The organism is Exiguobacterium sp. BRG2 (assembly GCF_031844245.1).
GTDB lineage: Bacteria > Bacillota > Bacilli > Exiguobacteriales > Exiguobacteriaceae > Exiguobacterium_A.
The window spans coordinates 56,687-142,662 of the sequence record NZ_JAUZUW010000009.1 but is presented as its reverse complement, the minus strand read 5'-3'; the positions used below and the strand labels follow the sequence as shown (position 1 = coordinate 142,662).

Below are 85,976 nucleotides of genomic sequence, written 5' to 3'. Positions count from 1 at the left end.
TTTTAATTTATTCCGCAATAGCTCAGCGGTAGAGCAACCGGCTGTTAACCGGTAGGTCGTAGGTTCAAATCCTACTTGCGGAGCCAACGGCCCGTTGGTCAAGCGGTTAAGACACCGCCCTTTCACGGCGGTAACACGGGTTCGAATCCCGTACGGGTCACCATTATATTTTTTGTGCCGGTGTAGCTCAGCTGGTAGAGCAACTGACTTGTAATCAGTAGGTCGCGGGTTCGACTCCTGTTGCCGGCACTGTTTTTCTCAATTGTATAATTTTCCTAGACAAACTGGGGGGGTAGCGAAGTGGCTAAACGCGGCGGACTGTAAATCCGCTCCCTCGGGTTCGGCGGTTCGAATCCGCCCCCCCCCACCATGTCGAGCCATTAGCTCAGTTGGTAGAGCATCTGACTTTTAATCAGAGGGTCGCAGGTTCGAATCCTGCATGGCTCATTTCTTGCGGAAGTAGTTCAGTGGTAGAATACGACCTTGCCAAGGTCGGGGTCGCGGGTTCGAATCCCGTCTTCCGCTTTTTCTTTCGGGGCCTTAGCTCAGCTGGGAGAGCGCCTGCCTTGCACGCAGGAGGTCAGCGGTTCGATCCCGCTAGGCTCCACCAATTTTATTTAAAGATCTTAAGCGAGTTTCGTTCGTCTTAAGTTTTTTTTATATGAAATGCCAAGCATAACCAGAGTACGTACGCAAGAACACCGTGATTCCCTTCACGGTGTTTTTTTGTATATTCATGCGTTTTTTTGTTGAGTTGAACCACTCGTTTGCTACCGCTTACAATATATGTAGAAGTGACTATGACATAGGGGGAATATCGTATGAACATCGCGTATATCAGCGTACCATACCGTTATGGGCAAGGAAAGCCAGGCACTGAACATGGACCTGCAGCTGTCGAAAAAGCGGGTCTACTCGCGACACTCGAAGCACGGGGACAAGAAGCAGTACGCTACGGGGAAGCGTCTGTCTTATCCGAGGATGCAGTCCGGGAAGAAGATCCGAAGCTGAAACGTTTGGAAGGCGTCGTCCATACGACGAATGATTTGCACCTGATCGTACGTGACGCGTTATCGGAACAACGTTTTCCGTTGTTAGTCGGTGGCGATCACAGCATGGCGATCGGAACGATTGCTGGGCTTCGTCAAACTGTACCACGTCTTGGCGTCATCTGGTTCGATGCACACGGTGATTTGAATACACCGGAAACATCACCGTCTGGTAACATCCACGGTATGCCGCTCGCTGTAGCCCTTGGGGAAGGACATCAGCGTTTAACGGAAGTCGGAGGAACAGATATCAAGCTGCAACCGGAACACCTCGTCTTCATCGGATTACGTGACGTTGATCCAGGGGAACAAGAGCTGATCGATCGTCTTGGTATTCGTGTCTATGATATGGAAGCGATCCGAACTCGGGGAATGGACGCGATCATGGAAGAAGCAATTGCTTATTTGAAGGAAACGACAGATGCGTTCTATCTTAGCTTCGATATGGACGGTCTCGATCCATCACTCGTCGTCGGTACAGGAACACGTGTCGCTGACGGTATTTTCTTAGACGATGCGAAGACGGTGCTCCAGCATTGCGCAACGGCAGAAGACTTCATTGCAGCTGAATTCGTTGAAGTGAATCCTTTGCTTGAAGAAGGAAACGGAACCGCGGAACTTGCGAATGAACTGATCGGAGATTTACTTTTGGCAATGGAAACACATCGCTTAGTAAAATAATGGATAGAACTTGAACTCTTTTTATCGGGGTTCAAGTTTTTTTTGTTACAATTTAAAAGGAGATGAAACATTTATCGGTCGACTTCGTATAAGAGATTGACCGCATAGAGCGGGGGGTATTCAAAGTGGAAGAAACGACACTACGCTTAATTGAGCGAGTGAAACAGGGAGACCGTGATGCATTCGCGGCACTTGTTGATCTATATAAGGAAGGTGCCTTTCTTGTGGCTTTCCGTGTCTTGCGCGATCGAATGGAAGCGGAGGATGCGACACAAGAAGCCTTCATCCGTGTATTTACGAAGATTGATTCGTATAATGCACAATGGAAGTTCCGGACTTGGTTGTACCGAATCGTCACGAACGTATCGATTGACCGATTACGGAAAAAGAAACCTGATTATTCTCTTGATGCTGAGATGTCAGGTACTGAAGGACTGACATTGTATTCACAACTCGAGAGCAAGGACACCTTGCCGGAGGACCAAGTGGTCGATAACGAGCAACGAAGTGAAGTCGGGGATGCGATTGCGGCTTTACCAGAAAAATACCGCGTCCCACTCGTCCTGAAATATATAGAGGATCTTTCACTAAAGGAAATCAGTGAAATGATCGAATTACCTGTCGCTACTGTCAAAACTAGAATTCATCGTGGACGGGAAGCGCTGAAGAAGCATTTTGCCAAACGATGAGAAGGAGGAACTCACCATGTCACGAGAGCATGTACATGAACGGATTCAGGATTATTTAGATCAAAACCAACCACCTGAGGAATTCGAGCGATTGGAAGCAGAGTTACGGGAAGCGGACGCGATGGACGAGTTCGAAGAGTATCGACTCCTTGATGCTCGACTGCGTCAACTTCCAGCGCCCAAATTATCGGCAGATTTTACATCCCGCGTGCTGGCACAATTGCCCGACCAGGTGGATACGCCGAGCGCTGCTTTACTGCACCAACCGCAACCGTCCCGTTTTGGAGGGAAGATGAAGCAATACCCATTGCTCGCGGCCGCGGCTGTTTTCTTACTTTTGTCGGTCGGTAGCCTTGGTGGTTATATGGCACAGGAAGAACATGACTTATCTTATACGAATGCACCAGGCATCGTCGCTCAAAATGGTGAGGTCGTCGTGCCAAAAGGCGTCACGGTCGATCAAGATCTCTATGTCGAAGGCGGGAACGTCCGAATCGAAGGGAAAGTTAATGGCGACGTCATGACCGTTGACGGGAAAGCGTACACGGCGAGTGCTGGTAGCGTGACCGGAGAAATCAAGGAAATCGATCAATTATTCGAACGCGTATGGTACGGAATCAAGCGTCTATTTCAATAATCAGCTGGGACGAGTCGAACTCGTCCCTTTGTGCTATAATGGAAACTGTTTAAATCAGATGAGTTAGGGGGCACGGTTGGTGAATTACTTCAGCTGGCAACCACTTCAATTTCAATTGTTGAAACTGGGAGAAAACGTACATTGGTACGATTATATTAATGACGTGATTGATATTGCGGTCGTGACGTTCGTCATTTACCGTCTCATGATCATCGTCAAAGGAACAAAAGCGGTCCAGCTCATTAAAGGGATTTCGGTCATTTTGATCAGTTGGTTCCTGAGTGGCTTTTTTGGACTTAAAACACTTCAATTCTTACTCAATCAAATTATCACCTATGGGTTACTGGGGATCATCATCATCTTCCAACCCGAACTCCGGCGTGGACTGGAACACTTAGGACGAACGAGTAAATTCTTCTCACGTAGTGCGATCAGTGATGAAGATGAACAAGTTCGAATCGTCGATGCGCTCGTATCGTCTGCCCAGTACATGTCAAAACGCCGTATTGGAGCACTCGTGACGATTGAACGTGAGACAGGACTGAGTGAATACGTAGAGACGGGCATTCCGCTTGGTTCACAAATCACGAGTCAGTTGCTGATCAACTTATTCATTCCGAATACACCATTACATGATGGCGCCGTCATCGTCCAGCAAGGCAAGTTAGCAGCTGCCGCTTGTTACTTACCGTTGTCAGAAAGTGCACATATCTCAAAAGAGCTTGGAACACGTCACCGCGCTGCAATCGGTGTCAGTGAAGTAACGGATAGTGTTACGCTCGTCGTCTCGGAAGAAACGGGCGGTGTCTCACTCGCCATCAATGGACGTCTGTACCGGGAACTCGATGAAGAATCCTTACGGACGAAGTTGCTTGAGACGATCGTTAAGGTCGAACAGACGAATACTTCCTTCTTGAACTGGATGGGGGCGAAAAAATAATGTTCGAAAAATGGTTCAATGAACGCTGGTTTTTACGCATTGTTGCGGTCGTCTTAGCCGTCATGTTGTATTTGATGGTGGCAGGTTCGAATACGACAGGAAAAAGTGACGCCGCTAGTCTGCTGCCGATCGCGGGTCAAGGTTCGACGAAATTTGACGTGCCGGTCACGGTCCAGTATGATGAATCGCAGTGGGTCGCCTATAATATTCCAAATACGATGGAGGTAACCGTTAAAGGTCCATCGAGTAGCTTGACGATGCTTCGGCTCGTTCATGATTTTGGGTTATCGATTGATTTAAAAGGACTTGACCCTGGCTATCATCGTGTCCGTGTCACAGCAACTGGCTTCGGAAAAGATGTCGAGGTGACGCCGAAGCAGGAGACGATCGAAGTCTTCCTCGATAAGAAGATTACAAAGGAAGTACCGGTACAAGTCGCCTTACTCAATAAAAACAAAATCGCTGAAGGATATGTCGCTGGGGAAGCACAACCGAACCAACAAACCGTTGAAGTCACGGGAGGCGCAGAAAAGTTACAGGCGATTTCAGCGATCCAAGTACCGATCGATGTAACTGGTCGGGCAGAGACGTTTAAAGAGACGTTCAATGCCAAAGCGACCGATGCGAACGGGAATACGATCAATGCATCTTATCAACCAGAGCAACTAGAAATCACAGTACCGATCTATAAGGAAAGTAAGACGGTACCGATCAATGTGCAGACAAAAGATGACGTCAAAAAAGGATATACCGTCGTCAAGATCGTTCCCGTTACGACGGAAGCTCGTCTATATGGAACAAAAGAAGAGTTAGAGCGGATCGGTTCCGTTGATACGGAAGCGGTCTCGCTCAAAGGACTGACGAAGACGACAGAAAAAACCGTCAAACTTGTTGAGCCAGAAAATGCGACAGCGATGGATCCGACACAGGTCACCGTCAATATCGTTGTCGAAAAGGAAAATGCGAAATCGACGACGGAAACCGTCGAAGATCGGGCAGAGAAAACGATTCCGGGTGTGACGGTCACGTTGAATGGGTTTGATGAATCGAAGTATACGATTGATTACAACCAAACGATTGATGTCATTGTCCGTGGGAAAGAATCTGATTTAGCATCGATCGATGCGACGGATATCAAAGCGGTCATCGATGTGACGGGACTAAAAGAAGGAACGCACGGATTGCCGATTTCGTATCAGACGTCAAAAGCCTTTGATGTCCTGCGTCCGGATAATATGGATGTCACGCTAAAAGCTGTTCCGCGGACATCCGTTCCGACCAATTAAAACAAATTAGTGAAATGAGGAAATAACACATGGGTAAGTATTTTGGAACTGACGGCGTACGCGGCGTCGCAAACGTAGAATTGACACCGGAACTAGCATATCGCCTCGGTCGAACAGGTGGTTACGTGTTGACGAAACACGAAAGCACACGACCAAAAGTCTTGATCGGACGCGATACACGTGTTTCTGGTCAAATGCTTGAGAACGCACTCATCGCTGGTCTTTTATCAATCGGTGCAGAAGTCATGCGTCTTGGTGTCATCTCGACACCGGGTGTCGCGTACCTGACAAAAACGATGGATGCGACAGCGGGAGTCATGATTTCTGCATCGCACAATCCAGTTGAAGATAACGGAATCAAGTTCTTCGGTTCAGATGGCTTCAAGCTCGATGACGCAACTGAGCTTGAAATCGAAGCATTACTCGATGAAGCAGAAGATACATTACCACGTCCAGCTGGAAAAGAACTCGGTTTCGTTCACGATTACTACGAAGGTGCACAAAAATATCTTCATATGCTTCGCCAGACATCGGATGAAGATTTCTCAGGTATCCATGTCGCGATCGACGGCGCACACGGTGCAACGTCAAGCCTCGCACCACGTCTATTCGGTGACTTGGAAGCAGAAGTATCGACGATCGGTACAACTCCGAACGGACTCAACATCAATGATGGTGTCGGTTCGACACACCCAGAACATCTCGCTGCCTTCGTTAAGGAAAAAGGCGCAGACGTTGGTTTATCGTTTGATGGAGACGGCGACCGCTTGATTGCAGTCGATGAGAACGGTGATATCGTCGATGGCGATAAAATCATGTTCATTTGCGGAAAATACTTGAATGAACTTGGTCGTCTGAAAGACAACACGATCGTTGCGACGGTCATGAGTAACCTCGGCTTCCATAAAACCGTGGAAGAAAACGGGATGACGGCACTTCAGACAGCGGTCGGTGACCGTTATGTCGTCGAAGAGATGCGTAAGAACGACTACACGCTCGGTGGTGAACAGTCGGGGCATATCATTTTCATGGATTACTCAACGACAGGGGACGGCATGTTGTCAGGCGTCCAGTTGTTGCAAATCATGAAAGCGACAGGGAAAAAGTTATCGGAACTCGCAGCTGAGATGCCGATCTTCCCACAACGTCTCGTTAACATCCGTGTCTCAGACAAAAATGGTGCAATGAGCGGTCCTGCCGTGCAAGCGATCATTGCTGAAGTCGAAGCAGAGATGGCGGGCAACGGACGGATTCTCGTTCGTGCGTCAGGAACAGAACCACTCGTTCGTGTCATGGCAGAAGCTCCGACACAAGAAGCGTGTGATGCATACGTCGAGCGGATCGCGAACGTCGTTCGTGAGAACTACGCGTTACAAGAAAACTAAGCAGCCTGAAGCAGAGCGATTGCTCTGCTTCTTTTTTTACAATTATTTTAGAAAAACAGATTGAGATTTTTACAAAATATAGGGATTATACGTATTGATTAGAAAAATATCGGGAATAGTTACAAATACGTTACCTTTCTTGCTTTTTCAGATTAAAGTTCGTATGATGGTGAAGTCGGACAGAAACGGGGTCGGACAGAAACAAGAAGCGCCAGGGCTTTCTCCATAGGACGAAAGCTGACGAGGTGGAGGTTTATCGAATCATTCGGCGGATGCCTCCCGGTACCAGATCCATACCGTAAATCGTTCTGAAATCGTCCAAGTGATTGGACGGACAAACAGACCGATCGGGATCCTCTCAACAAGAGCCGTTTCCTCTTCAGGGAAATACTTGTAAATGGAGAGATGTAACATGTGCGGAATCGTAGGTATGATCGGACAGGTCAACACGAAGGAAATTTTATTAAAAGGTCTCGAGAAGCTCGAGTACCGCGGCTATGACTCGGCAGGTCTTGCGTTCGTCAACGACGGCGTCCAAGTCCATAAAGAAGTAGGCCGGATTGCTGCGCTACGCGAAGTCGTTCCTGCAGATGCAGACGGAACAGTCGGAATCGGACACACACGCTGGGCGACACACGGTGTCCCAAGCGTACCAAACGCGCACCCGCACCAAAGTGCGTCAGCACGTTTCACACTCGTGCACAACGGCGTCATTGAAAATGATGAGCAGCTAAAAGCAGAATTGAATGTCGATCTCCTCAGCGACACGGATACAGAAGTCATCGTTCAGATGATCGAAAAGAACTTCAACGAGACAGGTGACGTCGCGGAAGCATTCCGTCAAACACTCCGTGTCTTGCACGGTTCGTATGCCCTCGCATTGATCGATGCTGAAAATCCAGACGTCTTATACGTCGCAAAAAACAAATCACCACTTCTCGTTGGTCTCGGTGACGGTACGTTCAACGTCGTCGCATCAGACGCAATGGCAATGTTACAAGTAACGGATCAATTCATCGAGTTGCATGATGGCGAGATGATCATCTTGACGCGTGATAGCGTCACGATCCAAGATCTCGACGGTAACGTCCAAGAGCGTGAAGCGTACACGGCTGAAATCGATGCATCAGACATCGAAAAAGGAACGTACGCGCACTACATGCTCAAAGAGATGGATGAGCAACCAGCGGTCATTCGTAACATCGTTCAACAATATCAAAATGAAGCAGGCGACATCACACTCGACCAATCAGTCCGTGATCTCGTACTCGGTCGTGACCGTGTTTACATCATCGGTTGCGGAACAAGCTACCATGCTGGTTTGATCGGAAAACAGTTGATTGAACAAATCGCTGGCATTCCAACAGAAGTTCATATCTCTTCTGAGTTCGGATACAACATGCCATTATTGACAGAGAAACCACTCTTCCTCTTCCTTTCACAATCAGGTGAAACAGCGGATAGCCGTGCGGTTCTCGTCGAAGCGAAGAAACTCGGTCATCCAGCACTGACGATCACGAACGTTCCAGGATCAACATTGTCACGTGAGGCGAACGCAACATTATTGCTCCACGCGGGTCCAGAAATCGCCGTTGCTTCAACAAAAGCGTATACAGCTCAAATCGCTGTTCTTGCTGTTCTTGCGTTTGACCTCGCTCAAGCGAAAGGGGTTGCCGTCAACTTCGATCTCATGAAGGAACTCGGTAAAATCTCAAGTGCGATGGAATCGGTCATGTCTCAAAAAGATCGTTTCCAAGAAATCGCGACAGAATACTTGTCTGAGTCACGTAACGCGTTCTTCATCGGTCGTGGACAAGATGCATACGTCGGGATGGAAGGTGCATTGAAACTCAAAGAAATCTCGTATATCCAAGCAGAAGGATACGCGGGTGGAGAGCTCAAGCACGGTCCGATCGCCTTGATCGAAGATAACACACCGGTCATCGCACTCGTGACACAACCACACGTTCACCTCAACAACCGTGGGAACGTCAAGGAAGTCGTCGCGCGTGGTGCAAACGCGTGTGTCATCGCAGCAGAAGGTCTTGAATTGCCGACGGATGCATTCGTCATCCCAGCAGTCGAGCCACTCTTGTCACCGCTCTTGTCTGTCTTACCACTTCAATTGATCTCATACTACGCGGCACTCGGTCGCGACTGTGACGTCGATAAGCCACGTAACTTGGCGAAGTCAGTAACGGTTGAATAAGGAAACAAATCGACTCCAAATGACAGGCGTGTAAGCGTCTGCCGTTTGGAGTTTTTATATTAAGAGGAGAACGAGATGAATCGCTGGATTGCTGCATTTCCTAAACGATATGAACAGGACGTTCGGGTCGTTAAAGCGTGTCTACCGTTTGCCTGGACGCGTTTATCACCCGGATCGATTGAAATGAGACTGGAGCAGGAACGGATACAGATTCCGACGCGTTTGTACTTATCAGAGGTCGACTCGGAGCGGATTAAACAACTGACGTCGACGCAACAAACGATGTTATTTTGCCTTTACACCCGTCATCATGATGGTCACATCCGTGAACGTTATCTCCGTCAGTTACTCAAAACAAATCAACAAGATGAATGGATACTCGTCTATATTCTTGAACTTGCTAGTGAATACGTCCGTGACATCGTCGACATCATCGTACCTGTGATCGAGCAATGGAATCTGGAAGTGAAGCGGCGATTCGTCTCCAATGATCCGGCATACATGAAGCGAATCGAAGACCGGATGATCAGTTACTGGAATGCTTATTATCGGTCGAGTGGAGAACGACGATCCGAAGCGGATTACCCAGGCTTTCGGATTATAGAATCGTTACGGGAGGATGTTTCGGTAGAGGAAGTGTGAAGAGATGAAAAGGAGGTGCGCACTTGATTACGAAATCAAAGGATCTGTACTTAGAAGGAACTGGACCTGCTATTTTGTTGTTACATAGTTTTACTGGTAGTGCGAATGAGATGCGGGGGCTCGCTCGCTTTTTACATGTAGCCGGGTATACCTGTTACGCGCCCAATTACGCCGGGCACGGGGAATCGCCGGAGCGCTTGTTTGAGACGACGATCGAAGACGTCTGGCAGTCCGCGCAAGCCGGACTCGCGTTTTTACAAGATCGAGGACACAAAGACATCTTTTTGATCGGACAATCGCTTGGTGGGGTGATGGCACTTCGACTGGCAGAACAGTCAGGATCCGCAGGACTCATCTTACTCTCGACGCCGATTCTTGAGCGGACGATTGCGGGACTCGAACATAGAGTCCGCCGTTATACGGAACGGTATTTTCAATTTGACGATCGTTCACAAGAGTGGATCGCAGACTTTGTCGACCGTCATTTTCCACGACCGGAAAAAGACTTACGGGCACTGCAACAATTCATCCTCGACACAGGAATCGTCTTACCGAAGATCACGCAGCCCATCGCTCTATTCCTTGGTGCATTAGATGATGTCGTCTACCAGGCAAGTCTCGAACAAATCGAAACGACGGTGCCAAGCCGAGACCAGAAAAAGGTCCTTCTTCCAAACAGTAAACATTTACTGACGCTCGACCGGGATAAACAGCGTCTATTTGATGAAATCCTTGTCTTCTTGAAAACCCATCCGGTAGATTCCTTGAAACCATCATCTGCTGTGCAGTAGGCTAGATAGGTAAGCTAGACGTGAAAGGGGAAGGAATCATGCGAATTTTAGTAGTAGGGGCTAGTGGAACGATTGGTCAGGCGGTCGTAGAGCAGTTGAGCGAGCGACATGACATCATTCGTGCCGGACGAAGCGGAGTGGATGTGCAAGTCGACATCACATCAGAGGAAAGCATTCGGGCGATGTATGAAGCAGTCGGGTCTGTTGATGCTGTCATCAGTGCTACAGGTGGTGCTCATTTTGGTCCATTAACGGACTTAACACCGGCTCTTAATCAAATCGGGATCGACAGTAAACTAAAGGGTCAAGTCAATCTGGTCTTGCTTGGTTTGGAGTCGGTACGAGATGGGGGAAGCTTTACGCTGACGACTGGCATCATGATGGACGATCCGATTCGCCAAGGCGCATCCGCGGCGCTTGCGAACGGTGGGGTCAAAGCGTTCGTTCATGCAGCGGCGATCGAGATGCCACGGTGCATTCGAATCAACAGCGTTAGTCCGAACGTACTGATCGAATCGCTCGAAAAGTACGGACCATTCTTCCGTGGGTTTGAAGCTGTTCCAGCGTCACGTGTCGCAACAGCATTCGAAAAGAGTGTCGAAGGGGCACAGACGGGGCAAAACTACGAAGTCTATTAAATGAAAAAGCAGGTAGCGAAAATCGCTATCTGCTTTTTTAGAATCCGGATATGACATAACGCTCGATTGCAAAGAGTAATAAGGTGATTCCAAGACAAATGAGGAGATTACGGACGAACCAGCGCCCCGTCATCGTTCGGTTCATAATGAGTTTCTCGAGTGTCAGATTGACGAGGAGCACACACAAGAAGATGACACCAAACCAAATCATGCAGACACATCCTTTCCTCCTTCTAAACGAATCCTAAAGCCTAAAAGTTTCATAACTATGAGCAGCAGGAGATTGCTCATGCTACCGGGAAGGGAACAAACAGTCGATTTTTATAAGGAGGAACACGACGATGAAACAAGCAGTCCTAGTGATTGATTTTCAACAGGAACTCGTCGACGGAAACACGGAAGAACGTCCGGTATACTTAAAAGAACAAGTCGCACATGTCATCGAAGCGGTCGTACTCGAAGCAGACGAACGGAACATCCCGGTCGTCTTTATTCGGGATCTGGACGTCGCTGACGGAACAGGACCCGGTTTTGCAGTCCATGATTCGATTCCCGTTCCAGCGTCCAGTGTCACGTTCGATAAAGCGGCGACGAATGCGTTTCATGGCACCCCCTTGCTTGATCATCTACGCCAAGCATCGATTGAACATCTGATCGTCTTAGGCTGTAAGACAGAACACTGCATCGATACCGCGGTGCGCAGTGCGACGGTGCATGGCTTTGATGTCACACTCGTCGCCGACGGACATACGACGAACGGGTCCGATGTCCTGACGCCGGAGCAAATGATCGCCCACCACAATCAAGTCTTGCACGGTCATTATAACGTCGAACATTTTGCGATGGTTCGTCCGTCGACGGAAGATGTCTTCACCCCAACCCACAATGACTACCGGACATGAAGAGGAGAATAAGATGATTGAATTACGAAAAATAACAGCGTCCGATTACGATCGCTACGCGACGCTCGTTCAAGACGATCGTGTCATGCGTTACATCACGGAACAGGCATTAACAGATACGGAAACGAAACAACGCTTTGAGCGAATCCTTGAACAACAGCAGCACGACCGACTCGGATCGTATCTGATTTATACCGAAGAGACATGGATTGGAATCGGGCACATGACCCGGAGTCAAACGCAACCGTTTGAAGCAGAGCTCGGTTACATGCTACTACCGGGTCACTGGGGAAAAGGATACGGCACAGCGATTGCAGAGCGTCTCTTACAGTTAGCGACAGAAGAAGAGCTACAGGTCGTCACGGCGACGATTGATCCAGCACATGAAGCGTCGCGCCGTATTTTGATCGGATTAGGTTTTGAATCGACCTATGTTGGACCGATTGACGGTCTACCAGGTGAAACGCTACAGAAAATAGTGGGAACGACGGAATGACGCGAGACGAATGGATTAAACATTTTCAACTCGACGTCGCAGCATGCGCGACTGTCGACGAATCGTATAGTTCTGAAGTCGATCGTCTCGTCCTAACGGATGGTCAGGTCGTTTTCTTAAAGCGCCCGTATACGGCTGAAAAGTGGTACCGGGAACGTGGCTGGATTCATGCACTAGAAGGATTTGTACCCGTGCCGCACATCTTAGCTGAAGCAGCTCCCGGGCAGACGACAGGGGCGTTCGTACTTGCTGCCTTAGCGGGACAGGCACCGGTCACGATGACTAAAAAATTGGCGTACGAAATTGGTCGAACACTCGCAATGCTGCATACGTGTACAGGAGAAGCCTACGGCGAATATACGGAAGATGGATTTTATGCCTATCCGGTTCAGGACTGGCGACGCTTCCGGAATGAAAAACTCGATGGATTCATGCCGTTCATCACGACCGAACTCGACCCCGTTTTTTTAGAGAACATCCAAACAGAGTTAGTCAGACGGGAACAGTCGTTACCGGAGCCTTCACGTCCCGTTGCCACACATTGTGACTTCCGCCTAGCAAATTTACTAACGGTAGATGATCAAGTCACAGGGGTGATCGATTTCGAGACGACCCGCTACGGGGCCGTCGAGATGGACTTCACGAAGATCGTCCGTAATCTCAATACGTTCGGTTCCATTTACGTCACGGCATTTCAAGAAGGATACGCGACGTTACACCCAGACGTGCCGATCGAGACGTATCTCGCATACTATCGTTTGTGGGAAGCACTCACTGCCGTCGGCTGGTGCATCAAACGGGGACGAGAAGATCACCAGGCGTTCTTTGAGGAGAACATCGCACTCATCGAGCAGGAATTACAGACGACGAGCATATCGGATGGGTATTGATTCACCCATGTCTTGGAAGAAACCTCTATACTTAGGGAAATGAGGAATCTGAGGGGGAAGCGAGATGACAGGAAAACGAATCGGAATCATTGGCGGTGGACTCGCCGGGATTTTTGCGGCACGTCAATTGCAGGCAACAGGACATACTGTTGAAATCATCGAAAAAAGCCAGAGCGTCGGGGGGCGAATGGCAACTCGTCGTATTGATGAAGGAACAGCGGATCATGGTGCTGTCTTCTTCACGGTTCGGACGGAAGAGTTGGGACGCGAAGTCGACGGATGGCTTCAGAAGGGATGGGTTCGTAAGTGGTTTGGAACGGATTTTCCACGCTATGTCGCGACGAACGGCATGAATCAACTCGTACAAGCGATTGGTCGAGGGATTCCCGTCCAGTTGAATGAACAGGTCACGCATATTTCGGCAACGGAGGACGAACTCGTCACACAAGCGACAGATCATCAAGGTACGTATGATGCGTTACTCGTGACGGCGCCTGTACCGCAAGCATATGAACTGTTACAGTCTTCTAGTTTGACACTTTCTGATGACGATCATGAGCAGTTGCGTCAGGTGACGTTCGAGCCGACATTCGTTGGTTTGTTTGAAATCGAAGAGCGACTGACGATCGGTGAAGTCGGTCTAAAAGACGAGCATCTCGTCGATGGGATGTTAAAGCTCGTCAATAATGCCGAGAAGAAGATTTCGAAGACGACACTGCTGAGCGTCTATATGACAGCCCGCTTCAGTGAAAACTGGTACGAGCGCCCAGAAGAAGAGACACTCGCGGAAGTCGAGCGTCTGTTACGACAGCAACTCGGACCAGTGACGATTATCTCCCGTCAGCTCAAGCGTTGGCGTTACGCTCAGGCACGCGCAGTTTACCGGACGCCGCATTTGAAACTGGCGTCATATCCACTTTGGCTTGCTGGTGATGCGTTCCTTGAAGCCGATGATGCGTCAGGACGGACGCGCGTCGAGAGCGCTATTATCTCAGGATTACGCGTCGCAGAAGCGATCGACATCCACTTACGTCAGACGGTAACAGCGACGGAATGAACGAAAACATGCACTTCTTTTCTGACTCGAGAAGAAGCGCATTTTTTTGTTATTCACGATCATTTCACCTGAAAGTGTTGTTCACTCCAGGCTGCCATGTGATCAAGAATTGGTAAAAAACTATGACCAGCATCCGTTAGAGAATATTCAACACGAGGGGGAACTTCGCCAAAGACGTGCCGTTGAATCAAACCATCCGCTTCGAGCTCACGTAGCTGACGTGTCAATGTTCCCTTAGAGATACCTGTTAATTGTTGCAGTTCATGAAAACGATGTGTCCCGTGTGTCAGGTGCCACAGCAAGATGATCTTCCATTTGCCAGCGACCATCTGTTGCACCCGAGTGACTGGACAGGCAGTGCGTTGATTGGTCGTTGTATCGAATACAGCCACATTCATCCTCTCCCATTGGTTCGTTTTGAGGGACCTAGTTTCAGATAAGTGCCTACTTTTTTTAGTGTATCACCTAGCGTATCATGAAGAACAACATCAAACTTCAAAGGAGTGGTTTCATCATGAAATGGTTAATTACAGGAGCAACCGGAAAATTAGGCGCGCGGATCGTGCAGCACCTCAGTGAACAAGTCGGCAACGAAAATGTAGCGGTTAGTGTCCGCGACGTTGAAAAAGCAACAGCGCTTGCAGCACAAGGGATCGATGTCCGATACGGAGACTTTGATCAGCCCGAAACACTCGGACAAGCGTTTCAAGGAATCGATCGATTGTTAATCATTTCGACGGACGGTGAAGAGGCGACTCGGATCCGGCAACACCAAGCCGCTGTCACGGCAGCAAAAGAGGCAGGCGTCAAGCTGATCGGCTATACGAGTATTGCCAATGCGGCACACAGCACGAATGGACTTGCTCGAACGCATCGTGTCACAGAGGAAGCGATTCAAGCGACAGGTATCCCGTATGTCTTTTTCCGCAACAACTGGTATCTCGAAAATGAACTCGGAACGATTGACGCCGTCGCGCAAGGCGCAGACTGGTTAACGGCAGCAGGCGAAGGGAAAGTCGGATGGGCGTTACAAGATGAGTATGCGCTAGCAATTGCGACGGGACTGACGCTTGAGCATCCAAACCCCATCTATGAACTATCGGGTCCGTTGCATACACAAGCAGAACTCGCGACTGCAGTCGGAACAGTGCTTAACCGATCGGTCGCTTTAGATGAAGTAGATGGCGCGACCTATGGTGAGCGGATGCAAGCAGCTGGCTTACCTGACTTCTTGATTCCAATGTTGACGGGTATCCAGGCAGATATCGCAGCCGGAACTCTGGCAGTAGAAAGTACTGATTTTGAAGCATTACTTGGCCGTCCCGTGACGACACTTGGAGAGGGAGTTCGCCTTCTTTTGAAAAAATAAGTTCATCTGAACGTTTTCAGGGTGAGTGAGTTGGGTAAACCCCCTTTAGAAGCAATTAAAGGAGGAGTCCTACCATGAAACTGTCATCCTATCGTGTTAAGGAAGGCGAGCAAGTCTCGTTTTCGAATTACCCGGCATCAGAAGAACATAAAATTTCGGAAGCAGAATTGCGAGAGAAACGGATTCCAAAAAGTGTTGAGACGTTAAAAGAGTTACATTGGCGTTTGCATGCCGAAGAGAAAAATGGCGTCCTCGTCATCCTGCAAGCGATTGATGCAGCAGGGAAGGATGAGGCGATCAGCTATATCTTTTCTAACTTGAACGCACAAGGACTCCGAACGATTTCCGTCAAAAAACCGTCGGATACGGAGCAAAAACATGACTACCTATGGCGAATCCACGAAGGACTACCGGAAAAAGGGGAAGTCGGCATCTTAAATCGCTCCTATTATGAGGAAGTCATTGCACCACGAATCCATGATTTGCTCGAGGAGGAAGAAAAGCCGGATGACGGAGATGTGTGGCAGATGCGCTACCGTCAAATCAATGACTTTGAACGCTATCTCGTCGAGAACGGCTTCCGGGTCGTCAAATTTTTGTTCCATGTCTCAAAAGAGGAGCAACGGCAACGGCTGTTGACTCGTCTGAAGGATCCAACGAAAAATTTCGAATTCTCGTTTAATGACATTGAGGAACGCAAGCACTGGGACGAATACCATGAGATTTTCGCTGAGCTTGTCTCAGCGACATCGACATCGTATGCACCGTGGTACATCTTACCGGCAGATGACGAATGGTATTCTCGCTATATCGTCACCGAAGTCATGAATGACGTCCTGAAGGAAATTGATCCGCAATATCCGAAGTTGTCGGAAGAGGATCAGGAACAACTAGATGAGGCGATTAAACGATTGGAAGAAGAAGCATAAATCATTTACACCAAAAGCGATTGTTCTCTTGCTGAGAACAATCGCTTTTTTGATACACTTGGAGTTGTATGAAATTCTATTTACTCATCATGATTTTTAAACTTCTGAACATCTCAGGACAAATGTCCTGTTCAAATCAGAAAGACTCTCGTTAAATGAGAGTATCATGGAACGAGAAAGGAGTATGTACATGCGTGGTGTCTTATTTGCGATTGCTGGTGGCTTTTTCTTAACGCTTCAAAGTGTCGCCAATGCCCGGATTAGTCAAACAATCGGGACGTGGCAAGCGGCGACGATCACCCAAATGACCGGGTTCATCGTTGCGATCCTCTTAGCGATCGTCTTACGGGATCGGAGTTTTTCAGCGATGCGACGTGTCAAACCGCTCTATCTAGCTGGCGGTGCCTTTGCGGCAATCATTTTATTTAGCAACATGACAGCGGTCCACCGGATGGGTGTGACCTTGACGATTTCGCTCTTTTTACTGGCGCAATTGGCGCTTGCGTTATGGATTGATGGTAGAGGCTGGTTTGGTGTCATGAAGCGGCGACTGCGCGGACCACAAATCATCGGTATCGTGATGATGATCGCGGGGATCTTCATCTTAAAAAGCTAAGGGGGAGAAAGCGTGACGGACATTACGACCTATTTGGAACGCTATCAGTTAGGGCATGTCTTTGATGAATCATTACGAAAGGCGATGTACATCCAGATGTTCGCACCGGGTGAGACCTTGTGTCGGCAAGGTGATGTTTCGCATGAACTCTACCTGCTCGTCGAAGGGAAATTGAAGATCACGCATATGTCGGCAACGGGGAAACGCCTCGTATTGTCCTTTAAGCATCCGTTTGATCTCGTCGGTGATATTGAGTTCGTCCGGAAGATCGATTTGATGAATACGGTCGAGGCGGTGACACCAGTGACCGTCTTGCGGATTGCTTATCCGGATTTAGAAGAGGCACGTGTACATCATTCTGCCTTTCTATTATTTTTACTCGAGACGATCACGAAAAAGTTTGAATTGAAATCGCATACGCTCAGTTTCAATCTGCTGTACCCGGTCGAAGTCCGGCTAGCCAGTTATTTACTGTCGATGACACCAAATACGGATGCCTTTGCGAGTAAGGAACTCGTCGATGCGGCAGATTTGATTGGGACGAGCTACCGTCATGTCAATCGTGTCTTACGCCAGTTCGTCGACGACGGATTGATTCGCCGAACGCAGCATACGATTGAAATCATTGATCGGGACGGGTTGATGGAGCGCGTCGGAGAAAGCATTTACGAATGAAAGAGGTGCAACATGGTTACGGGAATCATCCTTGCCCTTTGTGGGGGCATGCTCGTTTGTATTCAAAATACGTTTAACGCAAAAGTCAAAGAACATGTCGGCGCTTGGGCGACGACGACGTTAGTCCTTGGACTCGGGTTCCTCGCTTCACTGACGATTGGTTTGATCGTCGAAGGGTCACAACTGTTTACACTCGAACAGGCGCAAACTTGGTTTTGGTTCAGTGGGATCATCGGTGTCGGTGTCGTCCTCTGTGTGACGCAAGGGGTTCAACAACTCGGACCAAGTCGAGCGATTTCGATCGTCATGGTGTCACAAATTCTGTTTGCCTTACTGTGGGATACGCTCGGTTGGTTCGGGTTACAAGCCGTTCCGTTTACGTGGACAAAAGCACTCGGTGTGTTGCTGATTGGTGGGGGCGTACTGTTATTTCAACTGGGCGGGAAAACAACAACTGTACAACAAGTACGTAAAGGAGCTTGAGCATGTTTTATAAAACAGTATTATTCGATATTGACCATACACTACTTGATTTTGAAGCGACGGAACGGATTGCCTTTCGACGTCTGCTTGAGCAACAAGATCTAACGTGGACGACTGAGCGAGAAGCGCGCTACAAGGAAATCAATCACGCGCTCTGGAGAGCACTCGAACGGGGTGAAGTGACACGTGAGGAAGTCATTCACTCGCGATTCGAGACGTTCTTTGCGGAAGAAGGACGAGAAGTCAACGGACGAGAAGTTGACGAAACGTATCGCGGATACCTCGCGCAAGGGACGGAATTGATTCCGGGTGCGACTGCCCTGTTAGAGCAACTAGAAGGGAACGTCGAGATGTATGTTGTCACGAACGGGATTTCAAAGACGCAACGCGCGCGACTTGATGGCGCCGGATTAACGCACTTCTTTAAAGCGATTTTCGTTTCAGAGGAGACAGGTTTCCAAAAGCCGATGGCAGGGTTCTTCAATCATGTGTTTGCGCGGATTCCGCAATTCGATCCGACTCGAACAATCATCGTCGGTGATTCCTTATCGGCTGATATTGCAGGTGGGAACGAAGCCGGTATCGCAACGTGTTGGTTTAATCCAGAAGGAAAGCCGGCAACGGATATCAAGCCCACGTTTACGATTACCTCTTTAGCCGAACTACCTGCAGTGCTTGAAAACGCAACAGTCCTTCAACAATGAATCAAATCAGTCGATAGGAAAGAGAAGGAAAGGGGGCGATCACTGTGCAACGATGCGATCAACAGACGCTGGAGGCAACTCCCGTCTAATCAAAAGGGGAAATGAACATGATTCAACTTGTACCGGTAACAGCAGAAAATTGGGAAGCTTGTTGTGAGCTGACGCTGACAGCAGAACAGCAGGACTTTATGGAAGCGAATGTCTATTCGATCGCGCAAGCGAAGTTCGAACCAAGCCTTGTCCTTCGGGCGATTATGATGGACGATACGGTTGTTGGTTTTGTGATGTACAACACGGAACTAGAAGAACTCGACGGCTACTGGATCTATCGCATCATGATTGATCAGGCGCAGCAAGGGAACGGTATCGGGCGATTAGCGATGCAAGTCGTGATTGAAGAGATGCGAATGTTACCCGCAGCAAAACGAATCGTCGTCGGTTACCGACCAGACAATCAGGCGGCACACCGTCTGTATGCGAGTCTTGGCTTCATCGATTACGGGGATCGATTCGGTCGAGAAATGGCAGTACGATTAGATATCTGAAAGTGCGAAAAGACTCTAAAAATTTCAAGAGTCTTTTTCTTTTGGATATTTTTTGAAACTTTTCACGCCTCGTCATGCTCTAATAAGTAAAGGGAGGGAACATGATGGATTTACGAAACGAGCACACGAAACTTGTCCGCCGTGCGATGAAGTACGATGAAACGGCGTTCGAGCAATTGGTGCTTCTACATAGCGAACAATTATACAGAACGGCGTATCTATACGTGAAAAATGAACACGATGCTTTAGACGTCGTGCAAGAGACAGTCTACAAAGCATTCATCTCAATCGAACAAGTAAAAGAACCAAAGCATTTCGTGACGTGGATCACGAAAATCTTGATTCGCAATTGTTATCGAGTGCTGGAAAAACAACAGCCAACAGACGATATTGTGCTTCATATTCCGGTACAGGAAGACCAATCCCGAGAGGAATATCTCGATCTCGTACATGCTTTATCACATCTCCGAAAAGAATACCGGGACGTCTTAGTTCTCTTCTATTTTCATGATATCCCAATGAAAGAGATTGCAAGCTTCATCGGGATCACCCTTAATACGGTCAAGACGTATTTAAAACGAGGACGCGAAGAGTTAAAAGTACAGTTAGGAGGAGTAGACTATGGAACAGCACGATCTACAAAATGACTATGAAAAAATTCCCGTACCGACGAAGGCCTTACAAGATCGAATTCGTCAAGGAATTACGCAAGGCGTAGCGAAACGACAACACGTACGTCCTCGCCGGAAACAATACGTAGCTATTGCCGGTCTTGTAGCGTCGTTGTTCGTAACGACATTCATCGTCCCACCGTTTGCTTCCGCGATGTCGCATGTTCCGTTGATTGGTGGACTTTATCGCCCCTTTACAGAACAGGGGACAGTCGGAACTGAAATCGAGAAGAAACAGCTCGCAACGACAATTGATCAGACGGTAACCGATCAAGGAATTACGATCAAAGTCGTCGATGCTTACTATGATGGTACGACGATCGGAATGAATCTGACGGCAACCGGTGTACCAGACGTTAACGAAACAAAACGAGCTGGTTTTTATGAAATATTTAAAGGTGATAAACGATTTGAAGGTACCGAAAATCAAGAATTAGCACACTTTAAACAGGACGATCAGGTGTGGAAAGCACAAATCGAATATGATGTCAGTTTACAGAAATTGAACGATTCGATGCAGGTGCCACTTGTGATTTCAGAAATGTTCGGTCTAGAGGGAAATTGGCAATTTGATGTTCCGGTCAAACGACTGAAAGCCATTGAGAAGACATTTAATACGACGGTGAAGAATCCTGATTATGCGGTCGATGTCACGTTGAAACAGATGACGAAAGGTCAGGCAAGTACGACGTTTGATTATACAGCGGTCTATCCGAAGTCATATGATTATCGAATCACATTCACATTGTTTGATGATAGCGGAAAAGAAGTCATTCACAATTGGTCAGAAAGTACAGCCTTAGTAACCCATGCGAATACGTCGTCCGAGCGAACAGATACATCACGACTCAGTCTAGGCAACTATGTAATTCCGAGCGGAGCATACACATTGCATCCTCAATTGAGCATTACACCTAAGACAACGTTTATTCCGTTGACGACATCTTTACCTTACGCGGAGCAGAATCCGACGCATCCGTTAAAAATGACGACACAAAAGATTAAGATTACAGACTCTCAAGTAATCGTCGATTTCCAAACGAATGCAGATGAATCATTATCAGTTATGAAGTCGGACGCAGCGAATAATATGTTCTTAATTCAAGGAAACGAACCAGCTGATGGTCGTGAAATCGAACCACATATCACGGTACGCGATGCGAAACAAAAGCAATTCCGTGCCATATTTACATTAACGTCGTCACAAATGGCAGCAATCGATGACTTTTATCTACAAACTGGCTATTCAAATACCGTGACGAATACCCCAATTGATTTGAAGCCGATCCCGTTCACTGTCGACTAAACAGGAGACTCCTTATACGCTGTCGAACTAGAGTCAGCATGTGAGCAGTAAAGGAGTCTGATGAGATGAAAGTACGTCAAATGACAGCGGACGATTACGAAGAAGTCGTTCGAATCTACGAACAAGGGATAAAGACGGAGAACGCGACGTTTCGTACAGAAGCGTTACCGTATGAAGAATGGACGAGACACCACCACGAACAAAGTCGACTCGTTGCAATCGAAGGTGATCAACTGCTCGGCTGGGTCGCGTTAAGTCCGTTTTCTTCGATTCCAGCATATGCTGGTGTCGCGGAAATTAGCCTCTATATCGCGGAAGAAGCACGTGGCAAAGGTGTCGGTACACGTTTGATGGAAGACGTCATTGCAACAAGTGAAGCAGCCGGAATCTGGACCTTGCAATCGCAAGTCTTCCCGGAAAATCAAGCGAGTCTTCGTCTTCATGAACGATTCAGTTTTCGAGAAGTCGGACGTCGTGAACGAATTGATCGGCTCGGTGGCAGATGGCGCGACACGGTGTTGCTTGAGCGACGAAGCACATATCTTTAAAAGCAGGCAAGTGGACATCGTGTTCACTTGCCTGTTTGTGTTGAAATCAAGCAATAACGGGAAAAGAGAGGAAGCAGAAAAGAGGAGGAGGGAATCACGATGGATGATTTTTTTGGTGAAGGACTTGAGACCAATCAACAAAAGCGAAAACGTAAACTGGAGGAAATTTTTGATCAGTCGTTTGAATCGGAGCGACGAGATTTTAATCAATCGTTAGAGCAGGATGTGACAGTCGCTCTAATCGGAGACGTCAACGCAGGAAAATCCTCAACGTTAAACGCGATTCTTGGACGAGAAGTGGCAACGGTCGGAGCACGCCCAGGTGAAACGGTCCGCATCGATCAAGTAAGGCAACATCCGGAAGATAAAGTCATCTTCGTCGATACACCGGGACTAAATGATGCCAATACACAAAACTCGGAAGCGACATGGACGTATTATCAAAGTGCCGATGTCATCCTCTATTTTTTAAATGCGGCAGGTACTGTCTTATCTGAGACAGAGACGAAAAATTTCCGGAAAATCTATCAACATAACCAAAATGTCTTGATCGTTGTCACGAAGATGGATGCGACGGATGATGTCGACACGATCGTCCGCCATATTGCAGAAAAACTACCAGGACCAAAAATCATTCCCGTATCAGCACGAGAAGGAACGAATATTGATCGGCTCCGCCGGGAGGTCCTCGATATCTTAAAAAAGTTCGACAAGGATAATGTGTTCGTTCGCCAGATGGATCCGACCGTTCGCGGAAAGATCGCGAACAACTGGATCGTTGGTGCCGGAACAGCTGCTGGTGCGATCGGTGCTGTCCCGTTTCCAGGAGCTGACATCATTCCGTTGACTTCAATTCAAATCGGCTTGATGCTCAAGTTATCAAATCTGTATGAACGGCAGTTATCCAAGGAGAGTGCCAAAGAGTTGCTTGTCGTAACGATCGTCGGAAACTCCGGGAAAACGGCTTTTCGACAAATAGCGAAACTGGTTCCTGGATATGGTGCCGTCATTGCAGCGGGAGTCGCTTCGACCGCCACCCTTGCACTTGGATATGGAACGAAGTATGTCTATGAGAATAAGCTCGAACTAACGCCAGAACAACTAATGGGATTCGTCAAACGATTCCGAAAGAAGGCGGAGGAGTCTTCAGAAGAGACAAACGAGTAATCTCTTTGCTATTCCATACAGCAATGAAGGGGGAGGACATATGACACGACTACTCGAAGAAATCAAACAGTATCAATCGAATCCGCGCTCAGGGAGCGACTGTTATTGCAATTAGTCCGGAGACACCTGATTTTGCTGAGCGAACGGCAAACAAGAATGAGTTAAGTTTCCCTGTCTTAAGTGACGTTGATTTATATGTATCCCGTCAATTGGACCTCGTGTTTAACTTACCGGATTATCTAATTGAGATTTACAAAGCATCAGGACTCGACGTTGCGAAGCACAACGGAAATGAGGATTGGCAGTTACCGAAACCGGCGACGTTTATCATTGATACGAATGGTGTAATTCGTTTCGCAGAAGTACCGTCCGATTATACGAAACGTGTTGATCCAGAACACATCCTCCAAAACCTCGAACAGAATAAAAAGTATGAAGATTAACTTAAACGGTCTGGCTTCTCTCTAATTGTTGGGAGAAGTCAGACCGTTTGAAGTTTCCCTTTATTTTGTGTCAAGAAGTACTCGTCTCAGCCATTCTTGAAATTTGAGATCAGTCTGTTGCCAATCCATTGCCCGTGCAAAATGATGAGCGGAGATGCGAATGGCTTCGTACTCCTCTGGATCTCGGAAACAAGCTCGCATTTCGGCAGCGAGTGCACCAGGTGTTTTGTTTTTAGCCATGTAGCCTGTCATGCCGTACTGAACGGCGTCTCGGACACCAGGAGCATCATATACGATGGATGGTGTTCCGACTGCCGCCGCTTCAATTATAGGAAAACCTACGCCTTCACGTATGGAAGGGAAAAGGAGAGCGGTGGCACGACTCATCATGCGACGCGTTTCTGTTTCAGTGACTGAATCGTAATATGTGATAGCATCCTTCACTTCTTTAGGAAGGGGAAGTGTAAGGTATTGCAAAAGATGAGAGCTGTTACGGATACCAATCAGCCAGAGGCGTGTCTCAGGAAACTCACGTTGAACCATGAGGAATGCCCCAATCGCATCTTGAAGTTCTTTTTCGTTCAGACGGTTGATATATAGAAAGGTTGGAACATGTTCTTTTAACTCCCATTCCTGTTCAGACCATGGGGAAAAAGAAAGTCCTGGCGGTAACATCGTGATATGACTGTTAGTAAAACCAGCACTTTGCAGTTCCTCTACAACAGAGGGGCTGACAGTCAAGGCGTGACTATCTTTATACCAGCCTAACCGTCGAGTCTCTGTCCATTCGCCAAGCTTTGAAAAAGGAAACACAAGCGTCGTCGACCAACGTTCACGAATCAATTGATAAAGAAATAAAGTTCGTTTATGACGTGGAACATAAAGTGGTGTGAAGAAATGAAACCCATTCAAATGATCCAGAACTAAATCAATCGTTTTAGCATATGACCAGTAATAATAAAGTGCATATGGAATAAGAGAAGCTGTCGTACCGTAACGGAGGTAAGTGATACCATCTCGATACTCCGTAGGTGATCCGCCCTTAAATGAGACGGACAAATGGGTGACTCGATAGGTAGTACTGACACGCCGCAACATTTCATGAATAAAAGTTTCAGCTTCTCCAGCTTTGGGATGCCGAGCATCACGCCAAGATAAAAAAAGTAGATGAGGTTTCATGTCGTACCTCCTTTGCGTAGAAAAATTGGATCCGAAAGATTGGTTCTTCTACGTAATCTTCTCTACAGTAGAAGAATATTCCTAGAAAATCCTTCAAATCAAATGACTTCTGTTTCATCTATGATGTGCTGAAGCGTTACGTATAAAAGCTTTTGGGTAAAGAACAATAACGAAACGGGTAGGAGGAACGCGTATGAAATGGAAGGGAAGAGAACGGAGTTCAAACGTCGAGGACCGGCGAGGGATGGGTGGGAAAGGAATCGCCGGTATCGGCGGTGGTGTCGGGATCATCCTGCTGATCGTCATCACTTTGATGGGTGGGAATCCAACTGAACTACTCGGAGACTTAACCGGTGGGGATCAGCAAAATACGACGTATGAAGAAACGGCACAGGAAAAAGAAGCAGCGGACTTCGTTTCCGTTGTCTTAGCCGATACGGAACGGGTCTGGACGAAAGAATTCAAAGAAGATGGTAAGACATATAAAAAACCGAAGCTCGTCTTATATACGGATCAAGTCAGTTCGGCTTGCGGACAAGCAGGGAAGTCCGTCGGTCCCTTTTACTGTCCTGGTGATCAGAAATTATACATTGATTTAAGTTTTTATGATGAACTACAAACGAAATACGGGGCACCGGGCGATTTTGCGATGGCATATGTCATTGCGCATGAAGTAGGGCATCATGTGCAGACGTTACTTGGAAAATCGGATGAGATCATGCCACTTCGAAAGCAAATGAGTGAGGAGAAGTTCAACAAGTACCTCGTTCGATTCGAGCTACAGGCAGATTATTATGCCGGCGTCTGGGCGCATCACGCGCAAGGCGAAAACTTGCTCGAAGAAGGCGATCTCGAAGAAGCGTTGACGGCAGCGAATGCTGTAGGGGATGATACGTTACAAGAAAAAGGTCAAGGATATGTCGTGCCGGAAAGCTTTACCCACGGTACATCTGCGCAACGAGAGCGTTGGTTCCAAAAAGGTTTTGATAACGGGACGATTGAAGGTGGAGATACATTCAAAGCGAAAAATCTGTGAGGCGGATCAACGATACTCTTTTTGAAACATCTTCCAGCTATTTCCGTAGATAAAGATGAGAGATTCAAAGAGGAGTGTCGAAGTTGAAACAGATTAGTTTGTTTTTATTGCTCTATACGGCTGTCGTTGTATTGACGTATATCGTGTCACGATTTGCGCCAGATTTACTGCTCTACATGGTCTATTTCGCCATTGCGTCATTACTTGTCATCACGGGCTATTTGTTGAAACGACTCGTACTGAAGCGCTAAATACCAAAAGAGGCTGACTTAAAAAAGAATGACGCGTCTTTTCACGCCCTTTCCTCAGGCGAGACACAAGCCAGTTTTCCTGCTTTGTTGAAGCAGGAAAGCGGGTCTTGTTCGTCTCTGACAGCGCATAAATGCGCTTGTTCCTGTAGGAGTGGCGTGTGACGCGTCATTCTTTTTGTTACGAGATAAGGATAGCAGTTTATTATTCTGCCACCCTTATCTTTGTAGAGACTGACTTTGGAGTCAGCCTCTTCGTTATTTAAAAGCCATCTTATGAACGGAACATCGTCGGATCATCTGGAACGTTTTCCAGGTAAGCGATCCGTCCGTTTTCATCGAGACGTGCGATATCTTTTCCGTCTTGCGTGAAGACACTACCGTCTGCCCGTTTTCCGCAAACTGCCCAGCGTGTTTCATATGTTCCGGGTGTTGTTTCTTCCCAGCCGGCATACATGTGCTTAATGTCTTGATTCGTTGTAAACACATGACGGACGAATTGTTTCCAGGCGTCGATGCCGTGCTTTGGTTGTCCGTTCAGGACGAACGTGATGTCTGTCGTGAATAAGGAAACGAGATCCTCAAAAGCTTGTTCATCTGTGCGTGACGCGTCGAATAAGTCGAAATAACGATTCAATACCATAGTAAAAACCTCTTTCTGTTCATTAAAGTGTCATCATCCGGTCTGTGATTAACGCATGCAACCGTTCTAAATGTTCTGGTGGACAGGAGGCGTCAATTGCTTGACGGATCGAGCCGATTGATTCGCGCTTCAACGTCGATTGCCAAGCATCTTCTGCCTCTGTCATCAGATTCGAGAGCAGACCGATCTCCTGTTCCTGAATCCCCATCAAATCCTCAAAGACACCGCTTGACGCATACAACGTCTGCTTGCCCTCGATTGCTTGATAAACGTCAAAGATTTGAATTTCGTCTGCTGGACGCCGTAAGCGAAAGCCGCCTTTGACACCCGGTACGGAATACAACAGATCCGCCTGGACGAGTTTTCGTAAGAGCTTTTGGAAATAAGTCGGCGAGGCACCGAGTTGCTGGCTGATGAATTCACCGGGCAACACAGCGCGATCTGGAAGGAAGGTCAAAAGCAACATCGCATAGACGGATTGCTCGACCCCGGTTTTCATTTGCATAGAAAGACTCCTTTCTTTAAACGTGGATAATATCTATCCATAATAGTTTCATTCGAAAGGATTGTCGAGTTTTATGCTCTCACAAAACCGTCACACCTTTTCGACAGCATCTGCATGGCATCCCCGTTCCAGATTCGATATACTAAATGTACGATATGTGAAAATATTCACTAAAAGTCGTTCACACTTCGTGAAAGGACGTTTGTATATGAATCCATTAAAAGGAATCGTCCAGATTCCACGTAGTATTCTCATTCAATTCATCATCGCGGCTTTCCTGATGGGGGTCGCGGTCGTCGGTCAGTCATACGGCATCGTGTTGACGGTCGATCGCATTTTCCTAAAAGAACAACCGTTTGAAGCCGTCATTCCTTTACTGCTCGTCGTTCTCGGGATGCTGTTGCTCCGAGTCGCCGTGACGTATTGGAACGGTCGTCTTGGTACGACGTTATCGGCACACATGAAGCAGGCGCTTCGGGAAGCACTCGTTGCGAAATATACGAGTCGCTCAGTCGAGATGATGCTACAAGGGCAAGCGGGACAGAAGGTCAGTGTCTTGCTCGATGCAGTAGACGAGATGGACAGCTACTATAGTCAATATTTGCCGAAAGTCGTCCAGACGACAATCGTTCCATTGATGGTCTTGATTGCGGCATTCAGCTATGACTGGATCACGGGTCTTGTCATGATGATCACGGCGCCGTTCATTCCGTTGTTTTACATCATCATCGGCATCATGACGCAAAAGCGGGCCGATGCTCAACTCGAGAAGATGACGGCATTCTCAGGAACGTTCCTCGATACGTTACAAGGACTGATAACCTTGAAGTTATTCGGTCGCGCGAAACGACAGCGTGACGTCATCGAAAAAAGCAGTCTCGATTTCCGAGATGCGACATTAACGGTCTTGAAGCTCGCCTTCTTGTCGTCATTGATGCTTGAGTTCATCTCGATGCTCAGCATGGGAATGATTGCACTTGAAGTCAGTCTGCGTTTGATTCTGTTTCAAAGCATCACCTTTATCCCAGCGTTCTTGATGCTCGTGTTGGCACCAGAATACTATCTTGCCTTAAAAGAGATGGGGGCTGCTTTCCACACGGGACGCGGTAGTGTGGCAGCAGCGAAACAGATCGCAGCCGAACTGACGGCAGATGATCGTCCTGTTGCATACGGTCAATCGGAACTCACGACCAATCGTCCACCACGAATCGTCTTGGATGAAGTCGGCTTTACGTACCAAGAAGGACGTTTTGCCTTACAAGATATCGGGCTTACGATTGAGCCGTATCAAAAGGTAGCGTTGATTGGTCGCAGTGGTGCCGGTAAATCGACCGTCTTGCAGTTGATTGCCGGACTCGCGGATCCACAAGAAGGACGGATTCTACTCGACGGAACCGAGCGCGGTCAGGTGGAGGAAACAAGCTGGTTCCGTCAGTTGAGCTACATTTCTCAACATCCATATCTGTATGCCGGAACACTGGCAGAAAACATCGCGATTGGTGAGCTTCGTCAAGCGACGCCGGAAGAGATTTTCGAAGCGGCGCAGGCGGCAGGGCTCGAGGAGTTGATTGCGACGTTGCCTGAAGGGATTGACACGGTGATCGGAGAAGGTGGACGCGGTCTATCGGGTGGCGAAAAACAGCGTGTTGCGTTAGCACGAGCGTTCTTGAAACGCCCGAACGTCGTCGTCTTTGATGAACCGACGACTGGACTTGATGTCAAAACGGAGCGACTGCTCCAACAAGCGATTGAGCAACTCGGACAATCGGCAACCGTCATCACTGTTGCGCACCGTTTGCATACGATTGAACGATCGGATCAAATCGTCGTTCTCGACGGCGGACGAATCGTCGATCGCGGCACTCACGATGAACTGCTTGGACGCGATTCGGAATATGCGCGGATGCGTAGCGTCCAGAGAGGGGAGGAAACACGATGAAGGAATTATTAGGAGTCTTTCGGTTGATGGTGCATCAAAAACGCGATATCGTCTGGTCGATCTTCTTCGGTGTCCTCGCCGGTGTGACAGCGGTCGGTTTATTCGCAGCAAGTGGGTACCTGATTTCAAAGGCAGCCTTGTTGCCACCGATCCAGACACTCGCTGTCTTGATCGCCCTGCAAAAAGTGTCGAGTCTGACGCGCGCCGTCAGTCGGTATGCGGAACGTTACTATTCGCACCGGGCGACGTTTACGATCCTTAGTGACTTGCGAACGTCATTTTACCGTCGTCTCGAGCCGCTTGCGCCAGGGATTTTTGGTAAGTACCGCAGTGGGGATTTACTTGCGCGGATCGTCGGGGATGTCGAGAGTCTGCAAAATACGTTCTTACGTGTCCTCTATCCGCCGATCGTGTTACTGCTCGTTTTCTTCTGTACGATCTTTTTCGTCAGTTTCTTCTCATGGACGATTGCCGGGATTCTGTTGCTTGGTTTAATTTTGACCGGTTTCTTGATTCCGGGATGGTTCGCGTACCGTGAACAACGCTTCGCCCGTTCAGTCCGTGTCCGACGTGGTGACTTGTCGACAGAAGTGACAGAGTTATTCCAAGGCTATCGTGATTTGAAGATTTACCAACAGCTCGACCAAAAGGAACAGGACTTGAATGCCGTCGCGAAACGGTATGTCGAGGAAGAGAAACGTAATGGTTTACACGCTGTCTCGAACCTGGCCTTGAATACGATGGTGACGTTGATCATCTCTTGGCTTGTCCTCGGTGTGGGTGCCTATCTCGTCGCAAGCGGACAACTCGAGGGAGTTTTCCTCGCTTTACTCGTCATGACATCGCTGACCGTCTTTGAAAATGCGGCACCGATGGCGATCTTACCCGGCTTTTTTGAAGACAGCCGGCATGCTGCGAAACGACTTGATGAAGTCGTGACCGAGCAAGAGGAGCCGACGTACGCTCCGTTCGTCCTCGATCAGGTACCGTCCTTTGAAACGAATGCGCTGACGTTTACGTTTCCTGATGCACCCCGTCCAGTCTTACGTGACGTCACTGTTTCGATTCCGGCTGGTAAGAAGACGGCAATCGTCGGAGCGAGTGGTTCCGGGAAATCAACGTTACTTCAATTGATGTTACGGATGTATCCGACGGACGGATTAACGATTGCTGGACAGGACAGTCAGACGGTTGATCCGGAAGGACTCTGGCAGCACGCGAATGTCGTCTTGCAACAAAATCACTACTTTTATGGAACACTTCGTGATAATCTACTTCTCGCAAACGAAGCAGCGACGGACGAAGCAATGCGACAAGCACTCGATGATGTCGGATTAACGACATTCGAGTTGAGTGATCGTGTGTTTGAAAAAGGAGAGAACTTATCCGGAGGAGAAAAACAGCGGCTAGCGATTGCCCGCGTACTCTTGCGAGAAGCATCACTTTACTTGCTTGACGAACCGACGTCATCCGTTGATGCTTTGACGGAACAGATGATTCTCAAGCGACTGTTTGCGCGAGCAACGGATGCGACACTTGTCCTCGTCAGCCACCGCTTAGCGGGTCTTGAAGCGATGGATCAAATCATCGTCATGGATCAAGGACAAGTCATCGAAGTCGGAACGTATGCCGAATTGATGACACGACAAGGGGCGTTTTATGAGTTAAAACAAGTCGAACAGTCGGTGTTTGCTCCGATTGGCTAATAAGTAGTAAAAGATAGAGGGTAATCAACAAATGTTTGACGAACAGAAGGTCGTTTTCCGAATGAAAAATCGGAAAGCGACCTTTTTTGTTAAATAGGAGAAGAAGCAGATTCATCCTCGACTCCTACAGGAAAAGAAAGCAACAAAGTAGCTTTCGTCAGGGATAGATAAGACCCGGCAGATCGCAAGAAATGCGAGTTGTCGCGGCTTATCTCCCGCCTGTGGAAAGAGAGGATGATATACGCGGATGGTTTCTTACATCGCACTACTTCTTCAAATAAGAAAGAGTCAAAAAGACATGACAGTCCACCTCTGAAATGGTAAAGTCTAGAAAAAACGTGGAGGGGTTTCATGCATATCAAACAATCATCCATCGTCGTCGATCAGACGACCGTCTCATATGATCATTTTCAAATGGGATCCAAACAGGTCTGCTTCTTGATCTCGGGAGCATCGTACGTATACGACCATCCATACTTTTACTACACTCGAATGGCATTACTCGCGCGAGGCATCGATGTCATCTGCATTCACTATGTGACAGAAGATCTATTTTTGATGTCAGACGCTGATTCAAATGCCTGCATGACGCGCCGGGTTGACGCTGTCGTCTCAGAAGTGCTGGCGACGCATCCATACGAGAACGTTCAGTTTATCGCAAAATCGTTAGGAACGATTCCGCTTGCCGCGTTACTTGCTAAGCCGAGTCTACAGGCAGCACGCTTCGTCTTCTTAACACCTGTTCTTGAAGCCGAAGTAGTCGAACAAATCGCCACCTCGACGCAAGCTGGACTGATCGTCATTGGCACGGCCGATAAGTTTTATGATGAAGTGGCACTCGAAACGAGTCGCACCTCGCAACTGACGATTGATGTCATTGAAGGAGCAAATCATTCCCTCGATCAAGGATTCGAGGTCGATTCGTCACTTGCAGTTCTCGGACATGTCATTCGTCAGATCGAAGCCAGTTTATTCGAACCGCTACATAAGTAAAAAATCCGTCCAGCAGAGAGCCTGCTGGACGGATTTTTTAGTATGGACGAAGTAAGGCGCGAACGGGACTACCATCGCCGTCGACGAGCGGGAGCGGGACGGCATTCAAGTGATAATCACCAGGCGTGATCGCATCGAGGACGAGTCCTTCGAGGATATGGACTCCATGCTGTGCCAGTGCGTGATGGGCTGCCATTTCCTTGCTATCAATCGCATCGACGCTTGGTAAGTCAAGACCAATCAGCGAAATCCCGAGTTCTCCGAGACGTTCAGCAAGACTTGGTGTCAACACAGGAATCGTCTCTGGGAAAGTCGATTTGTCGATCCAACCATCCGTTTTGATGATCAAGCGCTGGACGTCATTTAGCTCAAAGCCATCTAAATCAGCGGCTGTGATTTCTGTACGCCCTGGTAAGTAAATGACACGCGCATGTCCGATATAGAGGTCTGGATCCAGGTCGATGATTTTTTGTCCAGCATCATCAAAATGAAACGGCGCGTCGACATGGGTACCGGTATGCAGACTCATCGTAACTTTGCCGACGTTAACGGAACCGGTGTCTGCCTTATTCCATGTCAATGTCGCTTCAAACGGTGTATCCCCCGGCCACGTCGTGACGTGACGATCAAGTGGTTGTGAAACATCAATCCATCGTGTCATCGTTTCATCCTCCTCATAATGTCGTGCGGACCGACCACAGTTCCGGGAAGAAGCGATGGTCGAGCACACGCCGTAGATAACTGACACCAGACGAACCGCCCGTTCCTGGTTTTTGTCCGATGATCCGTTCGACGGTACTCATATGGTTAAAGCGCCACATCTGCTGCTGGCTCCCGATATCCAGTAGTTTTTCACCGAGTTCATACAGATCCCAGTACCGATCGACATCACGATAGACGCTTGCCCAAGCGGCCTCGACGCTTGCATTCGGCGTCCAGTCTTGCGTGACATCACGCTCAAGGACGGACTCGTCGATCGGTAGCCCATGGCGTGCCATCGCCCGGATCGTTTCATCGTAGATGCTTGGTGCCTTCAAGTCTTCGAGCATCATCGGATAGAGTGTTTCGTCATGCGCATACACTTTTAGCATCTGCTCATTCTTGAAGCCGAGCGCGAATTCGATTTGACGATTTTGATACGACTGAAAACCGGATGAGTGACCAAGCGCATCACGGAATTCTAGATATTCAGCAGGGGTCAAGGTCGACAAAACATTCCACGATTGAATCAACTGGTGCTGAATCTTTGAGATACGTGCGAGCATCTTAAACGACGATTCGAGATCATCGTTTGCGACCGCTTGCGTCGCTGCCCGCATCTCATGCAGGATTAGCTTCATCCAGAGTTCGCTCGTTTGATGAATGATGATGAACAGCATCTCATCATGATGCCCCGATAAGCGATGTTGACTCGTGAGCAATGGATCCAGTTGCAAATAATCCCCGTAGGACATATCTTTCTTAAAATCCGTTTGAATCGATGCTTCAATAGACGTAGGATCTGTCTTTGTCATTCCCGTTCAGCCCCTTTATCATGTTAATTCAGTTTTCGTTTTTCAGCGGTCTGTGGTTGTTCCGGATGCGCTCGTTTCCAGAAGAAATAGGCGATCGATAAGAACACTAACCACGGTACACCAAACTTCAAGACGATTTGGAAATCCGTGAACCATGTCGTTAGTACGAGTGCGAATAACAACAATGCACCGAGGGCAGTCAGATAGGGATAGCCCATCATCCGAACCGGTAACGTCCGTCCACCTTCACGTTCCCAGGCTTTGCGGAAGTACAGATGGGAGATGAAAATCATGAACCATGTGAAGATCGCCCCGAACATCGAAATCCCCATCATGAACGGATAAGAGACGCTCGATTGACTGCTGATGATCGCTGCGAGAAAAATGCCGAGCGTTGATAAGGCGAGTGCGAAGAGCGGTACACCTTTTCGATTTAAACGACCAAATACTTTTGGCGCATACGTTGCCTTGGATAATGAATACATCATCCGTGTCGAAGCATACAGCTGACTGTTCATCGCAGACAGCGCTGCTGTCAGGATGATGAAGTTCATGATACCGCCTGCATATGGAATCGATAGCATCTCCATTACTTTGACGAAAGGACTTTGATCGACGCCGCCTGCTTGTTGCCACGGGACAATCATCAACATTAAAGCAATCGTGACGACATAAAACGTCGAGAGACGGAAGACCGTCGCTTTTAATGCTTTCGGTACGGCAACGTCCGGGTCCTTTGCTTCACCGGCAGTGACAGCAATCAATTCCGTTCCGAGGAAACTGAACAGGGAGATGAAGATCGCAATCCAGAGACCCGAGAAGCCGAATGGCATGAAGCCACCATCATTCGTGAAGTTTTGTGGACCGATCTCAGGGCTCGGACTACCGATGACCAAGTAAGCACCAAGCAGGATGAACAGTAAGATGGCACTAATCTTAATGACCGAGAACCAGTACTCGAAGGTTGCGAACGTATTGACTGTCGTAGCATTAATGTAAATTAACGCGGCAGCGAACATGAGAATCCAGACGACCCCGGGAACGTCCGGGAACCAGTATTTCATATAGATGGCGATCGCACTAACTTCAACGCCGATTGCGAGAACGTTTGCGATCCAGTACGAATAGCGGACGAGAAATCCCGCGTACGGACTAATGTATCGTTCGGCAATCGTACCGAACGAGCCAGATGTCGGATGGGCGACCGTCATTTCAGCCAGACAGCCCATTAAAAGTAGGACGATGAAGGCGCCGACTGCGTAACTGATCAAAACGCTCGGTCCAGCAAGCCCGATCGCAAGCCCACTTCCGAGGAAGAGACCGGTACCGATCGCGCAGCCCATTGCAATCATCGTGAGTTGGCGTGTCTTGAGTTCACGCCGTAGTTCAGTAGGTTGTTCCATGGTGTACTCCTTAAGCAACGACTTCGCGTTCATTCGCGAAACGTTCGTATTCTTTATCTTCCATGATTCGTTTAAGTGTCGCGACGACGTCATAGACATCGGTAAACGTGTTGTAGAGCGCGACGGGTGCTAGACGGACAATGTTCGGTGCCCGGAAATCGGGGATGATCCGGTTTTCCTTGAGTGCTTTACAGATCCGTGCCGCTTCCGGATGCTCGAGGCTGAGATGCGCCCCACGGCGTTTATCGTCGATTGGATTTCCGATGACGAAACCGTACGGTATGAGTTCCTGCTCGACAAGGTCCATCATGTACTGCGTCAGCGCAAGGGACTTCGTTCGGACGGCTTCAATACCGACTTCGTCAAACATCTCTAACGCACCGATTTGTGGGGCGAGACTTAAGACGTGTGGTGTTCCAATCTGGAAAGCGCCTGCGTGCGCGGCCGGTGTCATCGTGTGATCCATGTCAAACTGTTTATCCTTGCGCGAACCGAACCAGCCCGTCAGCCCGGGCAACGTTCCGAAATGACGTTCGTGGACGAATAATCCACCGACTGTTCCAGGGCCGCCGTTCAAGTGCTTGTAATTACACCAGTAAGCAAAGTCGACGCCCCAGTCATGGAAAGCGTGCGGAACGGCTCCGACGGAATGACAGCCATCAAAACCAATCAAGATACCGCGGTCGTGTGCCGCTTTCGTTAAACGCTCCATATCGAGAATCTGTCCGCTTCGGTACAGCACGGCAGGCAAGACAATCAAAGCGATATCGTCTGTCATCGCGGCAATGATATCGTCCTCATCTAAAAAGCGACCATCATGACTTGGTACTTGGACGAGATGTGTCTCTGGATCCAGTCCGCGTAAACGAAGCTGACTTTGTAAAGCATAGATGTCCGACGGGAACGTCAGCGCATCCGCTAAAATCTTATCTCGTCCTTCTGTTGGTTGGAAAAATGTCGCGACGAGTTGATGTAGATTGACGGTCGTCGAACCGGTGACCATGACTTCTTCCGCTTGTGCGCCGACAAGCGGAGCGTTGAGGACAGCGAGACGTTCTGATAATTCGAACCAAGGATGACGTCCTTTCATCCAGCCATCGATCCCGAGCTCTTTCCAGTCTGATAGCGACTCGAGCAACGTCTTCTCGGCACGCTTCGATAATAAACCGAGCGAGTTTCCGTCCATATAGATACTACCCGGTTGCAGATAAAACTCATCACGATAGGTGGACAATACATCTTGCTCGTCCCGAGCAACGGCATCGGTCCGTTTTGCTTGCAGTGTCATACGTCATCCTCCTCAAATGAATACTCAATCAATTTTGACAAAAGCGTAGCAAACAAATTGACATTGTGTCAATATTATCGAATAGAGAAAACAAAAGGAGTGAAGGACATGTCATCTTCTCAACCAGAAAAAATCGATAAACGGCATCTGCGCACAGTGCGGACACGCAAAAAACTGTTGAGTGCGGCACGTGACGTCTTCTTAGAACAAGGGTTTCAAACGTCAACGATTTCACAAGTGATCAAACAAGCTGGCGTCGGCTACGGAACAGCCTACGTGCATTTTGAAGGGAAAGATGAGTTGCTCGTCGTCCTGATGGAAGATGTCATGAGTCGTTTCCATGCGATCGCGGAACGAACATTTGAACCGACGACGTCGCTAGAGGCAAAGGAACGTATCGTGACGCAAGCTACGGATTTCTTACGTCTCGCGGAAGAAGAACGAGCGATGCTACGGATCGTCGAGCAAGCAATCGGCGTCTCTTACATCGTCCGTGCGAAATGGAAAGCGATTCGAGAACGCTTCATTGATCGGATCAGTCAGGATATCCAGTATGCGCAGGAGACAGGACTTGCGCGACAAGATGTCGACTCGAAACTCGTCGCCCGTGGTTGGTTCTTCGCGAATGAGATGTATTTATTCGAAGTCGTCCGTGAAGAAGCAACAGCGACGATTGAAGAGATCGCACACGTCTTAGCGACGATTTATACGCAAGGACTCTACCGGATCGAGGATTGATGAACGGACAGGAAGGGAACAGTTCAAAGTAGAAGGGAGCGTGACCGGGATGCCATTTGATTACGATCTCGATTTCAAGACGACGGATTTTCGCAAGGAGCCGGAAAAATACCGGGTTGGACGCGGGGAGCAAGGGGTCTTACTCGTCGAACCTTACAAAAGTGAGATTTTGCCGCATTGGCGTTTTAAGACGCCGGATATCGCGAAGGAATCGTCTGAGAAAATTTATGAGATGTATTTAGCTTATAAAGAAGACGGGGACTTCGTCGGCATGGATATGGCGCGGAAGTTCATTCAGATGGGACATACGCGCGCGCGACGTTACGCGAACTACAAGGGTGGGCGCAAATATAAAGATAAAGAGACCAAAGAATTACACACACGCGAAATCGACGAAGAAAAAGCAAAATCCGCGGCCATCTTCCAAGAAAAATGGGATTTGATCCGGGCGGACGAAGAATACCTTGAACTCAAACGTGCGCATCAAAAGCAGTACGGATAAGTCATTTCAAAATAAAGGGAATCGATTCAAACCATGCGATACTGAAAAGAAAACGGGAGGCATGAGGATGAACCGTTGGTGGATTCCGCTGTATCCGATTGGTCTATTTTTACTAGTTGATCACTTTTTCTATGATATTTCATTGATATGGCTTATCATGCTTGGTATTGTGAGCATCCTTTTAAGTATCCGTCCGAAGCGACCATCCTTTTCGTCATATCGTCCATTAATGATTGGGACGTTTTTGATCGGCTGCGGTCTGATGCCATGGTTGACGCTGGATTTTACAGGAGTCGTCTTCGTCTTCTTGTTAACAGAAATCGTTGCGAAACTGCTCGTGTCAGTAACAGAGGAACAATTCGTATGACGAATGAATAGGGATAAATGAAATAGCCTCGATTACTCTGTCTGATAGGATAGAGTAATCGAGGCTATTTTTGATTCATTTAAGAACTCTGTTCGACCTTGGCAATTAATCGTGCCTGACGTTTTTGCCAGATGAATGATCCGATGAACGTCACGACAAGGAAGATCAGACCAAGTGCGAATGGATAGAAAATGTTGACGTCATACAGTACACCGGCAAGCGTCGGTCCGAGCACGTTCCCGATACTCATGTAGGCGTTGTTCATTCCCATAGCAAAGCCTTGCTCATTACCAGCGAGTTTTGAAATCATCGTATTCAAGACGGGACGTAAAATCGATGTCGCAAGGAAGATGACGAGAGTGATCGCAAAGAATCCACCGTAACTTGATGTCAATAATGACAATAGGAAGCCGAGCGCTGCGATGAACAGGAATAGGTTCAAGACCTTTCCTTCTCCGAAACTACGAGATAACTTATCGACGATGAAGATTTGAGCAATGACACTGATGATCCCGGTCGACGTCACCATGATCGCGATGTCTTTCGGTGAAGCACCGAATTGATCATCGACGAATAGACCAAGTACTGATTCGTATGCCATGAGACCAAAGCTCATGACGAGTGTAATGACGAGCGGTACGAAGTACGGTTTTTTAAACGATGTCCCCAGTTTCTTAAGCATCGATCCTTCATCTGGTGCCATCGCTGTTGCATCGTGTTGTTCGCTTTCTTGAAGTAACAAGACGCTGAATAAGACGGCTGCACCCGAGACGATCGCTGAGATGAGCAATGGCAATTTTAAGTCATACTCGGCAAGGAATCCACCGATTCCTGGACCGATGACGATCCCGAGTGACATCGCAGCTGAGACGTAGCTGTTTCCTTTTGCACGTTGATCCATCGTCGTGATGTCCGCAACGTAAGCAAAAATCGCTGGAATCAGGAGTGCGGCACCGGCACCGCCGATTGCGCGCGAGATGTAGAGGACCGTGACAGAGTTTGAGAAATAGAAGACAAACATCGAGAGCGTCAAGCCGACCAATCCATAGATGATCATCTTACGACGACCGTATTGGTCCGCCCATTTTCCGGCAATCGGTGACATGACGAGCTGTGCTCCGGCAAAGATGGCAATCATTAATCCAGCCGCCGTCCCACCTTGTCCAATCGACGCTAAGTAAGCGGGTAGAATCGGAATGATGATCCCGAAGCTCCCGACCGCAATAAACATATTGATCATGAGGACCGTTAATTTTTTTCGTTGATCCGCGTGCAAGGGGACCCCTTCTTTCGACTCGCTTTTTGTAAGCGGTTATTTGTTTCACTTTCATTATCTTAGATTCAAGCTAAAGCGCCTGTCAATCATGAAGAATTTCTCTAACAGAAAAACGTTCCGATTGCGTCTCCATTTGGGGAGAGAGACGTCATCGGAACGTTTTTATTTTGAATTGGGGCTTGATTGGCGCGAGCAGGGGTAGCTCGCAGAATGCGCACCTCTTAAAAGTGCGTCAACTTGTCCTTCAGGGACGTTCTCGGTTTGACAGGTGGAACGAGGGCTGGCCAGCCCATTTGAATGACGCCGAGAACCCGTTCATTTTCTGAAGCATGAACGATTGAAGCATATTCTGGTGTAAACCAATGTTTTCCGCTCTTCCAGCAGCAACCAAGGCCGCGCTCTGTCGCCACCAACTGTAGATTTTGAATCATGGCAGCTGTTGCGAGTGTATCCTCTAGCTGTTGATCCGGTGTCCCTTGTACTTGACAAAGTACCGTTAAGTAAACCGGGACTTCCCGTAATTTTTGTTCAGCCTGTTGACGTTGTTCAGACGTTTTCGTCTCGAATTGACCAAGCGCTGTCAGTAACTCCATCAAAGCATCGACGTACCGAGTTTGTCCTTCTTCGATCGCGAGAACAAAACGCCAAGGTTCTCGTAGCTTATGGTTCGGGGCATACATCGCCGTTTCGAGTAATACCTCTACTAATTCGACCGGAACTGGTTGTTCCGTATAGGACCGGATGGACCGGCGTGTTTCAATCACTTGTTGAACATGCATCCGTTTCATCTCCTCACTGAGTACTTTTTCACTATAAATGATAACGATTATCATTGTCAATGTTATTTGTCAGAAAACAAAAAGACGATTTCCAAGAGGAAATCATCTTTCGTTGAATTTGTATTAAGAAGCTTTTCGTTCCTCTTCTTGAGCAACAGTCGTTAGTTTCTTTTTCATGAGACCAATCCGGTACAACGCAAATAAATAATGGGCGAAATAAATCGTGAATCCAAGGAAAAGCGTTAATGCTACATGAATCTGAACGCCAGGAACAGCATGAAGCTGAATGAAGAGCAAGACAGCCATTGCCATCGTATAGAGCACCATTTCCACCGATTGTGGCATGACGCGTTGACGTTTTAGGAAAAAGGAACGCATGAGTGGTAGGACGACGAGACTGACGAGACGATCGACCAGTCCGATGACGAGCACACTGATCACCATTGCTAAACCATTTTCAAAAGTGATTAACCGTGGAAAAACAAGATATGTGACGAGTAATAGTGGTCCAACTAACAAAAAGATTGAAATCGAGGCACGTGTGAATACGAAGAGCCCGTTGACACTTGTTAAAAAGGCGCGAAAAATCTTTTGTGACCAAGGCGATGGTCGACCGACTTGCCAAGCAAAACAACAAGCAAAGATAAACGCATAAAATTGCAGAAAGGCAACCATAAAGCATCTCCTTTAGATATGAAACTCATTGTCCCTAGTGTATCGATTTTAAGAGAGAAGTGCAAAGAAGAACTTTTCACGAAGTATAGCAAAAGACCAGCTGATATGACATCAACTGGTCCTTCATGAATCAATCCAGATTTGGTTCTTTTTTTCCGTGCAAGAAGAAGGACAGAATCAATGCGAGCGCAGATAAAACGGTCGCAATCCAGAACGCGTCAGTGATCCCTTGGATCGTTGCTTGTTTTGTCAGCATCGTAAACCAACTCGTTGAAGCAGCTTGTGAGCTACCCAGCTGTTGTCCAAGATCGTTTAAATGTTGCGAAAGCGTCGGGTCGAGCGTCGTGAACTGATTCGCATCGTCTGCCAAGTGAGCCGTCGTTTGACGGGTCATGACGGTGACGAGAATTGCCGTTCCGATGGAGCCGGCGACTTGACGAAGTGTGTTTTGGGTTGCGTTTCCGTGCGGGATCATCTTCATCGGTAAGGCATTCATTCCGGCAGTCATGATCGGCATCATGATGAATGCCATACCGAATGACCGAAGCATGTAGATGCCCATGATGGAATAATACGACGTATCCATGTTTAATTGCGTCAATTCCCATGTCCCGTACGTCATCAACGTCAAACCGAAGATAGCGAGCGGTCGAATACCGAAGCGGTCAAATAAACGACCGGCAATCGGTCCGGTGATTCCCATGATTAGTGATCCGGGCAAAAGGAGAAGACCTGAATCGACCGGTGAAAAACCGCGAATACTTTGAAGGTAAATCGGTAAAAGCAACATCCCACCGAACAACGCCATCGTGACGATGACATTGATGAAGAGGGTGAACGAAAATTCCGGAACCTTTAACACACGAATATTCAACATCGGATCTTCCATCGACAGCTCACGCATTGCAAAAGCAGCAATTCCAATTAAGCCGATGACGATCGTGCTGATGACGATCGGGCTATCCCAGCCGTCATTCCCGGCTTCACTGAATCCGTAAAGGAGACTCCCGAATCCGATCGTACTGAATAAGACGCCCAGTGCGTCGAAAGAAGGTTTCGAGAGTGGCTGCGTCAGGCGGAACCAGGTCGTACCGAGTAACAATGTCACTAATCCAAAGAACGACATCGCATAAAACATGACGTGCCAGTCATAGTTTTGGATGACATATCCTGTGATCGTAGGTCCGACAGCAGGAGCGAGAATCATAGCGATTCCTAGCATTCCCATGGCAGCGCCACGCTTATGCGGTGGGAACAATGTCATGAAGACATTTGATCCTAGTGGCATTAAGATACCAGCACCTGCCGCCTGAACGACACGCCCGATCATCATGACCGGGAAGTTCATCGCCATCGAACAGATGATTGATCCAAAGAAAAAGAGTGTCATCGAAGCGAGGAACAACTGGCGGAACGTATAACTGCGCATTAAAAAAGCACTGATCGGAATCAAGATCCCGTTGACGAGCATGAAACCTGTCGTCAACCACTGGGCAGTGGACGTCGACACGTTGAAGTCATTGATTAGAACCGGTAACGCGACATTAATCAACGTTTGGTTCAAAATAGCAATGAACATACCAATCAGTAAGACCGTCAGTACTTTCGGAATACTGACGTTTTCAGTCGATACTTGTTTTGAAGGTGCTGCGACTGGTGGTGTCACGGTCATCGTCGGTTCCGTCTCGAGGGACTCCTCAAGTGTTGGTCCGTCAGTGGCCAGTGCGATGTCGGATTGACGATTCCGGCGGGCGATCCAGTTGACGCCGATGATGATCAGAATCGTGAACGCACTATATCCGAACAAGAAGGTAGTAGACATGAACGTCCCTCCTTAATCCTTATGAATGCGGACGGTCACATTCATACCAGGTCGAATGTCTAGTGATTTTTCTTGCGAGAGTGATACTTTAACTGGAATGACTTGTGCGACTTTCGTGTAGTTCGCATTTCCGTTTGAAGAAGGCATCATCGAGAACGTCGAAGCTGTCGTCATTCCGATCTGTTCCACTTCACCAGAAAGTGTCGTGTCAGGATAGCTGTCGACATACACGTCAACGGTTTGTCCGACTTTGATTTCATCGATTTCTGTTTCTTCGATGTTCGCTGTGACCCAAAGGTCGTTTAAGTCAAAACCATAGGCAAGTGGTGTACCGGCTGCGACGAAGCCGTTCTTTGTCGCCATCGACTGAACGATCGTTGCCTTCGCAGGCATCGAAACAGAAAGATCTGTTGGTTTTTGTCCAGCTTGCGCAGTCATGATGTGACCAAGTGTTGCACCGCTGTCGAGCGATTCGCCTGTTTTAGCAGACCAGTCCGTTAATTTACCAGCGCTTGGGCTAGCAATCGTTATCATTTTGCCATCGATTTTCGCATTGTCTGTTTTGACATAGCTTGTTGCTTGATCGTAATAGTAGTATCCGACGACCCCACCACCGATCAAAACGATGAGTGTAACGATATTAATGATTAGTAATTTTTTCATACTCATGGGTGTGTTAGCATCCTTTCTTGTGTACAATCGATTCAAAAAAAGTACTCCTCTGGGGGGAGGAGTAATTAATATAGTTAATTATATGGATAGTTAGATAACAAACAACCAACAGTTTCCGACAAAATGTTGGAAAAATAAATGATAACGGATTCATTTTTAAAAAGATGATGGAAAAGGAGTGAAATGCACATGAAAGAGAGCCGTGATCCACGACCAAAACGGTCACGTGACCGTATTACGATGGAATTGTTTCGTTTACTGAAGACAAATAGCTTTTCGAGCATCACCGTCAAGATGCTGACGGATGGGGCGGGTGTGAACCGCTCGACCTTTTATGCGCACTACACAGATAAATATGATTTGCTTGACCAAATCGTTGAGGAACAGATGATGGCGCTCGAACAAGCGATTCGGATTACAGGTACAGGCACCGTATTTCCGACAGTCGAGCAGGTGAGTCATTATTTTGCTCGTTTGTTCATTCACATTGAAGAAAATGAATTATTCTATCAGACGATGCTCGTTCAAGGACCGATCAAAACGTTCATCTCTCGTTTTCTCGATACATTGAAAGAAAATTATCGCCTCGTCTTTCGATCCCAAGTCGCAGAGGATGCGACTTTCGTCGATCGGGATTTGTTACTGAACTATGTCATTGGTGGACAGTTAGGATTATTGATTTCCTGGTTACGAAACGGTCGGCCATATTCATCCGCATATATGGCGGAGCAATTGAGCCGGATGATCGTCTTTGGAACGGTTGAAAGCATCGGTTTTCCGAAAGAAACGGAATAAGGTCATAGAAAAAGACACTCCTGATAGGAAGTGTCTCGTATTCAAGCTTGTCGGAAGGCAAGTTCCTTCGTATAAATCGTACTTCGGTTTCGTCCGCTTTCTTTTGAGTAATACAACGCTTTATCTGCTTGTTGTAATACTTCTAAAGACGTATGGGAACCACTAGAATGTGCAATCCCAAGCGAAATCGTGATTTGCAGATCAGGTACGTCTGCCGTCGGGAACAGGTTGCGTGCGACCGTCATCCGAGCCAACTCTGCGATTTTTTGAGCTTCTTTAGCTGTAGTGCTTGGTAAAATGATCAAAAACTCTTCACCACCGTACCGTCCGACGAGGTCATCCGGTCGTGTTAAGGAAGCGAGTGTCATGCCGAGTTGACGTAGGACATCATCTCCGGCGTCATGACCATATGTATCATTGACGTGCTTGAAGAAGTCGATATCAATCAAGACAAGTGAATACCCTTGATCCGTTGAACCGACAAGTGACAGTGAATCATCGAGACGGCGCCGATTGGCAAGTCCGGTCAAAGCATCCGTCATCGCTAGTTTTTGTTGATACTGAATGTTTTCGAAGTGACGGCGTAATTCCGTCAGCAGTCGAAAAGCAACAAAGCCAGCTAATAGATTAAAGAAGATATAAGCGATTGAAATTTTAAAGAATGTCGACCAACTGTTTGTCAGGATATAGATGGCAGGTAACGAATAGAGAACACCAATTGACACCAATAATTGAAAATGGCGTGTCGAGACATGAACGAATCGACGTACGATTCCGATCGTCGTAATGATTAAGACGATAATCAGTGTGGACAGATAAAAACCCTCCATTTGATCGACGGGTGTCAAAAAGTAACGTGTCCCGATGATCATTATACCGGCGACGATGGCGCTCGGGAAACCACCGAATAGCATAGCGATCGCGACTGGGATGATTCGTAAATCCACACGGGCGACATCGATCTGAATGCCATTGAATATCAACAAAACTGCAATCAGACCACAGACACTTCCCAATATGAGGCGTGTACTCCAGCTGGAATTCAGCGAAATACGTGGTCGATTCCGAAATGGTAAGAATAAGAGAGTGATCGTCGTGAACAGTAGACAAAAGTTAATGATGAATTGATTCATGATGGACAACAAATCCTCCCAACTCCCCAGCTAACAGATTTCCATATATATACTCCAGTATACTCATCTAGGTAACGGTTAGACAGAGGTAAATGTTTAGATAAAACATAAAAAACGGTAGAAAATCTACCGTTTTTTATGAAGACGAAGTGAGCGTATCCTCATCCATCGTCAGTAAAATCTTATCGAAGACGCGAATCATCGTTTCCAGTTCTTCTTCTGTTAAAGTTCCGAAGCGATCTTGTAAATAGTTTCTTCGGACGACCTCGAGTTCCCGAAAAGCACGCTCTCCGTCATCCGTCAAAGCAAGGACAATCGAGCGACGATCTTCCGTCGAACGCGTCCGTGTGACATATCCTTGTTTATAGAGCTTATCCGTTAAAGCAGTGACTTGACTCGTCGCCAGCTCAAATTGTTCCGCAAGAAGTGTCGGACGCTGGGGACCGTTTTCTGAAAGACTCCGTAAGATGAAAAATTCGCTTCGGGTTGCTGTTCCTTCAAATAGTCGATTAAGTTCACGTCGCAGGGTACGAAGAATGACACGCATTTGTTCCTCGAGTCGGTAAGTCAGCAAATCACGTTCCTGTGGCATGCAAGCAGCATCCTTTCTCTCAGTGGACTTCTATCATTTAGTGTACTAAACATATCGGATTTTTACCATCTACTACCCCAGATTCAAAAAAGGCAATTGACAATTTCGTGGCGGTTTGTGTAATATGGCGTAGTAATAACTAATTTAATTCAGTTCTCACTCAACCAGTGGGATGGAGGTTGCAGTTCTTAAGAGTACGGTTATGGATGTCGTCAAGCGACAAATGAAGTGACCTGAAAGGAAGAATTGCCGAAATCAATCATCGCTTTGAAGATGATCGATTGGGATTAGGTCGAATAGGTCTAATACTGTCACAAGTCGGGTATCACTCACTTGTGGAGAGCTATCTTTCACGACGGTAGAATGAGGCGCATTCATTTTATTATGTTGCGTTCTCATCTTCCATCTGGAAGATGAGGGCGCTTTTTGTTTTTTCATTCAAAAAGTGTCCTCTCAAAAAATCTAAACAGAGAGAAGCGAACGAAATGAACAAACTAGATGTGAAACAAACAACAGATTCGACAGCCGAAGGATTAAAACGTGGATTACAAGCCCGTCACATGTCGATGATCGCCATCGGTGGGGCAATCGGAACAGGACTTTTCATCGCGTCCGGTGCTTCCGTTGCAGCAGCAGGACCAGGTGGTGCACTCCTATCGTATGCAATCGTTGGTCTGATGGTCTACTTCCTAATGACAAGTCTTGGCGAAATGGCGGCGTATATGCCTGTCGCCGGATCCTTCTCGACATACGGGACAAAATTCGTCGATCCCTCATTCGGCTTTGCCCTCGGCTGGAACTACTGGTACAACTGGGCGGTCACGATCGCAGTTGAGCTCGTTGCAGCACAAATCGTTATGACGTATTGGTTCCCGGACGTTCCTGGATTTTACTTCAGTGCCTTATTCCTTTTACTCATGATCGGCTTGAACTACTTCTCCGTTAAAGGTTTTGGGGAAGCGGAGTATTGGTTCGCCATGATTAAAGTCGTCACTGTCATCGTCTTCTTAGTCGTCGGTGTTGCGATGATTTTCGGTGTCTTTACATCGGAGCCACCAGTTGGCTTTAAAAACTTTGCTCTCGGGGATGCGCCGTTCGTCGGTGGTATTCCTGCCGTCATCGGAATCATCCTCGTTGCTGGATTCAGTTTCCAAGGAACGGAGCTAGTCGGGATTGCCGCAGGTGAATCGGAAAATCCGAAAAAAAACATTCCAAAAGCAGTCAAACAAGTCTTCTGGCGCATTTTACTCTTCTACATCCTTGCGATTTTCGTCATCGGGATGCTCATTCCGTATACGAGCCCGAACTTGGTTTCCAATGACATCACGGACATTGCCGTTAGTCCGTTTACGCTCGTCTTTGAAAAAGCAGGTCTTGCGTTCTCGGCAGCACTCATGAACGCCGTCATCTTGACATCTGTTCTATCTGCCGGTAACTCAGGTATGTATGCTTCCACACGGATGCTGTATACACTTGCTCGTCAAGGAGATGCACCAAAGTTCTTTGCAAAAGTGTCGAAAAATGGGGTACCGCGTAACGCCTTGCTTGCAACAGGAGCAATCGGTGCACTCTGTTTCTTAACATCGATGTTTGGTGGACAAGTCTATCTGTGGTTACTCAATGCTTCAGGTATGACAGGATTCATCGCGTGGCTCGGAATTGCGATCAGTCACTATCGTTTCCGTAAAGGATTCCTTGCACAAGGTCATTCGTTGAAAGATTTACCTTACGTTGCACCAGCGTTCCCGTTCGGTCCGCTGTTTGCATTCGGTCTTTGTTTCCTTGTCATCGTTGGTCAAAACTATGCAGCATTCCTTGCTGATCAAATTGATTGGGTCGGGATTGCCGCGACATATGTCGGAATTCCGTTGTTCCTTGCCTTCTGGTTAGGACACAAATTTAAAAACCGGACGTCGATTGTTCGTTACGAAGAGATGGACTTCCCAGAACATCCACGTCAATCATAATGTGTGAACCACCTTCTATAAATGAAGGTAATTGAGATTGAAGACAAAGTGCAATTTTTCTCTGATGAGTCTGATGAGGAAGATTGCGCTTTTTTGTTCGTTTCGAATCGTTTTCCTGGGACAAGCATCGCGCCGCTTCGCTTCGCTGCAGGGTCGCTCTTGCTTGTTTTTCCCTAGGAAGCGATGTCGAGTGAACAAAACGCTTCTCTGATTCTCTTTCCGGGTATAAAGAAGAATGACACGTTACACGCCACTCCTACAGGAAAAAGCGCAATTTTGCGCTGTCAGAGACAAACAAGACCCGTTTTCCTGCTCGAATAGAGCGGGAAAACTGGCTTGTGTCTCGCCTGAGGAAAGGGCGTGAAGACGAGTCATTTTTGAGTCAGCCCATTTTTCTGCAATCGGAACCACCTTCTATAAATGAAGGTGGTTTTTTATTCCTTTAAATAAAAACGTTTTCTAAAATATAGTTTTGAAAAAGTATAAAAAAGGAATCAATGAATACATATTCATAAAAGGAAAATATAAATAAAGAATAGGGGGAGACGCATGACTACATCTGAATTATTTTTCACATTAGGTTCTGCAGCGTTTTTCATGTTGCTCGTTGCCTACATATCCTACCGATTGACGCGTGGGAAAACACAAGGCGTCGATGAATACTTCTTAGCAGGGCGAGGATTAAGCGGTGTGTTCATTGCCGGTTCGCTACTGCTGACGAATTTGTCGGCAGAACAGTTGATTGGATTAAACGGACAATCCTTCATGGGAAATATGTCGAGTATGGCGTGGGAAGTCACGGCGGGATTTGCTGCGATCATCATGGCTATCTATCTGCTTCCGAAGTTTCTCGGGCTTGGCATCTCGACATTACCAGAATACTTAAGTCACCGGTATGATGAGACGGTGCGCCGGATGACAGTCTTACTCTTTTTGCTTGGATATATGTGCGTCACGATTCCTTCGATGCTTTATTCAGGTGGGATTGCTGTCTTGCAGCTGTTCGATGTTCCGGAATTATTTGGTCTCAGTTATACGCAATCCCTTTGGTTAGTTGTATGGGTCGTCGGGATCATTGGAGCAATTTATGCGATTTTTGGAGGACTCCGTGCGGTGGCTGTCTCCGATACGCTGAATGGGATCGGACTCGTCTTCGTTGGATTCCTAGTTCCGGTGCTTGGCTTTATTGCGCTTGGTGACGGGAATCTCCTTCAAGGGATGAAGACGATTGCGACTGTACAACCGGAGAAGCTGAACGCAATCGGAAGCTCAACCGATGCCGTTCCGTTCTTCTCGATATTTACGGGAATCTTATTCGCGAATTTATTCTATTGGTCACTAAATCAATATGTCATTCAGCGTGTGCTCGGCGCAAAGGATTTAAAAGAAGGTCAAAAAGGAGTCTTAATGACAGGATTTTTGAAGTTGTTAGTTCCAGTCTTCATGCTGATTCCTGGAATCATTGCTTATCACTTGTATGGAAATACATTGACGAGCGGTGATTTATCCTATCCTCGACTCATCACGGAGTTACTGCCGGTCTCGCTGATGGGATTTTTCTTGGCTGTCTTACTCGGGGCCGTCTTCAGTTCCTTTAACTCTTTGCTAAATAGTATTGCGACACTTTTCGTCCTCGATATCTATCAGCCGGTGTTTGCGAAAGAGGCGAGTGATGAACATTTGATTCGTGTCAGTAAATGGTTCGGAACGATCGTTGCCTTGATCTCTTTCGTCATCGCACCATTCTTGATGTACGCGCCGGACGGCTTATGGAGTTTAATCCGGCAATTCACAGGGTTTTTCAACATTCCGATTCTCGTTATCGTATTAATGGGGATTTTCATGAAACGAATTCCGGCGATTGCAGCGAAAATCGTCATCGTCTTTCACGTGTTCGCGTATTACTTATTCGTCTTCGGTTTTAAACAACTGTTCGGCTGGGATCATGGCATCAGCTATATTCATGGGTACGGTATTTTACTCGTGATAGAAGTGTTATTCATGGTATTCATGGGATATCGTTATCCGGACGCTCAGTCAAGAAAGGTCAATCGACGACAGTCTGTCGAGCTCACTCCATGGAAGTTCGCGATTCCAGTCTCGATCCTATTATGTACATCCATCATTTGGACGTACGTTTTGTTCTCAAAGATCGGACTGGCTTCGACAGCAGGTATCGTGTCGATGTGGTTCTGGCCGGTTACGTTAGGACTTGCCATCGCAACGATTGTATTATGGCGTGTGTCGCTAAATGCTTGGGAAACGAAGTACCGGATCTATCTCGAAGAAGAGTACCGTCAAGCTGAATAATCCTCTCGCAGAAGGCATGACATATCGGGTAAGATGAAAGAAAAACAGGAGGCGATCTTTGTGAATTACTGGTACCACTTTAAGCGTGCCTTCTTACCGATCGCATTATTGCTTGTGACGCTTGCCTTATATCAAATGATCTATCGCTTGAATAACATCTGGTATTCGCTTGGAGGACTGCTTCTTGTCTTTGCGGCGATCTACTTCGTCATGCGTCGCCTAAAAACGAACCCAGAGGATTGAATGAGCAGGAAAGTCGAGTCCATTCTCTGAACGCGGTAAAATAGAGACATACAGAGGAGGGGAAGATAGATGGCAAAAGCAATATTTGCAGGTGGTTGTTTCTGGTGCATGGTCAAGCCATTCCATAAATATGATGGGGTAGAGCAGGTCATTTCAGGATATACCGGTGGTCATACAGAGAACCCAACTTATAAAGAGGTCTGTTCGGAAACGACAGGTCACTTGGAGGCGGTTGAAGTCACGTACGATCCGTCCGTCATTACGTACGAAGAATTACTCGATATCTTCTGGCGTCAAATCGATCCGACAGATGGCGGAGGTCAATTCAATGACCGTGGCGAATCGTACCAACCGGCTATCTTTTATGTCGATGAAGCACAGCGTGAAGCAGCTGAACGTTCGAAAGCTGCGCTTGACGCATCAGGACGCTTCTCGCGACCAGTCGCGGTAGAGATTCGTCCAGAAAAGCCGTTTTGGCCAGCTGAAGAATATCACCAAGATTATTATAAAAAGAATCCGTTCCGTTATCAGATGTATAGTGTCGGCTCCGGTCGCGCGAAATTCATCAAGGAAGCGTGGAAGGATCACGGTAAGGAAAAAGAATTAAAAGAGCGCCTGACACCGATTCAGTATAAAGTCACACAAGAGAACGGGACGGAACCTGCTTTTCGTAACGAATACTGGGATGAGGAACGTCCAGGTCTTTATGTCGATATCGTCGATGGTACACCACTCTTCACATCAAAAGATAAATTCCAGTCAAACTGTGGTTGGCCGAGCTTCGCTAAACCGATCTCAGAAGACAAGATGGAAGTCGAACTCGACACGAGTCATGGGATGACGCGGACGGAAGTACGTTCTGCGAATGCAGATAGTCATCTTGGTCACATTTTCGATGATGGTCCGACAGAGCTTGGTGGTCTACGCTATTGTATCAACTCAGCAGCGTTACGATTTATTCCGGTAGAAGAGCTTGATTCGGCAGGATACGGGGAATATAAAAAACATTTCGAGTAACACGTAGGGAGCAGTCAAACGATTTCGTTTTGACTGCTCTTTTTTTCAAATGGAAAGGAGAGGATCAGATGTTTCAGTCCGTGTATGAAGAGATTCGACAGATGACGATTGCAAAGGTACTTGATTTCTATGATCATGAAATCCGTCAGCTTGATGAGAAAGCACGTCAGGAGAAATACGACAAGATGAGTTTGAGTCCATTTCGTTTTTTTCGGGGGAGTTCGCATCTTTTTTATTACGATGTGACCCGGATTCCGCTTGGTTTTGACACACCTCGTGATAAGCCAACTTGGATCCAAGGTGATCTTCACTTTGAGAACTTCGGTGTCCATGGCAATGCAAAAGGAGAAATTATCTACGACGTCAACGACTTTGATGAAGGATACTTAGGATCGTATTTATACGATTTGATTCGCATGGCAGTCTCTGTCCGGTTGTTCGCTGAAGAGGCAGGATATGATTCAGTCCCTGCAATTCGTAATTATGTTCTTGAATACTTACATGATTTAAAAAAGTATGCACTTGGAAAAGATCCAAGTGATGTCTGTTTTACACGGGACAATACAAAAGGACCAATCAAGAAGTTAATCAAAAAAGCAGAAAAAAAACGTGAAGAATTAATGGGGGAGCGAACGGAACTGGTAGATGGCGTGAGACGATTTTGTACACTCCCGGATATGGAAGTAGTAGATGACGCGACACGAGCAGCAATTGAGTCTGCTTGGTCTTCCTATATCGAGACAATCGACGCCGAGGATCGCCATGAGGAATCGTTCTATACGATCAAGGATATCGTTCGTAAGCTAGACAGCGGAACAGCATCCATTGGTCTCGAGCGCTATTACATCTTGATTGAGGGCGAAGGGGGAGAAGAAGATTTGATTCTTGAGATGAAACAAGCGCAAACGTCTGTCCCTTCGTTATTTCTGCCCGTTTATCGTCCAGAAGCAGAAACCGTTCATCAAGGGAGAAGGGTCATCACGTCGCAAAAGGCGATGCAGGCACATGAAGATCCATATCTTGGTTATCTGACGATTGAAAAAAAGGAATATTATGTACGCGAGCGCTCACCGTACAAGAAAAAACTAAAGGCGAAGCATATAAAAAGTCAGGAAGACCTTGAGAACGTGTTATGTATTCAAGGTCAAATTACCGCGAAAATCCATGCGCGGGCAGATCAAGATGCGGGAATTCAAGAAAAAATATTAACCCATCATGCGGATGTTGAAATCATTCGAGCTATCGGTGTTTCCGATACCGCTTTTTTGGAGCAGATCGAGCGTTGGTCAGAAGCTTATGTCATGCGAACAAAGCTGGATTACCAAGTGTTTTTAGAATGGATGAAGACGCGGAAAACGACTCAAAATATGGACTGAAAAAGGAGGAAAATATCGGTATGTAACAGATGTTACATACCGATATTTTTGAAGTGATTTTTATTCTTTAACAGATGAAAGCGTCAAGCAAAAAACAAATAGGTATAATGACCTATATCAATTTATCTGAAAACTTCGTAAATTTTTGATTAAGTTCTTACGGACGACTCGCTTCGTAAGACAAATCACAACGGATATAGGGGGAAGTACATCATGAGTTTGACGCGGAAAAAAGATGTTTCCGCTATGATTGCTGCAAGTAAACGCAACAGTGGACTTGCTCGAAATCTTGGCGCGATGGATTTAACGTTTTTAGGAATTGGCGCCATCATCGGTACCGGAATCTTCGTTTTGACGGGAACAGGAGCGTTGACTGCAGGACCAGGACTTATCGTATCATTCATTCTATCTGCCATCGCCTGTGGTCTAGCTGCTCTTGCTTACGCTGAATTTGCATCAACGATTCCGGTCAGTGGATCCGTCTATACGTATACGTATGCAACGATGGGAGAGATCTTTGCTTGGATCATCGGTTGGAACTTGATCCTCGAATATGGACTCGCCTCCAGTGCCGTAGCAGCCGGTTGGTCAGGTTATTTCCAGTCCTTACTCGCAGGATTCAATATCCATGTGCCAACAGCTCTCTCAGCAGCTCCAGGAGCAGTAGAAGGAGCCAAGACATACTTCAACCTTCCAGCCTTCCTGATCCTCTTTGCCATTACGGCATTGTTGTCGATGGGAATCAAGGAAACGAAACGTGTCAACAACATCATGGTTGTCATCAAATTAGCAGTCGTCGTGTTGTTCATCGTCGTCGGTGTTGGCTACGTTGAACCATCAAACTGGACACCATTCACTCCATTTGGTTGGGGAGGCGTCTTCTCGGGTGCTGCGATCGTCTTCTTCGCGTACATCGGTTTTGATGCTGTTACATCAGCAGCGGAAGAAGTTCGTGATCCGCAAAAGAACTTACCACGTGGTATCATCGGTTCACTTGCTGTCTGTACAATCCTTTACGTCATCGTCGCAGCCATCATGACAGGGATCGTCCCTTACAAACAATTCGCTGGTATCGATCACCCGGTCTCACTTGCGATTCAAATGGCAGGTCAAAACTGGGTCGCTGGTTTCATCGATCTCGGTGCGATTCTCGGGATCACAACGGTTATTCTCGTCATGACATACGGAATGGTGCGTCTCGCGTTTGCGATTTCGCGTGACGGAATGTTCCCTAAAGTATTCTCCGAAGTGCATCCGAAATATCAAACACCATTCAAGGCAACTTGGATGATCGGACTTGGTAGTTCACTCGTCGCTGGATTCGTTCCACTCGATGTCATCGCGAACCTCGTCAACATGGGTACACTCGCAGCATTCGTCTTAATCTCTGTCGCTGTCTTGATTCTTCGTAAGACACAGCCGGATCTCCCACGTGCATTCAAATGTCCGGGTATGCCATATGTGCCAATCGCAGCAATCGCTGCATGTCTCTTCTTGATGTTCAACTTGAAACTCGAGACATGGATTGCTTTCGGAATCTGGCTTGCAATCGGTTTAGTGCTTTACTTTACGTTTGCGCGTAAGCGTTCGAATCTACACCCAGGAAACATGCCGGCAGCGGAACTTGCTGCTTCAAAAGAAGAAGAGTAAACACATCAAAAGACCAGGTCGCCTTCAGGCGATCGGGTCTTCTTGTGTTAGGAAAGTGGAACAGGACCTTTGACGCGAACCGCGTCAAATTCACGACGAATGCTTTCATTGGCTTTCGCTTCATCTTCTGCCGACCAGCCGAGTTCACTACGCATCAGGGCAAGAACACCGTCTGCGTATTGTTCAGCATGAGGGAAATCAAAGAAGACGGCTGAAGCACGACGGTTCAAGAAGTCACCGGGTTGCATGACGAGCTCTGCTTCTAGACCATACAGAAGGGCACCGAACCAGTGTAACGGTAATTGATAACGAGCGGCTTCGTCACCGCGTGTCCGAATCAATTCAAAGACACGCTCGACATTCGTACCGTAGCGCTGGATGAGCCATGTCGTCTCATTCGGTGACAACCCAAGTGCTTCGCCTTTTGGTTGTTGTTCCTTCATGTAACGCGCGAATCCTTTACTTCCTTGTGGATGACCACCACCAAGCAAGATATCGTGCGTACGGGAAGCAAGATAAATTCGATTTTCTTCTGTCTTGAATTGCTCCGCGACCATATCGATGATTCGTTCCGCCATTTTCCGGTACCCAGTCAACTTACCACCGGCGATTGACATCAGACCGGATTTCGAAATGAAGATTTCGTCTTTTCGGGACAGTTCACTTGGATCTTTTCCATCTTCATGAATGAGTGGACGTAGTCCAGACCACGTTGATTCGACATGCTCAGGTCGTAACTCGACGTTGAACATTTGATTCGTCGCCTCTAGGATGTAATCCTGATCCTCGACGGTGACACCAGGCTCAAGAATATCTCCTTTATAGTTCGTATCCGTTGTTCCGACATACGTTTTCCCTTCACGTGGAATCGCAAAGATCATCCGACCGTCTGGAACATCGAAGTAAACGGCTTGTTGCAACGGGAAATGTACTTGATCGATGACGAGATGAATCCCTTTTGTCAGGTGTAAAGACTTTCCAGATTTCGAACCGTCTTTTTCGCGCAGTTCATCGACCCAAGGACCCGTCGCATTAATGATCTTCTTCGCCCGAATCGTATACGTTTTGCCACTTAAGACGTCACGGACTTCGACACCAACGACTTTTCCGTTGTGGTAGACAAGCGATTCCGCTTTCGTATAATTGACGGCACGTCCGCCGTAACCGATGGCTGCTTTTAAGACTTCGACCGTCAGTCGAGCATCATCCGTTTTATATTCGACATACCGACCACCGCCGACTAAATGCTCTGAGCGTAACAGTGGTTCGTAACGTAATGTTTCTTCTTTGCTAAGCATCGTCCGACGTTCATGGCGTTTGACACCAGCGAGTTGATCATAGACACGTAAGCCGATCGAGGTCGAGAAGCTACCGAATGTACCACCTTCGACAAGTGGAAGCATCATCCACTCCGGTGTCGTCACATGCGGTGCGTTCTCATACACGATGGCACGTTCTTTCCCGACTTCGGCGACGAGTTTAATCTCGAATTGCTTCAGATAACGCAATCCACCATGGACAAGTTTCGTCGATCGGCTCGATGTCCCTTCGGCGAAGTCCTGCATTTCAATCAAGCCTGTTCGCATGCCGCGACTTTGTGCGTCAAGCAGAATACCAGCTCCCGTGATACCGCCCCCGATGACGAGAACGTCTAGAAGTTCTTGTCCCATCTCTTCTAACCATGCTGTCCGTTCCGTACTTGAAAACATCTTGTCTTCCCCCTGTTCGTCTGAAATGAATAGTTAGTCTACTTCTATCCATGTACCCACTTTTGCACTCTTTTGAGCACGATCAATGATTTTCATGACGAGTTCAGCCTGTTTCGCAGAGACAGGTGGTGTGGTTCGCTTACGGATGGCTGGAGCGAGATCCGTATAATAATCCCCAAAATGACCGGAAACAAAAGGGAAGTCTTGCAGAGGTCCATTTGCTTCAGCCAATTGATAGGTCGTCCGTTTTGTATCGACTTCATCAACGAAGTAACTCGCCTGTGTTCCGTGCACCATCAGGGAGGGACCAACAGCTGGAACGATGGAACCGATATGCAAAATAGCGCGTCGCGTGCCAAAGGCTAAAATTAGATGTGTATAGTCATCAACGATCCCATCTTGTCGTTGAATCGTTTGATCACAAAAGACACGGTCTGGAATTTCATCGAAGGCGATGAGTGCTTGATCGATCAAGTGTGAACCAAGGTCGTACAATAGTCCGGCACCAGGAACGTCCTGTTCGCGCCAACGCTCCTGCACATCGGGACGGTAACGGTCATAATGCGCTTCGAACGTCTGGAGCGTACCGAGTCGTCCAGATTTCAATAAGGTCATCAGCGTCCGAAAGTCCTTCGTGTACCGCCGATTATGATAAACTGTCAATAACCGACCGTGTGTCCGTGCTAGTTCTGTCAACGTTTCGGCTTCTTCGAGCGTGACGGTGAACGGTTTCTCGACAAGTACATCACAGCCCGAGAGCAAGGCGAGACGCGCGAGTGGATAATGCAGATCATTTGCCGTCGCGATGACGACTAAATCGATTTGTTCCGCTTCAAGTAATGCTTCAAGTGTCGGATAGACAGGGAGCGTCGCATCGTACGCAGCGACCGCTTCCGGGCGACTCGATTGAACAGCGACCAACTGATAATCAGGTGCGTGTAAATAAGGCGCATGCAAATGTTCACCGGCAAGACCAAAACCAACTAATGCGGTACGAATCATAGAAAACACATCCTTTTCAAGTTCATACCCTCAATCTACCATAAGGAGGAATACAAGATGATTACCGAGCAACACATCATCGAAAAGATGCGCCAAGCGATGCAACGTATTGACCAAACAACAGGAGCTGCGCAAAAAGAACAGATTGCAGCGATGAAGGCTTATTGTGAATTACTCCTTGAATCCGAGGCGACGCCAAGTTCGACAATATCGCTTCCTACGTCAACGCCTCAGGCAACCCCAGCAGTCGATCCGATGTTAGCGCGTTTCATGGGTGTTTCGCAGGAAAAAGAAGAAAAAGGCACTTCATTGCTCGATTTTTGAATGAAATGACGCAATTCAGGGAATAACCATCACAGTTAAAATAAGAAAGGGAGATACGTCATGAAAACAGTCATCGTCATTGGAGCAGGACCAGGAAACGGATATGAAATCAGTAAACGATTTGGGCAAGAAGGGTTTCAAGTCGTTTGTGCGGCGCGGACACAAGAAACGCTTGCAGCCGTCATCACGGAACTAAAAGAAGAAGGGGTAGAGGCGGTGGGGGTAGAATGTGATGCTTCTCGAAAAGCCGATATCGCATCACTCATCGAATGGACAGAGGAGCAGTATGGACAAATCGATGTCTTAGTCTATAATGCTTCGATTTTACATCAAGCATCTGTCCTTGAAGTCTCGGCAGAACAGATTACGAAAGAGTTCGAGATCGATGTTCTCGGTGCACTGCATGCCGCACAACTCGTTGCTCCTTCGATGCAGGAACGAAAAGACGGCGCCATCCTGATTACAGGAGGTGGCGCTGCGATGCAAGCAATCAAATCGTTACCAGGGCTTTCGATTGGCAAGGCAGGCGTTCGTCAAGTGACGCACATGCTCCATGATACGTTGAAGGAAGACGGTGTCTACGTCGGAACCGTCACGATTGCCGGAGAAGTGAAGCGCGGAACGGCACTTGATCCGAAAAACGTAGCGGAAGCGTTCTATACACTTTATACAAACCGTAACAAAGTAGAGACGGTTCTATCAGCAGACTAACTTATGAACAAGAGAGCGTATGCGGGTTCGGACATTGACCGAATCCGTATTTTCATGGAAAGGAGAGAAATAGAAATGAGACGATCTGTATTCATAAGTTTACTTTTTTTATTCGTTCTCATCGGTTGTGCACCAGAAGAAACCGATCTGCTTGGCATCAAGCAACCAGACGATGAAAAGATTACGAAAGCGACGGTGCAACGCGTCATCGATGGGGATACATTAAAAGTGAGGCTAGCAGACGGGAAAACGGAGGATGTTCGTTTGTTGCTCGTCGATACACCGGAAACTGTTAAACCGGATACGCCGGTTCAACCTTATGGAACGGAAGCTTCAGCGTTTACAAAAGAGACATTACCGAGCGGGACAGCTATTCGGTTAGAGCGTGATCATTCCCGGGCTGACCGATACGGACGACTGCTCGCTTATGTCTGGTACGGCGATAAGATGTTAAATCAAGAGTTACTTCGAAAAGGACTCGCCCGTGTCGCTTTCGTCTATGAACCAGACACACGTTATGTCGATATGTTTGAACAGATCGAACAGGAAGCCAAGCAGGCAAAGAAGAAAATTTGGAAGCACGATGGCTACGTCACGAATCGCGGATTCAATGTTCAAGCGATTACAGAAACGAAATCCTGCGATATCAAAGGTAATATCAATCGGTCAGGTAAAAAAATTTACCATGTCCCGGGTGGTCAGTCTTACAATGAAGTGAAGCCGGAGCAACGGTTCTGTACGGAGAAAGAAGCACAAGAAGCCGGATTCGTCCGGGCAACACGCTGATAAACGCAAAAAAAGCCATCGCTAGCGATGGCTTTTATCTATCATACAGGTGGTGGCGGTGGTTGATACTGCTGTACGTTATCATCTTCATCAAAGGAAATCGTGACATCGGTGATTCCTTTGAGGATGCGAATTTGCAATTCGAGTCGATCTTTAATGTCGTCCGCTTGCGCAATAGTCAAGTTGGGATCAACTTCAATCTCCGTTTCGACATGGAAGTGATCTCCTTCCTTGATGACTTCAAGTTTTTCGATGTCCCGAACCGCTTCATCACGTAACAAGATTTCACCGATTTTAGCCGTCAGTACTTCATCAACCTCACCGAGCGCACCGGCAGCATTTTGAATAAAAACATTATAGACGACATAAAACATCATGAGTCCAATCAAGATGGATGCAATGCCTTCTGCTTGATAAAACGATGTATAATGCGAAATCAGGACAGCGATAATGGCGATGACGCCACCAAGAGTTGCGACAAGATCTTCCATGAAGACGAGACGTGTCGCCGGTTTGGCTTGTCCAAGGTGGGCGAAGCTTTGACCAACAAGTGTCAGTCCGCTCGATTTGAGTCCCGTCTCATGCGCGATTTCTTTCATCGCTTTATAGAACACTCCGACTTCGAGGACAACACCAATGCCAAGTGCCGTCAGGATGATCCACAAACCACTCGTCTTTTCGCCAGGACCGTGTGTGATATGCAAGATGCCTTCCCGAATCGTCTCGTAAGCAAGCAATGCAACGACGATGATCGCAGCAAGTAAGACGAGATTCACAAGGCGACCGAAACCATTCGGAAACCGTTTCGTGGGTGCTTTTTTACTGAGAGCAGAACCGATGTAGACGAAGAACTGGTTCGCTGCGTCACCGATCGTATGCATCATTTCAGCGAACATCGCTACATTCCCAGTTAAGATATAGGCGACGAACTTGATCGCGGCAATGATCGTATTGACGATGGCGGCAGCAAGGGCTGACTTATTTCCGCGACGGATCAATGAGAAAAAAGTGGTCATGAGCGGTTCTCTCCTTGTCTACTCAAAATAGGTTAACCACGTCCTGCTTGGAAAGACGGATAAAGTGTCATGCCACCGTCGGCAAAGAGTGTGATCCCTGTGACATAACTTGCTTCGTCAGACGCAAGCCATGCGGCAACGGCAGAAATCTCTTCTGGTTTCCCGATGTTGCCCATTGGAATCATGCTCTCGACTTCTTTGCGTTGTTCTGGATCTTCGAATTTTTCAGCGTTGATCGGCGTATTGATCGCACCAGGTCCAATCGCATTAACCCGGATTCCTTTCGGTGCATACTCCATCGCAAGAGTTTGTGTCATCAATTTGACGCCACCTTTACTCGCAGCGTAGTGGACGAATGTCGGCCACGGAATGATTTCATGCACACTCGACATATTGATGATACTACCTTTGACATCATGTTCGACGAAGTACTTCAGTGCTTCTCGTGCCCCGAGGAAAGCTCCTGTCAAGTTGACATCGATGACCTTTTGCCAGTCTTCGAGCGACATCTCATGGGAGGCTGACGGCATCTCGATTCCCGCGTTATTGACGAAAACATCCAATTGACCAAAGTGAGCCACCGTCTCTTTCACAAGGTTGATCATATCGTCTTCCTTCGAGACATCTCCTTGGATTGTAATGGCTTCGCCACCTTTTTCTTGAATCGATTCAGCAATTTTTTTCGCTTCTTCCGGGTGACTGCGATAATTGATGACGACACGCATGCCTTCTTCTGCATAACGGCGAATGATTGCTTCACCGATTCCCATTGATCCACCTGTTACGATGGCAACTTTTCCTTTTAAACTTTCATACATGATGCTTCACTCCTTCATTTATTGTTTCGTAAATCCAATCATGATTCCACCAGCAACGACTAAAATACAACCGATGATGACGAAGGTCATCTCTTTCTTCGTTTTCGTTTCTTTCAGTAAGAGGACGCCACCGATGGTTGAGATGACGACACCTGTTTGAGAAAGGGAGAAGCTTGTTGCGACCCCGACTTTTGCCGTAGCAAACAGTAAAGCGACGTTCCCGACAGCCCACATGAGTCCGCCGATGGTATTGCCAGCTGTTTTCTTTGTGAAGAGGTCTCCTTCTCGTAAAGAAAGAAGAATTGCGCTAACAACCATCCCGATCGCTTGCGGTAATACGGCTTCCCAGCCATTAATATCAAACCAGCGGGCGATGACGACGTAACCGACATACCCGACAGTCGAGATGAGAAGGAGCGTCAATCCTTTGCCGATATTCTCATCTTCTTTACTCTTATCTTCCTTATAAGACGTGAAAGCTGCTCCGGCAATGATCAATACAAGCGCACCAATTCCGAGAATTAAGGCAGTTGTCGTTGACCACTCGCCAAAAGCAAGAACACCGAACAATGATGTTCCGACGAGTTGCATCCCTGTTGAAATTGGCATCGTCTTTGAGACACCCATTTGACGAAATGCGGCAAATTGATTTTTTTGACCAAGTGCCCAAAAGGCACCAGAAAAGAATCCGGCAACCCAAGCGGTCGTCGACATCTCTGGGCTGACAAAAAAGAAGGTGACGATCGCGAACAGTAACGCACCCAGAGTCGTACCGATGATTTGTTGCGCCGTTGAACCTCCGATTTTCGAAACGACAAGCGGTAACGATCCCCACATCAATGCGGGAACGATGGCAATTAGAATATCAATCAAGTGTTTCACCTCTCCTTACTATTATCTCTCTACTTGAAATTGTACCCCACAAGGCGTTAGGAAAAACCTTATGGTGTGAAGATGAATTATTCTGAAATAAAAAACGTCCACCGAGGTGGACGTGTACGGTCGTTTCATTTAGCGAAATGGTTCATCGGCGATCCGAACGATTTGTCGTCCAATCCGGCGACCATTCCATAAAGCGATGACAGCGATCGTCAAGGAAATGCCCATGACGTCGTACTGCGTAAAATAATAGCCGAGATAACTGAAAGGCAGGCTGATGATCCCGACGAGCGAACTCGTCCACTGTCGGATTTTGAGTGACTCGATGTTCGCAACACGAGAGAACTTTTGTTGCTCCATGATCCGCCAACGTGTCGGTTCGCTTAAGGCATCGTTAACAAGACGCGGGAAGGCGAGCAATCGCGCGCCGTAAGAACCAGCAATCTGTAGGTAACGGTTTTGATTTTTCCCTTCGTCATCGAGCCAGCGTCGAACCATTGGTTTAGCGAGTTCCAGCAGGTTGATTTGCGGTGAAAGAATCTGAAGGATTCCAAGAATCGTTGATGCGGCACGTCCAAAGAAAGCAAACTCAGCAGGAAGCTGGATTGGTTCATTTCGGACGAGCAATTCGATATCGGATAAGACCTTCTCGATCAGTTTTGTATCCACGTTTTCCATATCACTTTCGAGATAGAACGTGACTGCTTTTTCAATTGCTTGTCGGATATTTTGCTTATTCGCATTTGGCAATAAGAATCGTAGATCTTCTAAACCATCGACGATCGCATCGTAATCCAATGTGACGAAGGACTGAAGAATCCGCTGGATCGCGCGCATATCATCGGGCGTCGTCGCTCCGATCATCCCAAAATCAAGCAAGACGATTTTGCCGTCGGACTGGACGAGGACATTGCCTGGGTGCGGATCGGCGTGGAATTTCCCGCCGAACAGTAATTGTTCCCCAGCGTTCAAGAAGAGATTACGTGCTAGTTCGTCACGATCAATCTGATGTTCCGCTAGATAATCGAGATCCGTGATGCGTGTCCCTTCGATCCATTCCATGACGAGCACCCGATTCGTGCAATGTTCTTCATAATAACTCGGGATATAGATGACGGGGTTCGTTTCATACATCTTTTTAAAGTAGAGACCGTTTTTTAATTCGGTCCGGTAATTCAATTCATCCCCGATGACGAAGACCATTTGGCGATATAAGCTTTGCAAATCAGTCGATTTGTTTAACGACGTCCGGCGCAACATGGCAATGACGATACGCATGGCACGGAAATCGGTTTTGATGATTTGTTCGATATTCGGTCGCTGGACTTTGATCGCGACTTTTTTACCATTTGATTTTAAGGTTCCGCTGTACACCTCACCAATCGAGGCAGAAGCGACAGGACGGGAACTGATATCCGAGATGATTTCTTCGATCGGCATACCCCAATCCTCTTCGATGATCTTTCGTGACTCTCCAAGTTTACTTGAAGGCACTTTATCGACCAGTTCGGTCAGTTCCATCAAGACGGATGGGGGGAACAAATCAGCTCGAATCGATAAGAATTGACCGAGCTTGATCAGTAATCCTTCCAACCGTAATGCTTTTTTCTTATAGTCACGCGCAATTCGGATCATGATGCGCTCAAACTCTTCATTGTTCGTACCTGGCCGGTTTTTCCGGGTGAATCGATAGATCGTAAAGATGTAACGTGCGAACATCGTCACGATGACGACGATGCGATAAAGCGCCCAACGTTTCATACGGTCACCTAGCTTCCTGTGCAGTTTGTTTCAGTATAGGTTACTTTACCTAAAAACGTCACTCGCAAACGGTCGAAACGGTGACAGAAAATTAATGCTTTACGGAAACTAAAAAGAGAGTATAGTAAGTATTGGAATTTCTTTGTAGAAAGGTGAAATGTGCGCATGTCCTGGGACTTATTGAATATCATCGGCACGGTCGCTTTTGCGATGAGTGGTGCGATCGTCGCGATGGAAGAAAAATATGATTTATTCGGCGTTTGGTTACTTGCTTTGATCACAGCATTTGGTGGTGGTGCCATTCGTAATCTATTGATTGGTGTACCAGTATCTGCTCTCTGGTCGCAAGGTGGTCTCTTTTTAGTCGCGATTCTCGTTGCGTTGTTGATTTTCATGTTACCCCAGTTGTTCTTGCCGCACTGGACACGTTGGGGTGTCCTCGCGGATGCGCTCGGGTTGTCTGCGTTTGCGATTCAAGGCGCCCTGATGGCAACAGCAAAAGGACTGCCACTGTCAGCGACGATTTCGGCTGCTGTGCTGACCGGTGTTGGTGGTGGTGTGATTCGCGATTTGCTCGCAGGTCGGAAACCACTCGTCCTGCATAAAGAGATTTATGCGATGTGGGCTGTCATGGCTGCACTCGTGATTGATCGCTTCCAATTGACGAATCCCCTACATTTGTTCACATTGCTTGGACTCATCACGGTTTTACGTATGCTATCGTATTATTATGAATGGAATTTACCAGCACGACGGTTAGGGGGAGAATAAGTATGAAAGTATTCATTATGATTGGCGCGATCTCGATGATGCTATCGGTCGCACTAGGTGCATTCGGTGCACACGCCTTAAAAGATATGTTGACGGAGCGGATGCTTGCAAACTGGCAGACAGGCGTACTTTACCAGATGGTACACTCGCTCGGCATCCTAGCACTCGGAGGACTCTTATTAAAGGCATCGATCCCACAATGGTCATTGGCTGCATGGCTGATGCTCGCCGGAATCGTCTTCTTCTCAGGTAGTCTGTACGTCATGGCATTGACGAACGTGACGAAACTGGGTGCCATCACACCAATCGGTGGCGTCTTGTTCATCGCGGCGTGGATCTTTGTCGCAATTGGTGCCTATAAAGGATTATGAGAACGGACCGTGTTTCTTCACTCATGGAGAAACACGGTCTTTTTCATATGAAAAACGCCTACTCACGATAGAGTAGGCGTAGGTATTAAAACGGATTCACCGCTTTGTCGTTTGTGTTTTGTTTAGCTTCGATAATGCTTGCTCATAGCGATCCAGTACACGATCTGCAACCGGTTTCAGCTCTTTTGAAAGCACAGCGAATTGCAATTCACGCGATCGTGTCGATCGGTTCATAGCATTCCCCATGGTAATTCCTCCTTACGTCATTCAACTTACTGTTTTATAGCCGCAAGGAGTATATTCCCATGAGATATTTCAATCAAACGTCATTCAACACATTAAAGTGCAAAATGAGTATTTAATTGTTCACTTTCGAGACGGTTGCCGATGAAGAACTCACCAAACTCACCGTACTTCGCGCTAACTTCGTCAAAACGCATTTCATAAACGATTTTCTTGAACTGGAGAATGTCGTCTGAGAAGAGTGTGACGCCCCATTCCCAATCGTCGAATCCAGTTGATCCACCGATGATTTGCTGAATCTTCCCAGCGTAACTCCGACCGATCATCCCGTGACGGTACATGAGCTCTTTACGTTTTTCCATTGAAAGCGTGTACCAGTTATCGCCATCGCGACGTGACTTGCTCATCGGATAGAAGCAGATGTGCTTCGCTTGCGGCAAGATCGGATAGAGACGGTCACGCACATATGGATTCTCGTATGGGTTTCCTTCTCCTGAACCACGATACGTACCGAGTTCAACGACAGAGACGTAAGAGTACGTAGGAATGAGGTAATCGTATAGATCAAGTTTCTGCATCTTGACTTCGACGTCTTGGATTTGTTCCATCGTTGGACGAAGGACCATCAAGACGAGATCCGCTTTTTGACCGATGATCGTGTAAAGTGCATGGCTGCCGTCTTTTGTCGCTTCGACGCCAGAAAGCTCTGAGAGGAAGGCTTGGAACTCTTCAATCATACGCGCGCGGTCTTTCGCGTCGACTTGTTTCAAGCGTGACCAATCGATCCGGCGGAAATCATGTAATGTATACCAGCCGTCGAGTGTTTCAGCGGCTTGTTGCGTAGCAGTCGGTTCAGATGTTTGGTGTTGCATGGGATGACCTCCTGAGTCTGAAATAAATTGTTTTTTTCCATATCCTATCTTATCACATTCTATTGAAACGCTTCGCCCGAAAAGGTCTTTGTCCATGAGATCGTAACACATGAAAAAAGCAGAGAGTGGGTAAAAGGGGAAGTGGAGATTACTTTGTTTGAAAATATTCTCTGTACCATTCTTGAAAATGACTGTAATAGTCTGTGAATATGGCTTCAGTGCTTTTGTTAGATAACTTTTTTGCAAATTGTTTTAACAACGATTGAGAACTGTGTATAATAAACGATGGAAAAGAAAATCGATCAAATCGACGACGTCGTGTTTACTTAAAAAGGAGAGAAACTCATGCAATTATTCGATATGTTAGAACAAAAGATTAAAGCGCACCAACCAAAAATCGTCTTCCCAGAAGGAATTGACGCGCGTGTTCTTGGCGCAGCTGTTCGTTTGAAGAAAGATGGTCTCGTCACACCAGTCGTCATCGGACCACGTGTACAAATTGAAGAAACAGCAACAGCGAACGGCATCGATGTAACTGGACTTGATACGATCGATCCTGCTTCTTACGCTGGCATTGATGAGCTCGTCGCATCGTTCGTTGAGCGTCGTAAAGGGAAAGCAACAGAAGAGCAAGCACGTGCTGTCATCTTAAAAGACGTGAACACGTTCGGTACAATGCTCGTTCACACTGGACAAGCAGAAGGTCTCGTATCGGGTGCGATGCACGCGACAGGAGATACGGTTCGCCCGGCACTTCAAATCATTAAAATGCAAGAAGGCTATAAAAAAACATCAGGCGTCTTCATCATGGTACGTGACGATGAGCAATACGTCTTCGCAGACTGCGCAATCAACATCGCACCAGATGCGAACGATCTAGCAGAGAACGCAATCGCATCTGCGAAAACAGCGAAAACATTCGGGATCGACCCGAAAGTGGCATTGCTCAGCTTCTCGACAAAAGGTTCAGCAAAATCACCAGAGACAGAGCGCGTCGTTGAAGCAACGCGCATCGCGAAAGAACGTGCACCAGAGCTTGCAATCGATGGCGAACTCCAATTCGATGCAGCATTCGTTCCAAGCGTCGCGAAATCAAAAGCACCAGAATCAGATGTCGCAGGTCAAGCGAACGTCTTCATCTTCCCAAGTCTTGAAGCTGGAAACATTGGCTACAAAATCGCACAACGTCTTGGTGGATTCGAAGCAATCGGTCCGATCCTTCAAGGTTTGAACAAACCGGTCAACGATCTTTCACGCGGTTGTAACGAAGAAGATGTCTACAAGCTCGCGATCATCACGGCAGCACAAGCAGTCGAAGAACGCCAAGCCTAAGCACGTTGTGAAAAAGTCTTTACTTTTTCGCTAAACCCCGTACAATGGTACACATCACGAAAATCACGAAACGTAAACGTATAGCAACGCTCGTATAATAGTGGGAATTGGCCCACGAGTCTCTACCGGATCGCCGTAACGGTCCGACTACGGGTGGTGAGTTACTGCTCTCTTTTTTGGCGTACAGTGGCTGCCCCCGGGTAGCGGCTGTACGTTTTTTCGTTTTTAAAGAGGAGAATGCATGTATGAAACGTCTACACGATATGATTAATCAAGAGGGAATCGTCTTATCGGAGCAAGTATTGAAAGTGGATGCTTTTTTAAACCATCAGGTCGATCCAACCTTGATGTGGGAAATCGCTTATGAGTTCATGGATCGTTTCCAAGATGCCGGGATCACGCGGATTTTGACGATCGAAGCGGGTGGTATTGCCCCGGCAATGATGACGGCGCTCCGTTTAGGGGTACCGATGGTCTATGCCCGTAAGACGAAATCGGTCACATTGAACGAAGGAACGATTTCAGCTGAAGTCTTCTCGTTTACGAAACAACAGACGAGTACGATCACGGTCGCAGAAAAATATCTGCAACCGGGTGAACGTGTCTTGATCATCGACGATTTCCTCGCAAACGGAGAAGCGGCGTTTGGTCTCGCTCGTCTCGTTGAACAGGCAGGGGCAGAAGTCGCTGGATTTGGAATCGTCATTGAAAAGTCGTTCCAACCGGGACGTCAAAAACTGATCGAAGCTGGATTCCGTGTCGAGTCACTCGCGCGTGTTGAGTCATTGAAGGACGGAAAAGCGACATTCGTCGACTCGGTGACCGTATGAGACTATCAAACTTCAAAGCAGCCAGTCTCGGACTTCAGCATGTGCTTGCGATGTACACTGGAGCAGCTGTTGTTCCACTGATCGTCGGGAGTGCGATCGGATTGTCAGGAGAAGAACTTGCTTATTTAGTGGCGATTGATCTCTTCATGTGTGGCGTTGCGACCTTATTACAAGTACTCGTCACGAAATACACAGGTGTTGGTCTTCCCGTCGTACTCGGTTGTACCTTTACAGCAGTCGGTCCAATGATCGCGATTGGAAGTCTTCAAGGCATTACAGCGATTTACGGTGCTTTGATTGCCAGTGGGCTGATCATTCTTGTCATTTCAGGCTGGTTTAGTAAGATTGCGGTCCTGTTCCCACCGGTCGTCCTTGGTTCCGTCGTGACGATCATCGGGATTTCCTTAATTCCGGCTGCGATCAACGATATCGGAGGCGGACAGGGAGCGAAAGACTTTGGTGACTTACGTTACCTCGGACTCGCCGGATTAACGATCGTCTTGATTTTAATCTTGAATCGCTACGGCACGGTCTTCTCAAAAGCGGCAGCTGTCTTAATTGCTGTGATGATCAGTACACTCGTTGCATTTGGCATGGGAATGATCGACTTCAGTCCGGTGGCGGAAGCGTCATGGTTCCAAATGGTGACACCGTTTTACTTCGGTGTACCGACATTCAATGCAACTGCCATCTTGACAATGACGCTCGTTGGTCTCGTCTCGATGGTTGAATCGACAGGTGTGTTCTTGACACTTGGTGAAATCACGGACCGTCGTTTGACGGATAAGGATCTAGCGCGTGGCTACCGAGCAGAGGGTGTCGCGACGATCGTTGGCGGTATCTTCAATAGTTTCCCTTACACGACCTATAGCCAAAACGTCGGTCTCGTTCAGTTGACTGGCGTAAAGACACGCAAAGTCATTTTATTTGCGGGTGGATTTTTGATCTTGCTCGGCTTTTTACCAAAAGTAGCGACGTTTACGACATTGATTCCAAAACCTGTTCTTGGTGGAGCGATGTTGATCATGTTCGGAACGGTCGCGGCAAGCGGGATCCGTATCTTATCACGGGTCGATTTTTCGAAGAACGAGCACGTCATCACGGTGGCACTCGCGCTCGGAATTGGTCTAGGAATCAGCATGAATCCTGAAATCGTAGCAGGTCTCCCGTCAAAAATTCGCGTTTTGACGGATAGCCCGATCGTCGCTGGTTCACTAACAGCATTGCTATTGAACGGGATCTTCCGATTGACCGGGAAGTCCGAAACAGCAGATGTGCCACTTGCTAAAGTTGAATAACAATTGTAACTTTCCGAAAGGAGCTATCCTGTATACTACATAGTAGCAGGTAGTTCCTTTTTTATACTGCTAACGTAATCAGAATATTCCGAGTATGTGGATTTAATGAAAATATACATTGAAAACGTTTACAAAATCGACACATCTTCTTTATACTGACAACGTAGCGGTACGGGGAACTGCTAAGAAACAAACAGAGACTGGAAGGACGTCGTAAAAATGAAACAACAGACAGAGTTGAATCGGGGACTGGAAGAGCGTCACATTACACTCATGTCGCTGGGGGCGGCAATCGGTGTTGGACTCTTCCTCGGATCAGCGAAAGCGATCCAATTGGCAGGTCCAGCAATTTTACTAGGCTATCTCATTGGTGGAATCATTATCTTCATCATCATGCGAGCACTTGGGGAGCTTGCAGTGCGGGAGCCGATCGCTGGTAGTTTTGCGGAATATGCCCGAAAGTATGTCAGTCCATTAGCTGGTTTTTTAACGGGTTGGAATTATTGGTTACTCTGGATTTTTACGTGTATGGCGGAAATCACAGCAGTCGGTATTTACATGAAAGTATGGTTCCCGGATTCTCAGGGGTGGGTATGGGCACTAGCAGCACTTGTTTTGATGACGAGCATCAACTTCATTGCTGTTAAATTTTATGGTGAATTCGAATTTTGGTTTGCGTTGATTAAAATCGTCGCGATCGTCGCCATGATCATCTTAGGGACCTTGACGATCGTCATTGGTCTTGGAAACGGCGGCACACCGGTTGGGATTTCGAACCTGTGGTCACATGGAGGATTCTTGCCAAACGGTTTCACTGGTGTACTTCTTGCCATGCAGATGGTCATGTTTGCCTTCTTAGGAATTGAAGTGATTGGGGTCACAGCAGGGGAAGCGAAGAACCCGAAGAAAACGATTCGAAAAGCTGTTAACAACGTCTTCCTTCGAATCTTAGTATTCTACATCGGGGCGCTCTTCGTCATTTTATCGATTTATCCATGGGATCAAGTCGGTGCGAACAACAGCAGTCCGTTCGTATTATTATTTGATTCACTTGGTATTCCGGCAGCAGCCGGCATCATCAACTTCGTTGTCTTAACGGCGGCACTATCATCATGTAATTCCGGTATCTTCTCGACAGCCCGGATGATGATGAACTTATCCGAGAACAGTGAAGCACCACGTCGTTTCTCGAAAATCTCGAAAAACGGTGTTCCGGCACTGGCTACGATTCTTTCAGGTGTCGCATTGCTCGTCGGTGTCGCTTTGAACTATTTCTTACCGGAAGACGTCTTTGCGATTGTGACGAGTATTGCGACGTTTGGCGCCGTCTGGACGTGGGCAATGATTTTGATCGCTCAGATGCGAGCACGGAAAGTACACGGTTCAGCAGAATTTGGTGTTCCGTTCTTCCCGATTGCGAACTATATCGCCCTCGCGGCGCTTGCCGGTGTCATCGTCTTGATGGCATTTGACGCAAGTACACGGATCGCGCTGGTCGTTGGACCACTGTGGTATGCGATTCTGATTGCTGTCTATTATGCACGGGGAATGCATAAGGAGACACGTCAGTCGACGCGTCAGGCATCAGGAGAATAAGGAAACGAGCGGATTCGGAAACGGATCCGCTTTTTTGACGCTTCGTATCAAACCGTTTCGTTTTGTTTTAATGATAGATTTGCTACACTTACGACAGAACCATACAGGAGGTCATACGAAATGAAAACGATTCATGTAGATGAATTACAAGAGCGATTAGAGGCAGGTGAGGCGTTGCATGTCGTCGACGTCCGTGAGCAGGATGAATACGATGCAGGACATATTCCGAACGTCCGCCTCCTTCCGATGTCTGAGATCGGCGAACGCTATACGGAATTGCAAGAAGGCGAAACCTACTACTTGATCTGTAAAGCGGGTGCGCGGAGCGAAAACGTCGGTCGTTTCCTCGAGCAATATGGATACGACATCGTCAACGTCGAAGGCGGTATGATGAACTGGAAGGGCGATCAAGAAGCATAAGGGGAAGCGTTACTAAGGAAGACGACTCGAACTGAGTCGTCTTTTTTCATGTGAACTAGTACACGTTTACCAATTTTTCTATGAACATTTTTCGTTATTCTTCCGATAGAGAAGGTAGAATAGCGAGTCCTTGCACTCGAGAATGGAGTGACACATGGAACAAAAGATCAAACGAACAATGAGCATCAAACAAAAATTAATCGTGACATCGATTCTACTTTTGATGATTCCTGCATTAGTAATCGGCTTTGTCGCATATGACCTTGCGAAACAAAAGATGACGGAACAGATTCTTCAATCTGCTCATAGTGGAGTCGACCGGATGAATGATGAGATCCAAAACATCATTGATCCGATGCGGCGCGATGTCGCCTTTTTTGCGGACCGAATTGACGGAACGCTTTATCAAAAAGGAAAACAAAATGCTGCGTTAAAGGAAAAAATGACTGAATATCTCGATATGCATCCGCAGGCGGCGAACATCTATTTCGCGACGACGGACGGGGATATGAATATTTTCCCGGAACAGGTCATGCCAGATGATTATGATCCACGGGAACGCTCGTGGTATCAATCGGCAGAAGCAGCAGGTGGCAAGGTCGTCATCACGGATCCGTACGTCGATGCTGCCTCGAACAAGATGATGGTCACGCTCTCGCAGACGACAGGTAACGGAAGAGGTGTCGTGGCGATTGATGTCGATGTCGACCGGATCGCGGAAATCGCGAAAAAGATCAAAATCGGAAAAGAAGGATACGTAATGATTCTTGATTCTACGAAAAAAATCGTTACGCATCCGACATTAAAACCAGGTGAGAAAGCGACAGGCAAATGGGTGTCATCACTTTACGCTAACCCAGCAGGGCAGTTTGGCTATGGGTTTGAAAACAAAGGCAAACAGATGGACTTCATGACGAACGACCTGACGAAGTGGAAGGTTGCTGGAACACTGTACGATCATGAAATCACGGGTGCGACATCTAGTATTCTTTGGACGACGCTTGCTGTCATCGGCGGGATGTTGCTCGTCGCAGCCATCTTCATCTACTTCATTCTTCGCTCGATTCTTCGCCCACTCGGTCATTTAACACGTGGAGCAGAACGGATTCAATCTGGTGATTTGACGGAGCCCGTCATCGTTGAATCAAATGATGAGGTCGGTCAAGTCGCCCAAAGCTTTAACGTCATGGTTGACTCACTCCGTTCGATCATCATTAATCTCGATCAGTCGATTACACAAGTAGCTGGCTCTTCTCAGGAATTGATGGCGAACTCTGCCCAAACGACTTCCGCTTCTGAGCAAATCGCGGGATCGATTCAACAGGTCGCAGCAGGGGCGGATCAATCGAAACGTCAACTCGATGCGAATGCTGTTTCGCTCCAATCGATTACAGCAGGCATCATGCGAATCGCTGAGAGCTCAACCGATGTCTCGGAATTGTCACGTTCAACGGCAACAGAAGCCGAGAATGGAACAGTTGCTGTGCTGAAGAACGTTGAGCAGATGAAAGAAATCGATGCCTCCGTTCAAAACTTCGGTGGTGTCATCAGCTCACTCGCCCATCGTTCGAATGAAATCGGAAAAATCGTCGATGTCATCAACGGTATCGCTGAGCAAACCAATTTGTTAGCACTGAACGCAGCAATCGAAGCAGCACGCGCAGGCGAAAATGGAAAAGGATTCGCTGTCGTTGCGAGTGAAGTGCGTAAACTAGCAGAGCAATCACAGGATTCAACGAAACAGATTGCACAGCTGATTCAAAACATTAAACAGGAGACGGATCAGTCGGTCACGATGATGAAGGAAGTCTCAGGACAGACGAAAGCCGGTTTGTCGACGACAGAAGCATCAGCAGAGCGTTTCCAAAAGATTCTCGAACGAACGCAGGAAATGACGCCACGGATCGAAGACGTGACGGCGACGGTCGAAGAAATTGCAGCGAACGTCCAAGAAGTATCTGCGTCAGCGACGGAAATCGCACATATCGCGCAAGAGAATTCGTCCGCTTCGAAACAAGTCGCAGCGACGACGGAAGAACAGTTGAGTGCGATGGAAGAGATTTCGCAATCCGCCAAAGTATTATCCGATATGGCGGAAGAACTACAGGTACTCGTTGCCCGTTTCCGTGTTTAAATGATCAAATCAAAAAAGGCAAGGAAGCCCGTCTTCCTTGTTTTTTTGTCTGTCAACATTCGGTGACAAACGGAACAAATAGCTTATAATCCCTGTGAATCTGGGCTTGAGACAGTGTTAAATCGGGAATTTAATTAGTATCTAACACTTCGAAGGAGGTGGGTACGGTGAAGCAGTTTCGTAAAATAAGAGAGTGGCAAGATGCAGGTCTTTTGGATGAAGCGACCGTTGAACGAATCATGAACTATGAAAAGCAACGTTCAACGAAACAACGCCTTCCGCTCTTGTTGATTGTTGGAGGGACCTTCGTCGTCTTGGCTGTATTCAGCTTTTTAGCTGCCAACTGGCAAGCGATGCCGATCGGCTGGAAAATCGGACTCGTCGTAGCACTCATGTGGATTTGTTACATCATGGCGGATCTTTCGGAACGTCGTCGTATTCTTCATCCGGTCGTCTTTCGAATCGGTGGAATCCTAGCGTTTGGCGCCTCGATTCTCGTAGTTGTTCAAAGTTTTCACTTGCCGATGGAAGGATCACTGCTCAGTTGGTGTATGTTTGTCGCCGCGTTAGTGCATTATATGCTTTGGCGTCATGAAGCATATGGTGTCGTCGCCTTCCTATCCGGATGGACGATCTTTACGAGCCTTGGTGGTTTTGGTCAGGAGCAGGCGAGTTATCTCGACTGGACATCGTTCGGTCTGATGGTCGTGTTGTCGTTCAGTTGGTTTTACTTCAGCCAACGTCTGCCGTCGCTGTTATTTAGCTGGCTGTTTCTTTTTTTCAGCGGTCTATCCTTGTTTCTCCTCGTATCATATGACGGATTCCTTTGGCCGATTTGGACGCTATTTTTGCTTGTTCCAGTTCTCTGGCTTGTTCGTGAGGAATCCAATCGCCGTATCGTCGAGATGGTCTATCTGGTCGTCGCTGCTATCAGTTCGATCATCTATTTATCCGTTCGTGCGGAATCAAACGTCGTATTACCCTCCGTGACAGAAGCGGTACTGTTAGCTATCGTCTCCACCGGTCTAGGAATCTTTCTCTATCAAAAACGTCGTGGATTGTTGTTCATCGTACCGCTTGGATTCGTCGGAGTACTCTGGATTGATGAACAGGCAATTCTACTTGCCATTCTCTTTGAATTATCCGCGCTACTGTATCTGTTATATCGAGAACGCCGTCATGCAGTCGTCTGGCCAGCCTTTCTCTATTTTATTCTCGTTCAAATTGCGATATATGTCATATATGCATGGGATCGTTTAAACATGTCCTTATTTTTCCTCATTGGTGCGCTCCTCATCTTCCTATTGTCCGGTGTCTTATGGTGGTTACGCCGTAAAGGAGGTGTGGCGTCATGAAGCGTTATCTGATACCAATATTGCAGACATGCGCCGTCGGTCTGTTGATCGTCAGCTTTTTTGCGACCTCCTGGTTCGGGACATCGTACCGTTTTCGGGCAGAACCGTTTGATCCGTTTGATCCCGTTTACGGCGAATACGTGATGCTTCAGTACCCAGATTTAAAACCTGGTCCGTGGATTCAAAATGGACGTGTCTATGTCAGCTTCAAAACGGATGCTTCCGGTTATGCTCAAATCGATCGGATTTCGAATGAACGATTCTTCGGAAGTGTCGCCGGCGATTATTACGATCAATATGTATCGATTCCGCAGTTGACGCAGTATTATGTCGAACAGGGAAGCGGAAAACAATACGAAAAAGCAAAAGCACTGGAAGTCCGTGCGGATGTGTCACCATGGGGAATGATCCGGACGACGAATTTAAAGATTTCTGAGTAAAAAACCTTGCGCCAGGAATAAAACGGTTGTACTATTAATTTAAATTTTCAGACAACTTAATTTGCATGTGTAGATGGGAAGAGTAAAGTGATCAGAAATCGATAGAGAGTCTCTGTTGCTGGAAATGAGACGATTTCGATACTTGAAGATGGTCCCGGAGCAGTCGGAAGAACGTGAACCGTGTTCATCAGTAGAACCGACCGGTAGGAAGGATACCGTTAGCATTCCATGGAGTCTCGTACTCCGAGAGGTGGCTGAGCGTGAGTTGAGTCATGAACGAAGGTGGTACCACGTGATTAGACATCACGTCCTGAGAAATGAGGGCGTGGTGTCTTTTTTTGTGGAGACGTTCCCGCAGGAGGAGGATGACGAGATGGCAGAAGCATTGGTATTGCAATCAGATTTTGGCGTGAGTGATGGGGCAGTGAGCGCGATGTATGGGGTGGCCCATAGCATCAATCCGGAGATTCGGATTTTTGATTTAACGCATGATATTCCACCGTTCCACATTTGGGAAGCGTCCTATCGGTTACTGCAGACGGTGCCGTACTGGACGGAGCAAACGGTGTTCGTTTCTGTCGTCGATCCGGGTGTCGGGTCGAGGCGAAAGAGTGTCGTCGCGCGAACACGGACCAATCAATACATCATTACACCGGATAATGGGACGTTGACGCATCTTTGGCAAGCCGGATACATTGCGGAAGTGAGACAACTCGATGATCGACGGCATCGTCTGCCTCGGATGGGTGAATCGTATACGTTTCACGGACGAGATATCTTTGCCTTCACGGGTGCGCGATTATCGAGTCACGTCATCACGTTCGAAGAGGTGGGACCGCTTTTACCTACTGAAGAACTCGTCTTTCTCGACCGGACACCTGCCTCGTCGTCGGATATCGGTGTCACGGGTATCGTCGAGATTCTCGATGTCCGCTTCGGAAACGTCTGGACGAACATTCCCGTCTCACTCGTCCGTCAGACAGGTCTCGATATCGGGAGCCACGTCAAGGTAAGGGTTTCGTACCGAGACCGGATCGTCTACGAACAAACACTGCTCTTCGGTCATTCGTTCGCAGATGTGCCGGTCGGTTCAGGAGTTGTCTACATCAATTCGCTGGATCAGATTGCTCTTGCCTTGAATCAAGGTTCGTTTGCACATGCATTTGAAGTTGGAATCGGAAATGATTGGAGTGTTAGCGTACAACACATTAAAGGAGGAGATCGAACATGAAAGGATTTACGACAAAACAAATCGTCGCAACTGGGATCGGAGCAGCTGTATTCATCATTTTAAGTCGATTCGCTGCGATTCCGACAGGCGTACCGAACACGTCAATCGAGACAGCCTATGCATTTCTCGCATTCATGGCGGTCTTGTTCGGACCGGTTACAGCCGGCTTGATCGGTCTGATCGGTCATGGCTTAAAAGATGCGATTTTATACGGTTCCCCGTGGTGGAGTTGGGTCATCGTCTCCGGGTTCGTCGGGTTTGGTATCGGATTGATTGCTAACCGAATTCGTTTAGAAGAAGGCGGATTGACGACTCGTAAAATCGTTTTATTCAACGCCACACAAGCCATCGTGCAAGCGATTGGTTGGATCATCATCGCACCTGTACTCGATATCTTAATTTACACGGAGCCGGCGAATAAAGTCTTCGTTCAAGGTGCGGTCGCTGCGACATCAAACATCTTGACAGTCGGTGTCATCGGAACGTTATTACTCGTCACGTATGCCAAAACAAGAAGTAAAGCAGGCAGCTTGAAACGCGAAGTTTGACCGAATGAGCTATGATCCTGTGCGAAGAAACGGCAGGGACATAGCTCATTTAGCTTGGGGGGAGAAAGACATGACAAACGTGATTGAATTTCAGGATTTTTCATTTACATATCGGAGTCAGTCGGAACCGACACTCCGGCAGATTCAGTTAACGATTCAAGCAGGCGAACGCATCTTAATTGTTGGACCGTCGGGTTCAGGAAAAAGTACGCTTGCTCAGTGCATCAATGGGTTGATTCCATTCTCGTACCCGGGAACGTGGAAAGGACAGGTTCTGATCAAAGGGCAGGATGCCCGGACGTTATCGTTATTTGATCGTTCGCTGCATATTGGCACGGTGTTACAGGATCCAGATGCGCAGTTCGTTGGTTTATCGGTTGGCGAAGACATTGCCTTTGCGCTCGAGAACAAACAGACAGGGCGACCGGAAATGCACGAGATCGTCGAACGCGTCGCACGGATGACGGACGTCGAGACGCTTTTGCAAGCGCGATTAAATGATTTATCAGGAGGTCAGCGACAACGGGCGGCATTGGCTGGAGTTCTCGTCGAAGATGCGGATATCTTATTGTTTGATGAACCACTCGCAAATCTCGATCCGGTAGCGGGTCAAGAAGCGATGATGTTAATGGATCGACTGCAACGCGATACGAACCGAACACTGATCGTCGTTGAACACCGAATCGAGGATGCACTGGTCATTCCATTTGATCGCATCATCGTCATGGTCGACGGCGAAATCATCGCTGATGATCATCCGGATGTCATCTTAAGTAACGGAAAACTGCAACAAGCAATATTGCGTGAACCCCTCTATGTCAGTGCCGCACGCTGGGCTGGTATGACCGTGGAGTCTGTGGATCAGCCGAGCCGCATCGATCCTTTTTTAGAGCAGTTCAACCAGAAGGACGTGTTAGAACGTTTAGAAGAAGCTCCTCAAAAAGAGGCTGCAATCTCTGATTCATTGCTTGAACTTGAGCAGTTGGCGTTTCATTATCATCAAGGAACGCCAGTGCTTGAAGATGTGACGGCGACTTTTCAAAAAGGAACACTGACGACGATCGTCGGTCAGAATGGTGCCGGGAAATCCACGCTTGCGAAAGTGTTGAGTGGTTATCAACGGTCAACGAGTGGCCGAATCCTACTGAATGGAAATGATATCACGACCCAATCGATCGCCGAGCGAGCGGGGACGATTGGATTCGTCCTGCAAAATCCGAATCATATGATTTCAAAACATCTCGTGCAGGAAGAGATCCGCTACGGCATGCAGACACTCGGATTGAGTGAAGCGGAAGAAAACGAGCGTCTCGAGCAGACGTTACGTCGCTGCGGATTATATCCGTTTCGCAATTGGCCGATCCAAGCACTGAGTTTTGGTCAGAAGAAACGGGTGACGATTGCTTCGATTCTCGTTCGACGACCGGATATCTTGATTCTCGATGAACCGACAGCTGGTCAAGATTACCGGCATTATTCGGATATGATGGGCTTTTTAGAAGGATTGAAACAAGAGGGGATGACGTTACTCATCATCACACATGATATGCATCTCGTCTTAGAGTACAGCGATCAAGTCTGCCTGGTGCAAGCTGGACGCATCCGTTACGCCGGAACGTCATTTGGACTGTTAAATCAAGAACAGTTGCTGCATCATGCCCATTTAAAGCAAACATCGCTCTTTACGATAGCGAAACATCTCGACATCGATGCGGAACGATTCGTCGAGTCCGTGATTACGGCGGAGCGAAAGGAGCGGAAACAATGGCTGTAGAAATGCTTGGCTATATTGAAAAAGCGTCACCGATTCATCGATTGACGGGAACGACGAAACTGATCGGATTCTTGTTATTTACGACAGCAACGATGTTTACCTATGATACACGTGTCTTACTTGTTCTTGGTTTAGTCAGCATCGTGTTATTCCGATTGTCACGTATTCAGTTTCGGGAAGTCCGATTCGTTTTGATCTTTACAGCAATATTTGTCCTGATTAATGCACTCGCCGTTTATCTATTCGAACCAGAGCAGGGCGTTAAAATCTACGGTTCGCGTCACGTTTTATTTGAAGGCGTTGGTCGCTTTACGATAACATCAGAACAATTGTTTTATCTGTTTAATCTCATCTTAAAATACAGTGTGATCGTTCCGATTGCTGTGTTGTTTCTCGTCACGACCCATCCGACGGAATTCGCGTCCTCGTTGAACCGGATTGGTGTACCCTATAAGATCGCCTTCGCTGTCTCATTAGCGCTCCGTTACATTCCAGACGTACAAGCGGACTTTCAAATGATTGCGAACGCTCAGGAAGCGCGGGGAATTGCCGTCTCGCATGGTTCGCTTTGGCAACGGGCGCGTAATAGCATCCAGATTTTACTTCCGTTGCTGTTTACGAGTCTCGAACGAATTGAAACCGTCAGCAATGCGATGGATCTCCGTGGATTTGGTGCGGGACGAAAGCGGACGTGGTACAACCAACAGACGATGACACGCATCGATTATGTCGCGATCGGTTGCATAGTGCTATTGACGATTTTCTCGTTTGTCGTCACTTTCCATGATGGCAATCGATTTTATAATCCGTTCTAAGCAGGAGATACGAAAAAGGCAGTGGATGCGTCCACTGCCTTTTATCATATAACTAATCCGCTTACGCAGAACGTTTTTGATTTTCCCAACGTGGTGAATTCAATAGTTCAATCCATTTCTTGACGGCTGAGATCGTAATGACGATCGCGAGCAGTCCCATCGTTACGGATAAGACAGTATTCAAGACGCTAAATCCTGGAGAATCTGGATTTGCATAAACGTTTGCGACCATCCAGATATCCGCGAACGTTACTGTGATCAGGAGGTAGACGAGTGGAATGAACGTCGTCAGAGCATAGACTTTTTTATCGGCGATTTTCAAGATGATCGTCGTTCCGATGATCAAGCCGATTGAAGCCATCAGCTGATTTGATACCCCGAATAATGCCCAAATCGAACCGATGTCACCTGAGAACAGGAGATAGCCCCAGAAGAACGTCCCGAGTGCTGAAGCAAAGATTGCACCTGGAATCCAGTCGACGCGTTTGAGTGGTTTATAGAATTCACCGAAGAAATCTTGAATCAAGTAACGGGCGACACGTGTTCCTGCGTCGATTGCAGTTAAAATGAAGACCGCTTCGAACAGAATGACGAATTGGAAGAAGAAACCGGCAATTTCTTTGAACCATGGGATGGCGCGGAAGATGAACGTCATACCGACGGCGAGTGAAACGGCACCACCTGTTCGACCTGCAAGGTCGAGTCCGATTTCACGAGATAAATCATCCAAGTAGACCGTGCTCATACCTAGAGTTGCGAATACTTCTGGTGTTGAGTTGATGGCAAAGTAATCACCGACTTCAAGAGATGTCGCAGCAATCAATGCCATGACGGCAACAAGACATTCGACAAGCATGGCACCAAAAGCAACCGGTTTGATGTCACTCCAACGATTGATCATCTTCGGTGTCGTACCAGAACCAACGAAAGCGTGGAAACCAGAGATTGCACCACAGGCAATCGTGATCGAGATGAATGGCCAAACTGGACCAGCGATGATTGGACCACCGCCATCAACGAACTTCGTGAATGCTGGGAATCGAATGTCCGGGTTGATGATGAAGACACCGACGATCAAGGCAAGGAAAACACCAATCTTCATGAAACTTGATAGATAGTCGCGTGGTGCGAGCAAGAGCCATACAGGCAGTGCCGCAGCGAAGAATGCATAAATCGGTAGAGCGATTGCGAGCTGACGAGAGGACAGGTCGAACCAATCGCCAATGAATGTTTCCGTCAACTGAGGACCAAAACCAATCGCAGCTAAGATGAGTAGAAAACCGACTGTTGAAGCAAGGGCTAGGTTACCACCTTTACGTAAGTAAATCCCAACGAGCATCGCGATCGGAATCGTCGAGAAGACAGCGAATGTGCCCCATGGATTATGTTCAAGCGCATGCAAGACGACCATCGATAGTCCCGCCATCGTAATCGTGATGATGAAGAGCATCGCAAGACCGGCACAAAAACCAGCGACGGGACCTAATTCTTTTTTAGCGACTTCGGACAACGATTGACCATCTTGGCGCATCGAGGCAAACAGGACGACCATATCATGGACCGCTCCCCCGATGACGGCACCGATCAAGAGCCACAGTAAGCCGGGTAGGTAGCCGAACTGAGCAGCAAGGACAGGTCCGACGAGTGGACCAGCAGCAGCGATTGCCGCGAAATGGTGTCCAAATGAGACCCATTTGTTCGTTGGAACGTAATCTTTTCCGTCCGCTAGTTTATGAGCAGGCGTTTCGCGATCATCTTTGATTTTTAAGACTTTCGCGGCCATGAATGTACCGTAGAGACGATACGCGATTAATAAGATACAGATGACAGCAATGACGATGGGAGTAGCGCTCATCTAAAATTCCTCCTCTTGAATGAACTATGATGGATTTAGTATACAAGTTGTGGAAGCGCTTTCTTCAATTTTTAGATGAGTTGTCGATTTTGTACGATGAAAGGTTGAAAAAGGACCTTGAATCACAAAAAAGAAGCGCTCAAATACCGAGCGCTTCTTTCAATAGTTTGACATACGTCCGACTGACCGGCACATCGATTTGATGAATCTTTAAGTTGTAAGCCCCGTTAAACCAAGGTTCGATCGCGTCAATTGCTGATAAGTTCACGAGATACGAGCGATGAACCCGTAAAAACCGATGATCTTGAAGCTTTCGTTCAAGTTCGAGTAAGGTCTCGTTTGAAGGATACGCTTCATGTTCCGTTACGATTTTCGTTTTCCCATTTTCAGCGACGATGTAATCAATATCTTGCGGAGATAAGAGTTTGAGTCGATCTCCCGTTTCGACAGCTAAACGTTCAAGGCGAGGTGCTTTTTTCGGAAGCGGTCGTGCGACTTTTTCGATGGCGCGCACGATCCGTGCTGGATCATACGGTTTCAAGATGTAGTCATAGGCATTAAGTTCAAAGGCTTCAAGTGCATGAGCATCATATGCCGTTACAAACAAAAGAGCCGGAGGACGTGGCATCGACTTCAAGCGTTTGGCGACTTCAAGACCGCTTCCGTCCGTCAGCTCGATATCGAGAAAGACTAAGTCGGGTTGAAGGGAGCGGACGAGTCGTTCCGCTTCTTCGACACTGCCGGTTTCTCCGACGACTTCAAGACCGGCTGCGGTTACGTGATAACAGAGCTCGTCACGTGCGAGCGGTTCATCTTCAATCAACAAGGTGCGCATGCTGGTTCTCCTTTCTGACTTCAATGGGAAGGCGAATTGTGATCGTCGTTCCGTTTTGACCGTCACTCGTGATCGTAAACTGTCCTTTTTCACCGTACAGGGTTCGAATCCGTTCTGCCGTATTGAATAACGCGGTACCGGTACCAGAAGACGGAACGACTTCTCGACCGAGACGAGCAAGACGAGAAGCTTCAATCCCGCGTCCGTTATCGACGACTTCGAGGTAAAGTTGATCTGCCTCACACCACGCCGTCACCCCGACATATCCCGTCTGCTCATTTAAAAAAGCGTGAAGGAACGCATTCTCGATCAACGGTTGTAAGATAAACGGGGGAACGAGTAAAGACGTCGTCTCTTCCGCTAAATCGATATCGAGGAACGGTCGATTTGGAAAACGAGCAGCTTCAAGAGACGTATACGCCTCGATATGCTCGAGTTCCTTTTGAAGCGGAATTTTCGTCGAGCGTGCTCCTTGGAGGTTACTACGGAAAAACGTTGATAATTCGAGCAACAATGTCCGTGCCTGTTCGACATCCGTTCGGCACAGTGCATAAATCGTATTGATGGCATTGAACAGGAAGTGTGGATGAATTTGTGCTTCGAGTGCCCGGATCTCGGCATCCTTCAGTAAATCAGCTTGGCGCTGTGCGTTCCCGAGTGCCAGTTGTGTAGAAAACAGTTTTGCTAATCCTTCAATGAGTTCGACTTCCACGGCGTCGAGCAGTTCGGCGTGCGGATAGTAGACTTTTAACGTCCCGATCGTCGTTTCCCCGACGATGAGCGGAGCGATGATGCCCGCTTGAAGTGGGCAATCCGTTACGGGACAGCCGATATCGAGTCGTTCCGTCACAAGACGAACTTGTCCATCCTGTAAAACATGTTCGGTTGGTTTTGTCGTCCAGTGACTACCTGCTTGATGGTGATCACTTCCGATGCCAAGGTGGGCAAGGATAACGGATTGATCCGTCAAGGAGACGGCTTCGGCTCGTGTTTGCTGCAACAGAATTTCCGCGACAGCTTCTGCCGTATGGATATGTAGACCACGCGTCAGATGCGGAAGCGTCAAATCGGCGATATGCAACGATCGTTCGGCTTCTCGTGCACGGACGGTTTCTTCTTCTCGCGCAGCAAGGCGGATGATTGATAAAAATAACCAGACGCCAAGGACGTTAATGAGTGTCATCGGCAAGAAGATGAACTGGACGAGTTCGACAGCCGCATCAAAGGGACGAGAAAACAGTAAAATCAATGACATTTCAAATAGCATCAAAAAAGCGGTCAGACAAACAGGTAACAAGGCTTGGCTGCCGAGTCGGTCACGCCAGTAAGAGCGAAGTAATCCACTGACACCACCGGCGATGACGGTCGAAAGCGTACAAGCAAATGCTGTGAACCCGCCGAGGGAATACCGATGAATCCCGACGATCAGTCCAGTCATCAATCCACCAAGTGGACCAGCGAGTAACCCACTGATGACGACGATCATCGTTCGTGTATTCGCGATTGCCGATGTTCCGTCGACCTCTTCGAGCCAAGCATGGGGCAAGAATTCTGCTAAGTCGACTTTGACCCCTGTATAGTTACTTAAGATCCCATACGTCGCAAAAAACAAGACGAGGACACGGAATTGCCAACCTGCTTCCGGTTGACGCAGTAGCCGTCGTGTCGGTCCCCACTGGGCGAGGATGAACGCTAAGATGATCATGATACCAAGTCGCTCGAGTAAAAAAGGAATCAGTTCCAACATATGCATTCCTCCATTCGAGTTAAGTGTAAACGCTCGCAAAACGAAGGGCAATGCCGATAAACAAAAAAGCCGTACTCCCTCTAGTGGAGAGGAAGTACGGCGAGCTTGCTTATTGTGCGTCTTTATCGAACGTGATGCGTGCGATTGCATCATGTTGGTGAATCGTTTCTTCGTTGCGACATTCGACGTAGAACGAAGCAATTGGATCCATTTCGTATAGGTCGGCAGCAATCAAGCGCACCATGTCTTCTACGAAACGTGGATTTTCGTATGCCATCTCTGTCACGCGTTTTTCATCCGGACGTTTGAGTACCGGGTGAAGTGGGGCAGAAGCATTTGATTCAGCCGCATCAAGCAATGATTGTTTCCAGTCAAAGTCTTCTGCTTCATCACGTAACGAAGCTTCCATCGTGACGTAGCCACGTTGGTTGTGGGCACTGTACTCGCTGATTTCTTTCGAACATGGGCAAAGTGTCGTAACGTTGATCGTTAAGCCGACAGATAATGTCGCTTCATTCGTTTCCGTGTTGACGCTGACCGTTTGCCATACTTCGGCATTCATCAACCCACTAAGTCCCGTTGCAGGTGCTTTACGTGTAAAGAACCAGGGGTAACGAATCGTCAATTGACCTTCTGTTTGTTCCATACGGTCCGCTAAATCACGCGCGAATTGAATGAGTGATTCATTCGTGACTGTCCAACCTTCGTTGTGGTATTGATCAAGTTGTTCCGTTAAGCGACTCATGTTGATCCCTTTACGGTCTTGTACGAGTGACGTCGACAACTCGAACGTCGCGACTGTCGCTTGTGTTTCATCCCCGTCCTGGATGACGACAGGATGTTTAACGTTTGAGATTCCAACAGCGTCAAGTGCGAACAGGAAGTTCTTCGGTGTATTTTGCAAGTCGACCATTTTATCTTTTTCAGTCGGTTTTGTTCCTTTGATTGGTGGTACCGAACCGAACAGCTTATGGCGCTCTTCTTTCGTTGGTAATGTAATCGGGTAGGTAGACATGTTTATGGGCCCCTTTGTCCTTTTGTAGTGTTTCAATAGTAATAACATGACAGGAATGCTAGAGACGAGCAAGTCTGATGATTCCGCAAATGTGTTTCATCGTTTCATTACTAGAAGTGTTGTCTTGAATTTTATCACGAACGTTCGATAAACGAAACTCGCACGACTTAAAATCGACACATTCCATAGCCGGAGGAATAACATGCTTGCAATCGGGTATATTATCCTATAGTATATGTTCAGGTGAACGTGTAATTATTGTTTTTGTCATAGTCATACAATGTATTTTTGATTTTACAGATAGTCAGAGAAAGGGATGACAGGGATGGATTGGCAGTTATTACTTCAATATGCTTGGGTCGTACTCGTCTTGATCGCGCTTGAAGGATTACTTTCGGCAGATAATGCACTCGTACTCGCGGTCATGGTTAAGCACTTACCAGGAGAACAACAAAAGAAAGCACTTTTTTATGGATTAGCTGGAGCATTCGTCTTACGATTCGCGGCACTGTTCGCGATTTCGTTCCTCGTAGACATTTGGCAAATCCAAGCACTTGGAGCGGCGTACTTGCTCATCATGGGACTACGGCATATTTATAAGACCGTTAAAGCCAGAAAGCTCGGTGAGAACCACGGGGCTGAAAATGAACTCGATGAAGAACCGAAGTCGGAAGAGCCAGTTTCAAAAGGTGAATTCTGGCGGACAGTCGCAAAAATCGAATTCGCAGATTTAGCGTTCGCAGTCGATTCGATTCTTGCAGCCGTTGCCCTTGCCGTTGCTCTCCCGGACTGGGGATCGGGCGAAATCGGTGGTTTGAACACGGGTCACTTCATCGTCATCCTGACGGGTGGTTTGATGGGTGTCGTCTTGATGCGGTTCGCTGCACGTGTATTCGTGAAGTTGCTCGCAGAGCGTCCGGGTCTTGAAACAGCAGCCTTTGCAATCGTCGCTTGGGTCGGTGTGAAGCTAGCCGTTCTGGCGCTTGAACACCCGAAATACCACGCATCAATCGAAGGAACGATCTTTGAAGCCTTGAAACTTCCTGAAGGATTCGCCCACAGTACACCGTGGCAGGCATTCTTCTGGACAGTCATGGTCGGTCTTGCCCTTTGGGGTTGGTTCTCTTCACCAAAAACGAAACCAAATCCAGATGCTGAAAAGAAAGTCGATCAAAACTTATAAGAAATGGAACGATCCGTCGATGACGGGTCGTTTTTTTGTGTTAGGTTTTCTTAAACAATGGGAATAAAACACAAGGTTAAGTACTTCAGTCGAGCTTTCATCTTTTTCTTTCCGATCGACCGGCATATAATAAATAGACTGAACAAAAAAGGGGATTCGTTAGTATGGATATTGGATTAATTACACAGT

88 protein-coding genes, 7 tRNA genes and 2 riboswitches (1 of these 97 cut by a window edge) are annotated in these 85,976 nt (G+C 47.5%); of the genes, 67 read left to right on the top strand and 28 right to left on the bottom strand.

All coding sequences use genetic code 11. The features are described from left to right. Positions 1-11: 11 nt before the first annotated feature. The 17 genes from Q9R23_RS12495 (at position 12) to Q9R23_RS12415 (ending at position 10,947) form a co-directional block, all read left to right on the top strand. Positions 12-86: transfer RNA gene (locus Q9R23_RS12495), tRNA-Asn, on the top strand. A gap of 2 nt (positions 87-88) precedes the next feature. After that, positions 89-163: transfer RNA gene (locus tag Q9R23_RS12490), tRNA-Glu, on the top strand. Positions 164-176: 13 nt separating this feature from the next. Continuing rightward, positions 177-249: transfer RNA gene (locus Q9R23_RS12485), tRNA-Thr, on the top strand. A gap of 37 nt (positions 250-286) precedes the next feature. Next, positions 287-370, top strand: a tRNA-Tyr gene (locus tag Q9R23_RS12480). A 4-nt stretch (positions 371-374) separates the two neighbouring features. After that, a tRNA-Lys gene (locus Q9R23_RS12475) sits at positions 375-447 on the top strand. Positions 448-453: 6 nt separating this feature from the next. Next, positions 454-525 (top strand) — tRNA-Gly (locus tag Q9R23_RS12470). A 9-nt stretch (positions 526-534) separates the two neighbouring features. After that, positions 535-610: transfer RNA gene (locus Q9R23_RS12465), tRNA-Ala, on the top strand. 211 nt (positions 611-821) lie between these two features. Continuing rightward, positions 822-1,730, top strand: a complete 909-nt coding sequence (gene rocF, locus Q9R23_RS12460) for an arginase (protein ID WP_311247168.1) — start codon at positions 822-824, stop codon at positions 1,728-1,730. A gap of 125 nt (positions 1,731-1,855) precedes the next feature. Continuing rightward, positions 1,856-2,419: an RNA polymerase sigma factor SigW gene (gene sigW / locus Q9R23_RS12455; protein WP_056064595.1), complete on the top strand. Its 564-nt coding sequence runs from the start codon at positions 1,856-1,858 to the stop codon at positions 2,417-2,419. 16 nt (positions 2,420-2,435) lie between these two features. Next, entirely contained in the window at positions 2,436-3,056 is a 621-nt protein-coding gene (locus Q9R23_RS12450; RefSeq protein ID WP_056064592.1) for an anti-sigma factor, read from the top strand. Between the two features lie 79 nt (positions 3,057-3,135). Continuing rightward, the gene (gene cdaA, locus Q9R23_RS12445) at positions 3,136-3,996 is read left to right on the top strand and encodes a diadenylate cyclase CdaA (RefSeq protein ID WP_056064589.1); all 861 of its coding nucleotides are present in this window, start codon (positions 3,136-3,138) and stop codon (positions 3,994-3,996) included. Next, entirely contained in the window at positions 3,996-5,282 is a 1,287-nt protein-coding gene (locus tag Q9R23_RS12440; RefSeq protein WP_311247167.1) for a CdaR family protein, read from the top strand. Before cdaA ends, Q9R23_RS12440 begins: the two co-directional genes overlap by 1 nt. Positions 5,283-5,311: 29 nt before the next feature. Then, complete coding sequence (gene glmM, locus Q9R23_RS12435; protein ID WP_029343107.1) at positions 5,312-6,667, top strand: phosphoglucosamine mutase; 1,356 nt, start codon at positions 5,312-5,314, stop codon at positions 6,665-6,667. 412 nt (positions 6,668-7,079) lie between these two features. Then, a complete protein-coding gene (gene glmS / locus Q9R23_RS12430) occupies positions 7,080-8,876 on the top strand; it encodes a glutamine--fructose-6-phosphate transaminase (isomerizing) (protein WP_214809556.1) in 1,797 nt (598 codons plus the stop codon). Positions 8,877-8,951: 75 nt separating this feature from the next. Next, positions 8,952-9,518, top strand: a complete 567-nt coding sequence (locus Q9R23_RS12425) for a hypothetical protein (RefSeq protein WP_311247166.1) — start codon at positions 8,952-8,954, stop codon at positions 9,516-9,518. A 23-nt stretch (positions 9,519-9,541) separates the two neighbouring features. Continuing rightward, positions 9,542-10,309 carry an alpha/beta hydrolase gene (locus Q9R23_RS12420; RefSeq protein WP_311247165.1) on the top strand — a complete coding sequence of 256 codons (768 nt, stop codon included), beginning with the start codon at positions 9,542-9,544 and terminating at the stop codon, positions 10,307-10,309. A 38-nt stretch (positions 10,310-10,347) separates the two neighbouring features. After that, positions 10,348-10,947, top strand: coding sequence for a short chain dehydrogenase (locus Q9R23_RS12415; RefSeq protein ID WP_311247164.1), 600 nt, complete (start codon positions 10,348-10,350; stop codon positions 10,945-10,947). Between the two features lie 37 nt (positions 10,948-10,984). Here the strand turns inward: Q9R23_RS12415 and Q9R23_RS12410 are convergent, their stop codons facing one another. Then, entirely contained in the window at positions 10,985-11,158 is a 174-nt protein-coding gene (locus tag Q9R23_RS12410) for a hypothetical protein (protein ID WP_311247163.1), read from the bottom strand. A gap of 130 nt (positions 11,159-11,288) precedes the next feature. On the opposite strand from Q9R23_RS12410, the gene Q9R23_RS12405 reads away from it, so the two are divergent. The 4 genes from Q9R23_RS12405 (at position 11,289) to Q9R23_RS12390 (ending at position 14,292) form a co-directional block, all read left to right on the top strand. Further along, positions 11,289-11,849 carry an isochorismatase family protein gene (locus Q9R23_RS12405; protein ID WP_311247162.1) on the top strand — a complete coding sequence of 187 codons (561 nt, stop codon included), beginning with the start codon at positions 11,289-11,291 and terminating at the stop codon, positions 11,847-11,849. Between the two features lie 13 nt (positions 11,850-11,862). Next, on the top strand, positions 11,863-12,345 hold the full coding sequence (locus Q9R23_RS12400; RefSeq protein WP_311247161.1) for a GNAT family N-acetyltransferase: 483 nt from the start codon (positions 11,863-11,865) through the stop codon (positions 12,343-12,345). Next, positions 12,342-13,235 carry a phosphotransferase family protein gene (locus Q9R23_RS12395; protein ID WP_311247160.1) on the top strand — a complete coding sequence of 298 codons (894 nt, stop codon included), beginning with the start codon at positions 12,342-12,344 and terminating at the stop codon, positions 13,233-13,235. Before Q9R23_RS12400 ends, Q9R23_RS12395 begins: the two co-directional genes overlap by 4 nt. Positions 13,236-13,299: 64 nt before the next feature. Beyond that, positions 13,300-14,292 carry an NAD(P)/FAD-dependent oxidoreductase gene (locus Q9R23_RS12390; protein WP_311247159.1) on the top strand — a complete coding sequence of 331 codons (993 nt, stop codon included), beginning with the start codon at positions 13,300-13,302 and terminating at the stop codon, positions 14,290-14,292. 59 nt (positions 14,293-14,351) lie between these two features. On the opposite strand, the gene Q9R23_RS12385 is transcribed toward Q9R23_RS12390, so the two are convergent. Continuing rightward, the gene (locus Q9R23_RS12385) at positions 14,352-14,684 is read right to left on the bottom strand and encodes a winged helix-turn-helix transcriptional regulator (protein ID WP_369814222.1); all 333 of its coding nucleotides are present in this window, start codon (positions 14,682-14,684) and stop codon (positions 14,352-14,354) included. Between the two features lie 122 nt (positions 14,685-14,806). Here Q9R23_RS12385 and Q9R23_RS12380 point away from each other — a divergent pair, with 122 nt between their 5' ends. The 12 genes from Q9R23_RS12380 (at position 14,807) to Q9R23_RS12325 (ending at position 23,748) form a co-directional block, all read left to right on the top strand. Then, positions 14,807-15,661 carry an SDR family oxidoreductase gene (locus tag Q9R23_RS12380; protein ID WP_311247158.1) on the top strand — a complete coding sequence of 285 codons (855 nt, stop codon included), beginning with the start codon at positions 14,807-14,809 and terminating at the stop codon, positions 15,659-15,661. A gap of 74 nt (positions 15,662-15,735) precedes the next feature. Further along, positions 15,736-16,590 (top strand): PPK2 family polyphosphate kinase, encoded by an 855-nt coding sequence (locus Q9R23_RS12375; protein ID WP_311247157.1) that lies wholly within the window; start codon positions 15,736-15,738, stop codon positions 16,588-16,590. A gap of 190 nt (positions 16,591-16,780) precedes the next feature. Continuing rightward, positions 16,781-17,206 (top strand): DMT family transporter, encoded by a 426-nt coding sequence (locus Q9R23_RS12370; RefSeq protein ID WP_238238429.1) that lies wholly within the window; start codon positions 16,781-16,783, stop codon positions 17,204-17,206. 12 nt (positions 17,207-17,218) lie between these two features. Then, entirely contained in the window at positions 17,219-17,881 is a 663-nt protein-coding gene (locus tag Q9R23_RS12365) for a Crp/Fnr family transcriptional regulator (RefSeq protein WP_311247156.1), read from the top strand. 12 nt (positions 17,882-17,893) lie between these two features. Further along, the gene (locus tag Q9R23_RS12360; RefSeq protein ID WP_311247155.1) at positions 17,894-18,364 is read left to right on the top strand and encodes a DMT family transporter; all 471 of its coding nucleotides are present in this window, start codon (positions 17,894-17,896) and stop codon (positions 18,362-18,364) included. Positions 18,365-18,366: 2 nt separating this feature from the next. Then, positions 18,367-19,068: a YjjG family noncanonical pyrimidine nucleotidase gene (locus Q9R23_RS12355; protein WP_311247154.1), complete on the top strand. Its 702-nt coding sequence runs from the start codon at positions 18,367-18,369 to the stop codon at positions 19,066-19,068. Positions 19,069-19,175: 107 nt separating this feature from the next. Continuing rightward, positions 19,176-19,613, top strand: coding sequence for a GNAT family N-acetyltransferase (locus Q9R23_RS12350; protein WP_396136371.1), 438 nt, complete (start codon positions 19,176-19,178; stop codon positions 19,611-19,613). A gap of 104 nt (positions 19,614-19,717) precedes the next feature. After that, entirely contained in the window at positions 19,718-20,260 is a 543-nt protein-coding gene (locus Q9R23_RS12345) for a sigma-70 family RNA polymerase sigma factor (RefSeq protein WP_311247152.1), read from the top strand. Further along, positions 20,235-21,590, top strand: coding sequence for a DUF4179 domain-containing protein (locus Q9R23_RS12340; protein WP_311247151.1), 1,356 nt, complete (start codon positions 20,235-20,237; stop codon positions 21,588-21,590). Before Q9R23_RS12345 ends, Q9R23_RS12340 begins: the two co-directional genes overlap by 26 nt. A gap of 65 nt (positions 21,591-21,655) precedes the next feature. Continuing rightward, positions 21,656-22,138 carry a GNAT family N-acetyltransferase gene (locus tag Q9R23_RS12335; protein WP_311247150.1) on the top strand — a complete coding sequence of 161 codons (483 nt, stop codon included), beginning with the start codon at positions 21,656-21,658 and terminating at the stop codon, positions 22,136-22,138. A gap of 99 nt (positions 22,139-22,237) precedes the next feature. After that, positions 22,238-23,305 carry a YcjF family protein gene (locus Q9R23_RS12330; protein WP_311247149.1) on the top strand — a complete coding sequence of 356 codons (1,068 nt, stop codon included), beginning with the start codon at positions 22,238-22,240 and terminating at the stop codon, positions 23,303-23,305. 71 nt (positions 23,306-23,376) lie between these two features. Beyond that, positions 23,377-23,748: a redoxin domain-containing protein gene (locus tag Q9R23_RS12325; protein WP_311247172.1), complete on the top strand. Its 372-nt coding sequence runs from the start codon at positions 23,377-23,379 to the stop codon at positions 23,746-23,748. A gap of 60 nt (positions 23,749-23,808) precedes the next feature. Here Q9R23_RS12325 and Q9R23_RS12320 read toward each other — a convergent pair whose 3' ends face one another. Further along, the gene (locus Q9R23_RS12320; protein ID WP_311247148.1) at positions 23,809-24,927 is read right to left on the bottom strand and encodes a glycosyltransferase family 4 protein; all 1,119 of its coding nucleotides are present in this window, start codon (positions 24,925-24,927) and stop codon (positions 23,809-23,811) included. 193 nt (positions 24,928-25,120) lie between these two features. On the opposite strand from Q9R23_RS12320, the gene ypfJ reads away from it, so the two are divergent. Both ypfJ and Q9R23_RS12310 read left to right on the top strand, forming a co-directional pair. Next, on the top strand, positions 25,121-25,963 hold the full coding sequence (ypfJ, locus tag Q9R23_RS12315) for a KPN_02809 family neutral zinc metallopeptidase (protein ID WP_035411561.1): 843 nt from the start codon (positions 25,121-25,123) through the stop codon (positions 25,961-25,963). Between the two features lie 83 nt (positions 25,964-26,046). Further along, positions 26,047-26,214 (top strand): hypothetical protein, encoded by a 168-nt coding sequence (locus Q9R23_RS12310; protein ID WP_311247147.1) that lies wholly within the window; start codon positions 26,047-26,049, stop codon positions 26,212-26,214. Between the two features lie 271 nt (positions 26,215-26,485). On the opposite strand, the gene Q9R23_RS12305 is transcribed toward Q9R23_RS12310, so the two are convergent. Both Q9R23_RS12305 and Q9R23_RS12300 read right to left on the bottom strand, forming a co-directional pair. Next, entirely contained in the window at positions 26,486-26,854 is a 369-nt protein-coding gene (locus tag Q9R23_RS12305; RefSeq protein ID WP_311247146.1) for a nuclear transport factor 2 family protein, read from the bottom strand. Between the two features lie 22 nt (positions 26,855-26,876). Further along, positions 26,877-27,359, bottom strand: a complete 483-nt coding sequence (locus tag Q9R23_RS12300; protein ID WP_029343142.1) for an Rrf2 family transcriptional regulator — start codon at positions 27,357-27,359, stop codon at positions 26,877-26,879. A 208-nt stretch (positions 27,360-27,567) separates the two neighbouring features. Here Q9R23_RS12300 and cydD point away from each other — a divergent pair, with 208 nt between their 5' ends. The 3 genes from cydD to Q9R23_RS12285 all read left to right on the top strand — a co-directional run bounded on the left by cydD (position 27,568) and on the right by Q9R23_RS12285 (position 31,997). Further along, complete coding sequence (gene cydD / locus Q9R23_RS12295; protein ID WP_311247145.1) at positions 27,568-29,298, top strand: thiol reductant ABC exporter subunit CydD; 1,731 nt, start codon at positions 27,568-27,570, stop codon at positions 29,296-29,298. Further along, positions 29,295-31,004 (top strand): thiol reductant ABC exporter subunit CydC, encoded by a 1,710-nt coding sequence (gene cydC, locus Q9R23_RS12290; RefSeq protein WP_311247144.1) that lies wholly within the window; start codon positions 29,295-29,297, stop codon positions 31,002-31,004. The genes cydD and cydC overlap by 4 nt, the downstream gene beginning before the upstream one ends. 351 nt (positions 31,005-31,355) lie before the next feature. Then, positions 31,356-31,997, top strand: a complete 642-nt coding sequence (locus Q9R23_RS12285; RefSeq protein WP_311247143.1) for a cyclase — start codon at positions 31,356-31,358, stop codon at positions 31,995-31,997. A 37-nt stretch (positions 31,998-32,034) separates the two neighbouring features. Here the strand turns inward: Q9R23_RS12285 and kynB are convergent, their stop codons facing one another. Genes kynB through kynU form a run of 4 tightly spaced genes read right to left on the bottom strand, consistent with a single transcriptional unit; the run spans position 32,035 to position 36,202 of the window. After that, positions 32,035-32,658: an arylformamidase gene (gene kynB / locus Q9R23_RS12280; protein ID WP_029343146.1), complete on the bottom strand. Its 624-nt coding sequence runs from the start codon at positions 32,656-32,658 to the stop codon at positions 32,035-32,037. Between the two features lie 13 nt (positions 32,659-32,671). Then, positions 32,672-33,511 carry a tryptophan 2,3-dioxygenase gene (gene kynA, locus Q9R23_RS12275; RefSeq protein ID WP_311247142.1) on the bottom strand — a complete coding sequence of 280 codons (840 nt, stop codon included), beginning with the start codon at positions 33,509-33,511 and terminating at the stop codon, positions 32,672-32,674. A 23-nt stretch (positions 33,512-33,534) separates the two neighbouring features. Further along, positions 33,535-34,914: an amino acid permease gene (locus Q9R23_RS12270; RefSeq protein WP_311247141.1), complete on the bottom strand. Its 1,380-nt coding sequence runs from the start codon at positions 34,912-34,914 to the stop codon at positions 33,535-33,537. A 10-nt stretch (positions 34,915-34,924) separates the two neighbouring features. Then, positions 34,925-36,202, bottom strand: a complete 1,278-nt coding sequence (gene kynU / locus Q9R23_RS12265; RefSeq protein WP_214856292.1) for a kynureninase — start codon at positions 36,200-36,202, stop codon at positions 34,925-34,927. Positions 36,203-36,310: 108 nt separating this feature from the next. Between kynU and Q9R23_RS12260 the strand changes: the two genes are divergently transcribed. The 3 genes from Q9R23_RS12260 (at position 36,311) to Q9R23_RS12250 (ending at position 37,809) form a co-directional block, all read left to right on the top strand. Continuing rightward, positions 36,311-36,940, top strand: coding sequence for a TetR/AcrR family transcriptional regulator (locus tag Q9R23_RS12260; protein WP_214856291.1), 630 nt, complete (start codon positions 36,311-36,313; stop codon positions 36,938-36,940). Between the two features lie 49 nt (positions 36,941-36,989). Next, positions 36,990-37,442, top strand: coding sequence for a DUF4385 domain-containing protein (locus Q9R23_RS12255; RefSeq protein WP_075642788.1), 453 nt, complete (start codon positions 36,990-36,992; stop codon positions 37,440-37,442). A 67-nt stretch (positions 37,443-37,509) separates the two neighbouring features. Next, the gene (locus Q9R23_RS12250; protein WP_214856289.1) at positions 37,510-37,809 is read left to right on the top strand and encodes a hypothetical protein; all 300 of its coding nucleotides are present in this window, start codon (positions 37,510-37,512) and stop codon (positions 37,807-37,809) included. A gap of 79 nt (positions 37,810-37,888) precedes the next feature. Here the strand turns inward: Q9R23_RS12250 and Q9R23_RS12245 are convergent, their stop codons facing one another. The 5 genes from Q9R23_RS12245 to Q9R23_RS12225 all read right to left on the bottom strand — a co-directional run bounded on the left by Q9R23_RS12245 (position 37,889) and on the right by Q9R23_RS12225 (position 43,030). After that, positions 37,889-39,085 (bottom strand): MFS transporter, encoded by a 1,197-nt coding sequence (locus tag Q9R23_RS12245; RefSeq protein ID WP_290782696.1) that lies wholly within the window; start codon positions 39,083-39,085, stop codon positions 37,889-37,891. Between the two features lie 221 nt (positions 39,086-39,306). After that, a complete protein-coding gene (locus tag Q9R23_RS12240; RefSeq protein WP_311247140.1) occupies positions 39,307-39,864 on the bottom strand; it encodes a nitroreductase family protein in 558 nt (185 codons plus the stop codon). A 123-nt stretch (positions 39,865-39,987) separates the two neighbouring features. Further along, the gene (locus Q9R23_RS12235; protein ID WP_311247139.1) at positions 39,988-40,539 is read right to left on the bottom strand and encodes a hypothetical protein; all 552 of its coding nucleotides are present in this window, start codon (positions 40,537-40,539) and stop codon (positions 39,988-39,990) included. Between the two features lie 130 nt (positions 40,540-40,669). Further along, complete coding sequence (locus Q9R23_RS12230) at positions 40,670-42,361, bottom strand: DHA2 family efflux MFS transporter permease subunit (protein ID WP_311247138.1); 1,692 nt, start codon at positions 42,359-42,361, stop codon at positions 40,670-40,672. Positions 42,362-42,373: 12 nt separating this feature from the next. Continuing rightward, complete coding sequence (locus Q9R23_RS12225) at positions 42,374-43,030, bottom strand: HlyD family secretion protein (RefSeq protein WP_056064483.1); 657 nt, start codon at positions 43,028-43,030, stop codon at positions 42,374-42,376. Positions 43,031-43,222: 192 nt separating this feature from the next. On the opposite strand from Q9R23_RS12225, the gene Q9R23_RS12220 reads away from it, so the two are divergent. Continuing rightward, positions 43,223-43,828 carry a TetR/AcrR family transcriptional regulator gene (locus Q9R23_RS12220; protein ID WP_214856276.1) on the top strand — a complete coding sequence of 202 codons (606 nt, stop codon included), beginning with the start codon at positions 43,223-43,225 and terminating at the stop codon, positions 43,826-43,828. A gap of 41 nt (positions 43,829-43,869) precedes the next feature. Here the strand turns inward: Q9R23_RS12220 and Q9R23_RS12215 are convergent, their stop codons facing one another. Then, entirely contained in the window at positions 43,870-44,961 is a 1,092-nt protein-coding gene (locus Q9R23_RS12215) for a diguanylate cyclase (RefSeq protein WP_251137971.1), read from the bottom strand. Between the two features lie 136 nt (positions 44,962-45,097). Beyond that, on the bottom strand, positions 45,098-45,553 hold the full coding sequence (locus Q9R23_RS12210; RefSeq protein WP_290748404.1) for a MarR family winged helix-turn-helix transcriptional regulator: 456 nt from the start codon (positions 45,551-45,553) through the stop codon (positions 45,098-45,100). A gap of 165 nt (positions 45,554-45,718) precedes the next feature. Then, positions 45,719-45,907: riboswitch (Lysine riboswitch) on the top strand. Positions 45,908-46,038: 131 nt separating this feature from the next. Here Q9R23_RS12210 and Q9R23_RS12205 point away from each other — a divergent pair. From Q9R23_RS12205 to bcaP, 6 genes are all read left to right on the top strand, one after another. Then, positions 46,039-47,520, top strand: a complete 1,482-nt coding sequence (locus tag Q9R23_RS12205; RefSeq protein WP_311247137.1) for an amino acid permease — start codon at positions 46,039-46,041, stop codon at positions 47,518-47,520. A gap of 549 nt (positions 47,521-48,069) precedes the next feature. Beyond that, positions 48,070-49,830, top strand: coding sequence for a solute:sodium symporter family transporter (locus Q9R23_RS12200; protein WP_311247136.1), 1,761 nt, complete (start codon positions 48,070-48,072; stop codon positions 49,828-49,830). A gap of 60 nt (positions 49,831-49,890) precedes the next feature. After that, complete coding sequence (locus Q9R23_RS12195; protein ID WP_035411695.1) at positions 49,891-50,073, top strand: hypothetical protein; 183 nt, start codon at positions 49,891-49,893, stop codon at positions 50,071-50,073. A 69-nt stretch (positions 50,074-50,142) separates the two neighbouring features. Next, complete coding sequence (gene msrA, locus Q9R23_RS12190; protein ID WP_290756184.1) at positions 50,143-51,090, top strand: peptide-methionine (S)-S-oxide reductase MsrA; 948 nt, start codon at positions 50,143-50,145, stop codon at positions 51,088-51,090. 68 nt (positions 51,091-51,158) lie between these two features. Continuing rightward, positions 51,159-52,466, top strand: coding sequence for a DUF2252 domain-containing protein (locus Q9R23_RS12185; RefSeq protein WP_311247135.1), 1,308 nt, complete (start codon positions 51,159-51,161; stop codon positions 52,464-52,466). Positions 52,467-52,679: 213 nt separating this feature from the next. Next, positions 52,680-54,116: a branched-chain amino acid transporter BcaP gene (bcaP, locus tag Q9R23_RS12180; RefSeq protein ID WP_035411480.1), complete on the top strand. Its 1,437-nt coding sequence runs from the start codon at positions 52,680-52,682 to the stop codon at positions 54,114-54,116. Positions 54,117-54,163: 47 nt separating this feature from the next. On the opposite strand, the gene Q9R23_RS12175 is transcribed toward bcaP, so the two are convergent. Continuing rightward, complete coding sequence (locus Q9R23_RS12175) at positions 54,164-55,825, bottom strand: glycerol-3-phosphate dehydrogenase/oxidase (protein ID WP_311247134.1); 1,662 nt, start codon at positions 55,823-55,825, stop codon at positions 54,164-54,166. Between the two features lie 33 nt (positions 55,826-55,858). Then, positions 55,859-56,827: a Gfo/Idh/MocA family oxidoreductase gene (locus Q9R23_RS12170; RefSeq protein ID WP_311247133.1), complete on the bottom strand. Its 969-nt coding sequence runs from the start codon at positions 56,825-56,827 to the stop codon at positions 55,859-55,861. A gap of 57 nt (positions 56,828-56,884) precedes the next feature. Here Q9R23_RS12170 and Q9R23_RS12165 point away from each other — a divergent pair, with 57 nt between their 5' ends. From Q9R23_RS12165 to Q9R23_RS12155, 3 genes are all read left to right on the top strand, one after another. Further along, complete coding sequence (locus tag Q9R23_RS12165; protein ID WP_214856262.1) at positions 56,885-57,151, top strand: DUF5327 family protein; 267 nt, start codon at positions 56,885-56,887, stop codon at positions 57,149-57,151. 60 nt (positions 57,152-57,211) lie between these two features. Next, positions 57,212-57,862, top strand: coding sequence for an SDR family NAD(P)-dependent oxidoreductase (locus tag Q9R23_RS12160; protein ID WP_214856259.1), 651 nt, complete (start codon positions 57,212-57,214; stop codon positions 57,860-57,862). Between the two features lie 75 nt (positions 57,863-57,937). Beyond that, the gene (locus Q9R23_RS12155; protein WP_311247132.1) at positions 57,938-58,648 is read left to right on the top strand and encodes a thermonuclease family protein; all 711 of its coding nucleotides are present in this window, start codon (positions 57,938-57,940) and stop codon (positions 58,646-58,648) included. Between the two features lie 41 nt (positions 58,649-58,689). Here Q9R23_RS12155 and Q9R23_RS12150 read toward each other — a convergent pair whose 3' ends face one another. From Q9R23_RS12150 to Q9R23_RS12135, 4 genes are all read right to left on the bottom strand, one after another. Further along, entirely contained in the window at positions 58,690-59,664 is a 975-nt protein-coding gene (locus tag Q9R23_RS12150) for a cation diffusion facilitator family transporter (protein WP_214856255.1), read from the bottom strand. Between the two features lie 32 nt (positions 59,665-59,696). Then, complete coding sequence (locus Q9R23_RS12145; RefSeq protein WP_311247131.1) at positions 59,697-60,482, bottom strand: glucose 1-dehydrogenase; 786 nt, start codon at positions 60,480-60,482, stop codon at positions 59,697-59,699. An 18-nt stretch (positions 60,483-60,500) separates the two neighbouring features. Next, on the bottom strand, positions 60,501-61,352 hold the full coding sequence (locus Q9R23_RS12140) for a GRP family sugar transporter (protein WP_311247171.1): 852 nt from the start codon (positions 61,350-61,352) through the stop codon (positions 60,501-60,503). Between the two features lie 141 nt (positions 61,353-61,493). Next, a complete protein-coding gene (locus Q9R23_RS12135; RefSeq protein ID WP_214856253.1) occupies positions 61,494-63,122 on the bottom strand; it encodes an ABC1 kinase family protein in 1,629 nt (542 codons plus the stop codon). 165 nt (positions 63,123-63,287) lie between these two features. On the opposite strand from Q9R23_RS12135, the gene Q9R23_RS12130 reads away from it, so the two are divergent. Both Q9R23_RS12130 and Q9R23_RS12125 read left to right on the top strand, forming a co-directional pair. Next, the gene (locus Q9R23_RS12130; RefSeq protein WP_023466752.1) at positions 63,288-63,893 is read left to right on the top strand and encodes a trimeric intracellular cation channel family protein; all 606 of its coding nucleotides are present in this window, start codon (positions 63,288-63,290) and stop codon (positions 63,891-63,893) included. Positions 63,894-63,895: 2 nt separating this feature from the next. Beyond that, entirely contained in the window at positions 63,896-64,264 is a 369-nt protein-coding gene (locus tag Q9R23_RS12125; RefSeq protein ID WP_023466753.1) for a DUF423 domain-containing protein, read from the top strand. A gap of 96 nt (positions 64,265-64,360) precedes the next feature. Here the strand turns inward: Q9R23_RS12125 and Q9R23_RS12120 are convergent, their stop codons facing one another. Then, on the bottom strand, positions 64,361-64,510 hold the full coding sequence (locus tag Q9R23_RS12120) for a hypothetical protein (protein ID WP_023466754.1): 150 nt from the start codon (positions 64,508-64,510) through the stop codon (positions 64,361-64,363). 92 nt (positions 64,511-64,602) lie between these two features. After that, entirely contained in the window at positions 64,603-65,379 is a 777-nt protein-coding gene (gene hemQ / locus Q9R23_RS12115; protein ID WP_311247130.1) for a hydrogen peroxide-dependent heme synthase, read from the bottom strand. 345 nt (positions 65,380-65,724) lie between these two features. Between hemQ and pta the strand changes: the two genes are divergently transcribed. The 12 genes from pta to Q9R23_RS12055 all read left to right on the top strand — a co-directional run bounded on the left by pta (position 65,725) and on the right by Q9R23_RS12055 (position 79,152). After that, positions 65,725-66,711, top strand: coding sequence for a phosphate acetyltransferase (gene pta / locus Q9R23_RS12110; RefSeq protein ID WP_290756168.1), 987 nt, complete (start codon positions 65,725-65,727; stop codon positions 66,709-66,711). A gap of 70 nt (positions 66,712-66,781) precedes the next feature. After that, a riboswitch (purine riboswitch) is annotated at positions 66,782-66,881 on the top strand. Between the two features lie 75 nt (positions 66,882-66,956). Then, positions 66,957-67,541, top strand: a complete 585-nt coding sequence (locus tag Q9R23_RS12105) for a xanthine phosphoribosyltransferase (RefSeq protein ID WP_290756166.1) — start codon at positions 66,957-66,959, stop codon at positions 67,539-67,541. Continuing rightward, positions 67,538-68,839 carry a nucleobase:cation symporter-2 family protein gene (locus Q9R23_RS12100; protein WP_214856250.1) on the top strand — a complete coding sequence of 434 codons (1,302 nt, stop codon included), beginning with the start codon at positions 67,538-67,540 and terminating at the stop codon, positions 68,837-68,839. The genes Q9R23_RS12105 and Q9R23_RS12100 overlap by 4 nt, the downstream gene beginning before the upstream one ends. A gap of 219 nt (positions 68,840-69,058) precedes the next feature. After that, positions 69,059-70,435, top strand: coding sequence for an amino acid permease (locus tag Q9R23_RS12095; RefSeq protein ID WP_311247129.1), 1,377 nt, complete (start codon positions 69,059-69,061; stop codon positions 70,433-70,435). A gap of 120 nt (positions 70,436-70,555) precedes the next feature. Then, positions 70,556-70,855: a rhodanese-like domain-containing protein gene (locus Q9R23_RS12090; protein ID WP_035411426.1), complete on the top strand. Its 300-nt coding sequence runs from the start codon at positions 70,556-70,558 to the stop codon at positions 70,853-70,855. A gap of 154 nt (positions 70,856-71,009) precedes the next feature. After that, a complete protein-coding gene (locus tag Q9R23_RS12085; RefSeq protein WP_311247128.1) occupies positions 71,010-72,989 on the top strand; it encodes a methyl-accepting chemotaxis protein in 1,980 nt (659 codons plus the stop codon). A gap of 167 nt (positions 72,990-73,156) precedes the next feature. Further along, positions 73,157-74,344, top strand: a complete 1,188-nt coding sequence (locus Q9R23_RS12080) for a DUF2157 domain-containing protein (RefSeq protein WP_214856245.1) — start codon at positions 73,157-73,159, stop codon at positions 74,342-74,344. Then, positions 74,341-74,784, top strand: a complete 444-nt coding sequence (locus tag Q9R23_RS12075; RefSeq protein WP_214856243.1) for a GDYXXLXY domain-containing protein — start codon at positions 74,341-74,343, stop codon at positions 74,782-74,784. Before Q9R23_RS12080 ends, Q9R23_RS12075 begins: the two co-directional genes overlap by 4 nt. 373 nt (positions 74,785-75,157) lie before the next feature. Then, positions 75,158-76,015, top strand: coding sequence for an SAM hydrolase/SAM-dependent halogenase family protein (locus tag Q9R23_RS12070; protein WP_290756157.1), 858 nt, complete (start codon positions 75,158-75,160; stop codon positions 76,013-76,015). Next, entirely contained in the window at positions 76,012-76,563 is a 552-nt protein-coding gene (locus Q9R23_RS12065; protein ID WP_056064409.1) for an ECF-type riboflavin transporter substrate-binding protein, read from the top strand. The genes Q9R23_RS12070 and Q9R23_RS12065 overlap by 4 nt, the downstream gene beginning before the upstream one ends. A 70-nt stretch (positions 76,564-76,633) precedes the next feature. Beyond that, the gene (locus Q9R23_RS12060) at positions 76,634-78,337 is read left to right on the top strand and encodes an energy-coupling factor transporter ATPase (protein ID WP_311247127.1); all 1,704 of its coding nucleotides are present in this window, start codon (positions 76,634-76,636) and stop codon (positions 78,335-78,337) included. Then, a complete protein-coding gene (locus Q9R23_RS12055; protein WP_290756153.1) occupies positions 78,328-79,152 on the top strand; it encodes an energy-coupling factor transporter transmembrane component T family protein in 825 nt (274 codons plus the stop codon). Before Q9R23_RS12060 ends, Q9R23_RS12055 begins: the two co-directional genes overlap by 10 nt. Before the next feature lie 61 nt (positions 79,153-79,213). On the opposite strand, the gene Q9R23_RS12050 is transcribed toward Q9R23_RS12055, so the two are convergent. The 4 genes from Q9R23_RS12050 to folE2 all read right to left on the bottom strand — a co-directional run bounded on the left by Q9R23_RS12050 (position 79,214) and on the right by folE2 (position 84,604). Then, a complete protein-coding gene (locus Q9R23_RS12050) occupies positions 79,214-81,007 on the bottom strand; it encodes a carbon starvation CstA family protein (protein ID WP_035411402.1) in 1,794 nt (597 codons plus the stop codon). Positions 81,008-81,146: 139 nt separating this feature from the next. Further along, complete coding sequence (locus tag Q9R23_RS12045; RefSeq protein ID WP_311247126.1) at positions 81,147-81,842, bottom strand: LytR/AlgR family response regulator transcription factor; 696 nt, start codon at positions 81,840-81,842, stop codon at positions 81,147-81,149. Next, a complete protein-coding gene (locus tag Q9R23_RS12040; protein ID WP_311247125.1) occupies positions 81,823-83,589 on the bottom strand; it encodes a LytS/YhcK type 5TM receptor domain-containing protein in 1,767 nt (588 codons plus the stop codon). The genes Q9R23_RS12045 and Q9R23_RS12040 overlap by 20 nt, the downstream gene beginning before the upstream one ends. Before the next feature lie 109 nt (positions 83,590-83,698). Beyond that, entirely contained in the window at positions 83,699-84,604 is a 906-nt protein-coding gene (gene folE2 / locus Q9R23_RS12035; RefSeq protein WP_311247124.1) for a GTP cyclohydrolase FolE2, read from the bottom strand. A 325-nt stretch (positions 84,605-84,929) separates the two neighbouring features. Here folE2 and Q9R23_RS12030 point away from each other — a divergent pair, with 325 nt between their 5' ends. Together Q9R23_RS12030 and Q9R23_RS12025 are read left to right on the top strand one after the other, a co-directional pair. Further along, positions 84,930-85,787, top strand: coding sequence for a TerC family protein (locus Q9R23_RS12030; RefSeq protein ID WP_290782742.1), 858 nt, complete (start codon positions 84,930-84,932; stop codon positions 85,785-85,787). Positions 85,788-85,951: 164 nt separating this feature from the next. Then, positions 85,952-85,976: the beginning of a TerC family protein gene (locus tag Q9R23_RS12025; protein WP_035411388.1), read on the top strand. Its footprint extends 740 nt past the window's final position; 25 of the gene's 765 nt are visible here — the first part of the coding sequence; it begins with the start codon at positions 85,952-85,954; its stop codon lies beyond the right edge, outside the window.

Bases quoted from the DNA above. Each gene is read 5' to 3' on its own strand.
- rocF (WP_311247168.1), top strand. From the start codon at position 822: ATGAACATCGCGTATATCAGCGTACCATACCGTTATGGGCAAGGAAAG.
- Q9R23_RS12450 (WP_056064592.1), top strand. From the start codon at position 2,436: ATGTCACGAGAGCATGTACATGAACGGATTCAGGATTATTTAGATCAA.
- Q9R23_RS12440 (WP_311247167.1), top strand. From the start codon at position 3,996: ATGTTCGAAAAATGGTTCAATGAACGCTGGTTTTTACGCATTGTTGCG.
- glmM (WP_029343107.1), top strand. From the start codon at position 5,312: ATGGGTAAGTATTTTGGAACTGACGGCGTACGCGGCGTCGCAAACGTA.
- glmS (WP_214809556.1), top strand. From the start codon at position 7,080: ATGTGCGGAATCGTAGGTATGATCGGACAGGTCAACACGAAGGAAATT.
- Q9R23_RS12425 (WP_311247166.1), top strand. From the start codon at position 8,952: ATGAATCGCTGGATTGCTGCATTTCCTAAACGATATGAACAGGACGTT.
- Q9R23_RS12415 (WP_311247164.1), top strand. From the start codon at position 10,348: ATGCGAATTTTAGTAGTAGGGGCTAGTGGAACGATTGGTCAGGCGGTC.
- Q9R23_RS12410 (WP_311247163.1), bottom strand. From the start codon at position 11,158: ATGATTTGGTTTGGTGTCATCTTCTTGTGTGTGCTCCTCGTCAATCTG.
- Q9R23_RS12405 (WP_311247162.1), top strand. From the start codon at position 11,289: ATGAAACAAGCAGTCCTAGTGATTGATTTTCAACAGGAACTCGTCGAC.
- Q9R23_RS12400 (WP_311247161.1), top strand. From the start codon at position 11,863: ATGATTGAATTACGAAAAATAACAGCGTCCGATTACGATCGCTACGCG.
- Q9R23_RS12395 (WP_311247160.1), top strand. From the start codon at position 12,342: ATGACGCGAGACGAATGGATTAAACATTTTCAACTCGACGTCGCAGCA.
- Q9R23_RS12390 (WP_311247159.1), top strand. From the start codon at position 13,300: ATGACAGGAAAACGAATCGGAATCATTGGCGGTGGACTCGCCGGGATT.
- Q9R23_RS12380 (WP_311247158.1), top strand. From the start codon at position 14,807: ATGAAATGGTTAATTACAGGAGCAACCGGAAAATTAGGCGCGCGGATC.
- Q9R23_RS12375 (WP_311247157.1), top strand. From the start codon at position 15,736: ATGAAACTGTCATCCTATCGTGTTAAGGAAGGCGAGCAAGTCTCGTTT.
- Q9R23_RS12370 (WP_238238429.1), top strand. From the start codon at position 16,781: ATGCGTGGTGTCTTATTTGCGATTGCTGGTGGCTTTTTCTTAACGCTT.
- Q9R23_RS12360 (WP_311247155.1), top strand. From the start codon at position 17,894: ATGGTTACGGGAATCATCCTTGCCCTTTGTGGGGGCATGCTCGTTTGT.
- Q9R23_RS12355 (WP_311247154.1), top strand. From the start codon at position 18,367: ATGTTTTATAAAACAGTATTATTCGATATTGACCATACACTACTTGAT.
- Q9R23_RS12350 (WP_396136371.1), top strand. From the start codon at position 19,176: ATGATTCAACTTGTACCGGTAACAGCAGAAAATTGGGAAGCTTGTTGT.
- Q9R23_RS12345 (WP_311247152.1), top strand. From the start codon at position 19,718: ATGGATTTACGAAACGAGCACACGAAACTTGTCCGCCGTGCGATGAAG.
- Q9R23_RS12340 (WP_311247151.1), top strand. From the start codon at position 20,235: ATGGAACAGCACGATCTACAAAATGACTATGAAAAAATTCCCGTACCG.
- Q9R23_RS12335 (WP_311247150.1), top strand. From the start codon at position 21,656: ATGAAAGTACGTCAAATGACAGCGGACGATTACGAAGAAGTCGTTCGA.
- Q9R23_RS12330 (WP_311247149.1), top strand. From the start codon at position 22,238: ATGGATGATTTTTTTGGTGAAGGACTTGAGACCAATCAACAAAAGCGA.
- Q9R23_RS12320 (WP_311247148.1), bottom strand. From the start codon at position 24,927: ATGAAACCTCATCTACTTTTTTTATCTTGGCGTGATGCTCGGCATCCC.
- ypfJ (WP_035411561.1), top strand. From the start codon at position 25,121: ATGAAATGGAAGGGAAGAGAACGGAGTTCAAACGTCGAGGACCGGCGA.
- Q9R23_RS12305 (WP_311247146.1), bottom strand. From the start codon at position 26,854: ATGGTATTGAATCGTTATTTCGACTTATTCGACGCGTCACGCACAGAT.
- Q9R23_RS12300 (WP_029343142.1), bottom strand. From the start codon at position 27,359: ATGCAAATGAAAACCGGGGTCGAGCAATCCGTCTATGCGATGTTGCTT.
- cydD (WP_311247145.1), top strand. From the start codon at position 27,568: ATGAATCCATTAAAAGGAATCGTCCAGATTCCACGTAGTATTCTCATT.
- cydC (WP_311247144.1), top strand. From the start codon at position 29,295: ATGAAGGAATTATTAGGAGTCTTTCGGTTGATGGTGCATCAAAAACGC.
- Q9R23_RS12285 (WP_311247143.1), top strand. From the start codon at position 31,356: ATGCATATCAAACAATCATCCATCGTCGTCGATCAGACGACCGTCTCA.
- kynB (WP_029343146.1), bottom strand. From the start codon at position 32,658: ATGACACGATGGATTGATGTTTCACAACCACTTGATCGTCACGTCACG.
- kynA (WP_311247142.1), bottom strand. From the start codon at position 33,511: ATGACAAAGACAGATCCTACGTCTATTGAAGCATCGATTCAAACGGAT.
- Q9R23_RS12270 (WP_311247141.1), bottom strand. From the start codon at position 34,914: ATGGAACAACCTACTGAACTACGGCGTGAACTCAAGACACGCCAACTC.
- kynU (WP_214856292.1), bottom strand. From the start codon at position 36,202: ATGACACTGCAAGCAAAACGGACCGATGCCGTTGCTCGGGACGAGCAA.
- Q9R23_RS12260 (WP_214856291.1), top strand. From the start codon at position 36,311: ATGTCATCTTCTCAACCAGAAAAAATCGATAAACGGCATCTGCGCACA.
- Q9R23_RS12255 (WP_075642788.1), top strand. From the start codon at position 36,990: ATGCCATTTGATTACGATCTCGATTTCAAGACGACGGATTTTCGCAAG.
- Q9R23_RS12250 (WP_214856289.1), top strand. From the start codon at position 37,510: ATGAACCGTTGGTGGATTCCGCTGTATCCGATTGGTCTATTTTTACTA.
- Q9R23_RS12240 (WP_311247140.1), bottom strand. From the start codon at position 39,864: ATGCATGTTCAACAAGTGATTGAAACACGCCGGTCCATCCGGTCCTAT.
- Q9R23_RS12235 (WP_311247139.1), bottom strand. From the start codon at position 40,539: ATGGTTGCCTTTCTGCAATTTTATGCGTTTATCTTTGCTTGTTGTTTT.
- Q9R23_RS12230 (WP_311247138.1), bottom strand. From the start codon at position 42,361: ATGTCTACTACCTTCTTGTTCGGATATAGTGCGTTCACGATTCTGATC.
- Q9R23_RS12225 (WP_056064483.1), bottom strand. From the start codon at position 43,030: ATGAGTATGAAAAAATTACTAATCATTAATATCGTTACACTCATCGTT.
- Q9R23_RS12220 (WP_214856276.1), top strand. From the start codon at position 43,223: ATGAAAGAGAGCCGTGATCCACGACCAAAACGGTCACGTGACCGTATT.
- Q9R23_RS12215 (WP_251137971.1), bottom strand. From the start codon at position 44,961: ATGAATCAATTCATCATTAACTTTTGTCTACTGTTCACGACGATCACT.
- Q9R23_RS12210 (WP_290748404.1), bottom strand. From the start codon at position 45,553: ATGCCACAGGAACGTGATTTGCTGACTTACCGACTCGAGGAACAAATG.
- Q9R23_RS12205 (WP_311247137.1), top strand. From the start codon at position 46,039: ATGAACAAACTAGATGTGAAACAAACAACAGATTCGACAGCCGAAGGA.
- Q9R23_RS12200 (WP_311247136.1), top strand. From the start codon at position 48,070: ATGACTACATCTGAATTATTTTTCACATTAGGTTCTGCAGCGTTTTTC.
- msrA (WP_290756184.1), top strand. From the start codon at position 50,143: ATGGCAAAAGCAATATTTGCAGGTGGTTGTTTCTGGTGCATGGTCAAG.
- Q9R23_RS12185 (WP_311247135.1), top strand. From the start codon at position 51,159: ATGTTTCAGTCCGTGTATGAAGAGATTCGACAGATGACGATTGCAAAG.
- bcaP (WP_035411480.1), top strand. From the start codon at position 52,680: ATGAGTTTGACGCGGAAAAAAGATGTTTCCGCTATGATTGCTGCAAGT.
- Q9R23_RS12175 (WP_311247134.1), bottom strand. From the start codon at position 55,825: ATGTTTTCAAGTACGGAACGGACAGCATGGTTAGAAGAGATGGGACAA.
- Q9R23_RS12170 (WP_311247133.1), bottom strand. From the start codon at position 56,827: ATGATTCGTACCGCATTAGTTGGTTTTGGTCTTGCCGGTGAACATTTG.
- Q9R23_RS12165 (WP_214856262.1), top strand. From the start codon at position 56,885: ATGATTACCGAGCAACACATCATCGAAAAGATGCGCCAAGCGATGCAA.
- Q9R23_RS12160 (WP_214856259.1), top strand. From the start codon at position 57,212: ATGAAAACAGTCATCGTCATTGGAGCAGGACCAGGAAACGGATATGAA.
- Q9R23_RS12155 (WP_311247132.1), top strand. From the start codon at position 57,938: ATGAGACGATCTGTATTCATAAGTTTACTTTTTTTATTCGTTCTCATC.
- Q9R23_RS12150 (WP_214856255.1), bottom strand. From the start codon at position 59,664: ATGACCACTTTTTTCTCATTGATCCGTCGCGGAAATAAGTCAGCCCTT.
- Q9R23_RS12145 (WP_311247131.1), bottom strand. From the start codon at position 60,482: ATGTATGAAAGTTTAAAAGGAAAAGTTGCCATCGTAACAGGTGGATCA.
- Q9R23_RS12135 (WP_214856253.1), bottom strand. From the start codon at position 63,122: ATGAAACGTTGGGCGCTTTATCGCATCGTCGTCATCGTGACGATGTTC.
- Q9R23_RS12130 (WP_023466752.1), top strand. From the start codon at position 63,288: ATGTCCTGGGACTTATTGAATATCATCGGCACGGTCGCTTTTGCGATG.
- Q9R23_RS12125 (WP_023466753.1), top strand. From the start codon at position 63,896: ATGAAAGTATTCATTATGATTGGCGCGATCTCGATGATGCTATCGGTC.
- Q9R23_RS12120 (WP_023466754.1), bottom strand. From the start codon at position 64,510: ATGGGGAATGCTATGAACCGATCGACACGATCGCGTGAATTGCAATTC.
- hemQ (WP_311247130.1), bottom strand. From the start codon at position 65,379: ATGCAACACCAAACATCTGAACCGACTGCTACGCAACAAGCCGCTGAA.
- pta (WP_290756168.1), top strand. From the start codon at position 65,725: ATGCAATTATTCGATATGTTAGAACAAAAGATTAAAGCGCACCAACCA.
- Q9R23_RS12105 (WP_290756166.1), top strand. From the start codon at position 66,957: ATGAAACGTCTACACGATATGATTAATCAAGAGGGAATCGTCTTATCG.
- Q9R23_RS12100 (WP_214856250.1), top strand. From the start codon at position 67,538: ATGAGACTATCAAACTTCAAAGCAGCCAGTCTCGGACTTCAGCATGTG.
- Q9R23_RS12095 (WP_311247129.1), top strand. From the start codon at position 69,059: ATGAAACAACAGACAGAGTTGAATCGGGGACTGGAAGAGCGTCACATT.
- Q9R23_RS12090 (WP_035411426.1), top strand. From the start codon at position 70,556: ATGAAAACGATTCATGTAGATGAATTACAAGAGCGATTAGAGGCAGGT.
- Q9R23_RS12085 (WP_311247128.1), top strand. From the start codon at position 71,010: ATGGAACAAAAGATCAAACGAACAATGAGCATCAAACAAAAATTAATC.
- Q9R23_RS12075 (WP_214856243.1), top strand. From the start codon at position 74,341: ATGAAGCGTTATCTGATACCAATATTGCAGACATGCGCCGTCGGTCTG.
- Q9R23_RS12070 (WP_290756157.1), top strand. From the start codon at position 75,158: ATGGCAGAAGCATTGGTATTGCAATCAGATTTTGGCGTGAGTGATGGG.
- Q9R23_RS12065 (WP_056064409.1), top strand. From the start codon at position 76,012: ATGAAAGGATTTACGACAAAACAAATCGTCGCAACTGGGATCGGAGCA.
- Q9R23_RS12060 (WP_311247127.1), top strand. From the start codon at position 76,634: ATGACAAACGTGATTGAATTTCAGGATTTTTCATTTACATATCGGAGT.
- Q9R23_RS12055 (WP_290756153.1), top strand. From the start codon at position 78,328: ATGGCTGTAGAAATGCTTGGCTATATTGAAAAAGCGTCACCGATTCAT.
- Q9R23_RS12050 (WP_035411402.1), bottom strand. From the start codon at position 81,007: ATGAGCGCTACTCCCATCGTCATTGCTGTCATCTGTATCTTATTAATC.
- Q9R23_RS12045 (WP_311247126.1), bottom strand. From the start codon at position 81,842: ATGCGCACCTTGTTGATTGAAGATGAACCGCTCGCACGTGACGAGCTC.
- Q9R23_RS12040 (WP_311247125.1), bottom strand. From the start codon at position 83,589: ATGTTGGAACTGATTCCTTTTTTACTCGAGCGACTTGGTATCATGATC.
- folE2 (WP_311247124.1), bottom strand. From the start codon at position 84,604: ATGTCTACCTACCCGATTACATTACCAACGAAAGAAGAGCGCCATAAG.
- Q9R23_RS12030 (WP_290782742.1), top strand. From the start codon at position 84,930: ATGGATTGGCAGTTATTACTTCAATATGCTTGGGTCGTACTCGTCTTG.